The 114,499-nt window shown below is 64.6% G+C and carries 101 protein-coding genes (2 of these 101 cut by a window edge); 48 read left to right on the forward strand and 53 right to left on the reverse strand.

The window, feature by feature from the left end:
* The 3 genes in view from BLV07_RS17805 to BLV07_RS17815 are tightly spaced (at most 51 nt apart) and all read right to left on the reverse strand, a layout consistent with a single transcriptional unit that may run on beyond the window.
* A protein-coding gene (locus BLV07_RS17805) for a Bug family tripartite tricarboxylate transporter substrate binding protein (protein WP_091887911.1) crosses the window boundary here: on the reverse strand, positions 1-249 show its 5' end (the start). It extends 744 nt beyond the left edge of the window; 249 of the gene's 993 nt are visible here — the first part of the coding sequence; it begins with the start codon at positions 247-249; the stop codon falls past the left edge of the window.
* A gap of 51 nt (positions 250-300) precedes the next feature.
* The gene (locus tag BLV07_RS17810; protein ID WP_091887913.1) at positions 301-1,554 is read right to left on the reverse strand and encodes a CaiB/BaiF CoA transferase family protein; all 1,254 of its coding nucleotides are present in this window, start codon (positions 1,552-1,554) and stop codon (positions 301-303) included.
* A 10-nt stretch (positions 1,555-1,564) separates the two neighbouring features.
* Positions 1,565-2,359, reverse strand: coding sequence for an enoyl-CoA hydratase/isomerase family protein (locus tag BLV07_RS17815; RefSeq protein ID WP_091887915.1), 795 nt, complete (start codon positions 2,357-2,359; stop codon positions 1,565-1,567).
* 116 nt (positions 2,360-2,475) lie between these two features.
* On the opposite strand from BLV07_RS17815, the gene BLV07_RS17820 reads away from it, so the two are divergent.
* A complete protein-coding gene (locus BLV07_RS17820; RefSeq protein ID WP_091887917.1) occupies positions 2,476-3,141 on the forward strand; it encodes a GntR family transcriptional regulator in 666 nt (221 codons plus the stop codon).
* Between the two features lie 36 nt (positions 3,142-3,177).
* On the opposite strand, the gene BLV07_RS17825 is transcribed toward BLV07_RS17820, so the two are convergent.
* The 7 genes from BLV07_RS17825 to BLV07_RS46300 all read right to left on the reverse strand — a co-directional run bounded on the left by BLV07_RS17825 (position 3,178) and on the right by BLV07_RS46300 (position 9,017).
* Complete coding sequence (locus BLV07_RS17825) at positions 3,178-3,594, reverse strand: ASCH domain-containing protein (RefSeq protein WP_091887919.1); 417 nt, start codon at positions 3,592-3,594, stop codon at positions 3,178-3,180.
* A gap of 67 nt (positions 3,595-3,661) precedes the next feature.
* Complete coding sequence (locus BLV07_RS17830; RefSeq protein WP_091887920.1) at positions 3,662-4,381, reverse strand: haloacid dehalogenase type II; 720 nt, start codon at positions 4,379-4,381, stop codon at positions 3,662-3,664.
* A gap of 152 nt (positions 4,382-4,533) precedes the next feature.
* On the reverse strand, positions 4,534-5,535 hold the full coding sequence (glpX, locus tag BLV07_RS17835) for a class II fructose-bisphosphatase (protein ID WP_035703675.1): 1,002 nt from the start codon (positions 5,533-5,535) through the stop codon (positions 4,534-4,536).
* Positions 5,536-5,696: 161 nt separating this feature from the next.
* On the reverse strand, positions 5,697-7,013 hold the full coding sequence (locus BLV07_RS17840; RefSeq protein ID WP_091887922.1) for a homoserine dehydrogenase: 1,317 nt from the start codon (positions 7,011-7,013) through the stop codon (positions 5,697-5,699).
* A gap of 25 nt (positions 7,014-7,038) precedes the next feature.
* A complete protein-coding gene (locus tag BLV07_RS17845) occupies positions 7,039-8,259 on the reverse strand; it encodes an LL-diaminopimelate aminotransferase (protein WP_091887924.1) in 1,221 nt (406 codons plus the stop codon).
* A 226-nt stretch (positions 8,260-8,485) separates the two neighbouring features.
* Positions 8,486-8,761 (reverse strand): hypothetical protein, encoded by a 276-nt coding sequence (locus BLV07_RS17850; protein ID WP_091887926.1) that lies wholly within the window; start codon positions 8,759-8,761, stop codon positions 8,486-8,488.
* A gap of 67 nt (positions 8,762-8,828) precedes the next feature.
* Complete coding sequence (locus BLV07_RS46300; RefSeq protein ID WP_143035444.1) at positions 8,829-9,017, reverse strand: hypothetical protein; 189 nt, start codon at positions 9,015-9,017, stop codon at positions 8,829-8,831.
* Here BLV07_RS46300 and BLV07_RS17855 point away from each other — a divergent pair.
* Together BLV07_RS17855 and BLV07_RS17860 are read left to right on the forward strand one after the other, a co-directional pair.
* Positions 9,016-10,836, forward strand: a complete 1,821-nt coding sequence (locus tag BLV07_RS17855) for a PHA/PHB synthase family protein (protein ID WP_091887928.1) — start codon at positions 9,016-9,018, stop codon at positions 10,834-10,836. The genes BLV07_RS46300 and BLV07_RS17855 overlap by 2 nt on opposite strands.
* Before the next feature lie 141 nt (positions 10,837-10,977).
* The gene (locus tag BLV07_RS17860) at positions 10,978-11,376 is read left to right on the forward strand and encodes an MAPEG family protein (RefSeq protein ID WP_091887930.1); all 399 of its coding nucleotides are present in this window, start codon (positions 10,978-10,980) and stop codon (positions 11,374-11,376) included.
* A gap of 144 nt (positions 11,377-11,520) precedes the next feature.
* Here BLV07_RS17860 and argC read toward each other — a convergent pair whose 3' ends face one another.
* The 3 genes from argC to BLV07_RS17875 all read right to left on the reverse strand — a co-directional run bounded on the left by argC (position 11,521) and on the right by BLV07_RS17875 (position 13,924).
* A complete protein-coding gene (gene argC, locus BLV07_RS17865; RefSeq protein WP_091887932.1) occupies positions 11,521-12,504 on the reverse strand; it encodes an N-acetyl-gamma-glutamyl-phosphate reductase in 984 nt (327 codons plus the stop codon).
* On the reverse strand, positions 12,501-13,166 hold the full coding sequence (locus BLV07_RS17870; protein WP_091887934.1) for an FMN-binding negative transcriptional regulator: 666 nt from the start codon (positions 13,164-13,166) through the stop codon (positions 12,501-12,503). The genes argC and BLV07_RS17870 overlap by 4 nt, the downstream gene beginning before the upstream one ends.
* 227 nt (positions 13,167-13,393) lie before the next feature.
* Entirely contained in the window at positions 13,394-13,924 is a 531-nt protein-coding gene (locus BLV07_RS17875) for a DedA family protein (RefSeq protein WP_091887936.1), read from the reverse strand.
* A gap of 273 nt (positions 13,925-14,197) precedes the next feature.
* Here BLV07_RS17875 and parE point away from each other — a divergent pair, with 273 nt between their 5' ends.
* The 4 genes from parE to BLV07_RS17895 all read left to right on the forward strand — a co-directional run bounded on the left by parE (position 14,198) and on the right by BLV07_RS17895 (position 18,743).
* The gene (gene parE, locus BLV07_RS17880) at positions 14,198-16,246 is read left to right on the forward strand and encodes a DNA topoisomerase IV subunit B (RefSeq protein WP_091887938.1); all 2,049 of its coding nucleotides are present in this window, start codon (positions 14,198-14,200) and stop codon (positions 16,244-16,246) included.
* A gap of 437 nt (positions 16,247-16,683) precedes the next feature.
* Positions 16,684-17,460: an outer membrane protein gene (locus tag BLV07_RS17885; RefSeq protein WP_091887940.1), complete on the forward strand. Its 777-nt coding sequence runs from the start codon at positions 16,684-16,686 to the stop codon at positions 17,458-17,460.
* A gap of 305 nt (positions 17,461-17,765) precedes the next feature.
* Entirely contained in the window at positions 17,766-17,951 is a 186-nt protein-coding gene (locus tag BLV07_RS17890) for a hypothetical protein (protein ID WP_091888160.1), read from the forward strand.
* A 21-nt stretch (positions 17,952-17,972) separates the two neighbouring features.
* The gene (locus tag BLV07_RS17895) at positions 17,973-18,743 is read left to right on the forward strand and encodes an SDR family NAD(P)-dependent oxidoreductase (RefSeq protein WP_091887942.1); all 771 of its coding nucleotides are present in this window, start codon (positions 17,973-17,975) and stop codon (positions 18,741-18,743) included.
* A 69-nt stretch (positions 18,744-18,812) separates the two neighbouring features.
* On the opposite strand, the gene BLV07_RS17900 is transcribed toward BLV07_RS17895, so the two are convergent.
* The 5 genes from BLV07_RS17900 to BLV07_RS17920 form a co-directional block, all read right to left on the reverse strand.
* Positions 18,813-19,631 (reverse strand): outer membrane protein, encoded by an 819-nt coding sequence (locus BLV07_RS17900; RefSeq protein WP_091887944.1) that lies wholly within the window; start codon positions 19,629-19,631, stop codon positions 18,813-18,815.
* 319 nt (positions 19,632-19,950) lie between these two features.
* A complete protein-coding gene (locus tag BLV07_RS17905; protein ID WP_091887945.1) occupies positions 19,951-20,712 on the reverse strand; it encodes an outer membrane protein in 762 nt (253 codons plus the stop codon).
* 179 nt (positions 20,713-20,891) lie between these two features.
* Complete coding sequence (locus tag BLV07_RS17910; RefSeq protein ID WP_210187805.1) at positions 20,892-22,139, reverse strand: FAD-dependent oxidoreductase; 1,248 nt, start codon at positions 22,137-22,139, stop codon at positions 20,892-20,894.
* Positions 22,140-22,320: 181 nt separating this feature from the next.
* On the reverse strand, positions 22,321-22,572 hold the full coding sequence (locus tag BLV07_RS48870) for a hypothetical protein (protein ID WP_244551137.1): 252 nt from the start codon (positions 22,570-22,572) through the stop codon (positions 22,321-22,323).
* Between the two features lie 270 nt (positions 22,573-22,842).
* Complete coding sequence (locus tag BLV07_RS17920) at positions 22,843-24,357, reverse strand: caspase family protein (RefSeq protein ID WP_091887950.1); 1,515 nt, start codon at positions 24,355-24,357, stop codon at positions 22,843-22,845.
* 198 nt (positions 24,358-24,555) lie between these two features.
* Here BLV07_RS17920 and BLV07_RS17925 point away from each other — a divergent pair, with 198 nt between their 5' ends.
* The 3 genes from BLV07_RS17925 to BLV07_RS17935 all read left to right on the forward strand — a co-directional run bounded on the left by BLV07_RS17925 (position 24,556) and on the right by BLV07_RS17935 (position 28,529).
* Positions 24,556-25,518 (forward strand): helix-turn-helix domain-containing protein, encoded by a 963-nt coding sequence (locus BLV07_RS17925; RefSeq protein ID WP_091888162.1) that lies wholly within the window; start codon positions 24,556-24,558, stop codon positions 25,516-25,518.
* A 298-nt stretch (positions 25,519-25,816) separates the two neighbouring features.
* Positions 25,817-27,295: a DEAD/DEAH box helicase gene (locus BLV07_RS17930; RefSeq protein ID WP_091887952.1), complete on the forward strand. Its 1,479-nt coding sequence runs from the start codon at positions 25,817-25,819 to the stop codon at positions 27,293-27,295.
* A gap of 166 nt (positions 27,296-27,461) precedes the next feature.
* Positions 27,462-28,529, forward strand: a complete 1,068-nt coding sequence (locus BLV07_RS17935) for a GGDEF domain-containing protein (protein ID WP_091887954.1) — start codon at positions 27,462-27,464, stop codon at positions 28,527-28,529.
* A gap of 129 nt (positions 28,530-28,658) precedes the next feature.
* On the opposite strand, the gene BLV07_RS17940 is transcribed toward BLV07_RS17935, so the two are convergent.
* From BLV07_RS17940 to BLV07_RS17975, 8 genes are all read right to left on the reverse strand, one after another.
* Positions 28,659-29,093, reverse strand: coding sequence for a TfoX/Sxy family protein (locus tag BLV07_RS17940; RefSeq protein ID WP_091887956.1), 435 nt, complete (start codon positions 29,091-29,093; stop codon positions 28,659-28,661).
* Between the two features lie 166 nt (positions 29,094-29,259).
* Complete coding sequence (locus BLV07_RS17945; protein ID WP_091887957.1) at positions 29,260-29,658, reverse strand: HesB/IscA family protein; 399 nt, start codon at positions 29,656-29,658, stop codon at positions 29,260-29,262.
* A 43-nt stretch (positions 29,659-29,701) separates the two neighbouring features.
* On the reverse strand, positions 29,702-30,073 hold the full coding sequence (locus BLV07_RS17950) for an SUF system Fe-S cluster assembly protein (protein WP_091887959.1): 372 nt from the start codon (positions 30,071-30,073) through the stop codon (positions 29,702-29,704).
* Positions 30,070-31,317 (reverse strand): cysteine desulfurase, encoded by a 1,248-nt coding sequence (locus tag BLV07_RS17955; protein ID WP_091887961.1) that lies wholly within the window; start codon positions 31,315-31,317, stop codon positions 30,070-30,072. Before BLV07_RS17955 ends, BLV07_RS17950 begins: the two co-directional genes overlap by 4 nt.
* Entirely contained in the window at positions 31,314-32,618 is a 1,305-nt protein-coding gene (gene sufD / locus BLV07_RS17960) for a Fe-S cluster assembly protein SufD (protein WP_091887963.1), read from the reverse strand. Before sufD ends, BLV07_RS17955 begins: the two co-directional genes overlap by 4 nt.
* 12 nt (positions 32,619-32,630) lie before the next feature.
* Positions 32,631-33,383 carry a Fe-S cluster assembly ATPase SufC gene (sufC, locus tag BLV07_RS17965; protein ID WP_176945608.1) on the reverse strand — a complete coding sequence of 251 codons (753 nt, stop codon included), beginning with the start codon at positions 33,381-33,383 and terminating at the stop codon, positions 32,631-32,633.
* A 61-nt stretch (positions 33,384-33,444) separates the two neighbouring features.
* Positions 33,445-34,941, reverse strand: coding sequence for a Fe-S cluster assembly protein SufB (sufB, locus tag BLV07_RS17970; RefSeq protein WP_091887967.1), 1,497 nt, complete (start codon positions 34,939-34,941; stop codon positions 33,445-33,447).
* Between the two features lie 122 nt (positions 34,942-35,063).
* Positions 35,064-36,203: a cysteine desulfurase family protein gene (locus BLV07_RS17975; protein WP_091887969.1), complete on the reverse strand. Its 1,140-nt coding sequence runs from the start codon at positions 36,201-36,203 to the stop codon at positions 35,064-35,066.
* A gap of 335 nt (positions 36,204-36,538) precedes the next feature.
* On the opposite strand from BLV07_RS17975, the gene BLV07_RS17980 reads away from it, so the two are divergent.
* Entirely contained in the window at positions 36,539-37,186 is a 648-nt protein-coding gene (locus BLV07_RS17980) for an alpha/beta hydrolase (RefSeq protein ID WP_014495555.1), read from the forward strand.
* 127 nt (positions 37,187-37,313) lie between these two features.
* On the opposite strand, the gene BLV07_RS17985 is transcribed toward BLV07_RS17980, so the two are convergent.
* The 3 genes from BLV07_RS17985 to BLV07_RS17995 form a co-directional block, all read right to left on the reverse strand.
* Positions 37,314-37,637, reverse strand: coding sequence for a DMT family transporter (locus BLV07_RS17985; protein WP_091887971.1), 324 nt, complete (start codon positions 37,635-37,637; stop codon positions 37,314-37,316).
* A 10-nt stretch (positions 37,638-37,647) separates the two neighbouring features.
* Entirely contained in the window at positions 37,648-38,325 is a 678-nt protein-coding gene (locus tag BLV07_RS17990; protein ID WP_091888164.1) for a glutathione S-transferase family protein, read from the reverse strand.
* A gap of 96 nt (positions 38,326-38,421) precedes the next feature.
* Entirely contained in the window at positions 38,422-39,525 is a 1,104-nt protein-coding gene (locus tag BLV07_RS17995; RefSeq protein WP_091887973.1) for an anhydro-N-acetylmuramic acid kinase, read from the reverse strand.
* 165 nt (positions 39,526-39,690) lie between these two features.
* On the opposite strand from BLV07_RS17995, the gene tyrS reads away from it, so the two are divergent.
* From tyrS to BLV07_RS18015, 4 genes are all read left to right on the forward strand, one after another.
* Positions 39,691-40,944: a tyrosine--tRNA ligase gene (gene tyrS, locus BLV07_RS18000; RefSeq protein WP_091887976.1), complete on the forward strand. Its 1,254-nt coding sequence runs from the start codon at positions 39,691-39,693 to the stop codon at positions 40,942-40,944.
* Positions 40,945-41,001: 57 nt separating this feature from the next.
* The gene (locus BLV07_RS18005) at positions 41,002-42,273 is read left to right on the forward strand and encodes an MFS transporter (RefSeq protein ID WP_091887978.1); all 1,272 of its coding nucleotides are present in this window, start codon (positions 41,002-41,004) and stop codon (positions 42,271-42,273) included.
* A 220-nt stretch (positions 42,274-42,493) separates the two neighbouring features.
* A complete protein-coding gene (locus BLV07_RS18010; RefSeq protein ID WP_176945609.1) occupies positions 42,494-42,931 on the forward strand; it encodes a DoxX family protein in 438 nt (145 codons plus the stop codon).
* A 347-nt stretch (positions 42,932-43,278) separates the two neighbouring features.
* On the forward strand, positions 43,279-44,973 hold the full coding sequence (locus BLV07_RS18015; RefSeq protein WP_091887982.1) for a methyl-accepting chemotaxis protein: 1,695 nt from the start codon (positions 43,279-43,281) through the stop codon (positions 44,971-44,973).
* A gap of 182 nt (positions 44,974-45,155) precedes the next feature.
* Here BLV07_RS18015 and BLV07_RS18020 read toward each other — a convergent pair whose 3' ends face one another.
* Positions 45,156-48,965, reverse strand: a complete 3,810-nt coding sequence (locus BLV07_RS18020; protein ID WP_176945610.1) for a YhdP family protein — start codon at positions 48,963-48,965, stop codon at positions 45,156-45,158.
* 195 nt (positions 48,966-49,160) lie between these two features.
* On the opposite strand from BLV07_RS18020, the gene BLV07_RS18025 reads away from it, so the two are divergent.
* Both BLV07_RS18025 and BLV07_RS18030 read left to right on the forward strand, forming a co-directional pair.
* Positions 49,161-49,841 (forward strand): peroxiredoxin, encoded by a 681-nt coding sequence (locus tag BLV07_RS18025; RefSeq protein ID WP_091887986.1) that lies wholly within the window; start codon positions 49,161-49,163, stop codon positions 49,839-49,841.
* Between the two features lie 111 nt (positions 49,842-49,952).
* On the forward strand, positions 49,953-51,320 hold the full coding sequence (locus tag BLV07_RS18030; RefSeq protein ID WP_176945611.1) for a M23 family metallopeptidase: 1,368 nt from the start codon (positions 49,953-49,955) through the stop codon (positions 51,318-51,320).
* Positions 51,321-51,340: 20 nt separating this feature from the next.
* Here the strand turns inward: BLV07_RS18030 and BLV07_RS18035 are convergent, their stop codons facing one another.
* Together BLV07_RS18035 and BLV07_RS18040 are read right to left on the reverse strand one after the other, a co-directional pair.
* Complete coding sequence (locus tag BLV07_RS18035; protein WP_091887990.1) at positions 51,341-52,537, reverse strand: DUF5666 domain-containing protein; 1,197 nt, start codon at positions 52,535-52,537, stop codon at positions 51,341-51,343.
* Positions 52,534-53,445, reverse strand: a complete 912-nt coding sequence (locus BLV07_RS18040) for a DUF6502 family protein (RefSeq protein ID WP_091887992.1) — start codon at positions 53,443-53,445, stop codon at positions 52,534-52,536. Before BLV07_RS18040 ends, BLV07_RS18035 begins: the two co-directional genes overlap by 4 nt.
* 128 nt (positions 53,446-53,573) lie before the next feature.
* On the opposite strand from BLV07_RS18040, the gene BLV07_RS47615 reads away from it, so the two are divergent.
* From BLV07_RS47615 to BLV07_RS18060, 5 genes are read left to right on the forward strand one after another with little or no spacing between them, the layout of a single operon-like run.
* Positions 53,574-53,735, forward strand: a complete 162-nt coding sequence (locus tag BLV07_RS47615) for a hypothetical protein (RefSeq protein WP_176945612.1) — start codon at positions 53,574-53,576, stop codon at positions 53,733-53,735.
* Positions 53,736-53,743: 8 nt separating this feature from the next.
* A complete protein-coding gene (locus BLV07_RS18045; protein ID WP_091887998.1) occupies positions 53,744-55,672 on the forward strand; it encodes a glycosyltransferase in 1,929 nt (642 codons plus the stop codon).
* Positions 55,673-55,675: 3 nt separating this feature from the next.
* The gene (locus BLV07_RS18050) at positions 55,676-56,416 is read left to right on the forward strand and encodes an ABC transporter ATP-binding protein (RefSeq protein WP_091888000.1); all 741 of its coding nucleotides are present in this window, start codon (positions 55,676-55,678) and stop codon (positions 56,414-56,416) included.
* Positions 56,413-57,792 carry a glycosyltransferase family 4 protein gene (locus BLV07_RS18055; protein WP_176945613.1) on the forward strand — a complete coding sequence of 460 codons (1,380 nt, stop codon included), beginning with the start codon at positions 56,413-56,415 and terminating at the stop codon, positions 57,790-57,792. Before BLV07_RS18050 ends, BLV07_RS18055 begins: the two co-directional genes overlap by 4 nt.
* A gap of 11 nt (positions 57,793-57,803) precedes the next feature.
* A complete protein-coding gene (locus BLV07_RS18060) occupies positions 57,804-59,084 on the forward strand; it encodes an O-antigen ligase family protein (RefSeq protein ID WP_091888002.1) in 1,281 nt (426 codons plus the stop codon).
* Here the strand turns inward: BLV07_RS18060 and BLV07_RS18065 are convergent, their stop codons facing one another.
* From BLV07_RS18065 to BLV07_RS49760, 6 genes are all read right to left on the reverse strand, one after another.
* A complete protein-coding gene (locus BLV07_RS18065; protein ID WP_091888004.1) occupies positions 59,085-60,032 on the reverse strand; it encodes a DMT family transporter in 948 nt (315 codons plus the stop codon).
* An 81-nt stretch (positions 60,033-60,113) separates the two neighbouring features.
* Complete coding sequence (locus tag BLV07_RS18070) at positions 60,114-61,097, reverse strand: NAD(P)-dependent oxidoreductase (protein WP_502690092.1); 984 nt, start codon at positions 61,095-61,097, stop codon at positions 60,114-60,116.
* A protein-coding gene (gene prfB, locus BLV07_RS18075; protein ID WP_128934108.1) for a peptide chain release factor 2 occupies positions 60,998-62,129 on the reverse strand; the annotation gives its coding sequence in 2 pieces (ribosomal slippage) (positions 60,998-62,059 and positions 62,061-62,129; 1,131 coding nt in all). The genes BLV07_RS18070 and prfB overlap by 100 nt, the downstream gene beginning before the upstream one ends.
* A 208-nt stretch (positions 62,130-62,337) precedes the next feature.
* Entirely contained in the window at positions 62,338-64,839 is a 2,502-nt protein-coding gene (locus tag BLV07_RS18080) for a penicillin-binding protein 1A (RefSeq protein WP_091888011.1), read from the reverse strand.
* Positions 64,840-65,116: 277 nt separating this feature from the next.
* Positions 65,117-66,412 (reverse strand): N-acetylmuramoyl-L-alanine amidase, encoded by a 1,296-nt coding sequence (locus BLV07_RS18085; protein ID WP_091888013.1) that lies wholly within the window; start codon positions 66,410-66,412, stop codon positions 65,117-65,119.
* 619 nt (positions 66,413-67,031) lie between these two features.
* Positions 67,032-67,952, reverse strand: coding sequence for a hypothetical protein (locus BLV07_RS49760; protein ID WP_283806523.1), 921 nt, complete (start codon positions 67,950-67,952; stop codon positions 67,032-67,034).
* Positions 67,953-67,967: 15 nt separating this feature from the next.
* On the opposite strand from BLV07_RS49760, the gene BLV07_RS18090 reads away from it, so the two are divergent.
* The 3 genes from BLV07_RS18090 to BLV07_RS18100 all read left to right on the forward strand — a co-directional run bounded on the left by BLV07_RS18090 (position 67,968) and on the right by BLV07_RS18100 (position 73,187).
* Positions 67,968-70,202, forward strand: coding sequence for an Rne/Rng family ribonuclease (locus BLV07_RS18090; protein WP_283806524.1), 2,235 nt, complete (start codon positions 67,968-67,970; stop codon positions 70,200-70,202).
* Positions 70,203-70,415: 213 nt separating this feature from the next.
* Positions 70,416-71,912, forward strand: coding sequence for an amidase (locus tag BLV07_RS18095; protein WP_091888017.1), 1,497 nt, complete (start codon positions 70,416-70,418; stop codon positions 71,910-71,912).
* A 42-nt stretch (positions 71,913-71,954) separates the two neighbouring features.
* Positions 71,955-73,187, forward strand: a complete 1,233-nt coding sequence (locus tag BLV07_RS18100) for an NAD(P)/FAD-dependent oxidoreductase (protein ID WP_091888019.1) — start codon at positions 71,955-71,957, stop codon at positions 73,185-73,187.
* A gap of 122 nt (positions 73,188-73,309) precedes the next feature.
* Here the strand turns inward: BLV07_RS18100 and BLV07_RS18105 are convergent, their stop codons facing one another.
* The 3 genes from BLV07_RS18105 to BLV07_RS18115 all read right to left on the reverse strand — a co-directional run bounded on the left by BLV07_RS18105 (position 73,310) and on the right by BLV07_RS18115 (position 76,564).
* Positions 73,310-74,644, reverse strand: a complete 1,335-nt coding sequence (locus BLV07_RS18105; RefSeq protein WP_091888021.1) for a dicarboxylate/amino acid:cation symporter — start codon at positions 74,642-74,644, stop codon at positions 73,310-73,312.
* Positions 74,645-74,728: 84 nt separating this feature from the next.
* On the reverse strand, positions 74,729-75,286 hold the full coding sequence (locus tag BLV07_RS18110; RefSeq protein WP_091888023.1) for a biotin transporter BioY: 558 nt from the start codon (positions 75,284-75,286) through the stop codon (positions 74,729-74,731).
* Between the two features lie 90 nt (positions 75,287-75,376).
* Entirely contained in the window at positions 75,377-76,564 is a 1,188-nt protein-coding gene (locus tag BLV07_RS18115) for a pyridoxal phosphate-dependent aminotransferase (protein WP_091888025.1), read from the reverse strand.
* 193 nt (positions 76,565-76,757) lie between these two features.
* Here BLV07_RS18115 and BLV07_RS18120 point away from each other — a divergent pair, with 193 nt between their 5' ends.
* From BLV07_RS18120 to aat, 10 genes are all read left to right on the forward strand, one after another.
* Positions 76,758-78,158, forward strand: coding sequence for a M48 family metalloprotease (locus BLV07_RS18120; protein ID WP_091888027.1), 1,401 nt, complete (start codon positions 76,758-76,760; stop codon positions 78,156-78,158).
* A 114-nt stretch (positions 78,159-78,272) separates the two neighbouring features.
* Positions 78,273-79,040, forward strand: coding sequence for a DsbA family protein (locus BLV07_RS18125; protein WP_091888028.1), 768 nt, complete (start codon positions 78,273-78,275; stop codon positions 79,038-79,040).
* 213 nt (positions 79,041-79,253) lie between these two features.
* On the forward strand, positions 79,254-80,057 hold the full coding sequence (locus tag BLV07_RS18130; RefSeq protein WP_091888030.1) for a DUF1236 domain-containing protein: 804 nt from the start codon (positions 79,254-79,256) through the stop codon (positions 80,055-80,057).
* Positions 80,058-80,284: 227 nt separating this feature from the next.
* Positions 80,285-80,752: a type II 3-dehydroquinate dehydratase gene (gene aroQ, locus BLV07_RS18135; protein WP_091888032.1), complete on the forward strand. Its 468-nt coding sequence runs from the start codon at positions 80,285-80,287 to the stop codon at positions 80,750-80,752.
* A 35-nt stretch (positions 80,753-80,787) separates the two neighbouring features.
* Positions 80,788-81,282, forward strand: a complete 495-nt coding sequence (accB, locus tag BLV07_RS18140; RefSeq protein WP_091888034.1) for an acetyl-CoA carboxylase biotin carboxyl carrier protein — start codon at positions 80,788-80,790, stop codon at positions 81,280-81,282.
* A gap of 62 nt (positions 81,283-81,344) precedes the next feature.
* Positions 81,345-82,703 (forward strand): acetyl-CoA carboxylase biotin carboxylase subunit, encoded by a 1,359-nt coding sequence (gene accC, locus BLV07_RS18145; protein WP_091888036.1) that lies wholly within the window; start codon positions 81,345-81,347, stop codon positions 82,701-82,703.
* Positions 82,704-82,809: 106 nt separating this feature from the next.
* A complete protein-coding gene (locus BLV07_RS18150; RefSeq protein ID WP_091888038.1) occupies positions 82,810-84,336 on the forward strand; it encodes a sensor histidine kinase in 1,527 nt (508 codons plus the stop codon).
* Complete coding sequence (locus BLV07_RS18155) at positions 84,333-84,773, forward strand: response regulator (RefSeq protein ID WP_091888040.1); 441 nt, start codon at positions 84,333-84,335, stop codon at positions 84,771-84,773. Before BLV07_RS18150 ends, BLV07_RS18155 begins: the two co-directional genes overlap by 4 nt.
* Complete coding sequence (locus BLV07_RS18160) at positions 84,770-85,873, forward strand: sensor histidine kinase (protein WP_091888042.1); 1,104 nt, start codon at positions 84,770-84,772, stop codon at positions 85,871-85,873. Before BLV07_RS18155 ends, BLV07_RS18160 begins: the two co-directional genes overlap by 4 nt.
* Before the next feature lie 62 nt (positions 85,874-85,935).
* Entirely contained in the window at positions 85,936-86,616 is a 681-nt protein-coding gene (gene aat, locus BLV07_RS18165; RefSeq protein ID WP_091888044.1) for a leucyl/phenylalanyl-tRNA--protein transferase, read from the forward strand.
* Positions 86,617-86,629: 13 nt separating this feature from the next.
* On the opposite strand, the gene BLV07_RS18170 is transcribed toward aat, so the two are convergent.
* Entirely contained in the window at positions 86,630-87,658 is a 1,029-nt protein-coding gene (locus tag BLV07_RS18170; RefSeq protein ID WP_176945614.1) for a DUF2155 domain-containing protein, read from the reverse strand.
* Positions 87,659-87,864: 206 nt separating this feature from the next.
* On the opposite strand from BLV07_RS18170, the gene lipP1 reads away from it, so the two are divergent.
* Positions 87,865-88,812, forward strand: coding sequence for a LipP1 family hormone-sensitive lipase (gene lipP1, locus BLV07_RS18175; RefSeq protein WP_091888048.1), 948 nt, complete (start codon positions 87,865-87,867; stop codon positions 88,810-88,812).
* A gap of 11 nt (positions 88,813-88,823) precedes the next feature.
* On the forward strand, positions 88,824-89,831 hold the full coding sequence (locus BLV07_RS18180) for a Na+-dependent transporter (RefSeq protein WP_176945619.1): 1,008 nt from the start codon (positions 88,824-88,826) through the stop codon (positions 89,829-89,831).
* A gap of 593 nt (positions 89,832-90,424) precedes the next feature.
* Here BLV07_RS18180 and BLV07_RS18185 read toward each other — a convergent pair.
* Positions 90,425-91,363 (reverse strand): GlxA family transcriptional regulator, encoded by a 939-nt coding sequence (locus tag BLV07_RS18185; protein WP_091888052.1) that lies wholly within the window; start codon positions 91,361-91,363, stop codon positions 90,425-90,427.
* A gap of 91 nt (positions 91,364-91,454) precedes the next feature.
* Between BLV07_RS18185 and BLV07_RS18190 the strand changes: the two genes are divergently transcribed.
* The gene (locus BLV07_RS18190) at positions 91,455-92,141 is read left to right on the forward strand and encodes a DJ-1/PfpI family protein (RefSeq protein ID WP_091888054.1); all 687 of its coding nucleotides are present in this window, start codon (positions 91,455-91,457) and stop codon (positions 92,139-92,141) included.
* Between the two features lie 82 nt (positions 92,142-92,223).
* Positions 92,224-92,943, forward strand: a complete 720-nt coding sequence (locus BLV07_RS18195; protein ID WP_091888168.1) for a DUF899 family protein — start codon at positions 92,224-92,226, stop codon at positions 92,941-92,943.
* Between the two features lie 348 nt (positions 92,944-93,291).
* Here the strand turns inward: BLV07_RS18195 and BLV07_RS18200 are convergent, their stop codons facing one another.
* Positions 93,292-93,702: an NADH:ubiquinone oxidoreductase subunit NDUFA12 gene (locus BLV07_RS18200; protein WP_091888056.1), complete on the reverse strand. Its 411-nt coding sequence runs from the start codon at positions 93,700-93,702 to the stop codon at positions 93,292-93,294.
* Between the two features lie 245 nt (positions 93,703-93,947).
* Between BLV07_RS18200 and BLV07_RS18205 the strand changes: the two genes are divergently transcribed.
* The 3 genes from BLV07_RS18205 to BLV07_RS18215 all read left to right on the forward strand — a co-directional run bounded on the left by BLV07_RS18205 (position 93,948) and on the right by BLV07_RS18215 (position 97,540).
* The gene (locus tag BLV07_RS18205; protein ID WP_091888058.1) at positions 93,948-94,631 is read left to right on the forward strand and encodes a BA14K family protein; all 684 of its coding nucleotides are present in this window, start codon (positions 93,948-93,950) and stop codon (positions 94,629-94,631) included.
* A gap of 240 nt (positions 94,632-94,871) precedes the next feature.
* Positions 94,872-95,294, forward strand: a complete 423-nt coding sequence (locus BLV07_RS18210; RefSeq protein WP_091888060.1) for a response regulator — start codon at positions 94,872-94,874, stop codon at positions 95,292-95,294.
* A complete protein-coding gene (locus BLV07_RS18215) occupies positions 95,291-97,540 on the forward strand; it encodes a CHASE3 domain-containing protein (protein ID WP_091888062.1) in 2,250 nt (749 codons plus the stop codon). The genes BLV07_RS18210 and BLV07_RS18215 overlap by 4 nt, the downstream gene beginning before the upstream one ends.
* Positions 97,541-97,616: 76 nt before the next feature.
* Here the strand turns inward: BLV07_RS18215 and BLV07_RS18220 are convergent, their stop codons facing one another.
* Entirely contained in the window at positions 97,617-98,513 is an 897-nt protein-coding gene (locus BLV07_RS18220; protein WP_091888064.1) for a DMT family transporter, read from the reverse strand.
* 761 nt (positions 98,514-99,274) lie between these two features.
* Between BLV07_RS18220 and BLV07_RS18230 the strand changes: the two genes are divergently transcribed.
* The 4 genes from BLV07_RS18230 (at position 99,275) to BLV07_RS18245 (ending at position 105,742) form a co-directional block, all read left to right on the forward strand.
* Positions 99,275-103,045, forward strand: a complete 3,771-nt coding sequence (locus tag BLV07_RS18230; RefSeq protein ID WP_091888068.1) for a vitamin B12-dependent ribonucleotide reductase — start codon at positions 99,275-99,277, stop codon at positions 103,043-103,045.
* A 95-nt stretch (positions 103,046-103,140) separates the two neighbouring features.
* Positions 103,141-103,680 carry a DUF5343 domain-containing protein gene (locus BLV07_RS18235; RefSeq protein WP_143035446.1) on the forward strand — a complete coding sequence of 180 codons (540 nt, stop codon included), beginning with the start codon at positions 103,141-103,143 and terminating at the stop codon, positions 103,678-103,680.
* Positions 103,681-103,817: 137 nt separating this feature from the next.
* Positions 103,818-104,483 carry a phasin family protein gene (locus BLV07_RS18240; protein ID WP_091888072.1) on the forward strand — a complete coding sequence of 222 codons (666 nt, stop codon included), beginning with the start codon at positions 103,818-103,820 and terminating at the stop codon, positions 104,481-104,483.
* 245 nt (positions 104,484-104,728) lie between these two features.
* On the forward strand, positions 104,729-105,742 hold the full coding sequence (locus BLV07_RS18245; protein ID WP_091888170.1) for a hypothetical protein: 1,014 nt from the start codon (positions 104,729-104,731) through the stop codon (positions 105,740-105,742).
* A gap of 171 nt (positions 105,743-105,913) precedes the next feature.
* Here BLV07_RS18245 and BLV07_RS18250 read toward each other — a convergent pair whose 3' ends face one another.
* The gene (locus BLV07_RS18250; protein WP_091888074.1) at positions 105,914-106,588 is read right to left on the reverse strand and encodes a hypothetical protein; all 675 of its coding nucleotides are present in this window, start codon (positions 106,586-106,588) and stop codon (positions 105,914-105,916) included.
* Between the two features lie 2 nt (positions 106,589-106,590).
* The gene (locus BLV07_RS18255) at positions 106,591-107,631 is read right to left on the reverse strand and encodes an acyl-CoA desaturase (protein WP_091888076.1); all 1,041 of its coding nucleotides are present in this window, start codon (positions 107,629-107,631) and stop codon (positions 106,591-106,593) included.
* A gap of 204 nt (positions 107,632-107,835) precedes the next feature.
* On the opposite strand from BLV07_RS18255, the gene BLV07_RS18260 reads away from it, so the two are divergent.
* Positions 107,836-108,633: a transglycosylase SLT domain-containing protein gene (locus tag BLV07_RS18260; protein WP_091888077.1), complete on the forward strand. Its 798-nt coding sequence runs from the start codon at positions 107,836-107,838 to the stop codon at positions 108,631-108,633.
* A 304-nt stretch (positions 108,634-108,937) separates the two neighbouring features.
* On the opposite strand, the gene BLV07_RS18265 is transcribed toward BLV07_RS18260, so the two are convergent.
* From BLV07_RS18265 to BLV07_RS18285, 5 genes are all read right to left on the reverse strand, one after another.
* A complete protein-coding gene (locus BLV07_RS18265; RefSeq protein WP_091888079.1) occupies positions 108,938-109,444 on the reverse strand; it encodes a hypothetical protein in 507 nt (168 codons plus the stop codon).
* 402 nt (positions 109,445-109,846) lie between these two features.
* Positions 109,847-110,128 carry a hypothetical protein gene (locus tag BLV07_RS18270; RefSeq protein WP_091888080.1) on the reverse strand — a complete coding sequence of 94 codons (282 nt, stop codon included), beginning with the start codon at positions 110,126-110,128 and terminating at the stop codon, positions 109,847-109,849.
* 306 nt (positions 110,129-110,434) lie between these two features.
* Positions 110,435-111,085: a cell envelope biogenesis protein TolA gene (locus tag BLV07_RS18275; RefSeq protein WP_091888082.1), complete on the reverse strand. Its 651-nt coding sequence runs from the start codon at positions 111,083-111,085 to the stop codon at positions 110,435-110,437.
* Between the two features lie 375 nt (positions 111,086-111,460).
* Entirely contained in the window at positions 111,461-111,862 is a 402-nt protein-coding gene (locus BLV07_RS18280) for a VOC family protein (RefSeq protein ID WP_091888084.1), read from the reverse strand.
* A 120-nt stretch (positions 111,863-111,982) separates the two neighbouring features.
* Positions 111,983-113,389: an adenylate/guanylate cyclase domain-containing protein gene (locus BLV07_RS18285; protein ID WP_091888085.1), complete on the reverse strand. Its 1,407-nt coding sequence runs from the start codon at positions 113,387-113,389 to the stop codon at positions 111,983-111,985.
* A gap of 212 nt (positions 113,390-113,601) precedes the next feature.
* Here BLV07_RS18285 and BLV07_RS18290 point away from each other — a divergent pair, with 212 nt between their 5' ends.
* Complete coding sequence (locus BLV07_RS18290) at positions 113,602-113,952, forward strand: zinc ribbon domain-containing protein YjdM (protein ID WP_091888087.1); 351 nt, start codon at positions 113,602-113,604, stop codon at positions 113,950-113,952.
* Positions 113,953-113,960: 8 nt separating this feature from the next.
* On the opposite strand, the gene BLV07_RS18295 is transcribed toward BLV07_RS18290, so the two are convergent.
* Positions 113,961-114,499 carry the 3' portion of a DMT family transporter gene (locus BLV07_RS18295; RefSeq protein ID WP_091888089.1) on the reverse strand. The gene runs 382 nt beyond the window's last position, so only the last 539 of its 921 coding nucleotides appear in the window; its start codon lies beyond the right edge, outside the window; it ends in the stop codon at positions 113,961-113,963.

Genomic DNA, 114,499 nt, shown 5'->3' on the forward strand with positions numbered 1-114,499 from the left:
CTTGCCGTAGACATAGCCTTCGGCGCCGCTGCCGCCGCCCTTGTTGACGACGACGATCGGCTGCTCCGTCAGCTTGTGCTTGGTGATGATGTTCTGCACCGCGCGGGCAAGGTTGTCGGTGCCGCCGCCCGGCCCGGCAGTGGCCACGAACTCGATCGGCTTTTGCGGTTGCCAGGCCGCACACGCCGGCATCGTGCCGGCGAGCACGGTCGCGGCCGCGGAGAGCAGAAATGTTGACGTCCGACCCATAATTTCCTCCAGCTGATTTTTGTCTTTTGTTGTTGTCGTATCGACGCCCGTTCAGGCGACGCGTTCCTCGCGTCTTCCTGCGGCCAGCACGATCGCGCCTTCTTTTTCGAGCGCTTCGATTCGTGACTGGTCGAACCCGTGCTCGGCCAGCACCTCGCTCGTGTGCTGACCATAGACCGGCGCGCCTGCCAGCACTTTGCCTGGGGTCTCCGAAAACTTGATGGGAAGTCCGATCGTCTTGACGGGACCGAGCGTGGAGTGCTCGACCTCGACGACCATCTCGCGCGCCAGCGTCTGCGGATCGCTGAGCGCTTCCAGCATGTCGTGCACGGGGCCGCAGGGCACGCCCTTCTCGTCCAGCGCCGCGAGCCAGTGCGCGCGGGATTTGGTGCGGAAGCGTTCGCTCAGGACCGCTTCCAGCTCTTTCAGATTGGCCATGCGGTCGGCCCCGTTAACGAAGCGCGGATCGGCAGCGAGCTCGCTGGCGCCGAGGGCTTCCAGCATCAACAGCCAATGCTTCTTGTTGGCGCCGCCGACCACGAGCCAGCCATCCGAGGCTTCGAAGGCCTGATAGGGTGCGTTGAGCGGATGCGCCGACCCCATCGCGCGCGGCGCGGTGCCCGCGGCCAGTGCGATGGTCGATTGCCAATAGGTCTGCACCAGGGCGGCTTCATAGAGCGAAGTCTCGACCCACTGCCCTTCGCCGGTCTTGAGGCGATGCGTATAGGCGGCGAGAATGCCCATGCTCGCGAGCAGGCCGGCGGTGATGTCGGACAGCGGCGGGCCGCATTTGACGGGCGGACCGTCGGGACGTTCACCGGTGAAGCTCATGATGCCGCTCATGGCCTGCGCGACCAGATCGAAGCCGCGGCGATGCTTGTAGGGACCGGTGCGGCCGAAGCCCGATAGCGAACAGTAGATCAGCGCCGGGAATTCGGCGTGCAGTGCCTCGTAGCCAAAACCGAGACGCTCCATCGCGCCGGGCGCAAAATTCTCGACCAGCACGTCGGCGCTCGCGATCAATCGCCGCAGCACCTGCTTGCCGCCGTCGGTCTTCAGATCCAGCACGATGCCGCGCTTGTTGCGGTTCATCATCAGGAAGGAGGCCGCCTCGTCACCGATCTTCGGCGGCACCGAATGGCGGGTGTCGTCGCCGTTCGGCCATTTCTCGATCTTGATGACGTCGGCGCCCATGTCGGCGAGCATCAGGGTGCAGGTCGGCCCGGCCATGACATGGGTGAGATCGATGACCTTGAGACCGGCGAGCGGTCCCGAACGACGAGAGGTGGATTGCGAACTTTGCATCGGGCCCGTCCTATTGGCCGCGCCATTGAGGCGCGCGCTTGTTGAGGAAAGCATCGAGCCCTTCGCGAAAATCCTGGCTCGTGTAGCACATCAGGATGAGATCTTCGCCCTCGTCCCGCGTCAGCCGCCTTTGCAGGCGCGCCACAGCCTGTTTGGTCGCATTCAGCGTCAGCGGCGCGTGACTGGCGACGAGCCGGGCCACCTCCTCAGTGCGCCGCTCGAGCGCGGCAATATCCTCGACGACTTCGCCGAGCAGCCCGACACTTGCGGCCTCGGTGGCGTCGACAAGACGCGCGGTGAAGATCAGATCCTTGACGCGCGCGGCGCCGATGAGCGCGGTGAGACGGCTGACATTGGACATCGACAGGCAATTGCCGAGCGTGCGGGCGATGGGGAAACCGATTTTGGCGCTCCTGGTGCCGATGCGGAGATCGCAGGCTGCGGCGATGCCCGCCCCGCCTCCGGTACAGAACCCGTTGATCGCCGCGATCGTCGGCACCCGGCACTGCTCCAGCGTGGTCAGCACCCGATCGATGCGGTTCTCGTAGTCGATCGCGTCCTGCGGCGTCTTGAACTCGCGGAACTGGTTGATGTCGGTGCCCGATGCGAACGCCTTGTCGCCGGCCCCGCGCAGCACCAGCACCTTGATCGCATGGTCGCGGTTGGCCTCCTCGCAGATCGCGGCGAGCCGCTCGTACATCGCGAAGGTGAAGGCGTTGCGGGCCTGCGGACGGTTGAAGGTGATCCGCCCAATGCCGTCCTGGCGTTCGAAGACGAGGTCTTCTGCCTCCACTTGCAGGTCCATTTCCTCATGCCTTTCTGTTTTTTACATTTTTGAATGCAAAATTTGGAATTTTCAAGCAGGAACTTGCAAATATCCGCACATGGGTTCACTTTTGAATGCAAATTGAGTTCAGACCCATGCTTCATGAAGAAGTCGTCGGCCGCATCCGCGCCATCCTGCTCGACGGCGAAATCCCGCCGGGCGCGCGGATTCCCGAGCGCGAGCTGTGCGAGCGGCTCGAGATCTCGCGCACGCCGCTGCGCGAGGCGCTCAAGGTGCTGGCCGCCGAAGGCCTCGTGCAGCTGCTGCCGCATCGCGGCTCGCGGGCGGCGAAGCTGACCGACAAAGACATGCGCGACCTGTTCGAGGTCTGCCAGGGTCTGGAGGCCCTCGCCGGCGAGCTTGCCTGCGAGCGCATCACCGATGCCGAGATCGACGAGATCGCCGCGGTGCATGCCGCCATGGTGCAGCATTATCGCGACGGCGATCTGATCCAGTACTATCGCGGCAACCGCGCCATTCACGAAGCCATCGTCAATGCTGCCGGAAACCCGGTGCTCGCGGGGCTTTACACCTCGGTGACCGCGCGCATCCGCCGCGCGCGCTACGTTACGCCGATGACGCCGCAGCGCTGGGCGCTCGCCGTGAAGGAGCATGATGCAATCCTGAACGCGCTGCAAAGGCGCGACGGCGCCGGCCTCGCCCACATCCTGCGTGCGCATCTACGGCACAAGCGCGAAGAGGTTTTGCAGGCGGGTTTTGCCGAAAGGGAGGGAAACGACCTCACACTGCGAATCGCGTGAGGCGCGGCCCTGAACTTCTAACGTCGACCGCCGAAACTATGAATCCTGGCGTGGAATGCCGCCAAAGACCTCGACGAGGCGAAAGCGCTCGCACATCAGCATCATGTCGTCGCTATATCGTCCAAGCCTACCGAAATACGCCTGATGGGCGCGGCGCCAATAGGCCAGGCTCCGGTCACCTTCACCCTCATCATATGCAAAGGCTGCGTCGACCTCATTGAAGCGCCGATATGTTACGTCGATGGATTCGATGACGCAGCGCGCCTCTCCTCGCCCGTCGAGCACGACCCAGCGCTCACCGGGCGTGGACGTGTTCGGCTCGTCTTCGGTGCTGCACGTCGCGGTCTTGATGCCCTTGATGACGAGTTCGATCAATTCATCTGCGAGTGCGGGGCTGTCCCCGAACGCAAACGTCCGGAGGTTCCGATAGCGCTCGGGAATCGGTTTTCTCATAGGTCTTCAGGCCTTCACGTCCCCTCGTCGTGCGCAAGCAGACTTTACTGGGTCATGAAGACACGGCCTAACAGCCCAGCTTGTCGGCGATGCCGCCAAAATCCTTGGCGACGATGTCCCAGTTGCCGGTGGCCTCGAAATCGACCTTCTGCAGCGGACCATATTCGGTCGGCCGTGCCACGAACGCGGTCTTCAGCCTGTTCTTCTGGGCGGCCGCGAGATCACCGTTGTGGGCGGCGACCATCATTACCTCTTCCGGCTTGAGACAAAGCAAGCGCGCGGCACCGAGATAGGTTTCCGGATCGGGCTTGTAGTGCTCGAACAGCTCGGCCGACATGATGAGGTCCCACGGGAGCCCTGCAAACTTCGCCATGTTGGTGAGCAGCGCGACATTGCCGTTCGACAGCGGCGAGATCACGAATTTCGATTTGAGCCGCGTGAGGCCGGCGACGCTATCGGGCCAGGGATTGAGACGATGCCAGCCTTTGGTGAGGTAGTCGAGATCGGCTTCCGTGAGGCCCTTGATCGAGAATCGATCGACCAGCTGTTCCAGCGAGCGGCGGTGCAGATCATCCAACATGACATAGCCGCGCTCGGGATGTTTGCGCACGTCGTCCATCGAGGCCATGTACATGCCGCGCCAGCCGTCGACCAAAGCGGTCCAGTCGGCGCTGATGCCGCGGTGCTTGCTCCACCACATGAAGTCGGTGATGAGGCTGGTGCGCCAGTCGACCACGGTGCCGAACACGTCGAAGACGAGGGCTTTGACGGCGGAGAGATCGGACATGGGCGCTTCCCGTGCTGATTCTTCTTGTCATTCCGGGGCGCGCAGAGCGTGAACCCGGAATCCATTTCACCTCAGACTCTGTCGCTCGATGGATTCCGGGCTCTCCGGGCCGCGCGTTGCACGGTCCCGTCGCCCCGGAATGACAGCGAGCATCAATCCAAATGGAACTTCGCCAGCTCGCGGTGCTCGGCCTTGATGTATCGCACGGTGCCGGTGACCGAGCGCATCACCACCGTCTCGGTTTCAATCACGCCATCCTTGCGGAACTTGACGCCCGACAGCAGCGAGCCCGTGGTGACGCCGGTGGCCGCGAACAGGCAGTCGCCGCGCGCCATGTCCTCGATGCCGTAGATCATCTTGGGATCGTTGACACCCATCTTGGCGGCGCGCTCGCGCTTCTCCTCGGAGTCGAGGATGAGGCGGCACTGCATCTGGCCGCCGATGCAGCGCAGCGCCACGGCGGCGAGCACGCCTTCCGGCGCACCGCCGGTGCCGAGATACATGTCGACGCCGGTGTTGTCGGGGTCGGCGCAGTGGATCACGCCGGCGACGTCGCCGTCGGTGATGAGGCGCACGGCCGCGCCGGTCGAGCGCACGCTCGCGATGATGTCGGCATGGCGCGGACGGTCGAGCACGAGAACGGTGATGCCTTCCGGCTTGACACCCTTGGCCTTGGCGAGGCGGCGGACGTTGTCGGCGGGCGAGGCATCGAGATCGACGACGCCCTTGTCGTAGCCCGGTCCGATCGCGAGCTTCTGCATGTAGACGTCGGGGGCGTGCAGCAGGGTGCCGCCATCGGCCATCGCCATGGTCGCGATCGCACCCGGCATGTTCTTCGCGCAAAGCGTGGTGCCTTCGAGCGGGTCGACCGCGATATCGACCTGGGGACCGGCATTCATGCCGACCTTCTCACCGATGAAGAGCATCGGTGCCTCGTCGCGCTCGCCTTCGCCGATCACGATAGTGCCTTCGATCGGCAGCTTGTTGAGCTCGCGCCGCATGGCGTCCACAGCGGCCTGGTCAGCCTGCTTCTCGTTGCCATGCCCGCGCAGTCGCGCCGACGACACCGCCGCCCGCTCCGTCACCCGCACGATCTCAAGCGTGAGAATGCGCTCGAGCAACGCTTGCGGCGGGACTGAAATATGGGTCGACATTGGCTCACTCCTTTAAAACAGCTCGGCGGACACCTCTGTCCGCATCAACTCGCAACGCCCACGGTTCGTTCGAACCGTCCTCTCGGCTTGAGCATGATCTCTTTTCCGGAAAACCGCCACATGCGTTGCGCTAACGCGGCCTTCCGGGTCCGGACCATGCTCTAGTTCTTCTCGATCCGGATCACCTGCGGCCGTCCGCTGATTACCTTGTCGTGCTGAACGGCGGCGAGCGCGCGGCGCACGGCGTCTTCATGGGTCGCATAGGTGATCAGGATGACGGGCACGGGCACCACCTTGCCGTCGCTGGGCGCAGCGCCGCCATTGGGATGACGCTGCACGATCGACTCGATCGAAATCTTCTGTTCTGCAAGCCGGGTCGCGATCGCGGCCGCTGTACCCGGGAAATCGCGCGCCAGCAGGCGGATGTAATAACCGCCCTCATGCCGCTCCATCGGCGCCTTCTTGGTGTCGTGCAGTTGCGCAATCGGCCGGCCGAACGGATTGGCGCGGATGCCGCGCGCAACATCGGCGATGTCGGCGACCACGGCAGATGCGGTCGCGGCACCGCCTGCGCCGGGGCCGACCAGCGTGATCGGCGGAATCCCCTCGCCGTCGATCGTGACCGCATTGGTGACACCCATCACCTGCGCGATCGAGGAGGATTTTGGCACCATGGTCGGATGCACGCGCTGCTCGATGCCCTTGGCGGTGCGAACCGCAACGCCGAGCAGCTTGACGCGGTAACCGAGATCGGCCGCCGCACGGAGATCTTCCGGCGCGATGGATGAGATGCCTTCGACATACACTGCGCTTTGAGCAACTTTTGTGCCGAAAGCGAGGCTGGCGAGAATGGCGAGTTTTTGCGCGGTGTCGTGGCCGTCGACGTCGAAGGACGGATCGGCCTCGGCATAGCCGAGCCGCTGCGCGTCCTTCAGGCATTCGGCAAAGGACAGCCCCTCCTGCTCCATCCGGGTCAGGATGTAGTTGCAGGTGCCGTTGAGGATGCCATAGACGCGGTTGATGCCGGTTCCGGCAAGACCTTCACGTAACGTCTTGATGACAGGGATCGCGGCGCCGACCGCTGCCTCGAAATTCAGCGCGCCGCCGTGCTTTTCAGCCGCCTTGGCGAGCTTGAGGCCGTGCTTGGCGAGCAGCGCCTTGTTGGCGGTGACAACGGACTTGCCGGCAATGAGCGCGGTTTCCACCGCCGACAGCGCGGGATCACCGGCACCGCCCATCAACTCGACGAAGCAATCGACCTCGGGATGGGTGGCAAGGGCCATCGGATCCTTCGCCCATTCGACGCCGCGCAGGTCGACGCCGCGCTTCTTCGCCTTCGAGCGCGCCGTGACGGCAACGACGCGGATGCCCCGGCCGCTGCGCCCCGTGAGCACGCGCGCTTGCGTTTCGATCAAACGGACGACTTCGGCACCCACGGTGCCGAGCCCCGCTATGCCCACTTTTAGGGGTGCGACCATGATACTTCAGAAAACCTGCAGAGAACTAGCGCCGATTGGCGAGCGGAACGATGTTGTGCAACGTTTCGATGCCGCTTTCAAGGAAGCGGCGCACGCCGCGCGCGGCCTGCCTGATCCGTTGCTCGTTTTCCACCATGGCGATGCGGACATATCCTTCACCATGCTCGCCGAAGCCGACGCCGGGTGAGACCGCGACGCCGGATTTCTCCACCATCAGGGTCGCGAACTGCATGCTGCCGACACTGCGGAAGGCCTCCGGCAGCGGCACCCAGGCGAACATCGAGGCTTCCGGCGGCGGAATCTCCCAGCCGGCGCGGCCGAACGATTCCACCAGCGCGTCGCGGCGCTTGCGGTAGGTGTCGCGCATCTCCTTGATGCAATCGTCGGGGCCGTTCAGCGCCGCGGTCGCGGCGACCTGCACCGGCGTGAATGCGCCGTAGTCGAGATAGGATTTGACGCGGGCGAGTGCCGCGATCACGCGCTCATTGCCGACCGCAAAACCCATGCGCCAGCCGGCCATCGAATAGGTCTTCGACATCGAGGTGAATTCGACGGTGACATCCATCGCGCCGGGCACCTGGAGCACCGAGGGCGGCGGGCTGTTCTCGTCGAAATAGACCTCGGCATAAGCGAGATCGGACAGGATCAGGATTTCGTGCTTCTTCGCGAAGGCGACGAGATCCTTGTAGAAGTCGAGGCTCGCGACATAGGCGGTCGGGTTCGAGGGATAGCAGACGACGAGCGCCAGCGGCTTGGGGATCGAATGGATGATCGCCCGCTCCGCCGCCTCGAAGAATTGCGGCGTCGGCTCCGAAGGTACCGAGCGGATCACGCCGCCCGCCATCAAAAAGCCGAAGGCGTGAATCGGGTAGCTCGGGTTCGGACAGAGGATGACGTCGCCCGGCGCGGTGATGGCCTGCGCCACATTGGCAAAGCCCTCCTTCGAGCCCAGCGTCGCTACGACCTGGGTGTCCGGGTTGAGCTTCACGCCGAAGCGGCGGTCATAATAGGCGGCCTGGGCCCGGCGCAGCCCCGGGATGCCGCGGGAGGCCGAGTAGCGATCGGTGCGAGGCTTGCCGAGCGTCTCCTTGAGCTTCTCGAGCACATGCGGCGGGGCCGGCAGGTCCGGATTGCCCATGCCGAGGTCGATGATGTCGGCGCCGGCATTCCGCGCGGCCGCCTTGGCCCGGTTGACCTGTTCGAACACGTAAGGCGGCAGGCGGCGGATGCGGTAAAATTCTTCCATGGCTCTCTGGGCTCCGGGCAGCCGGTCAGGACAGAATCGACAGGCCACAACGGCCGTTCGGAAACGCGCCCAGCCTCTCGCGAAAACTACTCAAAATCAAATACTTAGAGCAATCATCGACAATGGCGACTGAAGTCGTTCGCCCTGACTCTCGGCTGAACTGAGGTCTTTTAGCACGGCAAGACGGGGGCGCCAGCGATTACCTTGCACCGTCTCACTTGCTCGCTCACTTGGCGTCCTTGGCGGCCACGGCCTGACGATCGCGCGCCGCGGCAAGCTCGGCCTCGATCTTGGCGCGCTGGTCCGGCGGGATGGTCGCCTGATCGCGATCCGGCGGCAGATCATGCACCGGCAGATAGCTGCCGGGCTCCTTGGGATGCGCCTGCGCATCCGCAGGTGTCATATCCGCGAGCTGGCTCGAGCAGCCGCCGAGGGCGAGCGCCGCGATCAACAGCGCGCCGCGGATCGGCAGCGTCTTTTGCAGGTCCCATAACGCCAACACTTGGGAAATCCCCTACTCGTCCCAAAGCACGGCCCCGGGCAAACCTTACCCAAGACCGCGCCCAAGCTCAAACCATTGCTGCCCAAATGGCGTGAGCGAGAAAATAGCCCAGCACTACCAAGCCGAGCGGTGCGGCTCGATTGTGACGAAACCAAGAAAATTTGTCGCACTGCAGCACATCTTCGAGAGTGTTTAACGCCAAAGATGCGAGCTTCGCGGTGACGAATACGGAATGAATCGTTACTGTTCTGCGCATGAGTACCATCACAACCGACACGCCCAAATCCGGCAACACGTTCGAGACGAAGTTCGATGCCGAAGCCTTCGCGATGAATGTCGCGCGGGCGATGGAGAGTGGTGGCAAGGCGCTCGCTGCCTATCTCAAACCGCGCGAAAGCGGCGAGGTGCAGGATCGCCCGCCGGCCGAGCTTGCCGAGGTCGTCAAGACCTTCACCTCGGTCGCCGAATACTGGCTGTCGGACACGTCCCGCTCCTCCGATCTCCAGACCAAGCTCGCCAAGGATTATCTCGACCTCTGGGGCTCGGCGGTCCGCCGCATGGCTGGCCAGGACGCTCCGCCCGCGATCGCGCCCTCGCCGCGCGACAAGCGCTTTGCCGATCCGGAATGGAAGTCGAACCAGTTCTTCGATTTCGTGATGCAGCTCTATCTGCTCACGACCAAATGGGCGCAGGAGCTGGTGCGCGACGCCGAAGGGCTCGATCCGCACACCCGCCGCAAGGCCGAGTTCTACGTCCAGCAGGTCACCAACGCGCTGTCGCCATCGAACTTCGTGCTGACCAATCCGGAGGTGCTGCGCGAGACGGTGGCGTCCAGCGGCGAGAACCTCGCGCGCGGCCTGAAGATGCTCGCCGAGGACATCGCGGCCGGCAAGGGCATGCTGAAGATCCGCCAGTCCAATCCGGACAATCTCGTCGTCGGCGTCAACATGGCGACGACGCCGGGCAAGGTGATCTATCAGAACGAGATGATGCAGCTGATCCAGTATTCGCCGACCACGGAGAAGGTGCTGCGCACCCCGCTCCTGATCGTGCCGCCCTGGATCAACAAGTTCTACATTCTCGATCTCAAGCCGGAGAAATCCTACATCAAGTGGTGCGTCGACCAGGGCATCACCGTGTTCGTGATCTCATGGGTCAATCCGGACAAGCGGCTCGGCAACAAGGGCTGGGAAGACTACATGAAGGAAGGCCCGCTCACGGCGATGGACGTGATCGAGAGGGTCACCGGCGAGATGAAGGTGCACACCGCCGGCTATTGCGTCGGCGGCACGATGCTCGCGACCACGCTGGCCTGGCTCGCCGAGAAACGCCGCCAGCGCGTTGCATCGGCGACGTTCTTCGCGGCCCAGGTCGATTTCACCCATGCCGGCGATCTCCTCGTGTTCGTCGACGAGGAGCAGATCGCAGCGCTCGAGCACGACATGAAGACGGCCGGCGTGCTCGAAGGCTCGAAGATGGCGATGGCCTTCAACATGCTGCGCTCCAACGATTTGATCTGGTCCTATGTCGTCAGCAACTATTTGAAGGGCCAGCAGCCGAGCGCGTTCGACCTGTTGCACTGGAATTCCGATGCGACGCGCATGACCCAGGCGAACCATTCCTATTATTTGCGCAACTGCTATCTGGAGAACCGGCTGTCGACCGGCACGATGGTGCTCGACAACACTCTGCTCGATCTCTCCAAGGTCAAGGTGCCCGTCTACAACCTCGCCACCCGCGAGGACCACATCGCGCCGGCGGAATCGGTGCTGTACGGCTCGCAGTTCTTCGGGGGCCCGGTGAAATATGTGCTGTCGGGCTCGGGCCACATCGCCGGCGTGGTCAATCCGCCGGCCTCGAACAAGTATCAGTACTGGACCAACGAGAACATCAAGGACGTCAACGTCGCGCAGTGGATGAAAGGCGCCGTCGAGCACAAGGGCTCGTGGTGGCCGGACTGGCGGCAATGGCTTGGCGCACTCGATCCGGAGGAGGTCCCGGCGCGCGCGGTCGGCAGCGACGCCCTGCCCCCGATCGAAGACGCGCCCGGCAGCTATGTCAGGGTCCGCGCATAGCGCATGATCCGGAAAAGTGCGAAGCGGTTTTCCGAAAAGATCATGCGCAAACAAAAACCAAAGCTTCCATGCGCATGGCGCAATCTTGCGCGCTTTCGTATAAACTCGCTCTCACCACCGTGACGACAGAGGGACCGGACTATGACGCGCGAATTGTTCTGGCTGACACTGACGGTGATCCTGACCGGAATCCTCTGGATCCCCTACATCATCAACCGCTGCCAGGTCCGCGGTCTTTCCGGGGCCATGGCCAACCCCTCGCGCAGCGACAAGCCGCAAGCCGAATGGGCCACCCGGCTGATGTTCGCGCACGACAACGCGGTCGAGAATCTCGTGATCTTCGCGCCACTGGTGCTGATCCTGAACGCGATCGACTATTCCACCAAATGGACCGTGCTCGCCTGCGCCGTCTATTTCTGGTCCCGCGTCGCGCATCTGATCGTCTACGCGATTGGGATCCCGGTGTTCCGCACGCTCGCCTTTACCGTCGGCTTCCTCGCCCAGGCCGTGCTGGCGCTGGCGATTTTCGGGGTGTTGTAGACTCGTGTCCCGGACAAGGCGCAGCACGATAGTGCTGCGCCGCTGAGCCGGGACCTAGAAAGCCACAATCCAAGTAAGAATGGGCCCCGGCTCTGCGGCGCACCGCCAAGTGGCGTTGCGCTGCGTCCGGGGCACAAGGGTGCCCTACTCCTCCGGCAATCCCAGCATCAGCCGCATGTTCTGCACGGCTGCGCCCGAGGCGCCCTTGCCGAGATTGTCGAGCCGCGCGACCAGCACCGCCTGGTGATATTTGTCGCTGGCGAAGACGTAGAGCTCGAGCATGTTGGTTTCGTTGAGCGCCTCCGGCTCGAGCCGGCCGCCCTTGGTCGCCTCGTTCTGGAGTGGCATCACTTTGACGTATTTCGAGCCGGTGTAGCGCTTGGCGAGCGCGGCCTGGAGATCGGATCCGCTGGGCTTGCCCGGCAGCGTGTCGAGCTGGAGCGGCACCGAGACCAGCATGCCCTGCCGGTAGTTGCCAACCGAGGGAATGAAGATCGGCCGCCGCGTCAGGTTCGAGTAGAGCTGCATCTCCGGCAGATGCTTGTGCTCGAAGCCGAGACCGTAGAGCTCGAAGGACGGCGCACTGCCGTCTTCGAAGCTCGCGATCATCGACTTGCCGCCGCCGGAATAGCCGCTCACCGCATTGACAGTGACGGGATAGTCCTGCGGCAGCAGGCCGGCATCGACGATCGGCCGCAATAGCGCGATCGCGCCGGTCGGATAGCAGCCCGGATTGGAAACCTTCTTCGCGGCCTTGATCTTGCCGGCCTGATCCGGCGTCAGCTCGGGAAAGCCGTAGGCCCAGTCCGGCGCGACCCGGTAGGCCGTCGAGGCGTCCAGCACCTTCGGTGCAGAAGTGCCCATGCTGTCGACGAGAGCGACCGTCTCCCTGGCGGCATCGTCGGGCAGGCAAAGGATGACGAGATCCACCTCCTCCATCAGCGCTTTCTTGGCCGCGGGGTCCTTGCGCTTGTCGTCGGCGATGGTCTTCACCGCGACGTCGCCCTGGAGCTTCAGCCGCTCGTTAATGCCGAGCCCGGTGGTGCCGGAGCCGCCGTCGACGAAGACGGTTGCGGGCTTCTTCGCCGCGCAGGTGGTCGGGGCTTTGGTGGTGTCAGCGAGGCTCATGGCGCGCTCCCTTCGAGCATGTTCGTATCGTTTGCAAAAGCTTGCGGCCGGGCCTGCCGCATCAAATGTGCGATCTGCTTCGCATCGGCATCGCCGGCGCCAAGCGCATTGGCGATCGCCGTATAGTCGGCGTCCGATTTGTGCTGGTTCAGCTTGAAGCTGCCTTCGACCTCCTCAACCGTCATCACCAGACCCACGATCGCCTTCTTCATCGTCTCCAGCCGGCCCGCCGTCATCTTGCCTGACGTCCACGGCTTTTTCGGCAGCAGCCGGGTCTCGAACTTGTCGCTGAGCGTGTCGATCTGCAACGCCAGTTCGTCGTCCGATAGCAGCCGCACCGGCCCGCTCAGATGCACCGACTGGTAGAGCCAGGTCGGCACCTGATCGGGCGAGACGTACCAGTCCGGCGATACATAGGCATCGGGACCATTGACCGCGAGCAGCCAGGACGCATCACCGCCCGCAAGCTTTAGCAGCGGATTGTGACGGGCGACATGGAAGGCGGCCTGCGGCGTGCCGTCAGCGGCGTAGGTCAGATAGAACGGCAAGGGGGACGCGACCGGCTTGTGGCCATCGAAGGCGCACATGGTGCCGAAGCCGCGCTCCTCGGCGAATTTCAGGCTCGCGGCGCGGTCCTGCTTGAAAAAGGGTGGCGTGTACATCGTGGTCTCCTGCTGGGCCTCCTTTGGGGAGCCGCCGGATCAGATCGCGCTGACAGGAGAGAAAATGCCGCGGACCGGATCCAGCGGCAAAGACGATGATCTCAAACGCGATCGACCGCCCAAACCGCTAAAGAGCGGCGGCGGCGACGGGCGAACAGGATGGTCGCGGCGTTGATCATGGCGCGCGGCTATAAGGCCAGATCCGGTTCCCGTCAAGGTTCACGGTCTCAGAGGAGACGCCAGATCCATTCCATCAGCTTCGCGATCACGTCGCCGAACAGCAGCAGTGCCGCGGACCAGACCAGTGCCGAGACGAAATTGGCGACCTGGAAGCTCCAATAGGGCATCTCGAAGATGCCGGCTGCGAGCGGCACCGAGGCGCGCAAGGGGCCGAAAAAGCGGCCGATGAAGATGCTGGGCACGCCCCAGCTCCGCACGAAGACCTCGCCCTTGGGCAGGAGTTCCGGATAGCGCGAGAGCGGCCACATCTGGGCGACGCTCTCCTTGTAACGGTAGCCGAACCAGTAGGAGACCCAGTCACCCAGCGCCGCGCCAAGGCCGCCAGCGATCCAGACCGGAAAGAAGCTGATGCCGCTCACCCCGATCAGCGCACCAATCCCCACCAGCGCGCCCCAGGCCGGAACCAGCAGCGAGATGAAGGCAAGCGACTCCCCGAAGGCGAGCAGGAACACGATCGGCGCCGCCCAAGCCTGGTGAGCGCGCACGAAGTCGGCAAGGGCGTGCGCAAACTGCTCCATTCCAGATTAGCCTTCCGCCCTGTCTCAAGGTGCTGCTCGATGAAAAGGACTGGTAAGCCAAGGGCTTGTGTGACATCAAGTCACAAAGCCCGGTTAGGGATGGGTCCGGACGTCAAATTGCCGGGACTTGGCGGGTCTGCGGCGTAAAATCGCCGAGATTGGCAACCAACCACACGGCCCGACAGGCCCAGCTGTAACCTTTCCGAGTCAGAAGTGGCATAGTCGGCCTAACCGATTCGCCGCTCCTGCGGCCCTCAAAACGTATCAAGAAATATGTCCAAGCAATTGAAAACCAAAGCGAAAGACGATCTGTTCGGCGCCAACGAGTCAAAGTCCCGTGCGTCCGCCGCCAAGACGGCCTCGCGCGGCAGCGGCGGGGAAGCCGACTACACGGCGGCCGACATCGAGGTGCTCGAGGGCCTGGAACCGGTGCGGCGCCGACCCGGCATGTATATCGGCGGCACCGATGAGAAGGCGCTGCATCACCTCTTCGCCGAAGTCATCGACAACTCCATGGACGAGGCGCTGGCTGGGCACGCGACCTTCATCGAGGTCGATCTGAGCGCGGATGGGTTCCTGACCGTGACCGACAACGGCCGCGGCATCCCGGTCGATCCGCATCCGAAATTCCCGAAGAAGTCGGCGCTCGAAGTCATCATGTGCACGCTGCATTCGGGCGGCAAATTCGACTCCAAGGTCTACGAGACCTCGGGCGGTCTGCACGGCGTCGGCATCTCCGTGGTGAACGCCCTCTCCTCGCGCCTCGAGGTCGAGGTCGCGCGCAGCCAAAAGCTCTACCGCATGACGTTCGAGCGCGGGCATCCCAAGGGCAAGCTCGAGGATCTCGGCAAGATCAACAACCGCCGCGGCACGCGCGTGCGCTTCAAGCCCGATACCGACATTTTCGGCGCCAAGGCCTCGTTCAAGCCGCAGCGCCTGTTCAAGATGACGCGCTCGAAGGCGTATCTGTTCGGCGGCGTCGAAATCCGCTGGAACTGCGCGCCCGAGCTACTCAAGGGCGTCGAGGACGTGCCGGCGGAGGCGACGTTCCACTTCCCCGGCGGTCTCAAGGATTATCTCGCCGCGGCGATCCACGCCGACACGCTGGTGCATCCCGACATCTTCTCCGGCAAGTCCGGCCGTAACGGTGCCCATGGCGCCTGCGAGTGGGCGGTGGCGTGGACCGCCGATGCCGACGGTTTTCTCTCCTCCTACACCAACACCGTGCCGACGCCCGATGGCGGCACGCATGAATCGGGATTGCGCAGCGCGCTGCTGCGCGGCCTGAAGGATCACGCCGAGCGCGTCGGTCAGGGCAAGCGCGCCGCGTCCGTCACCTCCGAAGACGTGATGGTCGGCGCCGCCGTGATGCTCTCGGTGTTCGTGCGCGAGCCTGAATTCCAGGGCCAGACCAAGGACCGCCTCGCCACGGCAGAAGCGCAGCGCATCGTCGAACAGGCGATGAAGGATCCATTCGACCATTGGCTGTCGGGCAATCCGAACATGGCCAACAGGCTGCTCGACTTCGTGATCGACCGCGCCGAGGAGCGGTTGCGCCGGCGCCAGGAAAAGGAGACCGCGCGCAAGACTGCGGGCAAGAAGCTGCGTCTGCCTGGCAAGCTCGCCGACTGCACCGATGCCGGCACCGAAGGCTCCGAGCTCTTCATCGTCGAGGGCGACTCGGCCGGCGGTAGCGCCAAGCAGGCGCGCGATCGCAAGACCCAGGCCGTGCTGCCGTTGCGCGGCAAGATCCTCAACGTCGCCTCCGCCGGCAAGGACAAGCTGACGGCCAACGCCCAGCTCTCCGATCTCGTGCAGGCGATCGGCTGCGGCCAGCTCTTGCATTATCGCGAAGAGGATTTGCGCTACCAGCGCATCATCATCATGACCGACGCCGACGTCGACGGCGCGCATATCGCTTCGCTGCTGATCACTTTCTTCTACCGGCAGATGCCGCGGCTGATCGACGAAGGGCACCTCTTCCTCGCGGTGCCGCCGCTCTACAAGCTGACCCACGGCACCAAATCGGTCTATGCCCGCGACGACAAGCACAAGGAGGAGCTGATCAAGAGCGCGTTCAACGCCAACGCCAAGGTCGAGGTGAACCGCTTCAAAGGCCTCGGCGAGATGATGCCGGCGCAGCTCAAGGAAACCACCATGGATCCGGGCAAGCGGACGCTGCTCAAGGTGGTGCTGCTTGCCGACGATCGCGACACCACGGCGGATTCGGTGGAACGCCTGATGGGCACCAAGGCCGAGGCGCGCTTCGCGTTCATCTCGGACAAGGCCGAGTTTGCCAGCGAGGAACTGCTGGACGTCTGACCCGCCAGCCTCACGCTGCCGCGTCCCATCAAGAGCCCCGGTTTGACCGCCGGGGCTCTTTCGTTTGTGAGGATGACCCTGCCGGCGGTTCCGCCAGGGCGCGGTTGATTCCCACCCCTTCGCGGTGCGACTCGGCCAACGACTCACGGGAACCAAAGCTGAGGCAGGATTGCCTCCATTCCGCACGAAGCCGATTTCGTTAACGAGAGGTTGCAGGCTCCAAGCTTACACCACTAGCATCCAACCCATTGATAGAATGTAGTTATTTTATGAAATGGTCCTCTCAAAGCAGATCTCTGCCGATCAGCGTTTTCCGGCGAGTGTGCCTGCCCAGCAACAGCATTTCGGCCGGAAACGTCTATAGTCCGGGTATCAGATCACACGAACTTACAGCGCGCTCGCGCCGGCTACGACAGACCAAGGTTGGGGATTTTAACATGAAGAAGACTTTGCTCGCTCTGACCGCGGTTGCGGCAATGACCGGTTCGGCCTCGGCCGCTGACCTTGCTGCCCGTCCCTACGTGAAGGCTCCGGTGCCCGCGCCGGTCGCCAATTGGACCGGCTTCTACATCTTCGGTGGCGCCGGCGGCGGCGTCTGGGATGCGGACTCCCACACCAACTTCGTTGGTGTTCCCGTGACGATCGATCAGCGTGTCGGCGGCGATGGCTGGTTTGGAACGGTCGGTGCCGGCTACGACTGGCAGTTCTCCGGTACCTGGGTGGCTGGCGTGTTCGCCGATGGTCAGTTCGGCAGCCTGCGCGGCAGCATCAACGATGAGTTTGCTGCGCTGACCGGCCGCATCAAGATGCAGGACGCTTGGGCTGCGGGTGTTCGCCTCGGCTATCTGGTTGCTCCGAATGTTCTCTCCTACGTCAATGGCGGTTACACTGGATCGCACTGGTCGGGCGCTGGCTTGACGAATCTCGCCGGGACGGCTTCGGGCTTCCACACCGACTCGTTCAACCGCAATGGCTGGTTCGTCGGCGGTGGCGTCGAGAACAATCTGAACATTTTCGGCATCACGGCGCCGGGCTGGTTCATGAAGACCGAATATCGTGCTGCCTACTACGATCGTAAGGACATTGCCGTCCGCACCGACGTCGGCAACCTCGTGACCACCGACTCCATCAGCTTCAAGCCCTTGGTGCAGACCATCAGCACCTCGCTGGTCTACCGCTTCAACTGGACCGGTCCGGTCGTCGCGAAGTACTGATCTGATCTTATATTCAGACGTCAAAGCCCCGGCATCGTCCGGGGCTTTTTCGTTGTGGACTTGTCAGCGGTCAACGCACGCCTCAACGAGGTGTATGCATCGACGAGGCCGCGCTTCCACCGCCGCCGATCGGCATCCCTGATCGCCTCGGCTTCAGTGCTTGTCCAGGGGCATAGTCTCCTCCCCGCGCGCCGGCACTGCCATTGTATCCGAACCGAAGCTACGGTTAGTGTGCACTCAAGCTTTCGCGGCGGCGATCCTTCATCGCCGTGTCGCGACAGAAGCGGACCGATGGGGAGGAATGCATGCGCAGATTTCTGCTGATCGCAGGCCTGTTTGCGACTGCCGTCGGGCTGCTCTGGATCGGACAGGGCACGGGCACGCTTGCCTGGCCCCGATCGAGCTTCATGGTCAACCAGCTGCAATGGGCCGGCTATGGCGCAGCCATGGCCGGCTTCGGGCTGGTGCTGATCTGGCAAAGCAACCAATAGAAGAAACCAGGGAATAAAAGCATGACATCCAGCCGGTTCGATCTTCGCGGCAAGGTCGCTGTCGTAACAGGAGGCAATGGCGGCATCGGGCTCGGCATGGCCCGCGGCCTTGCCGACGCCGGCGCCGACATCGCCGTGGTCGGACGCAACGAAGCCAAGTCCGCCGCCGCCGTGGCCGATCTCAGCCAGCGCGGCGTAAAAGCAATCGCCATCACCACCGACGTGACCGACACGGCCGCCGTCGCGGCCATGGTCGACCGCGTCATCAGGGAGCTCGGCCGCATCGACGTCCTCATCAACAATGCCGGGATGAGCATCCGCAAGCCCCCGCACGAGCTCGAGCTCGACGAGTGGAACAAGGTGATCGACACCAACCTCACCAGCGCGTTCGTGTGCTCGAAGCTGGCCTATCCAGCCTTGAAGGCATCCGGCAACGGCAAGGTGATCAATATCGGCTCGATGATGTCGATATTCGGCGCGAGCTTCGCCACCGCCTATGCGGCGAGCAAGGGCGGCATCGTGCAGTACACCCGCGCCTGCGCCAACGCCTGGGCGCCCGACAACATCCAGGTCAACGCCATCCTGCCGGGTTGGATCGACACCGACCTCACCCGCGGCGCACGGCAGCAAGTCTCGGGGCTGCACGAGCGCGTGCTGGCGCGCACGCCCGCGGGACGTTGGGGCAACATCGACGACTTCGCCGGCATCGCCGTATTCCTCGCCTCGCCCGCCTCGAACTTCGTCACGGGCACCGCGATCCCCGTCGATGGCGGATTCTCGGTGATGGCCTGATACGCTGGAGCTCATCGAAAAAGCCCCAGCGTGAGAGCTGGGGCTTTTGATGCAGTCCACGCGAAGAGATCAGTATCTCGCGACCACCGGTCCGCCGAAGCGGTAATTCACGCCCACGCGAACGGCATCGACGACATGATTGAAGCGGTACGTCGCGGACTCGGCCGGGAAATTCACAGGGTCGAACATGGTCACATTCGAACGGCCAAGATCGACATGCAGATATTCGCCCCGCACCGTCCAGTTGGGCGCGAAGCCCCATTCGACGCCGGCGCCGGCAGCCCATCCGATCCGCGTGCTGCTGTCGCTGCCGAAAAAGCTACCCGCAGCGGCAGGCGTAAAGACATTGCTGATGTTTGTCCTGACGCCACCATAGGCAAGACCGCCTGTCGCGTAGAACAACGCCGGACCGGCCGTAACGCCGACACGGCCGCGGAGGGTCCCGAACCAGTCGATGTGATCCCGACCGGTCGAAACGCTCGGAAATACCGCCCCACCCGGGAAGATGATGGTTGAGGTGCGACCGATATCCGCTCCCTGGATGTCGGCTTCCACACCAACCAGCCAGTTGGCCATCTGCCAATTGTAACCAACCTGGCCACCGCCAAATCCGCCTTCATGCTTGGCACCGAAGAAGGTCGGCGTGCCTCCGGCGGCAATCGCGCCTGCGAAGCCCGGAGTAGACGCCACCAGGCTTCCGGTAGACGAAGCGTCAAATGCCCAGCCGCCATTCACGCCAGCATACCAACCGGTCCAGTTGTAGACCGGTGCTGGAGCCGGCAAAGCCGGCCTTGCCTTCACAGCCATATCAGCCGCAGAGGCAACGCCCACGCTGGCAAGTGACAGGAGCGAAGCGGTGGTAAATGCCCGCCCGAAAAATCGTCTCATGACCCAATCCCCAATGCATAGAAACAATTGGTCATGAACGTAGCGAAAAAGGGGGGCGCGGCCAGATGGAAAAGCCGTCGGATATGGATACGCATTCACTTTTCACGCGCAAGTTGCACGCGGGCCACACAAATATGCAAGATGTGCTTCCCTAATGTAGAAGGATACGCATCATAATTCTGATGTCGGAATAGCTTTGAGCGGCTCGCTTCACGCCGTGTCGTTCGCGTGAATCGTAAATAAGAGAAGCCCCGGGCTCGGTACCCGGGGCTTTTGAGTTTGGCAGTGATTTTTTTGTATGTGCTTGGTCGTTCGTTGCTCAGTAGCGGGCGATGGTCGGTGCGTCGAACTTGTAGCTCGCGCGCACGACGGCCCATTGGATGTCACGCGGCTTGGCATCGAAGGTGTAATTGCCCGCCGTGCCGCCGAGCTGATAGGTCTGGCTGCCGAAGGCCGCGTAGTTGTATTCGAGGCCGACGATCCAGTTGCGGGTGATGCCGTATTCCCAGCCGGCGCCGACGGTCCAGCCATTGGCCCAGTGAGTCTGTCCGCCCGTACCCGCTACGACCGGGTCGGTGACCGAGAGTCGGTTGTTGACCCCCGCATAGCCGCCCTTGATGTAGAAGAGGTTGTTCTGCACGGCAAAGCCGGCACGACCGACGACCGTCGCCAGCACATTGGCCCGCCAGGAGAACACGTCGTTCGCCGGGGCGAACGCGGTGTTCACGACCGTACCCTTGTTGTCGAGGCCGGAGATCGTGCCTTCCACGCCGAACACATAGTTGTTGGCCTGCCAGTTGTAGCCGATCTGCGCGCCGCCCATGACGCCCGAGTTGCGCTGACGATAGCCTTCTCCCGGGAGCAAATCGCCGAACGCCGCGCCGGTCCCGTTGTTGATGAACTGCTCGTTGGTCCATGCGCCACCGATGTGGCCGCCGACATAGAAACCGGTCCAGTTGAACAGCGGCTCGACATAGGCGGGCGCCTTCGTGTAGCGCGCAGCAAGATCGGCGGCGGAAGCGGCGCCGGTCGAAACCAGAGCGGTCGTGCAGGCGAAGGCGGCAATCAATTTATTACGCATGGTACACCCCGTGTCCTTTGATGGGCGCACGCTCACAGACGGCTCTTACTAAAATTGAAATCAACACGGTTAACGTGACATATCTGCACGCGCTGGCCCGTGAATCCGTTTGTGCTGTTGCACGTGCGCAACGCGCCGCGCGCGCTTTAACGCAGCGTTATCCCTAGCGATGTCTTGCGCTACGATGGCGGCGCGGCCTTCGACTGGACGTGCTCGGGCCGAACGCCGAGCGCAAGCAGGCGCGCCGGAATGCCCTGGAGCCAGGGCAGCGCGGTGATGAGGCGCAAGATCAAGGGCACCTTCAGCGGCCGATCGCCCGGCTGCAAGGCGCCGCTGATGATGTTGTTCTGCATGATGACCTGCATGCGCTGCGTCATCTTCACCGGGAACTCGCGCCGGCGTCGCACCGCATCGAGCTCGTTCTCCGATGGACAACCGTGCTGCATCTTGTCGGCCAGCAGGTTTGCGGTCGCGACCGCGTCCTGCACGGCGAGATTGACGCCGACGCCGCCGACCGGCGACATCGCGTGCGCGGCATCGCCGATGAGAAGCAGGCCTGGCAATGTCCAGCGCGTCAGGCGGTTGATCGCGACGGTGAGCAGCTTGATGTCGTCGAAGCTCTTCACCTCGGCGATGCCGGATCGAAGGATCGGCGCCATGCGCACGACGTCATCGAGCAGCGCCTGTAGTCCCCTCGCCTTCACCGCATCAAATTGCCCCTTGGCGATGACATAGGCGCATTGCCAATAATCGCCGCGGTCGAAGGTGATCATCATCTTGCCGGGCTCGATCCGCGCGAACACACTCTCGGTCTCGTCGGGTCTGCGGCCGGCGCGGAACCACAGCACGTCCATCGGCGCGCCGATCTCATCGACCTTAAGGCCGGCGCGCTCGCGCACCGTCGAATGCCGGCCGTCGCAGGCAATGGTGAGATCGGCCGCGATGTCGACGATGCCCTCGGGCGTCTTCGCGCGCACGCCGGTCAGCGTCTCGCCGCGGCGGATCAGATCGACGGCCTCCGTGCTCATCATCACCTTGAGCGAGGTAAAGCGCTTGCCGGCCTCGCGCAGGAAATTCAGGAAGTCCCATTGCGGCATGAAGGCGATGAAGGGGTACTTGGTATGAAGCCGGCTGAGATCGGCGATGCGCACCGGCGTGCCGCCGAACAGGCCATCCATCTTCTGCAAGCGCTGGTGCGGCAGCTTAAGGAAGCCGTCGATCAAGCCGAGCTCGTCCATCACCTGAAGCGTCGAGGGATGCACGGTGTCGCCGCGGAAGTCGCGGAAGAAATCCGCGTGCTTCTCCAGCACCACGACGTCGATGCCGGCGCGGCCCAGGAGATAGCCCAGCATCATACCCGCCGGGCCGCCGCCGACGATGCAGCAGCGGACTTTCATGGTCCGGTTTGGTTGTTGGTCGGATGTCATTGCAGCGGCGATCCGCGATGTGAAAATTGATCAAGATATGACGGATGATACTAACGCGATTCAGGCCGAGCGCAGTCTCAATTTGCAGGCAAAAGCCTGTCGCGGCCAGTTTGCAGCAGCGAACAAGCGCATAAATAAAAAGGCCCGCAGAGCGCGGGCCTTGCCTGAAATCGGGACCGGATTATTTCTGGTCCTCGTTGCTGGTCCCAGTGCCGGGACTGCCGATCGGCAACCCATTGGTCGCATGACCGACACCCATGTTTCGCTCGGCTTGCGCTGCTGCCGGCGTCTTAGCGTTTGCGGTTGGAGCTTGAACGTTCGGATTGGGCTGACCGATGTTGGTGTTGACGTTGGCCCCCGTGGTGGTGCCATGCGTCCCCATCCCGGAGGGAGCCGACGGCCCGGAGTTGGCGCTGCTGGACGACGTGCCCATTCCGGCACCCGGGCTAGCCGCAGATCCCGCGCTGGCGCCGCTGGTACCTGTACCTGCCGCTGCGCCTGCACCCGCACCTGCGCCTGCACCTCCGCCGCCAGCACCACCTCCCCCTTGAGCGAGGGCCGCCGTCGACAGTGCAACGCAAGCGATCGTTACGAAGATGGATCTGCGGAACATGAATCGTCTCCCTGGTTCGACAGACAATCCAAGTCAGGTCAGCAAGAGTTGTTCCGTCTTCTGCTCATCACGCTGCGGCCGACGAAGACCTCAATTATTGCTGCGGTTCGCGCTGCGAAAACTCTTGATCTCCGAGACGCTGCCGTCGCGATAGGTCAGCTCCACCGAGACAAACTGCGTAGCCGGGGCGAGTTTCATGTAGAGCGGCATGCCGGCGCTGATCGCGCTGGGATCGCGCATGTCGCAAGCGGGCATCTTCAGCACCTGGTTGGGCACGGCGGTGTCGATACCGATGCGCACCTCGCGGATGGCGCAGCGGTAGGACACGAGATGCGTGTAGTAGACCAAGAGCCCGTTGAACTCGCGGAACGACAGCCAGCTCGTCGAGGTCATGTCGAGGATCTTGCGCTGGTCGCGGATCAGCGCGGCCTCGGGATCGAACCTGATCGGGAACGGCCCCTGCATGTCGCCGGACTGATCGACATAGCGGACCTCGATGGTGCCGGCTTGCGCGTCCGGCGGCAATTCGATCGACGGGTTCGGCATCCGCTTGCGCGTGCGCGGATCGAGGGTGTCGATGAATCCGGTTTCACGGAAATCGCCCTTGCCGGCCATGCGCCAGGAAATGCCGAGCGTCGGATCGGCGAAGGAGAACACCACGCTCCAGCCGCCATTGTGCCGCGAGAAGCTCGCGATCGGCGCGTTGGTGGTCTCCTCCTTCGGCAGGCGCGGCACCGACACCGGCGGCAGCGCCGCGAGCTTCTGCGGCGGCGGATCGTCCGGTTGCGCGGCGGCATCCTTGGCGAGGCCGCTGAGGAAGACGTCGTCGACCATCTGGTCGAAATAGACCGGCACCTGCTTGTGCTTCACGGTATCGGCCATCTCACTGACGGCGCGGCGGGTGCGCTGCGCGACCTGCACGAGATTTTCGCCAGGCTTGAGCAGCTCCCTGGCGAAGGTACGCGTGAACACCGAATTGGGATTGGCGTCGTCGTTGGAGAGGCGATCGAGCGCGGTCTGGCGCGGACCTGCCGAAAACACCGAGAACACGCCTTCCGGCAGTTGCGTCATCGGCGCGAGCCCGCCGCCGCCGGCGACCGCGCGGGTTCCTTTGCGCTCGAACGGATTGTTGCGGCAGGCGTCGAACACCAGGATCGAGGTCCGCGCCTTCTTGTTCTGAAGGCGCTCGACGATGCGGTCGGCCAGGATGGAGGCGTCGCGCACCAGCTCTTCCTGCCCTTCCGTCGCCGCCGGGACGTCGGTCGGCAGCAAATAGTTCTGGCCCGCGATCTCGAAACCGTGGCCGGCATAGAAGAAGAACGCGGTGTCGCCGGGCTCGATTGCCCTATCGAAGGCAAGCAGCGTCTCGGAGAATTGCTGCCGGTTCTGGTTCTCGGCGAGCATCACGGAGAAGCCGAGCTGCTTCAGCGTATCGCCCATGGTGCGGGCGTCGTTGACCGCCTTGAGCAGCTTCGGCACGTTCTTGTAGTCGTTGTTGCCGATGACGAGCGCGACGCGCTTCTCGGCATGCGCGGGAAGCGCGAGGCCGCTCAGGCTCGCTGCGAGGCCAAGTGCCGCCAGAATTCTGAAAAGCCGACGCGTCATCGTATTATTTCCAGTTGCAGACGGCCCCACGCAGATCCCCCTCGAACGGTCGTTCATGGCAAACCCAGCCGTTGATGTGATAGTCGGCCCAGCCATATCGACGGTTCAAGGGCCTTGGGCCCCGATTCCATCATCGGCCCTATGGCAGATTCCGTCGGAATCTGCTTTTTCTTGGGTATTCCGTTGAAGGGGGCTGCCGTGTATCGCTGGTGCACCGACGAGGTCGAGCCGCACGACCGCTTCGACTATTGGCGCGAGGTGCGCGCCAAGGGATTGTTCGGCGTCACCGCCGAGCTCGCGCGCGAACGCCGCGCCGACTTCTTCGGCGAATTCTCGCTGCGCCAGCTTGGCGGCGCCGGCCTCGTCGAGCTGAAGGCCTCACCCTACACCGTCGAGCGCAGTGCATCCGACATCGCCTCCGCGCCGGGCGACTCTATCTGCGTCTACCAGCAGCTTGGCAGCGGCGGCTGGTTCGGCGGCATGCGCGGCAGCGACTTCGCGATCGCAAACGGCAGCTTCGCCACCAGCCATACCGACCTGCCCTATCGCACCGCGCCGCTGGGCGCAGGCGGCTTCCATTTGCGGATCCTGAAGATCCCGGTGAGCAGCATCCCGGCCCAGGACAAGCGCATGCGCGAACTTGCACCGCGGACCTTTGACGATCCGACCCTGGCGCCGCTGCTCGGCGCCTGCTTTGCCGATCTCGAAGAGGCCGCGGCGGATGACGGCGCTGCCGATGCGACCTCCCTCGTCCAGGCACTCGCCCATCTGGCGCTGATCGAGCGCGGCATCCTGCGGCCCGGCAGCCGCCGCGGACAGGCCGCACTGCGGATCGCCCGCCACTCGCAGGCCCGGCGCCTGATCGCGCGCCACCTGCAAGACCCCAAACTCGCGCCGACCATGGTGGCCGACCTGCTCGGCATTTCCGTGCGTCACCTGCACATGCTGTTCGAGACGGCGGAGAAGAGCTTCTCGCAGACCGTGACCGACGATCGCCTGAAACAGAGCCGCCGCCTGATGCGCGAGGCCCCGGAGCGGCTGATCGCCGACATCGCGACCTCCTGCGGCTTCGAGAGCCTGGCCACCTATTACCGGGCCTTCAACGCCGCCTATGGCATGGCTCCCGGCGACTTCCGGGCCAAGGCTTCGGACGGGCGCTAATCCTCGTCTTGACGGTTGCGGCCGGACTGCCAGAAGAGCGGAAAATCCCAGCCACGCCCGTGATTTGGGCAAAAACCTCAGGTTTTTTAGGGCCTTCCCGCGCCTGCTCCATTGACTTTGGCCAATTCCCGCCTATGTTCCGGGGCGACGCGGCTCAGATCGAAGAGCGATTCCTGAGCCTTGCGCTTTGTCCGCGTGAGTCAGCACCCCCAGCTTCTTTGAGAGCGCGCCGTTTCGGGGTGGAACGCGACAGCCTTATTACCCTCGATTCCGAACGGCGGTTTCGACCAGAGGCTCAATGTCCTTTTCTCATCTCGGACTGTCCGAAAAAGTCCTCGCCGCAGTGGCGGCCACCGGTTACACCAACCCCACCCCCATTCAGGAACAGGCGATCCCCCACGTCCTCGCACGCAAGGACGTGCTCGGTATCGCCCAGACCGGCACCGGCAAGACCGCGGCCTTCGTGCTGCCGATGCTCACCATCCTCGAAAAAGGGCGCGCCCGGGCCCGCATGCCGCGCACGCTGATCCTCGAGCCGACCCGCGAGCTCGCGGCCCAGGTGAAGGAAAACTTCGACCGCTACGGCGCCGGCCAGAAACTCAACGTCGCCCTCCTGATCGGCGGCGTCTCCTTCGGCGACCAGGATGCCAAGCTGATGCGCGGCGTCGACGTGCTGATCGCAACCCCCGGCCGCCTGCTCGACCACACCGAGCGCGGCGGCCTCCTGCTCACCGGCGTCGAGCTGCTCGTCATCGACGAAGCCGACCGCATGCTGGACATGGGCTTCATTCCCGACATCGAGCGCATCTGCAAGCTCGTCCCGTTCACGCGGCAGACCCTGTTCTTCACCGCGACCATGCCGCCGGAGATCCGGCGCATCACCGAAGCCTTCCTGCACAATCCGCAGAAGGTCGAGGTCTCCCGCCCCGCCACCACCGCCGTTACCGTCACGCAAGCCCAGGTGCCCGCCGGACGCGAGGCGCACGAGAAGCGCGAGCTGCTTCGCCGCCTGCTGCGCGAGGCCAAGGATCTCAAGAACGCGATCATCTTCTGCAATCGCAAGCGCGAAGTCGCGATCGTTCACAAATCGCTTCAGAAGCACGGCTTCAGCGTCGGAGCCCTGCATGGCGACATGGACCAGCCGGCCCGCATGGCCGCGCTCGACCAGTTCCGCAAGGGCGAGCTGCCGCTGCTCGTCGCCTCCGACGTTGCCGCCCGCGGCCTCGACATTCCCGAGGTCAGCCACGTCTTCAATTTCGACGTTCCCCATCACGCCGACGACTACGTCCACCGCATCGGCCGCACCGGCCGCGCCGGCCGCACCGGCACCGCGATCTCGATCGTGACGCCGCTCGACCAGAAATCGATGGCGGCGATCGAGAAGCTGATCGGCCAGAGCATTCCGCGCGCCGAGGGCGACTACGAAGTCCACGCTGAGATCGCCGACGGGACCGAGCGTCCGCGCGAGCAGCGCGGCCGTGAACGTTCACGCGGCGGACGCGGCAAACCGCAGCGCGGCGAGCGGCGCGGTCACGACCGTGAGCGCAGCCACGAGCCGCGCGAGGCGCGACAGCCGTCCGAAACAAGGCATCGCCCCGAGGAGAAGCGCGGATCCGAGCCACGTCACGGCGCACGTCCGCAGGCCAATGCGTCGCATGTGCCGTCGATCGGCCGTCCCGAGCCGCGCCGGCAGCGCGAGGTCGACACCGAGCCGGGCGATCACTCGCACCTGCCGGCATTTCTGCTGCGGCCGGTCCGCTCCCCCGCCGGCGCCTGAAGCGCCGACGCGCTCCAGGTTTCGGTTGCAAAAACACCGCTCCACACTTTTTTAGACGCTTCGTGAACGTATATTTACGGGGCGTTCACGATCGTCCGTTAGCCTACGAACATAATTTAAGCATTGCTGCGGTCGCGGGCGCACCGACCGCTGTGGGGTATGTTCCGTGGTCAAGGTTCTCGACGAACACGAACGCACGATGGCGTTCGCCGAGGTAGCGCTCGGTCAGATCCGATCGCTTCGGCAGACGGCAATTCCCCGCAACTACGAGATCTGGTACGTCTACGCCACCGGCTACAACGCACCGCTCAACAAGATCATCAACGAGACGCTGGCGCGTAACGGCAAGCTGACCGAAGCCGATCTCGAGCAGATCTACGAGACCTATCTCTCCCACATCAAGACCACCGATCGCATCGACAAGGTCGGCGCGCGCGTCATCGGCGAGATCGACGACGTGATGAAGGTTCTCGGCGATGCGCTTGGGATGAGCGGCGCCTACGACGCCAGCCTGTCGGGTGCGACCGAGAAACTGTCGTCAGCCAAGAGCCGCGACCAGATCAAGGCGATCGTCGAGGCGCTGCTGCGTTCGACCAGCGAGATGCGCGAGGCCAACAAGGCGCTGGAAGGCCGCCTGACGCTGTCGAAGAACGAGATCAGCAATCTCCAGCAGAGCCTGGAGGCGATCCGCGCCGAGAGCCTGACCGATCCGCTCACCGGCCTCGGCAACCGCAAATATTTCGACCGCATGATCGGCATGGCCGTGCAAAGCGCGCTCGCCTCCGGCGAGCCGCTGTCGCTGCTGCTGTTCGACATCGATCATTTCAAGTCGTTCAACGATTCCTACGGCCATCTCACCGGCGATCAGGTGCTGCGGCTGGTCGGCCTGTCGCTGAAGCAGACCATCAAGGGCCAGGACATCACGGCGCGCTATGGCGGCGAGGAATTCGCGGTCGTGCTGCCCAACACCGCGCTGCGCCAGGCGCTCACGGTGGCCGATCACATCCGCCGCGCGGTGATGGCGAAGGAATTGAAGAAGAAGTCGACCGGCGAGATCCTCGGCCGCGTCACCATCTCTGTCGGTGTCTCCCTGCTCAAGCAGGGCGACGACACCGACGCGCTGATCGAGCGCGCGGATGCCTGCCTCTACGCCGCCAAGCGCAACGGCCGCAACCGCGTGATCTGCGAAGCCGATCCGGAATACGCGGTCGAGACGCACAACCGCGTGGCGTAGGTCTTCAGCAGCTGCTGTAGGGTGGGCAAAGGCGCATCGCGCCGTGCCCACCTGTTCCCACACTGTCGTCCTGAATGGTGGGCACGCTTCGCCTTCGCTCTTCGAGCTACGGCGGACGCTTTGCCCACCCTACCGCACCGTCTTCTTGGCTGCCTTCTTGGCCGATCGCTTCTTCGCCGCGGATTTCTTCGTGGCGACCTTCTTTGCCGGCTTACCTGCCACCTTCTTCCCCTTCGGCCGCTTCTTCACCTTGGCACGCTGAGCGGCCGCGAGCGCTGCCCTCGCCCATTGCGCCAGCTCCTCGGAATCGTCGAACAGCCGCGCCGGCAGCTCCCAATAGGAGTTCACCAGCACGGTCTTGGCACGGGTCGAATACTGGAACGGCTTTGAGCCTTCCGCTTCGAAATTCGGGATCGTGACCTCGTCAGCGCGGAAGAACAGGCCGGCGCGCAAGGACAGCGCGAAGTTGATCCCGTCGGCGGAGATGCCGTAGCCGGAAAACATTTTCCGGATGGTGACGGGTCCGAAATCGGCGAACAGGTCGATCAGGAATTCGCGGTCCATGGCCCAACTCTCTCCCCACCGTCGTCCTGGCGAAAGCCAGGACCCATTACCCCAGGGAGTAGTTTAGCGAAGAGTAAAAGTTACGCCACGCGGTACACGAGGCATCACGCGGTATGGGTCCTGGCTTCCGCCAGGACGACAGCGGTGGGGATTGCGAAAGCCGGACTTACCCCTCAACCTTCGCCGGCCGCAGTTCGACCGACTCGCCGCAGCCGCAGGCGGAGACCTGGTTGGGGTTGTTGAAGACGAATTGGGCCTGCATCTTGTCGGCCTTGTAGTCCATCTCGGTGCCGAGCAGGAACAGCACGGCCTTGGGATCGACCAGGATCTTGACGCCCTTGTCCTCGACGACCTCGTCGGTCGGGCGGATCTCGTGGGCGTATTCGACGGTGTAGGACTGGCCGGCGCAGCCGCCGTTCTTCACGCCGACGCGCAGGCCGACGATTTCGGAGTCCGCGCGTTGGGTCAGCTCCGTGATCCGCTGCGCGGCGGCATCGGTCAACCGCATCACCTGCGGGCGCGGCCGCCGGGGCTTTGGTGTCGAAGCTGGTGTCGCCTGGGTCATGTTATCTATGTGGTCCGTTGCGAAGCGAATTCAATGCGAGCCGTCACCACATGTTCAGCACGAGGCGGGCCTCGTCGCTCATGCGCTCCGGCGACCACGGCGGTTCCCAGACGACCTTGACGTCGACCACGCCGACGCCGGGAACGCTGGCGACCGCGTTCTCGACCATGGTCGGCAGCTCGCCGGCGGCCGGACAGTTCGGCGTCGTCAGCGTCATCAGCACGTCGACCGAGCGGTCGTCCTTGATCTCGACCTTGTAGATGAGCCCGAGCTCATAAATGTCGGCCGGGATTTCCGGATCGAACACGGTCTTGAGGCCCGCGATGATCTCGGTGGTCAAGCGCTCGGTCTCCTCCGGCGGCAGCGCCGAATGGGTCTCCATCGGATTGGCTTTGACGTCGGCCATGTCACTCATGCGAACAAATCCCGCGCTTTCAGAAGCGCCTGTGCCAGATGATCGACTTCTTCCCGCGTATTATACATGCCGAACGAGGCCCGGCAGGTGGCGGTGACGTTGAACCGCTCTAAAAGCGGCATCACGCAATGGGTGCCGGCGCGCACCGCGATGCCCTGGCGATCGATCACGGTGGCGACGTCGTGGGCATGCGCGCCTTTGAGCTCGAAGGAGATCACCGGCCCCTTGCCGCGCGCAGTACCGATCAGCCGCAACGCGTTGATCTCGCGGAGCCGGTCCTGAGCGTAGGTGACGAGATCGTGCTCGTGCGCGGCGATGCGCTCCTTGCCGATCGAATTGACGTAATCGATGGCGGCACCGAGGCCGATCGCTTCGACGATGGGCGGGGTGCCAGCTTCGAACTTGTGCGGCGGATCGCCATAGGTGACCCAATCCTTGGCAACCTCGCGGATCATCTCGCCGCCGCCGTTGAACGGCCGCATCGCGACAAGATGCTCGTGCTTGGCATAGAGCGCACCGATGCCGGTCGGGCCATAAATCTTGTGGCCGGTGAACGCGTAGAAATCGCAGTCGAGATCCTGCACGTCGACGGGCAGATGCACCGCGCCCTGCGCACCGTCGACCAGCACGGGAATGCCGCGATCGTGGGCCAGCCGCACGACCTCCTTGATCGGAACGAATGTTCCGAGCGCGTTCGACATCTGCGTGATGGCGACAAGCTTGGTCTTCGGCGTCAGCAGCTTCTCGAACTCGTCGATCAGGAAATTGCCTTCGTCATCGACGGGCGCCCATTTAATCACCGCGCCGTGGCGTTCCCTGAGGAAATGCCAGGGCACGATGTTGGAATGGTGCTCCATGATCGAGAGGACGATCTCGTCGCCCTGCTTGATGTTCGGCTCGCCCCAGGACGACGCCACGAGGTTGATGGCCTCGGTGACGTTGCGGGTGAAGATGATCTCCTCTGTGCGGCGGGCGTTGACGAACTGCGCGACTTTTGCTCGCGCGCCCTCATAGGCTTCCGTCGCCGCATTGGCGAGATAATGCAGGCCGCGATGCACGTTGGCGTATTCGCTCGTGTAGGCCTGCGTCATGCGGTCGAGCACCGCGCTGGGCTTCTGCGCCGAGGCGGCGTTGTCGAGATAGACCAGCGGCTTGCCGTAGACCTGCATGGCCAGCGCCGGAAAGTCCTGGCGCACGCGCGCAACGTCGTAGGCGCCATTCTTGAGGGCCGGATGCGTGCTCATGACCGCCGCTCCAGCCAGCGCTCGGCGATGCCGATCACGTACTCGCGCAGGCCGTCGTCGGCTATCAGCTCAATCGCCTCGCCGACGAAGGCCTGGATCAGCAGCGCCTGCGCCTGCTTCTCAGGCAGGCCGCGCGCCTTCAGATAGAACAACAGGCTCTCGTCGAGCGCGCCGGCGGTGGCGCCGTGGCCGCAGGAGACGTCGTCGGCAAAGATCTCGAGCTCGGGCTTGTTGTCGGCCTCGGCTTCGTCCGAGAGCAGCAGCGCGCGGGTCATCATCTTGCCGTCGGTCTTCTGCGCGTCGGGACGAACGATGATGCGGCCCTGGAACACCGAATGACCGCGGTCGTCGATCACGGCGCGGAACGTCTCGCGGCTGACGCAGTTCGGCACGGCATGGTCGACCAACAACGTGGTGTCGCCATGCTCGGTCTTCTGCAACAGGTTCACGCCGTTAGCCGAGAGCTCGCTGCCCTCGCCCGCCAGCGTGATGAAGCCCTGCAAGCGGCTGACGGCAGCACCAGTCGTCATGTTGAAGAAGTTGAGCTTCACATTGGCGCCGACCGTGACGAACTGCGAGGTGACGTTCACCGCGTCAGGCGCATCGTCCATCAGGCGAATGTGTGCAACATCGGCGCCGTCGCCGACCGTCACGAGCACGGCATCGTTGACCTGGTAGGCCTTGGCATCGGCCGCAACGAAGCTTTCGACGATGGTGGCGCGAACGCCCTTCCCGATCGCGACCTGCGAACGGGTGAAGGTCGATGCGGAAGCTGCGGTTGCGATGTGGATGATCTGGATCGGCGCGGACAGCTGCGCGCCGTCAGCGATCGACAGCACGACACCGTCAGTTGTCATGGCGGCGTTCAGCGCGATCACGGCATCGGTGGACGCAGTATTGAGGAGGCCGGCATCCTTCTCCAGCGTCTCCCGCAGCGTCTTGAGGCTCGCCTCGGAGCCGAGCGCCCTCACGTCGGAGAGATCGGCCGCAAACACGCCGTCGACCAGCACCAGCTTGCGGGCGCCCGCGATCGCATGCGCCTTCACCGCCTCCGCGGCACGCTTCAACGCGGCCGAATCGGGCGCCGCTGCCAGCGGCAGCACCTCACCGACCAGCGCACGCAGATCGGTGTACTTCCATTCCTCGATCCGGCGGTGCGGCAGGCCGAGACGCTCATAGGTCTCGAACGCCTCGCGGCGCGCCGCGATCACAGAGGGCGAACCCGGCAAGCGGCCTTCAGCGCTGGCGAAGAGATCGCTCACCGCGCGGCCGTTCCCGGTCTTTGCCACAGCAACGTTCATCTCCAAAATTCCTTACGCGGCATCCTCGAACTGGGTGTAGCCGGACGCTTCCAGCTCCAGCGCCAGTTCCTTGTCACCGCTCTTCACGACACGGCCCTTCGACATCACGTGCACGAAATCGGGCACGATGTAGTTCAGTAGCCGCTGATAATGGGTGATGACGACCATCGCGCGCCCCGGCGAGCGCAGCGCGTTGACGCCGTCGGCGGCAATGCGCAGCGCGTCGATGTCGAGGCCGGAATCCATCTCGTCGAGGATGCACAGGCTGGGCTCGAACAGCGCCATCTGGAGCACTTCGTTGCGCTTCTTCTCGCCGCCGGAGAAGCCGACATTGACGCCGCGCTTGAGCATGTCCTGCGGGACGTTCAGCGACTTCGAGACCTCGCGGACCTTCTTCAGAAACTCCGGCACCATCAGCTCGCTCTCGCCGCGCGCCTTGCGCTGGGCATTCAGTGCGGTACGGAGGAAATTGATGGTGGTGACACCGGGAATCTCGACCGGATACTGGAACGCCAGGAACACGCCCTTGGCGGCGCGCTCGTCGGGATCCATCTCCAGGAGGTCCTCGCCCCTAAACAGGATCTGGCCGTCGGTGACCTCGTATCCGGGCTTGCCGGCGATGACATGAGAGAGCGTCGACTTGCCGGAGCCGTTCGGCCCCATGATCGCATGCACCTCGCCCTCGTTCACGGTCAGCGTCAGCCCGTGGAGGATCTCACGCTCCTCGACGCGAACCTTGAGGTCTTTCACTTCAAGCAAAGCCATTTTGGTGTCCAGTCTATTCAAATGAGGCATGGAGCGCCTAAGCGCACCGCGAGGGTCGGTGTTAACCGACCGACCCTTCAAGCGAGATCGAGATCAGCTTCTGCGCTTCCACCGCGAACTCCATCGGGAGCTGCTGAAGCACATCCTTGACGAAGCCGTTGACGACGAGGCCGACGGCCTCCTCCTGGCTGAGGCCGCGCTGAATGCAGTAGAACAGCACGTCCTCGGAGATCTTCGATGTCGTCGCCTCGTGCTCGAACGTCGCCGATGAGTTCTTCGCCTCGATGTACGGCACGGTGTGCGCGCCGCATTTGTCGCCGATCAACAAGGAATCGCAGGCGGTGAAGTTGCGCGCGCCGGTCGCTTTGCGGTGCGCCGTCACGAGCCCGCGATAGGTGTTCTGCGATTTGCCGGCGGCGATGCCCTTGGAGATGATGCGGCTCGAACTGTTCTTGCCGAGATGAATCATCTTGGTTCCCGAATCGACCTGCTGGAAGCCGTTCGAGATCGCGATCGAGTAGAACTCGCCGCGGGAATTGTCGCCGCGCAGGATGCAGCTCGGATATTTCCAGGTGATCGCCGAACCGGTTTCGACCTGGGTCCAGGAGATCTTGGAATGGTTGCCGCGGCAGTCGCCACGCTTGGTGACGAAATTGTAGATGCCGCCCTTGCCTTCCGAATTGCCGGGATACCAGTTCTGCACCGTCGAATATTTGATCTCGGCATCGTCGAGCGCCACGAGCTCGACCACGGCCGCGTGCAGCTGGTTCTCGTCGCGCTGCGGCGCGGTGCAGCCCTCGAGATAGGAGACGTAAGAGCCCTTGTCCGCGATGATCAGCGTGCGCTCGAACTGGCCGGTGTTGCGCTCGTTGATGCGGAAATAGGTCGACAGCTCCATCGGGCAGCGCACGCCCGGCGGCACGTAGACGAACGACCCGTCGGAGAACACCGCCGAGTTCAGCGTCGCGTAGAAATTGTCCGACGTCGGCACCACGGAGCCGAGATATTTCTGCACCAGTTCAGGGTGCTCGCGGATCGCCTCCGAGATCGGCATGAAGATCACGCCGGCCTTCTTCAGCTCCTCCTTGAAGGTGGTCGCAACCGAGACCGAATCGAACACCGCATCGACCGCGATCTTGCGGCGGGCCGGGTCTTCCTCGCCCACCTTGGGCTCGACGCCTTCGAGCATGGCGACTTCCCGCAAGGGAATGCCGAGCTTCTCGTAGGTCTTCAGGATCTCCGGATCGATCTCGTCGAGCGAGCTGACCGTCTTCTTCGGCTTCGGCGCCGCGTAATAGTAGATGTCCTGGAAGTCGATCTTGGGATATTCGACGCGCGCCCAGGTCGGCTCGGTCATGGTCAGCCAGCGCCGATAGGCTTCCAGCCGCCACTGGAGCATCCAAGCGGGTTCATTCTTTTTCTGCGAGATGAACTTGACGATCTCTTCCGAGAGCCCCTTGGGGGCCTTCTCGGAGTCGATCAGGGTTTCAAACCCATAACGATACTGGTCGACGTCGATGCGCTTCACGCGCTCGACCGTCTCTTGTACGGCTGGCATTCCATCCTCCGCTCGCGGTTTCAAGGACCGCGGTGGATCAAACTCGGACGAGTATTACGTCTATTACGATGTTTTTTGGCGGAAAGCACGCACCTAGAACCATTCAAGCCGTGTTTCGTCGCCTAGCCCTTAAGTAGGTTATTACCGAGCTTTCGCCAAGCCTCTAACGCTCGATTGATCTCCTCGAGTTCCGTGGACCAGCCAAGACTGAGGCGCACTGCTCCCTGGGCCACAATGGGATCGTATCCCATGGCCGAAAGCACGTGGGACGGCTGGACCTTTCCCGATGAGCAGGCCGACCCTGACGACACGGCGACGCCGGCGAGGTCAAAGCCGATCACAGCGGTCTCGGCCTTCAGGCCCGGCGCGGTGAAAAGGACGGTATTTGGCAACCGCTCCACATCGTCCGCAAAGACGATCACCCCGGCAATTGCGCGAAGGCCATTTTCCAAATGATCCCTGAGGGTTGCCATTCGCTTCGCATCCTCCGGCAGAGCCTGAAGCGCCACTTTGACCGCCGCGCCAAAGCCGGCAATCCCAGCGACATTCTCGGTGCCCGCCCGGCGGCTGAGCTCCTGCCCGCCACCCCGCAGAACCGGCTCCAGACCGGCGAGCCCTTCCGCCACCACCAGCGTGCCAACGCCCTTCGGGCCGCCGATCTTGTGCGCAGAAAAGGTCGCAAGGTCTGCGCCCACAGCCTTGATATGGAACGGAATTTTGCCCAGCGCCTGGATCGCATCGACATGCAGGAGGCCGCCGACCTCATGAACGATCCGCGCCGCCTCCGCGACCGGCTGGAGCGCGCCCGTCTCGTTGTTGGCGGCCATGATGGAGACCAGCGCCGGCGGGCCGCTACTGAGTTGGGCCTTCAAGTGGTCGAGGTCGACCACGCCGGAGCGCGACAACCGAATCTGACCGATCTTGTCCGCCGGGAACCGGCCGCCCGCCAGCACCGAGGCATGCTCGGCTGCGGAGACCAGCAGTCGCTCAACGGGTCCGCCCGACGGCCCCCGCAGGCCGGGCGACAGCGCCAGCCCGTTGGCTTCGGTTCCGGCTGAGGTGAAGATGACGTTCCGCGGCAGCGCACCTACGGCCACGGCCAGCGTGGCACGGGCGTCCTCGACCAAGCGTCGTGCCTCCCGCCCCTCAGCATGGACCGAGGATGGATTGCCGATCAGGTCATATGCAGCCAGCATCGCAGCCCGCGCCTCAGCGCGGAGCGGCGTGGTCGCGTTCCAATCGAGATAGACCCGGATCGGCATTGAGTAAAATATTACCTCAAATTAAAGGGGCATTTCCGCCATCCCGACATGGGCCGCGGACAGGCGCTTGGCAACCATGATTCCGAACGGTGCGGCCGCGGCGACGCGACCATGACACGCTAACATCTTGAACCCGTTGGGCGATGTTCAAGATGCTTGCTTTTTGACCCTGTGCCTATGTTAGAACGCGCACCGTCAGTCACCGCGCGCCGTCAGCGCATCACCGCACGACGCGCCCTCTCACTCTTCATTGCGCTTTCGTCGGCATCTGCCGATGAAGCCACAATCGGTTGATTGCCGAGGTCGCCTCCAGGAAATCAATCAAGAGATCATCGATGCCCGAAGTCATTTTTACCGGCCCTGCCGGCCGTCTCGAAGGCCGCTACCATCCGGCCAAGCAGAAGAACGCGCCGATCGCGATGATCCTGCATCCGCATCCGCAGTTCCACGGCACGATGAACCATCAGATCGTGTACCAGTGCTACTACGCCTTTGCGCATCGCGGCTTCTCCGTGCTGCGCTTCAACTTCCGCGGCGTCGGCCGCAGCCAGGGCTCGTTCGACCATGGCACCGGCGAATTGTCGGATGCGGCGGCGGCGCTGGATTGGGCGCAGACCATCAATCCCGAGGCGCGCGCCTGCTGGGTCGCCGGCTTCTCCTTCGGTGCCTGGATCGGCATGCAGCTACTGATGCGCCGGCCCGAGGTTGAAGGCTTCATCTCGATCGCGCCGCCTGCCAATCTCTACGACTTCTCGTTCCTTGCGCCCTGCCCGTCCTCAGGCCTGATCGTGCATGGCGAGAAGGATGCGGTGGTGCCGCCAAAGGACGTCAACACGCTGGTCGAGAAGCTGAAGACGCAGAAGGGCATCGTGATCGACCAGCAGGTCATTCCCGGCGCCAATCACTTCTTCGACGCCAAGCTCGAGCCGCTGATGGAAACCATCACGGCCTATCTCGACATGCGCCTCGCCAACGTGCGCTGAGGCCCTATAGCGCTAAGGTCCTGTAGCCCGGATGGAGCGCAAGCGAAATCCGGGAAACTCCATCCGCAGACACAGGGCCCCGGATTGCGCTTCCGCTCCATCCGGGCTACGGGACTGAGTTCGCCGCTCAAGCCAGCTTGAGTGCGACGATCCCCGTCAGCACAAGCGCGATGCCCGCAAGCTTCACCGCGCTCAAGGTTTCGCCGAATAGCATGACGCCCATCAGGAACGTGCCGGCCGCGCCAATCCCGGTCCACACCGAATAGGCAACGCCGACCTCGAGCACCTTCAAGGCACGCCCGAGCAGGAAGACGAAGGCGGCGAGCAGCACCAGCGAGGCGAGGCTCCAGCCCGCGCGCGTGTAGCCTTCGGCATATTTCATCGAGATCGCCCAGCCGACATCCAGCGCGCCGGCGATCACCAGCATGAGCCAGGCCATGGACTGCGACATCGGCGTCGCCTCAGGCCGCGAGCTTCAAGAGATGCGCGTCATGGCGCACCAGGAAGGCCCGCAACAATTGCGGATAGTCCGCGCCGACCGCAGAGCGCACGCTCGGGCGCTTCGCGAGCTCGGCCCGCCACCCGCGGACCTTGGGCAGATCGCTGAAGATGCGAAGCTCGGTCAATTCATCGAACACATCGAAATAGCGAAAAATCGGCGCGAACACTGCGTCGACGAGGCTGAACGTATCGCCGGCGAAATACGGCCCTGCGCCAAGCGCGGCTTCCACGCGCGCGAATTTGGCCGCGAGCGCCTGGCGCTTGCTCTCGAATGTCGCCGGATCGGTCGTCGTCTCCAGCCCCCAGAGGTCGCCAAGGATCGCCGAGCCGAACTCCATCCAGGCGCGGTGCTCGGCACGCTTCAGCGCATCCGCCGGATGCAGCTTCGCGCCGCCCTGCGTCTCTTCGATGTACTCGCAGATCACGTTGCTCTCGAACAACGCAACCTCGCCCTTGTCGGTCGCAACCACCAGCACCGGCACCTTGCCGAGCGGCGATAGTCTTAAGAACCAATCCGGCTTGTTGGCGAGATCGATATCGATCCGCTCGAACGGCACGCCCTTCTCCTTGAGCGCGATGACGGCACGCTGCACGTAGGGACAAAGCTTGTGGCTGATCAGTTTGAGCGAAGCGGTCATGGTGGCGATCCCGGCAGTTAAATGCACCTGCATCTATATAGATGCAGATGCATTAACTCGTCAAGATCGATGCATCTGCATCAACTGCCTGTGACTTCAGGGCCGTGCGATGACCCCGCCCGTCATCGGCATCGGCACGCCCGTGGTTGCGGGATAGGACAGAGGCAGGCCCTTCAGGCCGCGGGCGGCGAGGAAGCCGAACGCTTGCGCCTCGATGGCGTCGGAGGCCCAGCCGAGCGTTTCGGCGGCCTCGACGGTGGCCGAGCCGACCCGCTCGCGCAGCATCCGCAGCATGGTGAGGTTGCGGGCCCCGCCGCCGCAGACGATCCAGCTGCGCGGCCGCCGCGGCAGCAATGGAATGACCCGGGCGATCGCCGCCGCGGTAAAGGCGGTCAGCGTCGCGGCGCCGTCGGCCGACGGCATGTCGCCGAGCTTCAGCGCGGCAAAATCGTTGCGGTCGAGCGACTTTGGCGGCGGAGCTGCAAAGAACGGCAGCTCCAGTGCGCGCGCGATCCAGGCTTCATCAGCCTTGCCGAGCGCGGCGAACTTTCCTTCGGCATCGAACGCCTGGTTCATGCTGCGGTACATGAAGTCGTCGAGCAGCGCACTGCCGGGCCCGGTGTCGCAGGCGATCAGCGTGTCGTTGCCGTCGATATAGGTGATGTTGGAGACGCCGCCGATATTGACCACGACGATCGGCCCTTCGCGCTCGAGCGAATTGGCCAGCGCCCGGTGGTAAACCGGCACGAACGGCGCGCCCTGCCCGCCGGCCTCGACGTCGGCGGCGCGGAAATCATGCACCACCGGGATATGGATCGCCTTGGCCAGCGCCGGCCCATCGCCGATCTGCACGGTCAGCCGCTTTTCGGGCCGGTGCAGCACGGTCTGGCCGTGGAAGCCGACGATGTCGATGTCCTCCGGCCTCATCCGGTTCTGCGCGACGAAAGTGGCGACCGCCTCGGCATGGGCCCGCGTCACCACGCGCTCGGCCTCAGCCAGGATCCCCGGCCGGGCATCGCGTCGGGACAGGTGCACGGCCTCGCTCAGCGCCTGGCGCAGCAGGTTGCGTTCAGCTGGACTGTAGGGCCGGTAGCCGGTTGGTCCGAACGCCTTTACCTGCTTTCCATCGGTTTCGATCAGCGCGACATCCACCCCGTCCAGCGAGGTGCCGCTCATCAAACCGAGTGCCGTTAACATCATGGATCAGCGTCCTCAAAAGACCTGCCCTGGCATGCCGATCTTGTGCCAGAGGGACACATCTTATAATGCCACAGCGCCAAGTGGCGGGCGGCAATCGAGTTCCCATGCAAGACTCTTAAATTGCCCCCAAAACAGTAAACCAAGAATTGTCAGGCACGCCGACAGATGACTGCATTTAAATCGGATTTCCTCAATACCCTGCAGGAACGTGGATTCATCCACCAGTGCTCCGATTTCGAGGGGCTGGACGCGCTCGCCGCCAAGGGCGAGGCGACCACCTATGTCGGCTACGATTGCACCGCACCTTCGCTGCATATCGGCAACTATCTGACCATGATGATGCTGCACTGGCTCCAGCAGTCGGGCAACAAGCCGATCACGCTGATGGGCGGCGGTACCACGATGGTGGGCGATCCCTCCGGCAAGGACGAGACGCGCGCGATGCGCACCGTCGCCGAGATCGAGGCCAACAAGGCCTCGATCCGCGGCGTGTTCGCAAAGGTGCTGCGCTATGGCGAGGGCAAGAGCGACGCGGTCATGCTCGACAATGCGGAGTGGCTGACCAAGCTGAACTGGATCGAGATGCTGCGCGACGTCGGCCGGCATTTTTCAGTCAACCGCATGCTGACCATGGACTCCGTGCGGCTGCGCCTCGAGCGCGAGCAGGAGATGAGCTTCATCGAGTTCAACTACATGGTCTGCCAGGCCTACGACTTCGTCGAGCTCGCCAAGCGCACCGGCTGCCGTCTCCAGATGGGCGGCTCCGACCAGTGGGGCAACATCATCATGGGCGTCGATCTCGGCCGCCGCATGGGCACGCACCAGCTGTTCGCGCTGACGACGCCGCTGCTGACGACCGCGTCCGGCGCCAAGATGGGCAAGACGGCGCAAGGCGCGGTCTGGCTCAACGCCGACCAGTTCTCGCCGTATGATTTCTGGCAGTACTGGCGCAACACCGAGGATGCCGACGTCGGCAAATTCCTGAAGCTGTTCACGACGCTGCCGATAGCTGAGATCAAGAAGCTCGAGGCGCTCGGCGGCTCCGAGATCAACGAGGCCAAGAAGGTGCTCGCGACCGAAGCGACCGCGCTGCTGCACGGCCGCGACGCCGCGAATGAAGCGGCGGAGACCGCGCGCCGCACCTTCGAGGAAGGTACGCTCGCCGAAAGCCTGCCGACGGTGGAAATTCCGCGTGGCGAGCTCGATGCAGGTTTTGGCGTGCTCAACGCTTTCGTTAAGGCGGGCTTGGTTGCCTCCAACGGCGAAGCCCGACGCCAGATCAAGGGCGGCGGCCTGCGCATCAACGACGCGCCGGTCACAGACGAGAAGATGGCGCTGTCAGGAGCCAATCTGACGCCGGAGGGCGTGATCAAGCTGTCGTTCGGCAAGAAGAAGCACGTCCTCATCAAGCCTGCATAGGCGTATGAGCTTTTCGCTGCTTGTCAGGGCGCGCCGAAGCGCGCTCCCTGACCGGCAATGGACCAGAACACGCCCAGGGAAACCAACAGGGAAACGAGCAAGGATGGCGTCGCGGCAACGCCGCAAGGCGCCGTGCGCATCGCGCTCACCGTGCTCGCGCTCTGCTTCACGCTGGCTGTGCTGGGCCGCGGTCTCGGCGACAGTTTTACGGTGTTCCTGAAGCCGATCTCGGAGAGCTTCGGCTGGGACCGCGCGCAGATTGTCTCGGTCTATTCGCTGACCTGGCTCGCCAGCGGCCTCACCGCGCCCTTCGTCGGACGCCTGTTCGATCATTCCGGACCGCGCATCGTCTATGCGCTCGGGCTGCTGTTGCTCGGCGCTGCGTTCCTGGTCGCAGCGCACGCACAGTTCCTGTGGCAATTCCAGCTCTCGATCGGTCTCTGCGTCGGCATCGGCATTGCCTTCATCGGCATCGTACCGAACTCGATCCTGCTTGGCCGCTGGTTCGGGCCCCGCCTGCCGACTGCGATGTCGGTGGTCTATTCGGCGATGGGCGGCGGCGTGCTGGCACTGCTGCCGGCCTCGCAGCTTCTGATCGATCACATCGGCTGGCGCGGCACCTACCAGCTGTTCGGCTTCGCGGCTCTGGGCCTGCTGGTGCCACTCATGCTGCTGCCGTGGCGGCTGTTCGCTGCCGGCTCGTCGCATGTCGTGAAGAAGACCGATCCGGATTTCGTCGACAACGGCTGGACGCTTCTCGGTGCCATGCGACACCACGCATTCTGGGCGCTGTTCTCGACCTTCTTCTTCACCGCGGTCGGCATGTATGCGATCGCCGCGCAGATCGTGGCCTATCTGATCGACGCCGGCTTTCCGCCGCTCCAGGCCGCAACCGCCTGGGGCTTCTCCGGCGTCGTGCTGGTGTTCGGCATGTTGGGAGTCTCCGCCCTCGACGGGCTGATCGGGCGCCGGCCGTCGGTGCTGCTGAGCTACGCGATCTCGATCCTCGGCATCTTCCTGCTCTGGCTCTTGCAGTATGATCCGAACATCATCCTGCTCACCGGTTTCGTCGTCTGCTTCGGCAGCATGATGGGCTCTCGCGGCCCGCTGATCAGTGCCACCGCGATGCGAATCTTCCAGGGCAAGCGCGTCGGTACCATCTACGGCACCATCTCGATCGGCAGCGGCCTCGGCTCGGCATTCGGCTCCTGGAGCGGCGGCCTGATTCATGATGCAACCCACGGCTACAATGCAGTGCTCGCCTTCGCACTTGCGAGCGTGGTGCTCGGGATGATTCCGTTCCTGGTCGTGCCCGCCTTGCGGCGGTAGGTTTCTCAGGGGTAACTTGAGTTCATTGGCGTCACCGGACAATTACGGGTGGGCATGACGCAAACACGAGCAAAAAATTCGGATCGAACGCGAGCTTGCGGTGTTTTTCTGACATGACGAAAATGTCAGAACGGAATTGATCCTGGGTGGCTTGCGAGGCCGAACCGAATGCGGTCCAAGTCGCAGCATTGGGTCACAGCATTGGATGGAGGGCAAACCAATGAACTTTCTTTATCTCACCCGCTTTCAACCGGTTCTCCTGAGCCTGTTCCGCTTGATCACCGGCCTGTTGCTGTTCCAGTACGGTATTGCCAAGCTGTTCAAGTTTCCGGTGCTCCCGTACTTCGCGAACATCCCGCCGATCATCTACGCGGCCGGTACGCTCGAGCTTGTGCTCGGAGCGCTCCTGATGCTCGGGCTGTTCACCCGCCTCTCGGCTTTCATTCTCTCGGGTGAAATGGCCTTCGCCTACTTCATGGGCCACATGTTCAAGGGCGAAGCGCCGGTGTTCCTGCCGCTGCTCAACGGCGGCACCGCCGCGATCCTGTTCTGCTTCGCCTGTCTCTACCTCTCGGCAGCCGGCGGCGGCACGGTCAGCGTCGATGCGGCGATGGGCAAGGAAAGCGAATCGACCGGCGGCGCCTACGCGCGGCGCTGACCCGCGCAATTGGCGTGCAAGTAACGGATGGCGCCGGCAGCTTCGCCGGTGTCATCTACCGCGAGCCCAGCACGTTCCAGATCAGAACGAGAGCCGCCACGAGCAGCGCGGACATGATGATGCGGTGAACGAATCGATTCATCGCTGTCCCGGCCAGGCTCGGTCACAACCAAAATCCAGCATCAATTCTCTCCGCCATGCGCAGGCGAAGCGCGTTGCGCCTGCACATTTGCGCATGCGGCTGCGAACGCTGCGTGCGCGGCAGCGCGTCGCACGCGTCCGTTCATGATTGGTAAGAACTTCATGCTACCGACGCGTGCAATAACAACCATTCCGTAGAGGCCGCGATGCAGCTGCTGAGTCATCTCAAGATCCGCACCAAGCTCGCCAGCATGGTCTGCCTCGCGGCGCTCACGGTCACGGCCATCATCGGGGTATCGGCCGTGCTCAGCAAGAGCCGCATGATGGAGGACCGCGTCCAGCAGATGCGGACTGCGGTGGAGCTCCTCTATAACTACGCGCAATCGCTCCAGGACGAGGTGACGGCTGGCAAACTCACGCAAGCCGAGGCCAAGAGCTTGTTCCACCAGCGCGGCCGACGCATGAGCTTCAATGGCGGCCAGGGCTACCCGGTGGTCTATAATCAGGACACCTCACTGGTCGTGAACGGCGCCAATCAGCAGCTCGAAGGCAAGATCACCGGCGCCAAGGATTCCAACGGCGTGCTGATCGCCGACGCCATCATCAAGGCCGGCAGCGAGACCGCGCAAGGCGGCGTGACCTCCTATCTCTATCCCCGCCCCGGCCAGACCGAGCCGGTCCGCAAGACCGTGTTCGCGCGCAAATTCGCGCCCTGGAACGTGACCATCAGCTACGGACTCTATGTCGACGACATCGACGCCGACGTGCGCGCACTGACGCTGGAGCTGGCCGCCATCGGCATCGGCCTGATGCTGCTGATGGCGACGCTGTCCTGGCTGATCGCCCGCGACGTGCTCGGCGCGCTCGACCGCCAGAAGAACCGCATGCAGGAGATTTCCGAAGGTGCCATCGACAAGGTGGTCGAGGAGACCGGCCGCGGCGACGAGATCGGCCGCATGGCCGAGACGCTCGAAGTGCTGCGGCAAACCGCGCTGACGGCACGCACCCTGGAGGCTGAGCAGGTCGCCACCAAAGCCCGCAGCGAGCAGGAGAAGCGCGATGCCTTGATCGCACTTGCCGACCGCTTCGATGCGTCCGTCGGCCAGCTCGTCGACCTGATGGCTTCAGGCTCCGGCGAGCTCGAGGCCACCGCCAAGTCGATGTCGTCCACCGCCGAAGGCACCAACCGCCGCGCTGCCGTGGTCGGCTCGGCCGCCACCGAGGCCAGCCAGCGCGTCCAGACGGTCGCGGCCGCCGCCGAAGAGCTCTCCTCCTCCATCACCGAGATCAGCCGTCAAGTCGCGCAGTCCGCCGAGGTCACCGGACGCGCGGTGGACAGTGCTCGCCGCACCGACACCATCGTGCGCGCGCTGTCCGATGGTGCCCAGCAGATCGAGCATGTCGCCGAGCTGATCTCCAGCATCGCGGCACAGACCAATCTGCTCGCGCTCAACGCCACCATCGAGGCTGCACGCGCGGGCGACGCCGGTCGCGGCTTTGCCGTCGTCGCATCCGAGGTGAAGTCGCTCGCGAGCCAGACCGCGGAAGCCACCCGCGAGATCGGCGACAAGATCGCCCAGATCCAGGGCGCGACCAAGGAAGCAGTGGACGCGATCGGCGGCATCACCGCCACCATCGAGGAGGTCAGCCGCATCGCCACCTCGATCGGCGCCGCCATCGAGGAGCAAGGCGCCGCCACCGCCGAGATCGCCCGCAGCGTCTCGCAGACGGCGGAGGCGACCAAGGAGGTCACTACCAATATCGGCGGCGTCAGCACCGCTGCGAACGAGACCGGCAATGCCGCCGGCATGGTGCTCGCGGCTGCCTCGAGCCTCTCCAAGCAGGCCGAACAGCTTTCCGGCGAAGTCGGCACGTTCCTGGCCGGCGTGCGCGCGGCGTAAACGCTCTTCACCTCTCCCGCTTGCGGGAGAGGTCGGCGCGAAGCGCCGGGTGAGGGCTTTCTCCTCATTGGGAATCTCGCTGCGGAGGCACCCTCTCCCCAGCCCTCTCCCGCAAGCGGGAGAGGGAGCGCACGTGGCTACAATCGAATCTGATCAGCTGCGAACTACAATGAGCCCCGCTTCTATCGCCGCGCGAGGCTGCAGCCGCTCGACAGCTGGCGCGTCGATCCGGCCGAGCCGTCATTCGACTGCGACGGGAATTCTTCGAACGGCGAGTTCTGCTTGCCGGTGTTGAATTCGAATATCTTGCGGAACAGGCCCGGCGCCATCGCCGAGATCGGATTGACGCGCATCACGGGCGCAGCCGGCGTGCCGACGACCTCGTAGGTCACGCCGATCAGACCTTCGTTGTTGCCGCCGCCGAGGAAGATGCCGAACAACGGGATCTGGCCGAAGATGTTGTTGACGCCATACATCGGCACGAAGGTGCCGCTCATGCAGACCTGGTTGCCGGGATAGTCGATCGAGCCCTCGATGGTGGCACCGATCATCGGCCCCTTGACCACGCCGTCGCGGATCGTGAGCGCGCCATTCTGCCGTGTGAACTCGGCGCGGAGCGCGCTGAAGGAGACGCCGTTGCCGGTGCCGTTGGGCGCGCCGGCAGCAACGCGTTCGAGCTGCGCCTCGCCCTTGACCGTGAAGTCGCGCACGTTGATGAGGCCCTCGCGCGACGTGTTCGGCTCGGACGTCGGCGGCTCCATGGCCACCACCATCTGGCCGCCAACCGCCTTGGTGTAGGTGTCGGTGAAGCGCAGCAGCGCGCCGGCATCGTTGGTCTGGAGGTAGATCACCTCGCGATTGCCTTGCGCGCGGCCGCCGCGCAGGTCGGCCGCAACAGGCGTATCGCGGCCGATCTTGCCGCTCAACGAAAATGCTTTGATGGCGCCATTGCGTTTCGACATCTTCGCGTCGACGCTGCGCATCGCCTCGCCGTTGAAACCCGCGACGGCACCGAGCTTCACGTCGATATCGAAATCGACGTTCTTCATCTTGTTCTTGCCGTCGTCCTTGGAATTGCCTGAGATCGCCGACTTCAGGAAGCCGCGGCCGTCGAACACGTCGCCGCGCATCGTGCCGCGCAGCACGCCGTCCTGACCGCGCTCGGCCTTCAATGAGGTCTTGTCGCCGTCAGACGGCGAATAGGTCGGGAAATTCACGTTCATGAGGTCGCCGTTCGCGTCGACCTCGAGCGAGCCCTTGATCGAGGCGCCGCCGCCTTCGATGACGATATCTTCCAGGCGCGTCGATTGCGCCGTCGGCACCACCTTGAAGCTGGCTTTCCCCGACTTGCCCGGCAGCTTGACCCAGCCGGGCAGGATGTTGTCGAGCTTGACCGAGGTCAGATCGGCCTCGACGCCGAGCTTCGTGGTCTGATCCGCGCCGCTCGCGATCTTGCCCGACAGCTTGATCGGCAACGATCCGCTGACGGCTGGGCTCAGATCAAATCCCAGGCGCGCGCGGCTGGCATCGTCCAGCGTCGCCTGCAATCTGACGTCCGCATCGCCTTCAGTCGGCTTGCGATAATCCAGCGAGGCGGCCTGTCCGTTGATCTTGACGTCGCCCTTGACCTGATAGCCTTGATTGCTCGCGACGATCTTGAGGTTGTTGGCCTCCAGCTTCTGGTTCATCACCAGCTTGTCGGCGGCAAAGCCGTTGAGGTCGGCGGTCACGGCATAGGTGGTGTCGGCCTTGGTCAGCTCGCCCTTGACCGGCATGCCGAGCTGGATGTTCGCCGAGAACGTTCCCTTGCTGGTGTTGGGATCGACGACGGTCGACGACAGATCGCTCAGGCGATCATTGGCGAGCATTTCGGCCGCGGCGGGCACGGGTCCCTCGACGCGGAACTTGGTGCGCGACGGCGACGGCTTGGGCGCCATGTCCGGCACCTCGAAGGTGAAGTCGGAGATCGTGATCTTGCGGCCGGCGGGCGTATCGGCAATGCCCTGCCCGATGTTCACGGTCGCAGTGCGGCCGGTCACGCGCGCCTTCAGATCTGCATCATGCACCACCGGCATGCCGTCCACCGGACGCACCGCGACACCGTTTGCGACGATGTTGACCGACAGGCCGTCGTCGGGGATCGGAGGCCCCTTGCGCGGAAGGTTCTTCACCGGCGAGTTGATGCCGATCTCGATGCGCTGGAGCGTGCCGCGCTCGATCCGCTCGATCACCCATTCACGCAGCTCGGGAACGATTAATGTGGGCCACATCCGCTTCAGCGCGGAGGCCGACATCGGCGTTCCCGCAAAGCCCAGCGTCAGCCGCGGCTCACCGGAATAGTCGATGGCACCGGTGCCGGCGACGCCGATCTCGCCATTGCTGATATCGGCCTGCGTCAGCAGGAGGCGCTTGTGGTCGGTGTCGAAACGGAAGCCGATTGCAATCCGGTTGAAGACGAGCGGCGGCTCGTTGTCGATGCCGCCGAGCAGGATCGAGCCGCCACTGAAGCCGAGCTGCCAGTCATTGGTCGCGCCGTTCGGCGGCTCGAGATGCCCCAGCAGCGTCAGGCGGTTGGCGCCAGAGAGAATCTTGAACGGCGCGACCAGCACCCGCCGGTTCGCGTCCCACTCGACGTTGATCTCGGCCTGATCGATCGCCATCGGATAATCGGGCGTGTCGGTATCGATGATGTTGCCGGCGCCGACCGCGATCTTGCCGCGGAAGAAGGTCGGCACGCCGTCGCGGCCGAGCTCGCCCTTCAGCTCGCCCGTCAGCGGCAGGTCGGCGGTATAGGTGAGATCCTTGACACGCAGCGCCAACAGGATGTTGGAGGTCGAGACCTTGTCGGCGCGGATGTCGACCGAGCGCACGCCGTTCTCGGCCGGCCCGATCGTGGCGCGCAGCATCCACGGACGCGCGCCCTCCTCGCCGAGGCTGAGCATGACGCCGCCATGGCTCGGCCGGCGCAGGCTCAGCGTGATGTTCTCGAACGACCATTTGCTACCACGCTGCTGGTCGTCGACGATCAGATTGCCGTTCTTCAGACCGATCTCGTTGAGGTTCTGGCCGTCGAGCCCGGTCATGCTCAGACTGTCGAGCCAGTCGAGGCCCTGAAGAATTCCGCTCTGTGCGGTCGCCTGAGGCGCGGCCTGGGACGCGTCCGGGCTTGCAGGCGCTGTGGCGAATGGCGGCGGCGGGACGCCATTGCGCGGGAATGTCGGCGGCAAGCCTGCCTCTTTCTTGGAGGCCACGCCGGTTGCCAGCGGCTTTGCGGTGTCACCGGCCGAGACCGTGACGGTACCGTCAGGCGCAATGCGGATCGCGAGTTCGGCATCGACGAGATTGAGGCTTTCGGCGCGCAGATGCCCCATCAGGAGACCCGCACCCGACAGCTTCACCTCGGCCTTCGGCGCACTGGCCACAATGGCGTGATCGCGGTCGCGGACGATGATGTCACGGATGCGGACGGCGATACGGACCCGCCCCGCCCGCTCGATCTGGGTGCCGCCAACCTCCACGGTGTTGCCGTGGCCGATATTGTCCTCAATGGCGGCTGCCAGCCATGGCGTTGCAATGTCGAGATTGATGGGACCCGCGCCGAGCCGCCACCACAGCGCGCCGAAACAGCCGACGAAAATGACGATGAGGGCACTGACGACGATGGCAAAGCGCATCAGCCATCGACCGCCGCCCAGCCAGCGCCGCAACGAGCTGAACCCGTCACCGAAGCGATGGAAGCCCGAATTGGAACGCGACAACAGCCGGCGCGCGCGATGGCCCGCGGCCGCCTCCTGATCCGGATCCCAGTCGGCGTCGTCCCATTCCCGCGGCTCGTATTGGCCGCCGCGCCGATCGAAGTCCCGGTTGTAGTCCTGGGGCGACTTATTCCTTGCCATTGCCTCTCGATACAGGCGCCCATCGTAGGATTGAGCGCCGCCGGGACCGCAGCCGTCGAGGGGGAGCGAAGACCCCCGCGCCGGCACTGCCGCCATACCTCGAATATTCCTGCTGTTCGTCATTTCGCCCCGGGAGCGCGTTCAACGAGCAGTGGGGTGGTGCGTGGAATTCCTTGTAACCATACTCCGGCGTCGTCAGACTTGCCCAGCCGAGGGCGCGATTCCGGCACACCGGACGAGAGCTGCAATACCGCTTTGGTTGACCTGCCGAAAGCGACGAAAGGAAGGCGTATGTCCAAGAAATCCCAAAAGAAATCGTCCAAAACGCCCTCCGGCAGTCCGACGGCCAAGAAGAAGACCCTGAAAACGCGGGCAGCGACTCAAACAAGATCCGCGAAAACACAGCGGACGCCGGCAAGCAAATCAACCAAGACAGTAGCAAAAGCAGGATCACATAAGGCCGCATCGAAACAGTTAAATTCCTCCAAATCGCCCGGGGCGGCGAAGGCCGCCTTGACCGAGGGTCAGAAGGCTCCCGCCTTCCGCCTGCCCCGCGACGGCGGCGACGTGGTCACGCTTACGGACTATGTCGGCCAAAAGCTCGTGCTGTTCTTCTATCCCCGCGCCGACACGCCCGGCTGTACCAGGGAGGCCATCGACTTCACCCGGCTGGCGGACGCCTTTGCGGCTGCCGGCACCGCCGTGCTCGGTATCTCCGCCGATCCGTTAAAGGCCCAGGAGAAGTTCCGCGACAAGCACAAGCTCGCCATTCCCCTCATCTCGGATGAAACGCACGAGATGCTGGAGGCCTATGGCGCCTGGGGCGAAAAATCGATGTATGGCAAGAGCTTCCTTGGAATTCTTCGTACTACGGTGCTGGTCGGGGGCGATGGCAGAGTGGCCAGGATTTGGCGCAATGTCCGGGTCGACGGCCACGCCGATGAGGTGCTGGAAGCGGCAAGAAGTCTTTAACCAGTCCTTTAAATTCGAATGTTCCCGTTTCCGGAAAATTAACCATGACCGGCCCAGATTGCTGCGGCAATTAGGCCGTTACGGACTCATCCGACCGGCGCGGGAGTGCCGATGTCGAAAAGTTCTGCCCAATACTCGCAGTACCCCCAACATCATCCTCACGACCACGGAAGGGCCTTCCATCGCCGTCCTACCGCCGCCGCAACAGCGGTTGCGATTCCTCTTCCCGCCACCGACGACGCCTACACCATCGTCCATGCCGGCAAGCAGGTCCGCTTCGGACCCGTGGTGTTCTGGATCGTGGTCGGCACGGTGGTGCTGCTCGGGCTGTGGTCGGCCGCGACCGCCACCTATTTCGCCTTCCGTGACGACGTCCTGACCCGGCTGATCGCCCGCCAGGCAGAGATGCAGTACGCCTATGAGGACCGTATCGCCGAGCTGCGGGCCAAGGTCGACCGCACCACCAGCCGGCAGCTGCTCGACCAGGAGCAGTTCGACCAGAAGCTCGACCAGATCATGAAGCGCCAGACGGCGCTGGAGTCCCGGGCCACGGCGCTCGGCGCCATGCCCGACGTGACCGGATCGATCCCGCGCTCGGCACCGCAGCGTGGTGACGCCGGCCAGAACGCAACGCAGGGCACGCCGAAGCCGTCGCCGATCAGCGACACCGTGATCTTCGTGGCCCCGCCGGATCGCGAAGCGCGGCTCGAATCGCGCGCGCCGACCGTCGCGGCGCCGCCGACCAGCCAATTCGCCAAGAACCAGGGCTTCGACAACGTCCTGGTCCGCCTCACGACCTCGCTTGATCAGGTCGAGCGTCGCCAGATGGCGGCGCTCAACGCCGTCGAGGAAGGCATGGACTCACGCATGCGCCGGATGCGCGGCGTCGTCAGCGATCTCGGCCTCAACCTCGCCAGTCTCGAAGCCGCCGTACCGCGCACCGCGATGGGCGGGCCTTTCGTACCCGTCAAATTGACGCCCAACGCCGGGCCGTTCGAGAAGCAGCTCTATCGCATCAACACCACGCGCACCGAGTTGGACCGCCTCAATCGCACGCTGGCGCTGGTGCCCTATCGCAAGCCCGTCATCGGCGAGGTCGAATTCACCTCCGGCTTCGGCGTGCGCAGCGACCCGTTCCTCGGCCGGCCCGCGATGCACACCGGGCTCGACTTCCGTGCCGCCACCGGCGATCCCGTTCGCGTCACCGCCAACGGCAAGGTGGTCTCCGCCGGCTGGTCCGGCGGCTACGGCCGCATGGTCGAGGTCGACCACGGCAACGGGCTTTCGACCCGCTATGGCCATCTCTCCGAGATCAACGTCAGGGTCGGCGAGGTCGTGAAGATCGGCCAGGTGGTCGGTCTCGTCGGTTCGACCGGCCGTTCCACTGGCCCACATTTGCACTATGAGACCCGCATCGAGGGCGAAGCGGTCGATCCGCAGAAATTTTTGCGCGCTGGCGTGCGGCTCAGCGCGGGCTAAACCCGCGCTTCTCTCTTGCCTTAGCGCCGGCCACCGCCCATCCCGCCTCCGGGACCGCCGAAACCACCACCCATTCCACCCCCTGGCCCCATAGGCCCGCCGGGCGCGCCCAGACCGCCGGGACCTGACGGGCCACCCGGTCCTGTCGGCGCCGGGCCGGACGGCGCACCAGGGCTCGCCCCCGGCGCAGGCGCGCCCGGTGCACCGGGCTGGCCGCCACCGGGCGTGGTGGTGCCGCGATTTGGATGCAGGATCGAGCCGCCCGGCGAGCGCCCGGGCTGGCCTGCTCCGCCGGGCACCTGCCCCGGCGATCCCGGGAATTGGCCGACCGCGCGCGCCGAATCGAGCTGAAGGCCGCGTGAGCGATCGAACACGCCGTTGACCACCATGCGTGCTTCGCCGGCGGCTGGGCCGAAGCGCGAGCTGTCATGGGCGATGAGCCCGGAGCCGAGCTGGAGGTTCGATCCCATCCGCTGCACATAGGCCTCGACCGACAGGCGGCTCGCGCCGACGAGATCCGAGAAATCGTCGATCCGCGTGCGCGCGGCCTGCATCGCGCCCTGGCTCGCGCTGCCCTCGATCTGGACCCGCTGGCCGACGAGCAAGGGATCGACGCCGTTCAGCTTCAACCCGCCGATTCGCAAGCCGTCCGGCCCGCGTTCGACCAGACCCGTCACGCGCGCGGCCGCATCGCGCCGTGGCTCGACCAGGCTTGCGACGATGACCCCGTCAGTACGGCGCAAGCCGTAGACGGCGACCTGCGTGCCCGTCCGGAGCTTGCTCTCCTTGTCGCCGGCGACGATCTTCTGACCGAGCACGGTCAGCTCGTTGCCCTTCACCTGCTCGATCGGACCGGAGACTTCGCTCGCGATCGTGATGTTGCGCGTGACGAGCGTGCCGTCGGCCTGACGGGTCGCAACCACGCGCGCGAACTGGCCGATGCGCAGCGCCTTGGCGCTAGCCGCTTCACCGTCGATCCGGACCGGAACGTCGCTCGCATAGGTGACGCGCTGGCCGTTGACGTAGATGCTGCCGAAACGCTGGATCACGCCGACGATGCCGGTGCCGCCGATGCCGTGATCATCGCCGCGCGTGATCCCGGTGCCGCCGATGCCCTGATCGGTGCCGCGCTTGACCTGCGCACGGGCGAGGCCCGTGCCGGCGAGCCAAAATCCCATCAGCAGCAGGCGGCGGGAGATGAGTGGCGGCCGGCTCATGTCGAAGCGCCCTCTTTGCCACCGTCTTTGCCGCCCTCCTTCGTCCCGCCCTCCTCATCGGCATCTTCGCTGTAGATGTAGAGGCCGAAATTCCAGCGCGCGTTGCCGCCCTTGTCCTTGGCGAGAGCCCGATTGGCCTCGCGGTTGGCTGTCTTCAGCGCATCCATGGCGAGTTCGCGCGAGCGCGCCTCGAGCTTCCGTGCCAGCTTCGGCGAGATGTTGTTGTAGTGCACCGCGCGTTCGAGGAAGCGTGGCGCCCCAGAGACATTTTCCGCGGCGGCCGCGATATGGTCGTGCAGATTGCGGCCGAGATAGTGCCATTTGCCGTCATCCTCACCGCTCGGAACGAAGGCGGCCTCGACCAGCTCGATTTCGTCGGCGTCATTGATGGTGACGAGCTTGCGGTCGATCCATTCGTCGAGCACCGCGCGCGGGCGCACGTCCTTGGTGACGGAGGCGACGAGCTGCTCGAACGACGGCGCATCGCCCACGGCCGTTCGCGGCAAAGCCAGCGGCTCGCCCTTGGCATCGGTGAATTCCGGCGCGGCAAGCCAGCGCGCGATCACCGCACTGGTCAGCGACACCGCCGCCGGCGCCTCGTGCACGGGTGCGCCGGCGCCGCGCAGCCGCGCCACCTCCTTGCGATGGATGCCGGTGAGCAGGCTGACCCGGCTGTCGGTCTGCTCTTTTCCCTCCAGCGCGAAATCGTGCTCGGCGACGTTGACGAAAAGCTCACGAAGCAGCTGCGCCAGCGCCGGGAAGGTCATGCCACTGCGGATGCACAGCCGCACGAGCGGGCGCAGCAGCCGCGCCAGCGGCGCGTGCAGCTTCCCGGCGGCATTCGGCTGCGGCGCCATCGGCTTGTCGGCCGATTTGTCAGCCTCCTTGGACCCGGACTTGGCATTCATGTCTGAATTGTACCGATGCCTTACGTGGGACACAATCCCACTTTTTTCCACTAGGTCGATTGACGTGGTAAATTTTCCCACATATACGAACCACCACTGAGGGCGCGACATAGAGGGACTTAAAACCCATGGTTGACCGCTTGGTCCGCATTTCCACTTCACCGCCTGCTATGCCGGCTCCCAATTGGGGGCATAGCGCGATCGAGCCGATGCTGCCGGCGCTGCTGCGCGGCGCGATCTTCATTGCGGTGCTGGCCGCACCGTTCCTTGCCGCGCTTCTCGCAGGCTGACCACCGTCATGCATCACACCCACGAAACCCCGCACCGCCCGTCGGTGCTGCACATCTTCAAGGTCTATTATCCCGACCTGTTCGGCGGCACGCTCACGGTGATTCGCGACATCTGCGCGAGCCTGAAAGATGCCTTCGCCTCCGCCGTGCTGGTCTGCTCGCAATCGGCCGAACGGCGCGAGATCATCGTCAATGACGTCCCGGTCGAGCGCGTCCGCTCGTTCGGCAATCTGTTGTCGCTGCCCGCCGCTCCCACCTATCCGTGGCGGCTGTGGCGCAAGATCGCCGCGCACGATCTGCTCGCGCTCCACGCCCCCTTCCCGCTCGCCGACCTCGTCTTTGCCTTCGGATTCGGTGCCAAGCGGCCGCTGGTGGTGCACTGGCACGCCGACATCGTCACCCATGCCGGCCTGCGCTGGTTCATCGAACCGTTGATGCGGCGGACCTTGCGGCGCGCCAAGGCGATCATCGTCTCGGACCACGTGCTGGTCGACAACACGCCATTGCTGCGCGAATTCGAGGACAAATGCCACGTCGTGCCATTCGGCATCGACACCTCTGGCTATGACTGGCCGAAGATCGAACCGCACCACGTCAACGATCGCGGCCGACTCGTGCTGGCCTGCGGCCGGCTGGTGCCCTACAAGGGTTTCGACGTGCTGATCCGCGCCGCTGTCGTTCACAATTTCGAGGTCTGGATCATCGGCGAGGGCACCGAGCGGCCGCGGCTCGAGCAATTGATCCACGAGCTCGGCCTCGGTGATCGCGTCCGCCTGCTCGGCTCGGTAAACGATTGCGAGCGCATCAAGCTGATGTGCCTCGCCGACGTCTTCGTGATGCCATCGGTGACCAATGCCGAGACGTTCGGCCTCGTCCAGCTCGAGGCCATGGCCGCCGGCCGTCCGGTCGTGAACACGGCGCTCGACACCGCAGTGCCGCGCGTCGCCCGCCACGGCATGGAGGCGATCACCGTGCCGCCCGGCGACGCCGCGAAGCTGGGCGAGGCCATCGACAGCCTGATCCGCGATCCCGAGCGCCGCCGCCGCATGGGACTATCGGCGCGCGCGCGCGCCCTCACCCGCTATTCGGCCACGGCCTTCAAGCAAGGCATGGAGACCGTCTACCGCGAGGCCATCGCCGCACCGAGCGAGCAGCGATCGGCGATCGCCGATCCGCCGCAGGCGACGGGATGGGTGGACACCGTCCGGATCGCGGCGGCGCTGGCCTGGTCCGACATGCGACACCGCTATGTGCGCTCGCTGCTCGGCCCGTTTTGGATGTCGTTCCAGATGGCGATCGTGGTCGCGGTGCTGGGCTCGGTGATCGGGCAGATGTCGAACGCCGACGTGCTGTCGCGCCTGCCCATGCTGGCGCTGTCGATGACGGCCTGGACCTTCCTCAACAGCGTGGTGCTCGATGCCACCACGGCGCTGCAGAACTCCGCGAGCCTGATCCGCGACCGGGCGCTGCCGCCGGTCATCTTCCTGCTGCAATGCACGTTCCGCCAGGCGCTGTTCGCGCTCCATAACGCCTGCGTGCCGCTGCTCCTGTGGCTGATCCTGTCCCGCCACGATCTCTCTCACGCGCTGGCGGCGCTGCCTGGCCTCCTGCTGTTCGTGGTCTGCACGTTCGCCCTGAGCCTCGTCCTCGGTGCGATGGCAACGCGCTATCGCGACCTCAAGCCGATCATCGAATCCACATTGATGCTCGCCTTTCTCGCCTCGCCCGTGATCTGGTCGTCGGAGATGATCAACCACCGCTCGACGGTGATGCGGATCAATCCGCTGACGCATCTGTTCGCGGTGTGGCGGGAGCCACTGGCAGGTGGCCATGTCGATCCCGTCAGCATCGTCTATGTCCTCGTCGCGTTGGCGCTCCTGATCTGCGCGAGCGTGCTGACGCTGGTCCATCTGCGCAAAGCTGCATTCTGGATCTGACGCATGGTTTCGATCAGCCTTCGCAACGTCTGTCTCGACTATCCGCTCTACGGTGCCTACGACTATTCGCTGAAACGGCGGCTGCTCGGCCATCTCATTCGCGAGCCGGGCGAGATGCGGATCATCCGCGCCGTCGATAACGTCACGATCGAGGCCGAAGCCGGCGCCCGCATCGGGCTTGCCGGCCCCAACGGCTCCGGCAAATCGACGCTGCTGCGGCTGATCGCCGGCGTCTATCCGCCGAGCAGTGGCAACATCGCAATTCAAGGCAACGTCGTGCCGCTGCTCGGCCTCAACGCGGGCGTCAATCTGGATTTCCTCGCCGAGGATAACATCGCGCTGCTGCTGCGGATCAGCGGCCGCAAGCCGACCCGCCGCGTGATCGACGAGATCTGGGCCTTCACCGAGCTCGAGGCGCGCATGCAGCGGCTGCCGCTACGGATGTTCTCCTCGGGCATGCTGATGCGCGTGCTGTTTGCGACCGCCACGGCGTTTCCTGCCGATATCCTCCTGCTCGACGAATGGCTCAGCGTCGTCGACGAGCACTTTGCGGAGAAGGCCCAGCAACGGCTGCTGAACCTCGTATCGCAGGCGGCAATCGTGATCATCGCCTCGCACGACCAGCCGCTGCTGCGCCGTACCTGCACCAGCATCATCAATCTCGATCACGGCCGCGTCGCCTCGACCGTCACGGTCACCCCACCGGCCACCCACACCTTCGAGCTCCGCGAGAAACGCGCATGAAGCAGAACATCCTTGTCGTGTCCGAAGCACTCGGCGAGCCCAACCACAAGCGCGGCATCTTCCACTTCACGCGTGAATTGATGCGCTCGCTCGCGGCCGAGGGGCACGAGCTGACGCTGCTGGTCGAGACCACGCGGCGCTATCGCAAGCTGCACCGGCGCGAGCGGCGCACCAAGCTCTTTCCGGCGCAGTCGCGCAACATCGAGCTGCTCGCGCTTTACCGCTTCCTCGACGAGGTCAACATGGGCGAGCCGGTCGTGCGCGGCGGGCTGCGGCGCACGCTCGACTGGATCCGCCACAAGGCCACCATGTCGGTGTCGTGGGACTACATCGTCTGCTTCCTTCGCGCCGTCGGCTTGCGCGGCCTGGACGCCCGGCTGATCGAGAACAGGACCGAGGCGCTCGAATACGTCCCGCCGGACCTGCGCCATCTCGAGCTGTTCCGCGACTTTCAGCTCGAGCCCGGATTCTACAGCTATCAGGACTCCTCGGCGTTCTTCCTGCTGCCGCCACCGCGGGTGGACGCGCGCGACTACGACGTCATCGTCGTGGATACGCCGACGAGGGTGGCGATCAGGCGCAGGCCCGACGCCAAGGTGATCTGCGTCGTCCATGATTTGCTGCCGCTCACCGACCTCAAGCTCAGCGACGTCGCAACGCGGCTGTTCCTGTCACGGCTGCTCACCAGCCTGCGCCAGGCCGACGAACTCGCCTTCGTTTCAAGCTATAGCATGATGCGGTTCAGGGAACTGTTGCCGCAATTTGCGCACCTGCCGGCGCGGGTCGTGTATCCCCGCACCCGGTTCGACGCCCCGGATGTCCTGCACCTGCCAGCCCCGTCGGGGCGTCCGGGGCGGCCGAGCTTCGTCGTCATCGTCTCGAACGAGCCGCGCAAGAACGTCGCCACCGTCGTCCGCGCCTTCCGCGGCGTACCCCACGCCGATCTCGTCGTGATCGGCTATGCCGGAGAGATCAGCCGGATGCGCAATCTGCCGCCGAACGTCCGCTTCGCCGGCTATGTCGACGAGCACGAGAAGGCATCCCTGATCGCGGAAGCGCACGGCCTGATCATGCCGAGCTTCGCCGAAGGTTTTGGCGTGCCGATCATCGAGGCGCTGGCCGCGAACACGCCGGTGCTGTGCTCCGACATCGCTGTCTTCCGCGAGGTCGCGGGCGAGCTCGCCGACTATTTCGATCCGTTCTCGACCGAGGCGATCGCAGCCTCCGTCACCCGCGTGCTGACGCGGCAGGAGGAGTGGCGCGGCAAGATCCGGGCGAGGCGCCACGAGCTCACTGAACGCTTCGGCTACGAAACCCAGGCCCGGGATTTCCTCGGTCATGAGATGCCGAGAGAAAGCCTGGTCGCAGCACAGTAGGCGTCAGCCAGATGACAGCTGAGCAGGCAGCATGGTCCGGTCCGGCCAGCCCGCCAACCTTGCGCGACCGATGGCAGGCCCTGGGCCATTCCGCCGCGCTGTTTCGCGCTGCCGACATGCTCGCCGTGCTGATCGCGGCATCACTGCCCTGGGCGACCACGGCGCCTTCGATCTTCGTCGGGCTCTTTCTGCTCGCGCTCACGCCGACCATCGACTGGCGCGACTATGCGCGCAGGCTCATGCGGCCCGCGCTTGCCCTGCCCCTCGCCTTCCTGCTGCTCGCCTTCATGGGCACGCTGTGGTCGGACGGCGCATGGGCCGACCGGCTGCATGCGATCAAGCCGGTCGCAAAGCTCATGCTCATTCCGCCACTGCTCTACCATTTCAGCCGGTCCGAGCGCGGGTTGTGGGTTTGTCTCGCCTTTCTCGCCTCCTGCGCGCTGCTTGCGGTCTTCTCCTGGATCGTGCTGCTCGATCCCAGCTGGAAGATCAGCGCGACGGCGTCATCAGGCGTTCCCGTCAAGAACTACATCGACCAGAGTCAGGAATTCACGCTCTGCGCGTTCGCGCTTGCACTCCCTGCGCTGACATTCTGGCGCAGCCGAAACGTCGCCGCGACAGCCGCTTGCGTGGCGCTGATCCTGCTGTTCGCTACCAACATGGTGTTCGTCGCGTCCGCTCGCACGGCGCTGCTCTGCATCGCGGTGCTGCTGGGCTTATTTGCCTGGCGGCATCTGAGCCGGCGCGCGACACTGCTCCTGCTCGCAGGCTCGCTCGCCGCGAGCGCGCTGGCCTGGACGACGTCGTCCTATCTGCGCCAGCGCATCACCGATATCGCCGTCGAATACCGCCACGGCCATGAGGACATCAGCCGCGCCTCGACAGCGCAGCGGCTGACCTATTGGCGCAAGTCGCTTCACGCCTTTGCCGACGCGCCCCTGATCGGCCACGGCACCGGCTCGATCAAGCGCCAGTTCGAGCGGGCCGCCACAAGCGCAAGCAGCCTCGATGCCGAGGTCGTCAGCAATCCGCACAACCAGACCCTCAACGTCGCTGTGCAATGGGGCCTTCTGGGCGTCGTCCTGCTCTACGCCCTCTGGATCGCACATCTTCGCCTGTTTGCAGGGGAAGGCCTCGCCGCCTGGATCGGCCTCGTCGTCGTGGTGCAGAACGTCACGAGCTCGCTGTTGAACTCGCACCTGTTCGATTTCCACGAGGGCTGGATGTACGTGCTCGGCGTCGGCGTCGCCGGCGGCATGGCGCTGAAGGCGAAAGCCGCCAGCCGGCCCTGACTACTGGCTGTGCTCGTGGCCGACTGGGAGCATGCGCTCCGCGACGCGGCGCAGCAGGCTCAATGTGCGTCCGTCGATCACGAGCAACGCGCTGCCGATGATGATTGCGCCCGCGATCTCGCGCATCGAGATCGGCTCGCCCAGCACCAGCCATCCCAGAAGGATGGCCGTGACGGGAATGAGCAACGTCACCAGCATGACATTGCTCGCGCCCGAGCGCCGCAGGATCTGAAAGAAGACGATGTAGGCGAGCGCCGTCGACAGGCCGGCAAGGCCAAACACCGCAAGCCAGGTTGTGAGGCTCGGCATCGGAACTCGCCACGGCTGTTCCACCACACCGGCGACGGCCGCCATCATCACGGTCGACGCTATCAGTTGAAACGTCGCCGTGCCCAGCGGAGCTGCGTCCTTCAGCAATCGCCGCGCCGCCAGTGCCGCAAAGGCATAGCTGAATGCGCCGCCGAGGCAGAGCAGGATGCCGAGCCCCTGCCCCGGCCTTGTCTCGAAGCCCCATCCGCGCAGGATGATGACACCGAGCAGCCCCAGCGCCACCCCGGCCATGCGACGCATCTGCAAGGTCTCGTCGCCTGCCGCCGCCATCACCACCACGGTGAACAGCGGCGTGGTCGCGTTCAGGATCGAGGCCAGCCCGCTCGGAATGAAAGTCTGGCCGATCACAATCAGCGAGAACGGAATGACGTTGTTGAGCAGTCCGATCAAGACGAACGGCCTCCAGCCCATCGTGCCCGTGGGGAAGCCGATCCCCTGCATGCGGAGCAACGGCAGAAGAATGGCCGCGCCAAGCGCAACGCGCAGGAATACGAGCGTCAGCGGCGGCAATTCCCGCAAGCCCGCGCCGTTGAAGAAGAACGAGCCTCCCCAGAGGACCGAGAGCACCGCGAGCAGCGACCAATCGCGCGCATCGATCCGGTTATCGTTCGGGGGCATGGCGTCTCACCTCGGCGGCCGAGCCCATCGCCTAGAACGCTGCGGTGGACAATGCCACCCGATTTCCGATGAAGCACCTGTCTACGACGGCTTCTTCGGCTGCGATACCAGCTCGATCATCCTGCCCTCATCATCGTCGGGCATCACAGCCTTTGCCTGCGCGTAGGCCTCGACCGCGGCACGCGAGACCAGCGGCTTATCAGCCAGCAGGCTCTCGGCCAGGTTCACCGCATAGGCGGCATCCTTGTGCCGCAGCGCCGACGTGAAGGTCGCGCCGCTGAAGTCGCGGGCGACCATGCGCTTGGAGTGGCGCTGCACCTGGGGGCTTGCGGCGACGCCCGCCTGGATCGACTCCAGCACGAGGTTCATGTCGAGCCCGGCCTGCTCGGCGATCGCAAGGCCCTCGGCGAGGCCGGCGATCTGGATCGCGCCCAAGAGATTGTTGATGAGCTTGTAGACCGTGCCGGTGCCGACCGCACCGAAATGGCGGACGGTCGAGCCGATTGGGTCGAGATAGGGCCGTGCGCGCTCGAGATCGGCTGCATTGGCGCCAACCAGCAGCGTCAGCTTTCCGCTAGCGGCCGCATCGGGCAAACCGGTCACGGGGCAGTCGATGTAAATGAGCCCGCGCGCGTTCAGCTCGCGGCCCATCTCGCGGGCATGGTCATAGGAGACGGTCGAGCATTCGATCGCGATGGTGCCGGCCTTCGCGGTCTTGGCCGCGCCCTTGAGCCCGAGCCAGACCGCACGCGAGGCCTCGTCATCGGCGACCATGGTCACGACCGCATCGGCATCGATTGCGGCATCCTCCGGCGAGGTCGCCCAATGCGCGCCGCGGGCGATCAGGTCTTCGGCCTTGGCCTTGCTGCGATTCCACAGCGTCACGGTAAAACCGGCATCGAGATAGCGGCCGGCCATGCCGTGCCCCATCCGCCCAAGCCCGATGAAGGCGACGCGGGGCATGATCAGTCCACGTCCTCGATGTCGCCGCTGGTGGTGCCGAAGGCGCGCTGCGCCAGCGTCGCGGCCATGAAGTCGTCGAGCTCGCCATTGAGCACGCCGGATGTGTCCGAGGTCTGCACCCCCGTGCGCAAATCCTTCACCATCTGGTAGGGCTGCAGCACGTAGGAGCGGATCTGGTGGCCCCAGCCGATATCGGTCTTGGCAGCCTGGTCAGCGGCGGCTTTCTCCTCGCGCTTCTTCAGCTCGATCTCGTAAAGGCGCGCACGCAGCATGTCCCAGGCCTGCGCCCGGTTCTTGTGCTGGGAACGGCCGGCCTGGCAGACCACCGCGACACCGGTCGGAATGTGCGTCAGGCGCACCGCGGATTCGGTCTTGTTGACGTGCTGGCCGCCAGCACCGCCCGAACGCATGGTGTCGGTGCGGACGTCGGATTCCTTGATGTCGATCTTGATGCTGTCGTCGATGACGGGGAACACCTGCACGCTCGAGAACGAGGTGTGCCGCCGAGCGTTGGAGTCGAACGGCGAGATGCGCACCAGGCGATGCACACCCGCTTCGGTCTTCAGCCAGCCATAGGCGTTGTGACCGGAGACCTGGATGGTCGCCGACTTGATGCCGGCCTCTTCGCCCTCGGATTCTTCCAGGAATTCGACCTTGAAGCCGTGGGTTTCGGCCCAGCGCGTGTACATGCGCAAGAGCATCTGCGCCCAGTCCTGGCTTTCGGTGCCGCCAGCGCCGGCATGGACTTCGAGATAGGAATCGAAGCGGTCGGCCTCGCCCGACAGCAGCGCCTCGAGCTCGCGCCGCGCCACCTCCTTCTTGAGGTTCTTCAGCGCGGCTTCGGCCTCGGCAACGACACCGTCATCGCCCTCGGCCTCGCCGAGCTCGATCATGCCGATATCGTCTTCGAGTTCCTGCTCGACCTTGCCGATGCCCGACAGCGCATCCTCCAGCGAGGTGCGCTCCTGCATCAGTTTCTGGGCTTTCTGGGGATCGTTCCAGAGATCGGGATCTTCTGCGAGCTTGTTCAGCTCAGCGAGGCGCGCCGTCGATTTCTCGACGTCAAAGATGCCTCCTCAGCAGCCCGACTGACTGCTTGATCTCTTCTACCAACCGCTCGATTTCGGCGCGCATGTCGTTCTCTGATGTCGCGGAATTGTTCCGGGTTCGATTGCAACGGGATGTAACGGCGGCGGCGCCAAAGCGCAACCGCCCGCTCCTTCAAACGTCAGCGTTATCCGCTAAAGCATGATCCGGAAAAGTGCGCAGCGGCTTTCCGAAAAGATCATGCTCAAACAACAACCTAAAGCGCGATGACGATTCGTCCTAATCTCATCGCGCTTTAGTACAGCCCGCCGGTGCCTGGCCGCATGAAGAAGCCGGAATCCGGCTGCTGCTGCTGCGACGCCGGCATGCGCCCATCGGCATCGGCTACGCCGATGACCGAATAGTTATCCGGCGGCGCCGTGCCCGGCTTGAAGGCTTCGAGGATGGTTCCGCCGGTCTCGCCGGGACCTGCGCGCATGCCGGTCTTGGAGACAACGCGCACGAGCTTGATGCCGGCCGGCACCTTGAACGGAACGGCGGGCTTGTCGGCGAGCGCAAGCTTGAGGAAATCGCGCGCGATGGGAGCTGCCAGATGGCCGCCGGTCGCGGCATTGCCTTTGCCGAGCGGGCGCGGCTTGTCGTAGCCCATATAGATGGCGACGGCGACGTCGGGCGAGAAGCCGACGAACCAGGCGTCCTTGGCCTCGTTGGTGGTGCCGGTCTTACCGGCGATCGGCTTGCCGACTTCCTTGACCACGGTCGCGGTACCGGCCTGCACCACGCCTTCCATCAGCTCCGTGATCTGATAGGCGGTCATGGAATCCAGCACCTGCTCGCGGCGGTCGATCAGCTGCGGCTCGGCCTGATTCTTCCAGCCGCCCGGCGCGTCGCAGCCGCGACATTCGCGCTGGTCATGCTTGAAGATGGTGCGGCCGTAGCGGTCCTGGATGCGGTCGATCAAGGTCGGCTTCACCCGGCGGCCGCCATTGGCGAGCATCGAGTAAGCCGTCACCATGCGCATCGCCGTCGTTTCGCCGGCGCCGAGCGCGTAGGACAGATAGTTCGGCAGCTCGTCATAGACGCCGAAGCGGCGGGCATATTCGCCGATCAGGGGCATGCCGATGTCCTGCGCGAGGCGCACCGTCACGGTGTTCAGCGACTGCCGCAGCGCGTTGCGCAGCGTCACCGGTCCCTGGAACTTGCCCGAGGAGAAGTTTTCAGGCCGCCACACGCCGGCGCCCTGGCCCTGATCGATTTCGATTGGCGCGTCGAGCACCACGGTCGACGGCGTATAGCCGTTGTCGAGCGCGGCCGAATAGACGATCGGCTTGAACGACGAACCCGGCTGCCGATAGGCCTGCGTGGCGCGATTGAACTGGCTCTGGTCGAACGAAAAGCCGCCGACCATCGCGAGCACGCGGCCGGTCCAGGGATCCATCACCACCATCGCGCCCGACACTTCGGGGATCTGACGCAGCCGGTACTGGCCCTCGACGGGCTGGCCGTCCTTGTAGAGCGGATCAGCATAAATGACGTCGCCGGGCTGGAGCACCTGCGACACCGCCGTCGGCGTCTTGCCCCTTGTGCCGCCCTGCGTGGCCCGCGCCCAGCGCACGCCGTCGACCGTGACGATGCCCGTCTCGCGCTGCTTGCTGATGGCACCGCCAAGCTCACGGCTCGGCTGGAAGCCGATGCGCGCCGACTGGTCGCTGGTCTCCAGCACCACCGCCATGCGCCACGGCGAGATGTCGGAGAGCGACTTGATCTCGGCAAGCTTCACGCCCCAGTCGCCCGAAATGTCGAGCTTGCTCATGGCACCACGATAGCCCTGCTGCTCATCATAGTTCACGAGGCCAGCGACCATGGTCTTGCGCGCCATGACCTGGATCTTCGGATCGAGCGTGGTGCGGACAGAGAGGCCGCCCTCATACAGCTTCTTCTCGCCATAGCGCTCGAAGATGTCGCGGCGGACTTCCTCGGCGAAATATTCGCCGGCGAAAGTGTGGGCCCCGTTGGAGCGGCTGGTGACGGCGAGCGGCTCCTTGCGCGCCTTCTCGGCATCGGCCTGCTTGATCCAGCCGTTCTCCTGGAGACGGTCGATCACATAGTTGCGGCGCTCGATTGCGCGGTCGCGGTTACGCACCGGATGCAGGGTCGCCGGCATCTTCGGCAGCGCGGCCAGATAAGCGGCTTCCGCAACGGTAAGCTCGTTCACCGACTTGTCGAAATAGACCAGCGACGCCGCCGCGATGCCGTAGGCGCCGAGGCCGAGATAGATTTCGTTCAGATACAGCTCGAGGATCTTGTCCTTCGAGTAGGTCTTCTCGATGCGCATCGCCAGCAAAGCTTCCTTGATCTTGCGCGCAAAGGAGACCTCGTTGGTCAGAAGGAAGTTCTTGGCGACCTGCTGGGTGATGGTCGAGGCGCCCTGCGGACGCCGATTCGAGCCGTAGTTCTGGATGTAAAGCAGACCTGCGCGCGCCATGCCGGTGTAGTCGATGCCGCCATGCTCGTAGAAATTCTTGTCCTCGGCCGCCAGGAACGCGTTGATCACGAGCTTGGGCACCGCCTGGATCGGCAGATACAGCCGCCGCTCCTTGGCGTATTCGCCGAGCAGCGAACCGTCGACCGCGTGCACGCGGGTCATCACCGGTGGCTCGTAATCCTGAAGCTGAGAGTAGTCCGGCAAGTCCTTGGAGAAATGCCAGATCAGGCCTGCCACGGCCCCGACACCGACAAGGAACACCACTGTTCCCGCGGCGAACAGGAAGCCCATGAACCGCACCAGCAAGCGCATTATGTGTTTATCCGTTCAAACTCTGGATCAGCCCAGTATCAGCCCCTTGGCACCCCAAACAGGGGCCGACCTTTACGTCACGAATTCACCGGCTTACACAATTACATCAGCGCCGGATTTTAGACGCTTGCCGAGCGGGATTCTCTCCGATTCCGGAACCCCCTGCGGCATTTTTATAAAGCGCCCGCTGTGGCCAAACTAGGGCTTTTGCGGCGGGACGGAAAAACCCTTTCAGTTCGAAGACCCCCGGGGCGTCAATTTGACGATCCCCGGGTCGTCAATTTGACGATCCCGCCGTGGCCATCCGCTTGGCCAAAAACCCGTCGATCGCCTGTGCCATGGAGCCCACGGCACGGGACCGCCAGCCCTCGGAGACCAGATGCTCGAGGTCCCCCTTGTTCGAGACATAACCGATCTCGACCAGCACAGAAGGAACGTCGGGCGCCTTCAGCACCCGGAAGCCAGCCGACTTCAGGGGATGCTTGTGCATCCGCACCGTTGACTTCATTTCCCCCATCAGCAGACGGGCAAAACGATTTGAAAAGGTGCGGGTTTCCCGCTGCGTGAGGTCGATCAATATGTCGGCGACGTCGGTCGGCTCCTCCGCGAGGTTGAAGCCGGCGATCGCGTCCGCCCGGTTCTCGGCGTCAGCCAGCCGCTGGGCCTCGGCGTCGGAGGCCTTATCGGAGAGCGTGTAGATGGTCGCGCCCTGCGCATCGCCCTCGGCACGAGGCAGCGCATCGGCATGAATCGAGACGAACAAAGCGGCCTTGAGGTTGCGGGCGATCTTGGTCCGGTCATTGAGCGGAATGAAAGTGTCGTCGTCCCGCGTCATGACCACGCGATATTTGCCGGCCTTTTCCAGTCTATCGCGTAGCGCCAGCCCAAAGGCGAGGACGAGGTTCTTCTCGCTTTCGCCGCTCGACTGCGTGCCGTTGTCGATGCCGCCATGGCCGGGATCAATCACGACCACCGGCCGGCCATCGGCCTTCTGCTGCGCGGTTTCCGGAGCCGCCGTAGTGGGAACCGTGGCAGGCGGCGCCTCGGCGATCGCGGGCCGCAACTCGGGACGGTTTTCGGGGGCGAGCGATGGCGCGAAGGCGGCACGCTCGACCTCCTCCAGTTCGAGCACGAGCCGGGCCGGCTGGCCGTTGGCGGCGTCGACCACGTAGGAATTGGCGATCTTCGCCGGCCCGGTCAGGTCGAACACGATTCGCGAGCCGCCAGGCATGACGAGCCCGTAGCGGAAAGCCTTGATCAGCCCCCGCCCCCCGCTGCCGGTACCGGCAGGCAGCTGAAAATTGACCTGCGGCACGTCCACCACCACGCGGTAGGGGTCGGCGAGCGTGACGACACGAAAGGTAACGGTCTGGTCGATGTCGAGGATGAAGCGGGTCTGCTTGCCATCGCCAGCCAGACGGGCTGCCGAAGCGATTGGAAAATTCGCAACCGCAACAGAGGGTTGCGGCTGGCTTTCCGCTGCGCTCAAGCGCGAGGAATCGGCATATGGCAATGCTGCGGCGCACAGCAGCACGCATCCCAGCAAAACCCTTTGATTTGTGCGGCTCGCCACCGAATTCCGTGCCTCCGAGCAGCCTCTTTAACGCAATAGAACCACAGGGTTAAACGATCCTTAATGACGGATATGCGAAACTCGCTGACTGTGACCGCCGTGCGACGCTCCCTTGCACGGATGGCTCATTCCTCGTATGTACGGAATGCTGACGGCCGATATTCCCGGTTGTGTCGCATTCAGCCTCCCGGTGCAGCGCCGGAACTCTCAAGGTTTGGGAATTCCAGCGTTTTCCGTTCCCCCTCTAAGACCAGCGCGGTGCGCGGCAACGAGATGGAGCGGGTCAAGCCCCGGCGGCGGACGGTCCTGGGTTACCACTCACGTCACCCGGGCGGTTCTGACAGCGACGTAACCCATTAACCCGGTCTCTTGATCCCAAGGGACCGGTTCGTGATCCCCCAAGGCGAGCGCGCTCGCGCCATGCCTGGCCAGCAGCAACTGATTGAGGGGCGGCCTCGCCGCCCAATGTTTCATACGGGCCGACGCTTGATGCGCCAGACTGTGCCGACGAATTCTAAAGGACCATTCGCGACGCTGCGGATTGAAAATTCCGCGCGCCGCGCTGGCCCCGAAGCTTCCGGTTCGGCAAGGCGCGAGAGACGGCGTTTCGGCCTTCCCCTCACCCCCGAATCAGGTGGACCGTCGCGTCACCCGGCGGCGCGATACGCGCCCACGGTGAATCGCGCCCGCCGCCGCCAAGAGTTAAGACATGCCCAACAAGATGTTGATCGATGCCACCCACCCGGAAGAGACCCGGGTCGTCGTGGTCCGCGGCAATCGCGTCGAAGAGTTTGACTTCGAGACCGCACAACGCAAGCAACTGCGCGGGAATATCTACCTCGCCAAGGTGACCCGAGTCGAACCTTCGCTCCAAGCCGCTTTCGTCGAATATGGCGGCAACCGCCACGGCTTCCTCGCATTCAGCGAAATCCATCCCGATTACTACCAGATCCCGGTCGCCGACCGGCAGGCGCTGATCGAGGCCGAAGAACAGGCTCATCGCGAGGCCGAGGAAGAGAGCGAGAACCGCTCCCACGGCCGCCGCCGCTCGCGCCACCGCAACGCCCGCCGCCGCGGCCATGGCGAACGCGTCCGCAGCGACATCGTCGAAGGCCTCGAGGCCGGCGCCGACCCCGCGGCCCAGCCGGTCGAGGGCGAGGCCCTGCCGGCGCAGACTGAAGGCGCTTCGCACGAAGGCGAGCACCTGCACGCCGATGCCGAGCATCATGGCGAGTACGACGGCCACGATCATCACGAAGACGATCATGGCGATCATCAGCCCCATGATGACGATCACCAACACGCCCACGCTGATGACGACCAGGGTGATCACGGCGAGCACGATCATCACGTCCGTGATCAAGCCGACGAGACGCCCGCACCTGTCGCGGCCGTCGGCGCCGAGCCCGTGGTTGCGGCCGAGACCGTTTCCGAGCCGCAGGAGGCCGCCGCCCCCGAAGCCCGCGCCGAGGCTTTCGCCGAGGCTGTAACTGTCGCCGTTGAACCAGCCGATGCCGTTTACGCCGCCGACGCGGCGCATGCCAAGGCCGCGGAAGTGACGGCCGACGAAGAGGAAGAGGACGAGGACGGCGAGGAAGCCGAAGAGGAACTCGTCGAATCCGTCGGCGGCGACGACGTGCTGGAGGAAGTACCGGAGCGCACCTTCCGCCCGCGCCGTCAGTACAAGATCCAGGAGGTCATCAAGCGCCGCCAGGTGATGCTGGTGCAGGTCGTCAAGGAAGAGCGCGGCAACAAGGGCGCCGCGCTGACGACCTATCTGTCGCTCGCCGGCCGCTATGCCGTCTTGATGCCCAACACTGCGCGCGGCGGCGGCATCAGCCGCAAGATCACCAGCGCCCAGGACCGGTCGCGCCTCAAGGAAGTGGTGCAGGATCTCGACGTGCCCGAGGGCATGGGCATCATCCTGCGCACCGCCGGCGCTGCCCGCACCAAGCCCGAGATCAAGCGCGACTTCGAATATCTGATCCGGATGTGGGAGACGGTGCGCGACCTGACGCTGAAGTCGCAGGCCCCGACCCTCGTCTACGAGGAAGGCTCGCTGATCAAGCGCTCGCTGCGCGACCTCTACAACAAGGAGATCGACGAGATCCAGGTGGCCGGCGAATCCGGCTACCGCGAAGCGCGCGACTTCATGAAGATGCTGATGCCCGCCAATGTCAGCGCGGTGAAGCAGTATCGCGACGGCCAGCCGCTATTCTCGCGGATGGGTGTCGAGAGCCAGCTCGATGCGATGTTCTCGCCGACCGTGCAGCTTCGCTCCGGCGGCTACATCGTCATCAACCAGACCGAGGCGCTGGTCTCGATCGACGTCAACTCGGGACGATCGACCCGCGAGCACCATATCGAGGACACCGCGCTCAAGACCAATCTGGAAGCGGCCGAAGAGGTCGCCCGCCAGCTCCGCCTGCGCGACCTCGCCGGCCTGATCGTCATCGACTTCATCGACATGGACGAGAAGCGCAACAACCGCGCGGTCGAGCGCAAGCTGTCCGATTGCCTCAGGCAGGATCGCGCGCGCATCCAGGTCGGCCGCATCTCGCATTTCGGCCTGCTGGAAATGTCGCGCCAGCGCATTCGCGCCAGCGTGCTGGAGAGTTCGACCGATCCCTGCCCGCATTGCGGCGGCACCGGTCATGTCCGCTCGGTCTCCTCGGTGGCGCTCCAGTTGCTGCGCGGCCTCGAAGAGATCCTGATGAAGGGCGCGACCCACAATCTCGTGGTTCGCACCCGCACCGACGTCGCGCTCTACGTGCTGAACCACAAGCGCGGTCATCTGCGTGATCTCGAGAACGGCTTCAAGGTCACGCTGTCGGTCATCGCCGATCAGTCCGTCAGCGGACCTCAGGCTTACGTTATCGACCGCGGCGAGCAGGTGCATACGCTGGAAGCTGCCAAGGCCCTGCTTGCGGCGCAGGCGGCTGCGAGCCCGCCGCCCCTGGTCGAAGACGCCTATGAGGACGAGGAGTTCGATTCGGAGCTGGAATCCGAGATCGAGTCCGAGGAGACCGAAGGTCTCTCCGAGGAGCAGGCCGCCGGTGAGGCAGCCTCCGAGCAGGACGGCCAGCGCCGCAAGCGCCGCCGCCGCCGCCGCGGCCGCGGCGGCCAGCGCGACGGCGATTTGCGCGAGGATAGCGCGCCCACGCTTCCTGAGGCCGCTATGGCCGCCGGCGAAGTCGAAGAGGATTCAGAGTCCGAGCAGGACGGCGAGGAAGGCGAGGAACAGGCCGCCCGCGGCGAGCAGCAGGGCAGCGGTGAGCGCCGGCGTCGGCGTGGTCGCCGCGGCGGACGCCGTCGGCGCGGCGGCGCCGAGGAAGGTCTTGCCGGCTCCATCGGCGACGAGCTCGCTGCCAATGCGCCGCCGGAGGCGACCGACGCAGTCGCCGATTTCGACAGCTTCAGCAACGAGGCCGCGCCCTCGATTGCACAGGCCGAACACATCGCCGAACCACAGGCGGCGCAGCCTGAACCGCGCGCCGACGTGCAGAGTGAGGCGCCGGCCCGGCCGGAGCCGGCTCCCGTCACGGCGACCGCAGCGCCGGTCGAAGAGCCCACCGACGACAAGGCCGCGCGACGCCGCTCCACCGTCCGGGAAAAGGTGAGCTTCCTGCTGCACAGCCAGCCCGAACCCGCGACACCGGTTGCGCAGCCGACCGAACCGGTTGCTGCGCCCGCACCGGCAGCCGAGCCCGCACCGCAAGCCGCAAACGAAACTCCGGCCGCCCCGCGCCGTGCCGGCTGGTGGTCGCGCCGCTTCGGTGGCGGCGAATAAAGCCGAATATCGAATGCAAAACGCCCGGCTCAGCCGGGCGTTTTTGTTTCGGCGCTATCCTCGCTCGCACGACGGCGGCAGTTCGTCGTCACCAAGCGACGCGACGTGATCTGGCGGAGCTGGAGAGAATCTCCAAAACGCAAAAACTCGGTGGCAGCGCGCCCAACCGAGTGTCCGGTGTGCTAGATCGTCTTCACGAAAGGGGATTGGCATTTGTCAGAGCTTTGCGATTCCGGCGCGGTCGAACTGCGCCGCCTGCTGACCGCCCGGGCGATCTCGCCCGTCGAGCTGCTGGAGTCCTGCCTGTCGCGGATCGCCGCCATCAATCCGGCCGTCAACGCCGTCGTGACGCTGGACGTATCAGGCGCACGTGCCGCGGCCAAGGAGGCCGAGGCCGCCATCCTGCGCGGCGAGGATCGTGGCGCCCTGCACGGGCTCCCCGTTCTCATCAAGGACACCCAGGACACGGCCGGGCTGCGCAGCACCTATGGCAGCCCGCTGCTCAGAGATAACGTCCCGGCGGCCGATCAGGGCTCGGTCGCGCGGCTGCGTGCAGCCGGCGCCATCATCTTCGGCAAGACCAACACGCCGGAATGGGCCGCGGGCGGCAACACCCGCAACCCCGTGTTCGGCGCAACCGGCAATCCGTTCGATCCGATGCGCTCGGCGGCCGGCTCATCCGGCGGCTCGGCGGTGGCGCTCGCTTGCGGCATGGCCCCGCTCGCCTCGGGCTCGGACACCGGCGGCTCCTTGCGCAATCCGGCAGGCTACGCCGGCATTGTCGGCATGCGTCCGTCCTACGGACTCGTGGCCAGCGAGAAGCGCGCGTTCGGCTGGTCCAATCTGTCGACCGACGGGCCGATGGCGCGCAATGTCGCCGACACCGCGCTGATGCTGTCGGTGATGGCGAGCGACGATGCGCGCGATCCGCTTGCCTATACGCTGCCCGGCGAGCCGTTGCGCGGCCGCGCCGAGCGCTGGGCCGCGCCGCGTGCCGCCGAGCTCGGCAAGCTGCGCCTCGCCTTCACCGAGGACTTTGGCTTCGCTCCGACCGAGCAGGCGATCCGGCGCGTGTTCCGGCAGCGCGTTGGCAAGCTTGCACCGCTCTTCGCCGCATGCCGCGAAGCGACGCCGGATTGCGCCGGCGCCGACGACGCCTTCGCCGTGCTGCGCGCGGGCATGTTCCTGGCGACGCACGGCAAGAACTACAAGGAGCGTCCCGAGATGCTCGGCCCCAATGTCCGCGCCAATGTCGAGGAAGGTCTCGGCTACAGCCTCGAAGACCATGCGCGCGCCGCAACGACACAGACGCGGATCTATCGCGCCTATCAGAGCTTCTTCGAAACGACCGACGTGCTGATCAGCCCGACCATCACGCTGAGCCCGCGGCTGTGGTCGGAGCTCTATCCCGCCGAGATCGACGGCACGCCGACAAAATCCTACTTCCACTGGCTCGCGCTCGCCTATGCCGTCACGCTTCCCGGCCATCCCGCCATCAGCATTCCGCTCGGCCTCGATGAAGCCGGCCTGCCCTTCGGCCTTCAGATCGTCGGCCCGCGCGGCGGCGACGCCGTCGTGCTCTCGGTCGCGGCAAGCATCGAAGCGGCGTTCGCGGATGATGCGCAATTGTCCCGCCCAGTCCCCGATCTGGCGCGGCTCGCCGCGGCGCCGCCGCTGTCGGCCGCACCAGGCTTCCTCGCCTGGGAATGACCCGACCTCGCCCACAACCAGCCTGACAGGAGATTTCTGCCAATGCAAAGCGCGATCGTTCTCGGCGGCGGCATGATCGGCGTCAGCGCGGCGCTGCACCTGCGGCAACGCGGCTGGTCCGTCACGCTGGTAGACCGCAGGGAGCCGGGCCGCGAGACCAGCTACGGCAATGCCGGGATGATCCAGGCGGAAGCGGTCCGCCCCTATCCGATGCCGCGCGACCTCGCCACGCTCCTGAAGATCGCAACCGGCCGCACCAACGACGTGCGCTACAGCTTGGCCTCGCTGCATCTCCATATCGAGCCCCTGCTCCGCTATTGGTGGCATTCGGCGCCGAAGCGGCATCGTGAGGCGATCGAGGCCTGGGCACGGCTGATCGCCTATGCGACGGCGGAGCACGACATCCTCATTCGCGAAGCCCATGCCGACAATCTCATCCGCCGCGCCGGCTATCGCATGCTGCATCGCGATCCTGCGTCATTCGATCTCGCGATCAAGACCGCGGAGGAAGACCAGCGCGAATTCGGCGTGAAATTCCGCGTGCTCTCCGGCAGCGAGCTTGCCAAGGCCGAGCCGATCCTGCGCGACGATCTCCCCGGCGCGATCCATTGGCTCGACACCTGGACCGTGTCAGATCCAGGCGCCCTCGTCACGGCCTATGCCGAGCTGTTCGAGCGCCTCGGCGGCACCATTGTTCTCGGTGATGCCCAGAGCCTGCGGCAGACCGCGACCGGCTGGTCCGTCGATACGGATCAGGGACGTCTCGACGCTCCCCACGCCGTCGTGACGCTCGGGCCGTGGTCACCCGATCTGTTATACAAGTTCGGCTATCGCATTCCGCTGGTACGCAAGCGCGGCTACCACATGCACTACAGCGGCGGCGCCTCACTCGACCTCCCGCTCGTCGACAAGGGCGGCGGCTACGCCATGGGTCCGATGGCCAAGGGCATCCGCATCACCACCGGCGCGGAATTGACCGGCATGGACGCGCTGGCAACGCCGGTGCAGCTCGCCAGCGCCGAGGCCTCAGCACGCGAGCTGATCGATCTCGGCAAGCGGGTCGAGCCGGATCCATGGTTCGGCACGAGGCCCTGCACGCCCGACATGCTTCCGGTGCTCGGGCAAGCTCCACGACATCCTGGCCTCTGGATGAATTTCGGTCACGGCCACCAGGGCTTTACGCTGGGGCCCGCGACCGGACGCCTGCTCGCTGAAATCATGAGCGGCGAGACGCCGGCGATCGATCCGGCGCCGTACCGGCCGGAGCGATTCTAGCGCTCGACGTTCCGATTTCGAGCACACGCGCGCCTTGCGCGGATGCACGCCGAAAGAAAAAGGGCTGATCGAGGATCTCGACCAGCCCTACTCCGTCGAAGCCCGATGGCGCGCCGCGCCGATCAGTCCGTGGTGATCGCCGTCTCCATGTCGGTCGGATCGATCTGCTTGGAGAGGTTGGCGTTGAGCTTGTCGCGATCGAGCTCGCGCTCCCACCAGGCGACGATCACGCAGGCGACGCCGTTGCCGCACAGATTGGTCAGCGCGCGGCATTCGCTCATGAACTTGTCGATGCCGAGCACGATCGCCATGCCCGGCACGAGGCGCGGATCGACCACGGCGAGCGTTGCCGCCAGCGTGATGAAGCCGGCCCCGGTGATGCCGGAGGCGCCCTTCGAGGTCAGCATCGCCACGACCAGGATCGTGAGCTGCTGGCTGAAGGAGAGATCGTAACCGAGCGCCTGCGCAATGAAGAGTGTCGCCAGCGTCATGTAGATGTTGGTGCCGTCGAGGTTGAACGAGTAACCCGTGGGCACGACGAGGCCGACCACCGACTTTGAGCAGCCGAGCCGCTCCAGCTTTTCCATCAAGGATGGCAGCGCGCTTTCCGACGACGAAGTGCCGAGCACGATCAGCAGCTCGTCCTTGATGTAGGCCAGGAACTTGAAGATCGAGAACCCCGCCACGCGTGCGATGATGCCGAGCACGACGAACACGAACAACGCCGCGGTGAGATAGAACGTGGCGATCAGCCCGACCAGGTTGAGGATCGCGCCGGTGCCGAACTTGCCGATCGTATAGGCCATCGCGCCGAACGCGCCGATCGGTGCTGCACGCATGACGATGGAGATGACGCCGAACACGGCATGCGCGGCATCGTCGATGAAGCTGCGGATGGTGTGGCCGCGCTCGCCGAGGCTCATGATCGCGAAGCCGAACAGCACCGAGAACAGCAGCACCTGGAGGATCTCGCCTTGCGCGAAGGCGCCGACCACGGTGTCCGGAATGATGTGCAGCACGAAGTCGACCGACTTCTGACCGGCAGCCTGCTTGGCGTAATTTGCGACAGCCGCCTCGCTTGCCGCGCCACTGCCGAAGCCCGCGCCGGGCTTCACCAAGTTGCCGATGATGAGTCCGATCACCAGCGCGAAGGTCGAAACGACCTCGAAATAGACCAGCGCCTTGACGCCGATGCGGCCGACCTTCTTGGCATCCTGGATATGGGCGATGCCCGAGACGACGGTGCAGAAGATGATCGGAGCGATCACCATCTTGATCAGCTTGATGAAGCCGTCGCCGAGCGCCTTGATCCACTCATTGGTGGCGAGCTGTGGCCACAGCCAGCCCACGATGGCGCCGAGCACGATGGCGATCAGGACCTGGACGTAGAGGATCTTGTACCACGGCTTGGCGGCGGGCGGCGCGACCGGCGCTTCCGCCATCGTTGTCGTCGTCATCGTTTCACTCCCCCTCAAACTATCGGGCCAGCCAAGATCAACTTGGCCGGCCCTGTCAATTGGAACTGCTCGTTACTGCGCGTTTTACCCGCGGCGATCGACGATCCGGCGCGCTGCCGGCATCAACGCGGCGCCGAGCGCGTTCTTGACCAGCGAAGCCGCAATAAACGGCACAATGCCGACCTGCCAGGCCTTCGCTGCGCCGAGGCCAAGGCCAAACGCCAACCAGCCGAAGCCGGCCGCCAGAATGACGATATGGCCAACGGCCATCGCCGCAAACAGCAGCACCACGCTGCGATCCCAGCCGCGCTCGGCGAGCCAGCCGGTCACGAAGGCTGCGGCAATGAAACCGAGCAGATAGCCTGCAGTCGGACCAATTAGCGGTGCAATGCCCCCCACCGGACCGGCAAATACCGGCAGCCCGAGCGCGCCCTCGGCGAGGTAGGCGATCATGGTTGCGCTGCCAAGGCGCCAGCCATAGGCAGCGCCGATCATCAGCACCACCAGCGTCTGCAACGTCATGGGCACATAGGGCAGCGGCAGGCTGACCTTGGCTGATAGCGCCATCAACGCGGTGCCGAGCGCAATCAGCACGAAGGCGCGCACTGCGCCGACGGTTTCGCCCGGCCGGGTCGGCCACATCAATGCGGCGAGAGGAGAATGCGATGTGGCGGCGGGCGAGAAAGATCGTTCGGACAAGATGAACTCCGGAAGTGGATCGAAAACTGGCGGCTATTTAAGCCAGTCAGCGATCCGGTCAACTGCCTCGCGCATCTCCTCGGGCGAACGTGCGTAGGAAAAACGAACGAACGAGCGTCCATGGATGGGATCGAAATCGAGGCCGGGCGTAGCCGCAACATGAGCCTGTTCCAGCATCTGCTTGGCGAACTCGAAACTGTCGGAGGTGAAGTCCGAGACGTCGGCATAAAGATAGAAGGCGCCGTCGGCGGGCAGGAACCTGGTCAGGCCGGCCTTGGGAAGTCCCTCGATCAGAATGCGCCGGTTTTCCTGATAGCCGTGCTTGATCTCCTCCATCTCGGCCGTGCCGTCGAAGGCGGCCTCGGCCGCGATCTGTGACAGCGCCGGCACCGAGATCGAGAGGTTCTGCTGCAGCCGCTCGATCGGCCGCACCAGGATCTCAGGCACGACCATCCAGCCGACGCGCCAGCCCGTCATGCAAAAATACTTCGAGAACGAGTTGATCACGAGTGTGTGGTCCGACAGCGCCGCCGCCGTCACGGCCGGAAACGCATAATCCAGCCCGTGATAGATCTCGTCCGAGATGAAGCGGATACCTGCGTCCTGCGCGGCCGCGATCAGGCCCGTGAGCGCCTCGCGGGACATCATGGTCCCCGTCGGATTGGCGGGGCTGCCGACCAACACGCCCTTCAGCGGCGCCTTGCGATGGGCAGCAAGCAGCGCCTCGCCGGTGAGCGCGTGGCGCGTCTCGTTCGTGGTCTCGATCAGCACCGGCTCGCAGCCGAGCGCGGTGAGGATATGACGGTATGGTGGATAGCCCGGCACAGTCACCGCGACGCGATCGCCGGGCTCGAACATCGACAGGAAGGCCAGGATAAATCCGCCGGAGGAGCCGGTCGTCACCACGATCCGCTCGGGGCTGACGTCACAGCCATAGACATCGCGATAATGTCGCGCGATGCGCTCGCGCAGCGAGGGGATGCCGAGCGCGGAGGTATAATCGATCCGCCCCGCCTCGAGCGCGGCATGGGCGGCCGCGATCGCGGTGCTGGGCGCGCCGGCCGCGGGCTGGCCGACCTCCATGTGGATGACATGGCCGCCGGCGGCCTCGATTCGGGCCGCCGCGGCCATGACGTCCATCACCATGAACGGGGGAACATCGCTGCGGCGGGAGGGCTCGAGCCACTGTCCCAACCGGTTCCTCAATGTCGCATCGTGCATCGATTTCTGCTATTCGCTGGTGGACCGGTCCGTCCGGTCCGGAACACGGGGGCGCTTGCGCCCCAGACTAGCCGCATTGTACGGCTCATAAGGGGTAAGGCTCACAAGGGCATATCGCGTATCCGGTCCGCCGCCAATCGCCAAAACCAATCACGAAACTGCTTGACCAAGACCGTTTGACCCAGACCGCTTGATGTCGCTCCAGATCGCATTGCGCAAGAAGGCTTCCGTCCTCACCGCCCTCGTTACGGCCACGGCGATCGCGCTGACGCCGTTCTCGGCTGCGCGCGCGCAGGCCAAGGGGCCGCCGGTCCTGCGCGACACCGAAACCGAGCAGCTCCTGCGCGAGTATACCCGCCCGATCCTGCGCGTCGCCGGTCTGGAGAAGCAGAACATCCAGATGGTGATCATCAACGACGGCTCGTTCAACGCGTTCGTCGCGGACGGCCGCCGCATCTTCGTCAATTGGGGCGCGATCCTCCAATCGGAGACGCCGAACCAGATCATCGGCGTGCTCGCGCACGAGACCGGGCATCTGGCGGGCGGCCATCTGTCCAAGCTGCGCGAGCAGCTCGCGACGGCGCAGACCCAGATGATCATCGCGATGCTGCTCGGCGCCGGCGCAATCGCCGCGGGCAGCACCCAGCGCAGCAGCGCCGGCAATAACGGCCTTGCCAATGCGGGGGCGGCCGCCATCGCCGCTCCGCAGGAGATGATCCGCCGCACGCTGTTGTCCTATCAGCGCCAGCAGGAGGAGAACGCCGACCGTGCCGGCGTGAAATTCCTGACCGCGACGGGGCAGTCGCCGAAGGGCATGTACGAGACCTTCAAGCGCTTCACCAGCGAGAGCCTGTTCGCCGCGCGCGGCGCCGATCCCTATCTCCAGTCGCATCCGATGCCGGCTGAGCGCGTCGCCGCGCTGCAGGTGTTCGCAAGCTCAAGCCCCTATTGGGACAAGAAGGACGATCCCGCGCTCCAGCTCCGCCATGACATGGTGCGTGCCAAGATCTCCGCGTTCATGGAGCGGCCGGAGACGGTGTACCGCCGCTATCCCCAGACCAACGACAGCTTGCCGGCGCGCTATGCCCGCGCCATCAGCACCTATCTGCATGGGGATTTGCGCAGCGCGCTCTCCCAGATCGACGCGCTGATCCAGGTCCAGCCGAACAACCCGTACTTCTACGAGGTGCGCGGCCAGGCCTTGCTGGAGAGCGGGAAGCCCGCCGAGGCGATCGCTCCCCTGCGCAAGGCGGTGCAGCTTTCGAACAATGCGCCCCTCATCGAGATGTTACTTGGGCAGGCTCTGGTTGGAACCGATAATAAGGCCTACACCGACGACGCCGTTCGGATTCTCCGCGCCGCGGTGGCGCGAGAGCCCGAGGCCGCGCTCGGCTACACCCAGCTCGCGATGGCCTATGGCCGGAAGGGAGACTATGCCGAGGCGGATCTCGCGTCGGCGCAAGCCGCCTACTTGCGCGGCGACAACAAGACCGCCCGCGAGCTCGCCACGCGCGCGAAAACCCGTTTCGCCGTCGGCACGCCCGGATGGGTCAAGGCCGACGACATCGTGGCGGCCAAGCCGCCGCGCAACTGACGCAACGCATACGACGCAACGCAAACGACGCCCGACACCACGACGTCACGACATCGAGCTTTAAGTCCGCCGCGACGTTTTACCGAAACCTGCTTTGGATAAGAGGATTTGACCATGCCTTCGCTGCGCCTGCTTGCTCCCGCGCTGTTTGCGCTCGCCATGTTCAGCGCAGCCGCGCCCGTGTCGGCCGACAGTTTCTCCGATAGTCAGCGCACCGACATCGAGGCGATCATCAAGAACTATCTCGTCAGCCATCCCGAGGTGCTCGAGGAGGCCATGACCGAGCTCAGCAAACGTCAGGCCGCGGCCGAAACCCAGAAGCACGAGGCCAGCATCGCGCAGAATGCCGACGCGATCTTCAACTCGCCGCGCCAGGTCGTGCTCGGCAACAAGGACGGCGATGTCACCTTCGTCGAGTTCTTCGACTACAATTGCGGCTACTGCAAACGCGCCATGGGCGACATGCTCGACCTCATGAAGAGCGATCCGAAGCTGAAGGTCGTGCTGAAGGAATTTCCCGTGCTGAGCCAGGGCTCGGTCGAGGCGGCCCAGGTCGCCGTCGCCGTGCGCATGCAGGATCCCTCCGGCAAGAAATATCTCGACTTCCACCAGAGACTGCTCGGCGGTCGCGGCGCGGCGGATAAGGCGCGCGCGATTCAGGCCGCCAAGGAGGCTGGTCTCGACACTGCTAGAATCGAGAAGGACATCGCCAGCCCCGAAGTGCGCGCCACCATCGAGGAGAACTTCAAGCTCGCCGAAGCGATGGGCATGAACGGCACGCCGAGTTACGTGATCGGCAAGCAGATCGTGGTCGGCGCCGTCGGCGTCGAAGGCCTCAGGGAAAAGATCGGCATCGCCCGCTGCGGCAAAGCGACCTGCTGATCCAACATTTTGCGATACTGAAAACGCGAAAAAGGCCGGCAGGAAAGCCGGCCTTTTTCTTGTGCCAAATCTTGGCGCGCCTCTGCAAAATCATTCATCCGGCGTTCAACAAACAAAGCTCGTCGGAACCTCCTGGATTTCGGAACGACCGCGCTCTCCTTTCGTTGTCGGCGCGGGCAATGACGCAAAGAAATCACGTGAGGAGAGGTACAAATGACTAATCGCTTTTTGGTCTCGGTTGCAGCCTTGGCGCTGATCGCCGGCACCGGTTTCGCCAATGCACAAGGAACCGGAACCAAGGACTACGGGAGTGGCCAGCAGACCCAGCACAGCACGCAGCCTTCTGGTGAGCGCAGCGGCTCCATGGGCAAACAAGAGTCCATGGACAAGCAAGATAAGCATGACAAGGGAACGGTCGGTCAGGCCGGCGGCATGAAGGATCAGAAGGATCAGCCGAGCGCTCATGACAAGTCGACTCAGTCCGACAAGATGAACAAGGACCAGCCGGGTGCGACGCGTGAGAAGTCGACGCAGTCGGAGAAGTCGTCGACGGTCGGCCAGAGCCCGCGGAGCGACGAGAAGTCCAAGGGTAGCATGAGCAAGGAAACCGAGACCAAGGGCAGCAAGGACATGAAGCCCCAAGGTCAGGAAGACCGCAGCGGTATGAATGCGCCTGGCCACCAGGGTTCCCAAACCCAGACCCAGACCCAGACCGGGACCGAGCGGTCGCAGACGACGACCGGCCAGGCTGGCGCGGCCGCCAAGCTCTCGACCGAGCAGCGCACGCAGATCACCTCAGTGATCCGCGAGGAGAAGGTGGCGCCCGTGACCAATGTGAACTTCAACATTTCGGTCGGCACCCGCATCCCGCGTGAGGGCATTACGCTCCACGCCCTGCCGTCGAAGGTCGTGACCATCTATCCGGAGTGGCGGACCTACAAGTTCGTCCTGATCCGCGAGGAAATCGTGATCATCAATCCGGATACCTATGAGATCGTGGCGATCCTGAACGCCTAAGGCCGGATCACCGCAACCTCAGGGGGCGGGCAGCGATGCCCGCCCCCTTTGCGTTCGGCCGGCAGCCATGCTTTGGACCGGTTAACAAGCAATTTCCGCAACTTCCGCACAGGTTTTTGCGCTCTGGATGAGGTCCTTGAAGCCACCCGGGAGGCCCTTCAAGGCTTCCCCTCACGCGCTTTGTTACCTATAACCCGCCACGCCGAAGCACCTCTTCCGGGATTGGAATGGCTGAACCTGCAACCGACACGATCCTCGTCCTGAACGGGCCGAACCTCAACATGCTGGGGACGCGCGAGCCCGAAAAGTATGGCCATGCGACGCTGGCCGACGTCGAGGCGCTGTGCCGGGAGACGGCGGCGACCTTCGGCCTCAAGACCGACTGCCGGCAGTCCAACCGCGAAGGCGAGCTAATCGACTTCATCCACGAGGCACACGCCCGCAAGATGAAGGGCATCATCATCAATGCCGGCGGCTACTCCCACACCTCGATCGCGCTCCACGACGCGCTGCTCGCGGTGCAGATCCCGACGGTCGAAGTGCACGTGACCAACATCCACGCCCGCGAGAGCTTCCGTCATCACTCCTACACCGCGCGCGCGGCCTTCGCCTCGCTGTGCGGTTTCGGCATCGAAGGCTACCGCCTCGCCATCCAGGGCCTTGCCGCGAAGCTCGGCATCAAGCCCAAAGCCTGACGCCCCCTTCCAACAGAACATTCGGATCAAACAACATGGCGCGCCAGCCAGACGACAAAGCAGCCGCAAAGTTTTCCAGCGAGGATTCCGCGCTCGTCCGCGAGCTGGCCTTGCTGCTCGATGAGACCAGCCTCACCGAGATCGAGATCGAACGTGCGGGCCTGCGCCTACGCGTCGCCCGCAACGTCAGCGTTGCCGCGACCATGCCGATGCCGGTGGCAGCAGCTCCCGCGGCCCTGCCGGCGGCCGCAGCCGCGGTCGCGCCGGCAACTGCTGCGGCCGACCTGTCGAAACATCCCGGCGCCGTGACCTCGCCGATGGTCGGTACCGCCTATTGGGCGCCGGAGCCCGGCGCCAAGCCGTTCATCGACGTCGGCACCAAGGTCTCGGTCGGCCAGACGTTGCTGATCATCGAAGCCATGAAGACGATGAACCAGATTCCGTCGCCGCGCGCCGGCACGGTGACGCAGATCCTGGTCGAGGATGGCCAGCCGGTCGAGTACGGCGAGCCGCTCGTCATCATTGAGTAACGGCCCCCGGCGGCCAGCCGCCCTCACCGCTTCCCGCGCGCTATTCGTCCCTTAAGGGCACCATGTTCGACAAGATCCTCATAGCCAATCGCGGCGAGATCGCTCTTCGCATCCTCAGGGCCTGCAAGGAGCTCGGGATTGCGACCGTGGCCGTGCACTCCACCGCCGACGCCGACGCCATGCATGTGCGCCTGTCCGACGAGAGCGTTTGCATCGGGCCGCCACCTTCGAAGGACAGCTATCTCAACGTGCCCGCGCTGCTCGCCGCCTGCGAGATCACCGGCGCGGATGCGGTGCATCCCGGCTATGGCTTCCTGTCCGAGAACGCGCGCTTTGCGGAAATCCTCGCAGAGCACAATCTGCATTTCATCGGCCCGAAGGCCGAGCACATCCGCCTGATGGGCGACAAGATCGAGGCCAAGAAGACCGCCAAGCGCCTCGGCATCCCCGTGGTGCCCGGCTCCGACGGCGCCGTCGGTCCCGATGACGATGCGATGGCGATCGCGAAGAAGATCGGCTTCCCCGTGCTGGTGAAGGCTGCGGCCGGTGGTGGTGGCCGTGGCATGAAGGTCGCCCACAGCGAGGCCGATCTCCAGGTCGCGCTGTCGACCGCGGCCAACGAAGCCAAGTCCGCCTTTGGCGATGCGTCCGTCTACCTCGAAAAATACCTCCAGAAGCCGCGCCACATCGAGATCCAGATCCTCGGCGACGGCCGTGGCGGAGCCATCCATCTCGGCGAACGCGACTGCTCGCTGCAACGCCGCCACCAGAAGGTCTGGGAAGAAGGCCCCTCGCCCGTCCTCGCCGCGGCGGCGCGCGCCAAGATCGGTGAGACCTGCGCCAAGGCAATGCGCGAGATGAAATATCTCGGCGTCGGCACCATCGAATTCCTGTTCGAGGATGGCGAGTTCTACTTCATCGAGATGAACACGCGCATCCAGGTCGAGCATCCCGTCACCGAGAGCATCACCGATATCGATCTCGTGCTGGAGCAGATTCGCATCGCCGCCGGCGGCGACTTGCCGGCCAGGCAGGACGAAGTCCAGGTCATCGGCCACGCGATCGAGTGCCGCATCAATGCCGAGAATCCGCAGACCTTCCGCCCCTCGCCCGGCCGCATCCTGCAATACCACTCGCCCGGCGGCCTCGGCGTCCGCATCGATTCCGCCGTCTATCAGGGCTACACGATCCCGCCCTATTACGATTCCCTGGTCGGCAAGCTGATCGTGCATGGCAAGACCCGCGCCGAATGCCTGATGCGGCTGCGCCGGGCGCTGGACGAGATGGTGGTCGAGGGCATCGAGACCACGCTGCCGCTGTTCCGCGCGCTGGTGCGCGAAGCCGACATCATCAACGGCGACTATCACATCCACTGGCTGGAACAGTATTTGGCCGGCCAGGCGGAACCCGCCCCGCGATAATCTTCCTCCCCGTGGAACCCTTTGGCCCCAATCGCGTTCTGGAGGGTTGGGGCCAGTTCCAAGGGGGGCGCTTTTGAACTCCACTGAAATAGACAGGTGAACCGTCGTGAGGGCTGAAGGCCATCGGCGGCGCGCATTCTGGCAGATCCTGCTGTTTTCGGCGGGCCTTTTGGTGCTGACCGTGATCAGCGCCGGCTCGGTCTACCTCGTCAATAAGGCGCGGGGAGACAGCAAATGGGTGGTCCACACCATCGAGGCGGAGAACCAGATCAATGCGTTACTGCTCGAGGTCCGGCGCGCCGAAAGCGCCCTGCGCGGCTACCTGCTGACACTGGGACCCGAATTCCAGACAGATTACGAAAAGGCCGTTGCGGCGATCATTCCCGCGCTCGACAGGGTGACGCGCCTGACCCGCGACAACCCCGCGCAGCGTGAGAACATCGAGAAGTTGAGCGCGGCGATTGAGACTCGTCTGGGCCAATTCGCGCGCGAAATCGCTGCCATCAAGCAAGGCCAGCCGGACATGGCGACGGCACTGTCACGGGAGGCGGCGGCCCAGGGCGCCACCACCACGATCGGCAATGTGGCGGAGGCAATGATCGGCGAAGAGGAGCGACTGTTCCGGCTCCGGTCGGCGAATGCCGACAGCAGCCAGACCCTCGCTGCATCGATGACCGGCATCGGCTCCGGCCTCGTCGTGCTACTGGCGCTGATCTCGATCTGGCTGGTGCGGCGCTCGGCGCGCGCCCGCGACGAGGCCGAAGCGCGCCTGCGCGATGCCAACGTCAATCTGGAGACCGTCGTCGATGAACGCACGGCTGACTTGCGCGAAGCCAACGACGAGATCCAGCGCTTTGCTTATATCGTGAGCCACGATCTGCGCTCGCCGCTCGTCAACATCATGGGCTTCACCAGCGAACTCGAGGAGCTCGGCGGCGACGTCTTCCGCCGCATCGGCAGCCTCACCCACGTCCCGGCCGACGGACCGCCACTGGCGCCCGGCGCCCCCGGCGAGATCGTGCTCGAAGGCGCTGACAAGCAGCTCTCGGATGACTTCTCCGAAGCGCTCGGCTTCATCAAGACGTCGATCGCCAAGATGGATCGGCTGATCTCCGCCATTCTCAACCTCACCCGCGAAGGCCGCCGCGAATTCCAGCCGGTGAAGATCGACACAAGCGAGCTGATCGGAGCCATCGTGTCGACGCTGGCGCACCAGGCCGCCGAAGCGCAAGCCGAAATTCACGTCGAGCCCCTGCCCAACTTCATCAGCGACCGCCTCGCGCTCGAGCAGATCTTCTCCAACCTGATCGACAACGCGATCAAGTACCTGAAGAGCGGCGTGCCCGGCGAGATCAGAATCCGCGGGCGCACCAAGCTCGGCTATGCCATCTTCGAGATCAGCGATAACGGCCGCGGCATCGATCCGAAGGATCATCAGCGGATATTCGACCTGTTCCGCCGCGCGGGAACCCAGGACAAGCCCGGCCAGGGCATCGGTCTTGCGCATGTACGCGCACTTGTGCGTCGCCTCGGCGGCACCATGTCGGTATCATCGGAACTGAACGCGGGCAGCACCTTCACGATCACGCTGCCGATCGCCTGGAACGTGAGTAACCGGAAGGCAGATCGATGACCAAGCCTGTGACCATCATCATGATCGAGGACGACGAGGGCCACGCCCGCCTGATCGAGCGCAACATCCGAAGGTCCGGCGTCAACAACGAGATCGTCTCCTTTGCCAACGGCACGGACGCGATGAAGCACCTGTTCGGTGCCGACGGCAGCGGGCTCGTGCAGAAGGGCAATGCGCTGCTGATCCTGCTCGATCTCAACCTCCCTGACATGACCGGGATCGACATCCTGAAGCAGATCAAAGAGAACAAATATCTGAAGGCTTCGCCCGTGGTCGTGCTGACCACCACCGACGACTCCCAGGAAATCAAGCGCTGCTACGAGCTCGGCTGCAACGTTTACATCACCAAGCCCGTCAACTACGAGAATTTCGCCAATGCCATCCGGCAGCTCGGCCTGTTCTTCTCGGTCATCCAGGTCCCGCCCGCCGCCTCATGAACCAGCACACGCCAACACTGCTCTACATCGACGACGACGAGGCGCTGTCGCGCCTGGTCGATCGCGGCCTGACGCGACGCGGCTACAGGGTCATTCATGCCGCGAGCGGCGAGGAAGGTCTCGAGCGCATCCGCCGCGCAGGCGCCGAGGGCGGCATCGATGTCGTCGCACTCGATCAGTACATGCCGGGCCTCGACGGGCTGGAGACGCTAGAGCAGATCATGGCGATCCCGGACGCGCCGCCGGTCGTGTTCGTCACTGCGTCACAGGATTCCAGCATCGCGGTCACCGCGCTGAAGGCCGGGGCGGCCGACTATCTGGTCAAGGACGTCCAGGGCGACTTCATTCCGCTGCTCCACGTCGCCGCCGACGGCGCGCTGCGTCAGGCCGAGTTGCAGAGGGCGCGCGAGGAAGCCGAAGCCGAGATCCACGCCTCGCGCGACCGCTACGCCGCGCTCGCCGCCGAACGCGAGCTGCTGCTGCGCGAGGTCAACCACCGCGTCGGCAATTCGCTCCAGATCATCGCCTCGCTGCTGCATCTTCAGGCGAGCACCGCCGCGCAGGAGGAGGTCAAGGCGGCGCTGACCAATGCCATGGGCCGCGTCGCCGCGGTCGCGCAGGTGCACCGCCGCCTCTATACCTCGCAGGACCTGAAGAGCGTCGTCCTGAACCAGTATCTGGACTCGCTGCTGGAGGACCTCAGGCGCTCGGCCGAGGGCAACCGGATGTCGCGCCTGACGCTGAAGGCCGAGCCGATCGAGATCGATCCGGACCGTGCGGTCGCCGTCGGCATCATCGTCAACGAGCTGGTGATGAACGCGGTGAAATATGCCTATCCCGACGGCGCGGGTCCGATCCATGTCGAGCTGATCTCGCAGGGCGAGGATCTCCTGCTGTCGATCACCGACCACGGCGTCGGCGACAACGTCAAGGCCGATCCGCGCTCCACCGGCATGGGCCAGCGCATCGTCGCGGCCATGGCCTCCAAGCTCGACGCGTCCGTCGAGCGCGACCCCGCCCATAGTGGAACCCGCATCGTGCTCAGGTTCCGCCGCGTGCCTCCGGCCCCCGGCAAGACCAACGCCGCCGCCGCGAGCTGACAGGCGCGAGGCTTTGCGCCACCCATCGCAACCGCATTGCGATCCTGCTATTGTCGCGCGCCATGACGTCTCGCGACTCTGCCTCTTCTGAAATCACGCCGGCCGTGCTGCTGCGTGCCTATGCCTGCGGCATCTTTCCGATGGCGGAAAGCGCCGACGATCCGACCCTGTTCTGGGTCGAGCCGGAGCTGCGCGGCGTCATCCCGCTCGACGGATTTCGCGTCGCTTCGCGGCTCGCCCGCACCGTGCGTTCGGATGCGTTTCGCGTCACCGTCAACACCGCGTTCAAGGCGACGATCGCCGGCTGCGCGGCGCCGCAGGCCGGGCGCGAGGATACCTGGATCAACAAGCGCATCCGCGACCTCTATGGCGGGCTGCACGAGCTCGGCCATTGTCACAGCGTCGAGGCCTGGCAGGGTGACGACCTCGTCGGCGGGCTCTACGGCGTCAGCTTGGGGCGCGCCTTCTTCGGCGAGAGCATGTTTCACATCGCGCGCGATGCCTCGAAGGTCGCGCTGGTGCACCTGGTTGCGCGGCTCATCCAAGGCGGCTTCGAGCTGCTCGACACGCAATATGTCACCGAGCATTTGAAGAGCTTCGGCGCGGTCGAGATTTCGCGGCGGCGCTACACCGCGCTGCTCGACAAGGCCCTCGCGGGCGAGCCCGGCGATTTCCTGAGGCTCTCTGCCGGTGAGGCGATTCCGGGCGCGCGCGCGCTCGAGATCATCGCTTCGCGGCAATGATCGATAGCCGGACTTACCGGCCGAACCCGGGGATACCGAACAAACCTGGCCGTTGCTCTGGTGGCGGAGGCGGCGGCGGGGCCGGTTGCTGCTGCTGGATTGGTGGCAGCGGCTGCGGCGGACGCTGCTGCACCTGCTTGGGCGCAGCCTTCTTCTGCGCGGGCGGCGGTGGCGGAGCCGGCTTGGCCGCGGGATCCGGCGCGGCGGTGGCAATGGTCTGCTGCGGCTCTTTGCAGTCGGTGAGCCAGATATCGTAGATCGGATGCTCGACGCCGTGCAGGCCGGGGCTTGCGGCATACATCCAACCCGAGAAGATGCGCTTCACCTCGCCCTGCAAGGTGATCTCGTCGACCTCGACAAAGGCGTCCGTGTTGGTGGCCTCCGTTGCCGGCCGCGTATAGCAGGCGTCGGTCTTGACCCGCAGCGCGCCGAACTGGACGGTCTCGCCGATCTCCTCGTCGAAATTGATGATGCGTCCGGTGATCTTGTCGAGGCCGGAGAAGGTCGCCTTCTTGTTCACGATCTTCTGGGCCGGCGGTTCGGTCACGACCTCGTCGCCCGGCTGGAGGCTCGCCGGTGTCTGCGGGACCGTGCCAGGCACCCCCTTCTGCTGGGGCTGGCGCTGACCGGGCGCGCCTTGCGGACTGGGCGGAGCGATCGCCGCGGAGGGCGGCTGGTTTGGCGGCGCGACGCTGGAGCCCGGCGGTGGCGCCAGGGGCTGGGTCTCGACCGGCCCGGGCATCACATTGCCCTGCCGGCCCGGAGGCGGCGGCATCGGGCGCGACGGCAGCACCCGGCCCTGCGGCGGCAGCTCCGGCACCTCTTCGTCGTCGTCGGGGATCTGCTGCGGCTGCGGCTGGCCGCGTGGAATGTTGCCGGGCGGCCGCAGCGGCGGCGGATCGGAGAAGATCGTGCCGATCTGCGCCTGCGCTGGCGTCGCAACCGTGAGCGCGGTGGCGGCCAGCAGCGCCGCAAGGCCTGTCAGGGAAAGGGTTTTGAACATCTCGCGCGGCTTCAACAGCGAATCGGGCTTGTTGGACATTTTACAGGGGATACCGCCGCTCGCAGGCCCTCCGGTTAACACGGCGAATACGGCGGGGGAAGGGCGGCATCCCTGCCCCGCCCGGCGCCGACTGGCCAGACCGGCTCCCGGATGGGATAGTCGCAAAGACCCTTCCCCCAGGGCCGCGGCGGGCATTGCCCCCAAAACGGCGGTCCAACCATAACTGGAAACCCAGAGGCCGCCCGATGCCCGTTGTGCTCGATGCCGATGCCGCCGCCGTCTACGAGGCGTTCCAGGAGGCCGGCCGGCCCGCCTACGAGACCCTGACCGCACCGGAGGCGCGCGCCTATTATTCGCAGGCGCGCTTTGCCACCAACCCCGAGCCGCCGGAGCTCGCCCGCGTCACAGAGCTCGCGATCCCGGCGCCGCACGGCGTGATCCCCGCCCGCCTCTACGTTCCGAAGGAACCGCGCCGGCACGACGGCCTGTCGCCGGCGCTGGTGTTCTTCCACGGCGGCGGCTGGGTGATCGGCGATCTCGACTCCCACGACGTCGTCTGCCGCCAGCTCGCGGTCGAAGGCGCGCTGATCGTGATCTCGGTCGACTATCGCCTTGCGCCCGAGCACAAGTTTCCTGCCGCCATCGAGGACGCCATCGCCTCCACCAAATGGATCGCCGCGAATGCGCGCGAGCTCGGCATCGACGCCTCGCGCCTTTCGATCGGCGGCGACAGCGCCGGCGGCAATCTCACCGCGGTCGTGGCGCTCGCCGCGCGCGACGCTGGCGGTCCCGCGATCGCGGGCCAGGTCCTGATCTATCCGGCCACCGATTTCGCGATGACGCACGGCTCCCACAGCGAGCCCGAGACCAGCGTGCTGCTGACCCATTCGGTGATCCGCTGGTTCCGCGACCACTATCTCAATGGCGCGGCCGACATCCACGACTGGCGCGCCTCGCCCGCGCGCGCTGCGAGCCTCATTGGCCTGCCACCGGCCTATGTGCTGACCGCCGGCGCCGATCCCCTCCGCGACGAAGGCGACGAATATGCCGAGCGTCTGAAGCAGGCCGGTGTACCCGTGACTTACAAGCACTATCCCGGTCAGTTCCACGGCTTCTTCACGATGGGAAGATTGTTGCAAGAGGCCAACGTCGCCGTGCGCGAGATCGGCGCGTGGCTGAAGGCGCTGGGCTGACGCCGTTCCGCATGCCCTCCGTTCTTCAAACCGTCTTCGCTCTCCCCCTGCGCGGGCTGACATGGCTCGGCGGTCAGGGCACGCGCGCGGTGGCGGCCATCGCGTTCATCGCGGTCGCGGTGCCGCCGCTCGGTGCGCTGCTGCGTCCCTATGTCACCGAGGCGATCTTCTTTCTGCTCTGCATCTCCTTCATGCGCGTCGATCTCGTCGCGCTGTACGGACATCTGCGCCGGCCGGCGCTGGTCGCGGCCGCCACGGCCTGGACCACGATCGGCGTGCCGCTGATCGTCGCCCTGACTGCCTACGCGACGGGGCTCACCACGAGCTCACCCGGGTTGGCTCTCGCGCTGATGCTCCAGGGCATGGCCTCGCCGATGATGGCCGCGCCGGCCCTTGCCGCGCTGATGGGCCTCGATGCCACCTTGGTGCTGGTCACGCTGGTGACCTCGACCGCGCTCGTGCCTTTCACCGCCTCGCTGTTCGCCAGCCTCTTTCTCGGCGGCATGCTCAGCATCGCGCCGCTGACGCTCGGCCTGAAGCTGCTCGGCATCCTCGCCGCATCGCTGCTGGCCGCGACGGTCATCCGCCGCCTGTTCGGCGCCGCAGCGATCCAGCGCCACAAGCGGCCGATCGACGGCATCAACATCGTCATCCTCTTGGTGTTCGCCTCCGCGGTGATGGGCGACGTCGCCACCGACCTCATCACCGATCCCCTGTTCACGATCGCCGTCGCGCTGCTGGCTTTTGCGGTCTATTTCACCCTGCTCGCCGTGACGACGCTGATCTTCTGCCGCATCGGCACCGAGCGCGCCTTCGCGATCGGCCTGATGGTGTCACAGCGCAATCTGGGCCTGATGCTGGCGGCAACCGCGGGTGCGCTGCCGGCCACGACCTGGCTCTATTTCGCGCTGACGCAGTTTCCGATTCATCTCGCGCCGTACCTGCTGATGCCGATCGCCCGGCGCTTGACGGCGCGCCCAGAGACGTCGAGCGGGGCGGCGGCAAACAGCACGAGTTAAGCAGTACGCATAATCCAGGATGTCTGTTTTCCCGCGTAATCGGACAGGCGGTCCCAGCTCGGAATGTCGCCTGTGGAACCCGAAGCAATCATGCGGCATTCAGACACACAACGCCGGTTAACTTTGGTTATTGTTTTTAATTTTAAATGGGCAATAAAATGTTTTATCTTAAATTCGTAGACCGCTCGGCGGGGCGCAATCTAAGCGCAACTTAGGAAGGGGAGCGGATCCATGAAGGTCACCTGGGGCGTTCTTTCCGCAGCAGTATTTGCGTTGACTCTGGCGATGACGACCGTGCCGTCTGCCTCAGCTTGCAACGGCAATGGGAATTGTCCCAGCGCGCCCGGCCAAACGAGGGGAGCCGCCGGACCAATTGCAGGTGCCGGCCTTCCTATTCTCGCGATCGGATACGGGGTGTACTGGCTGGTAAGACGGCGGCGGACCCGCTAGTTGCGTGGTCGTCGCGATCGCTCATATTCGAGCTGATCTGATCGTCAGCTTCCGGACCCAAGGCGGACATTCGCCTTTGCCTCGTTGACATCCGCTTTTGTGGCAATGCGGACCTCGCCATCCCGCACAAACAAGCAAACGCCCTAGCCTGCCCGCGCCGCGCGCCGCAGGGCCTGCGGCGGCTGGCCGAAGGCGCGGATGAAGGCGCGCCGCATTCGCTCGGGGTCGCCGAATCCGGTCGTTTCTGCAACGAGCTCGATCGCCTCGCGCGAGGACTGCACGCGCTCGCGCGCGACCTCGAGCCGCAACCGCTCGATCGCCTTCGACGGTGTCGCGCCGGTCTCGGCGGCAAAGGCGCGGGCGAAGTGCCGCGCGCTCATGCCGGCGCGATCGGCGAGGTCCTCCACCGTCAGCGGCGCGTCGAGATTTTCGCGCGCCCAGGACAACAGCGCGCCGAAGCGCCCGTTCGGCGTCTTCAGCTCCAGCAGCGAGGAGAATTGCGACTGGCCGCCGCTGCGGCGGTGATAGAGCACGAGGTGCCGCGCGGTCTGTTGCGCGATCTCTTCGCCGTGGTCCTCGGTGACCATCGCGAGCGCCAGATCGATGCCCGCAGAGATTCCCGCCGAGGTCCAGACATTGCCGTCGCGGGTAAAAATCTGGTCCGGCTCGAACTTCACCTTGGGATAGCGCGCGACGAAATCGCGCGTCCGCCCCCAATGGGTGGTGGCGCGGCGGCCGTCAAGCAGTCCCGCTTCGGCGAGCACATAGGCACCCGAGCAGACACTCGCGACCCGCACGCCACGCTTTGCCAGGCGCTGCACGAAGGCGCGCGTGACCTCGCAGCGCGCGGCATCCGCGACGCCCGCGCCGCCGGCCACGACCAGCGTCGTGATCGCATTCGCCGACTTGAAATCACGCGCCATCATCTCGACGCCCGACGAGCTGCGCACGAGGCCCGCCGTCGCCGCCAGCACGCGAATGCCAGGCGGCTTGCCGGTGCAGCGCGCGGCGACCTCGAATGCCGAGATCGGGCCTGCCGCGTCGAGCAACTGGAAATCCGGGAAGATCAGGATGCCGATCATGGTCACGTCCGAAAGTGAGGGAATTACGCCATTTCGGACAGAAGGGCACCATGTCATTCTGCCGGCGTCAAGCTCATTTTCGGAGGCTCCCATGTCGTCACCGCTTCAGATCGGACTCCTGGTGTTTCCACGCGTCACCCAGCTCGATTTCACCGGTCCCTTGCAGGTGTTCGCGATGCTTCCCGGCGCCAAGCTGCACCTGATCTGGAAGCGGATCGAACCGGTGCCGAGCGATTCTGTCCTGACGCTGACGCCGACCACGACCTTTGCGGACTGTCCGCAACTCGACGTCATCTGTGTGCCCGGCGGCGGCGGCGTCAACGATCTGCTCAATGACGAGGAGGTGCTCGAATTCCTGCGTCGGCAGGCCGGAGACGCCAAATACGTCACCTCGGTCTGCACCGGAGCGCTGGCGCTCGGCGCCGCTGGCCTGTTGAAGGGCTACCGTGCCGCCACCCACTGGAGCGCGATGGAGATGCTCGGCCGGTTAGGCGCAACGCCGACCAGGACGCGCGTCTGCATCGACCGCAACCGCATCACCGGCGGCGGCGTCACCGCCGGCATCGATTTCGCGCTGACGCTGGTGTCGATCCTGGTCGACCGCACCGCGGCTGAAGCGATTCAGCTCCAGATGGAATACAATCCCGCTCCACCGTTCAACTCCGGCTCGCCCGACACCGCGCCCGCCGAGGTGCTGGCCCTGCTCCGGGAGCGCGGCGCGCAAAACCAGGCGCGCCGACTCGAAGCCGTGAAGCGCGCGGCGGCGCGGGTGATGTAGACGTTCCACCTTCGGAGGTGGAACTGAGGTTTTAGGGGAGGAGTTAAACCCGCACGAAACTCACGGCATCCGGAGCGCAATGATGGAGCATCTCCACTACCCCAATGAAAGCACTGAGTATCGTGCCGCGCGAAATGCGCTGCTGGATGAGGAGATTGCCCTCCGAGCTCAGATTGAGGCCGTTGCCGCCAGGCGTCGCGCGCTACCGCTCGGCGGCGAGGTGCTCCAAGATTACGTCTTCGAACGCATCGGCAAAACGAGCATGCCAGAACAGGTCAGGATGTCGGAGCTGTTCGGCCCTCATGAAACGCTGGTTCTGTACAGTTTCATGTATGGGCCGGAGCGCGAGCTGCCCTGCCCCGGCTGCACCCATTTGCTTGACGGCCTCGACGGCGCCGCACGGCATGTCGGCGAGCGTGCAGCGCTTCACATCGTTGCGAAATCGCCGATCGCGCGTCTCGCAGCCTGGGCCCACGAACGAGGTTGGGAACATCTGTCGCTGCTGTCCACAGCCGGCAACACCTTTGATGCGGACTACTTCGGCGACACCTCGAAGTTCTCTAAGGGTATGCGCGCGCAGCACCACGTTCCCGACGGGCAGAATTGGGACGAGACGATCTTCAACGTCTTCAGGAAAGCGAATGGCAAGATCAGGCACTTCTGGGGCTCGGAGATGAGTTTCGCGCCGCCCGCGCCGAAGCAGCATCATCGCGCCGGTGATCTGGTCGATCCGCTCTGGGGCCTGCTCGACATGACGCCTGAAGGCCGCGGCGACTTCTTCCCGAAGGTGCGCTACGACTGAGGCGCACAAACCGGCTGACGAAGTGCCTCAAAGAAAAAGGCCGCTCGGTTTCCCAAGCGGCCTTTCCTGTCTTACGGCGGCTGCACATTCCATCGGGCGATTTCGGAACTTCCAGACCGGGGGCCTATCTCCCGATCGAGTCCTTACTCGGCGGCCGCTGCATCTCGGGACAGTCGCGAACTGTTGCCCGAACCGAACGCGATGGTCTCCCATCTCCGTAAGATGGGACCATTGAGCCGCATCGCTCGCGTGAGCACAACGCCGGCGCATGCGGCATCCCCGCTGTTCCCGTTGTCCACAGCGGTTGCGAGGCCGATGCGCGTGCATCCAATGACGAGTGGGCAGACCTCAGTTGCCCGGGGTCCAGGGCTGATAGTCGCCGGTCGCCTTCGGCCGCCGGCCGCTGGCGAGCGTCGAGCCCGAGGGACGGTAGGCCTTCGCCGTACCGGTGAGATTCGGCTGGTGCGGCTTTTCCCACTCGCGCGGCTGGTAGTTAACCTCGGTCGGCGGCACATCGACGACGTGATGGATCCAGCCGTGCCAGGACGGCGGGATGCGGCTCGCTTCGGCATAGCCGTTATAAACCACCCAGCGCCGCTCGAATCCGAGCGTCGGATCAATGGCCCCGCCGCGGGTCCGATAATAGAGATTGCCCTGCTCGTCCTGGCCGACCAGCTCCCCGTACCGCTTGGTCCAGAGTTGGGTGCCAAACGTCTGGCCATTCCACCAGGTGAAGAACTTGAGGAAGAATTGTTTCATGCGGCAAGGGCCCTGCTTCGTCGGGTCCTGATGCCATCCGGGCGCAGAAATGTCCAGTTCGGCAGGAGCAGCTGCGCTCTCCGCAAATGCGGTGCCCCCGACACGGGCGTTGCCGCAAATCGGACGCGATCCATTCATCCCGGGTACAGCGGTCAGGTGAGACGCTTCCTGCACGCATGCAAACCGGCGTGATCCAGGAACCACTGCCATTTCGCAGGGTTGGCTTCCGGGAAAGGAGCTTGATCATGAAAAGTCTGACAGTTTTGAGTGCCGCCGCGGCCATGGCGCTGGTTCTTCCGCTGGCGAGCCCGAGCTTTGCTCAGAATCGTCCTACCGTGGGCGGTGGCGCCCATGTCGGCGGCGGTGGAGGCGGTGCTCACTTCGGCGGAGGCGGCGCACGCATGGGTGGCGGTGGCGGCGGCAGTTTCGCGGCTGGCCCCGCGGCGCGTCCAAGCGGAGGCAGTGTCGCGGCCGGCCCCGCGGCGCGTCCAAGCAGTGGCAGTTTCGCGGCCGGAACCGCAGTGCGTCCGAGCAGTGGCAGTTTCGCGGCCGGCACGGTGAGCCGACCCGCCATCTCCCCGACCGTCAGCGGCACCAGCGTCGCAACCGCTCCGTCCGGCACTTGGAGCGGCAGTGGCGGCACTTGGAGCGGCGGCTGGCGCCATCATCATCGCGGTGGCTTCTGGCCCGGCTTCGCGGCAGGCGCCGCGATCGGCGGCCTCGGCTCGTACGCCTATTACGGCGGCGGCTATGGCTATTACGACGACCCCTACTACTACGGCGACAGCTACTATGATGAGCCGTCAGTAGCGGTGGTGCCCGACAGCGGCGACGACTCCGCGGCCTATTGCGCGCAGCGCTACAGATCGTACGACCCGGCTTCGGGGACCTATCTCGGTTATGACGGCCAGCGTCATCCCTGCCCCTAAGCCGATCGATGACATTTGAAGCAAAGGCGTCGCAGCGATGCGGCGCCTTTCGCGTGTCGATCGACCCTGACGGGCCTTGCGGAAACGTTACTCGCCGATTGTGACGCCCCCTACGCGACGCCGTCGGACCTTTATGCACTGCGCCGTGCATATCTACGTTGACCCAATCCAAAATTGACCCGACCCACGATTCGCGGATATCACAAACCACAGTGGGGACTTCGATTACTGGGAAGTGTCATGCCGCGTATTCTCGTGGTTGATGACGATCCGATGGTCGGCGCGACCATCGAGGTCCTCCTCCAACGTCAGGGCTTCGACGTCACGTTGACCGACGGCGGAGAAGCGGGATTGGCTGCGCTCGAAACACAGACTTTCGACGTGATGCTGGTCGACATCTTCATGCCGCACATGCGCGGCTTCGAGTCCATCCGCATCTTTCACGAGCGCGCGCCCGCCACGCCGCTGATCGCGATGTCCGGCTACGCCTTCGCCTCGTCCGCTTCGCCTTCCCCCGACTTTCTCCGCATGGCGCTGGAGCTCGGCGCGACCCGCTGCCTGCGCAAGCCGTTCACTCCGGACGCGCTGCTGACCACGATCCGGGAATGCCTCACCGGCGCGGGCGGGAGCGCACAGCCGAAGGACAAGAAAGAAGCCCCTTGATCCCAACGCAGCGCGTCATTCTCGGTGCTGGACTTGCCATCCTCCTGATCATCACCGCAGCCTCGATCGCCCTCGACGTCAAGTCGCGGTCCGATGCGGCGTGGGTCAATCACACCGTCCAGGTGCAGAAGAAGATCTCCGATCTGCGCGTGCTGATGCGCCGCGCCGAGAGCGCCGCGCGCGGCTACGAGCTCTATCGCAGCCCGGGCTTCAACGACGAGTTTCAGGCGGTACGTGCCCAGATCGCGCCGGCCCTCGCCGACCTCAAGCGCGACGTGCGCGATAGTCGGGATCAGGTGGCGCTATTGGAGGGCACCGAGCCGCTGGCGCTGCGCCGGGTCGAGATTGCCGCCGCAGCGATGCGCCTGCGTGCCGAGAACGATCAGACCGGCATTGCCGCGCTCAAGGCCGAGGGTCGCGGCCTCATGGACACGGTGATGGGCAATCTCGACCATCTGAGCGCCCAGGAAGAGCGCCTGCTCACAGCGCGCTCCCAGGACTCGCGCCGCACCGGGACCGTGCTGCTCGGCATCGATGTTGCAGGCGCCGTGCTGATCCTGCTCCTGGTCGCGCTGGTGATGCGCGAGAGCCAGCGCGCCACGGTACAGCTCCAGAGCACGCTGACCGAGACCACGGCCGCCAAAGAGGCACTTGAGGCGGCGGTGGCCGAGCGCACCGAGCATCTTGTCGCAGCCCATGACGAACTGCGCCTGTCGGTCAACGTGCTCCAGAGCACCTTTCGCAGCATGGCGGAAGCGGTGCTGGTCATCGATACCGAGGGCGCCGTCCTACTGTCCAATCCGGCCGCCGAGCGCATCTTGTTACATCGCGCCGGCATGAATTTGCGCAATCTGCGCGCGCTGTCCGACGTCTATCACGGCGACGGCGTCACGCCGCTGAAGGCCGACGAGCTGCCGTCGACGCGCGTGCTGCGCGGCGAGCACTTCGAAGAGCTGGAGATGATCGTCCGCCCGCACGGCGGCAATCCTCCCCGCCATCTCATGATCAGCGGCCGGCCGATGCTGGACGGGCAAGGCAATATCTCGGGCGCGGTGCTGGTCTATCATGATGCCACCACCTCGCGCGAGACCGAGCGGCAGCTGTACCAGTCGCAGAAGCTGGATGCGATCGGCAAGCTGACCGGCGGCGTCGCGCACGACTTCAACAACATGCTGACCGTGATCTCCGGCAACACCGAGACGCTGGTGGAGAGCCTGAACGGCCAGCCCGAGCTCCAGAGCACGGCACGGCTGATCGACGATGCCGCCGAGCGCTGCGCCGAGCTGATCCAGCATTTGCTGGCGTTCGCGCGCAGGCAGCCGCTCCAGCCGCGCAACGTCGAGATCAGCACTGCGGTCGCGGACATCGCAAAACTGCTTCGCCCCACCCTCGGCGAGCAGATCCAGATCGAGACCGTGCTGGAACAGGGGCCGATGACGACGCACATCGATCCGTCTCGGCTCACCAATGCCGTGCTCAACATGGCGATCAACGCCCGCGACGCCATGCCGAACGGCGGCAAGCTGCTGTTCGAGGCCCATCGGGTCGTGCTCGACGAGGCCTATGCGCAGAACAATCCGGACGTACGGCCTGGTCCTTACGTGATGCTCGCCGTCAGCGATACCGGCACGGGCATGCCGGCCGACGTCCAGCAGAAGGCGTTCGAGCCGTTCTTCACCACCAAGGAGGTCGGCAAGGGCTCGGGCCTCGGCCTGTCCATGGTCTATGGCTTCGTCAAGCAGTCCGGCGGCCACATCAAGATCTACAGCGAGGAAGGCCACGGCACCACGATCAAGCTCTATCTGCCGCCGGGCGAAGGCACGGCGGACATGGCCGCTCCCGTCGCGCCGCAGGCCGAAGGCGGCGCCGAGACCATTTTCGTGGTCGAGGACGACACGCTGGTGCGCAACTTCGTCACCGCGCAGCTCCAGAGCCTCGGCTACAAGACGGTGGCCGCGCCCGACAGCCGGGCCGCGCTGCAATTGATCGAGGCCGGCCAGCCGTTCGATCTGCTCTTCACCGACATCGTCATTCCCGGCGGCATGAGCGGCCGCGAGCTCGCCGAGGAGGTGGCCAAGCGCCGGCCGGGCCTGAAGGTGCTCTATACCTCCGGCTACACCGACAACGCGATCGTCCACCACGGCAAGCTCGACGACGGCGTGATGCTGCTGACAAAACCCTACCGCCGCAACCAGCTCGCCGAGATGATCAGGAAGGCATTGAACGGCGGGATGGCAGCGAGCTAGCGCGAGATGCGCTTTGCTAGATCGATGCGGTCGCCCCGAATTCGGATCACCTCTCCCGAAGGGAGAGGTGAAGATCTCAGCGCGTCGCCAGCACGACGGCTCCAAGCGTGAAGATCAGCGCCGCGATCTGCCCTGGCCCGAGCGGCTCGCCGAGCGCGATCGCCGAGGTGACGACGCCGATGACAGGCACCGCCATGGTGCCGATCGCGGCAACCGAGGCCGGCAGGCGCGCCAGCGCGGCGAACCAGCTGACATAGGCGATGCAGAACTGCCCGACGACCGAATAGACCAGCAGCCACCAGCCGACCGGCGTCACCTGCGAAAGATGCGTGGTCTCAATCAAGAGGCCGATGATCGAGATCGGCAGGCAGCCAATCCCGATCTGCCAGGCCGCGGCCGTGATCGGCGGCAGGTGGATCGGGTACTTCTTCGAGAACACCGTGCCGACGGCAAAGCCGAGCGCGCCGCACAGCGCCATGATGATGCCCGGCAGCTTTTCTGCGCTGGCAGCAATGCCGTTACCGCCCATGATCGAGGCGAGGCCGGCAAAGGCCATCACCAGCCCTAGCGTGCGCAAGACCGTCGGCCGCTCACCCAGCACCGGCCAGGCGATGATCGAGGCCCAGACCGGCATGGTGTAGGCGATCAACGCCGCCTCGCTCGCCGGCAGCCAGAGCAGCGCCAGGCCCATCAGCACCATCCAGCCGGTAACGTTGAGCACGGCGGCGGTCAGTAAGCGCGGCCAGATCGCGCCGTCCACCCGCAGGCTCTGCCGGCGCATCACCGCAAGCAGCGCCAGCAGCACGGCCCCGAGCACGCCGGTCACCCCGCGCAGCGTCAGCGGCGGCAGCTCGGCGAGCAGGAATTTCGTCACCGGCCAGTTGAAGCCCCAACCGATCGAGGTAATCGCGAGGAACATCAGGCCGGCCGGGGCGATGCGCGGTCGCTGCACCGGCCTCGTCGAATCATGCATGGGGGGCAGTCCGGCAAAATCGGGCTCAGCTTGGCGCGGATTCGCCGCGCAAACCACCGCCTCGGCGGGCATGCCTGCCCTCACCTTCCGTAGGGCTACGTGAGTCCCTCTGACGCAATCCCGGTGCCGAAAAATATACCTGCCCTGTGAACAGCGGGATGAAGGGTTGCGAACAGCACGGCATGCAAATTTTTTCGGTTGGGAATCCCTGAGGACTCACTGATACTTGGCTCCACAACAGGCGCGGCCGAGACCCCTGTTATCCCCCACAATCCACCATATTTAGTATTTGATTCAGGAACTCGCACTAGTTCTTGACGGGCGCAACGGAGAGTCCTAGCTTTCGGACCGTTCGGCGCGAGTGAGTTTGCGTCCCGCCGGCACTCCCCCAAAGGGTCTCGCAAATCTCAGCTCCGCCGGCCAGCCAAAGGCAGCGGGATGAGGGCTTGTCTGCCCTCGGATAGCGGACTTTTCGGGCGCCAGAACGGGCCGGCAACAGGCCCGCATGGCAAACGGCTGAAGTGACGGTGTGGGCGTTGAACGCATGTCGGGCGCATCCCCTTGGGGGCGGATGGGTCTGGGCATGCCGGCGGATGATCGATGCGTGCATCGACCAATCGAGTCGGGAGAAAAAGGGCCGGGTCCACCGGCTGAACTGCGATGCCCAGAGGCCGAACGGCCAAAAGGACTCGCGAAGCGAAATGTCGACCGGGACGCCTGAACGGAGGCGGTTCGGTCAAAGATAAGGACGGGGCAAGACCATGCGGATTGAGCGGCGCCACACCACGGTAGGACAGTCACCTTATGCGGGAATCGATTTCCGGCTGACCACGTCGGAGATTCGCAATCCGGACGGCTCGGTCGTGTTCAAGCTGGACAATGTCGAGGTGCCGACCGAATGGTCTCAGGTCGCCTCCGACGTGCTGGCCCAGAAATACTTCCGCAAGGCCGGCGTCGCCGCGCGCCTGAAGAAGGTCGAGGAAGAGTCCGTCCCCTCCTTCCTGTGGCGCTCCGTGCCCGACACCGAGGCGCTTAGCCTCCTGCCTGAGAAAGAGCGCTATGTCAGCGAGCTCTCGGCAAAACAGGTGTTCGACCGCCTCGCCGGCTGCTGGACCTATTGGGGCTGGAAGGGCGGCTATTTCTCCACCGATGAAGACGCCCAGGCCTTCTACGACGAGCTCCGCTACATGCTCGCCATGCAGATGGTCGCGCCGAACTCGCCGCAATGGTTCAACACCGGCTTGCACTGGGCCTATGGCATCGACGGCCCCGGCCAGGGCCATTATTACGTCGACCCCTTCACCGGCAAGCTGACCAAGTCCAAGTCGGCCTATGAGCATCCGCAGCCGCATGCCTGCTTCATCCAGGGCGTCGGTGACGATCTCGTCAACGAGGGCGGCATCATGGACCTCTGGGTCCGCGAGGCGCGCCTGTTCAAATACGGCTCCGGCACCGGCTCGAACTTCTCACGCTTGCGCGGCGAAGGCGAAAAGCTCTCCGGCGGCGGCCGCTCGAGCGGCCTGATGAGCTTCCTCAAGATCGGCGACCGCGCCGCGGGCGCGATCAAGTCGGGCGGCACCACGCGCCGCGCTGCCAAGATGGTCGTCGTCGACGTCGATCACCCCGACATCGAGACCTATATCGACTGGAAGGTGAAGGAGGAGCAGAAGGTCGCCGCCCTCGTCACCGGATCCAAGATCAACCAGAAGCACCTCAAGGCGGTGCTGAAGGCTTGCGTGAACTGCGAAGGCTCGGGCGACGACTGCTTCGACCCCGAGAAGAACCCTGCCCTCCGCCGCGAGATCAAGCTCGCGCGCCGCAGCCTCGTGCCCGACAATTACATCAAGCGCGTCATCCAGTTTGCCAAGCAGGGCTACAAGGACATCCAGTTCGAGACCTACGACACCGACTGGGACTCCGAAGCCTATCTCACCGTCTCCGGCCAGAACTCCAACAATTCGGTCTCGCTCAAGGACGACTTCCTGCGCGCGGTCGAGACCGACGGCGACTGGAATCTCAACGCCCGCACCTCGAAGAAGGTGACGAAGACGCTGAAGGCGCGCGACCTCTGGGAGAAGATCGGCTTCGCCGCCTGGGCCTCGGCCGACCCGGGCCTGCACTTCAACACCACGATGAACGACTGGCACACCTGCAAGGCGTCCGGCGACATCCGCGCGTCCAATCCGTGCTCGGAATACATGTTCCTGGACGACACGGCGTGTAACCTCGCCTCCGCCAACCTGTTGACCTTCTACAACACCACGACCAAGCGCTTCGACGTCGAAGGCTATGAGCACCTCTGCCGGCTCTGGACCATCGTGCTGGAAATTTCAGTCATGATGGCGCAGTTCCCGTCGAAGGCGATTGCCGAGCTCTCCTACGAGTTCCGCACGCTCGGCCTCGGCTACGCCAATATCGGCGGCCTCTTGATGACCATGGGCCTGCCCTATGACAGCAAGGAAGGCCGTGCGCTCTGCGGCGCGCTGACCGCCGTCATGACCGGCATCACCTACAAGACCTCGGCCGAGATCGCGGCCGAGCTCGGCACCTTCCCCGGCTACAAGAAGAACGCCGCGCACATGCTGCGCGTGATCCGCAACCACCGCCGCGCCGCGCATGGCGAGGCCTCCGGCTATGAGCAGCTCTCGGTCAACCCGGTGCCGCTCGATCACGCCTCGTGCCCGCAACAAGACCTCATCACCCATGCCAAGGCGGCCTGGGATGCGGCGCTTCAGCTCGGCGAGCAGCACGGCTATCGCAACGCCCAGACCACTGTCATCGCGCCGACCGGCACGATCGGCCTCGTGATGGATTGCGACACCACCGGCATCGAGCCCGACTTCGCGCTGGTGAAGTTCAAGAAGCTCGCCGGCGGCGGCTACTTCAAGATCATCAACCGCGCGGTCCCCGCAGCGCTGCGCGCGCTCGGCTATCGCGAGAGCGAGATCGCGGAGATCGAGGCCTATGCCGTCGGCCACGGCTCGCTGTCCAACGCGCCGGGCATCAACGCCTCGACCCTCAAGGCGAAGGGCTTCACCGATGAAGCCATCGCCAAGGTCGAAAAGGCCCTGCCGACCGCCTTCGACATCAAGTTCGCCTTCAACAAGTGGACTTTTGGCGAGGACTTCATCCGCGACCAGCTCGGCATTGGCGCCGAAGCCATCGCCGCCCCCGGCTTCGACCTGCTCCAGGCCGTCGGCTTCACCAAGCGCGAGATCGAGGCGGCCAACGTCCACATCTGCGGCGCGATGACGGTGGAAGGTGCCCCGCACCTCAAGGCCGAGCACTATCCGGTGTTCGACTGCGCCAACCCCTGCGGCAAGGTCGGCAAGCGCTATCTGTCGGTCGAGAGCCACATCCGCATGATGGCAGCTAGCCAGCCCTTCATCTCGGGCGCGATCTCCAAGACCATCAACATGCCGAACGACGCTACGGTGGAGGACTGCAAGTCCGCCTACATGCTGTCGTGGAAACTGGCGCTGAAGGCCAACGCGCTCTATCGCGACGGCTCCAAGCTCAGCCAGCCGCTCAACTCGCAGCTCATCAGCGACGACGAGGACGAGGACGATGCGGTCGAGCAGCTCTACGAGAAGCCGATGGCCGCGCGTGCGACTCAGGTCTCGGAGAAGATCGTCGAGAAGCTGGTCGAACGCATCATCGTGATGCGCGAGCGCGAGAAGATGCCGGATCGCCGCAAGGGCTACACCCAGAAGGCGGTCGTCGGCGGTCACAAGGTCTATCTCCGCACCGGCGAATACGATGACGGCCGTCTCGGCGAGATCTTCATCGACATGCACAAGGAAGGCGCGGCGCTCCGCTCCTTCATCAACAACTTCGCCATCGCGGTCTCGCTCGGCCTGCAATACGGCGTGCCGCTGGACGAATATGTCGACGCCTTCACCTTCACCCGCTTCGAGCCGGCGGGCCCCGTGCAGGGCAACGACAGCATCAAGTACGCGACCTCGATCCTCGACTACGTCTTCCGCGAGCTCGCGGTGAGCTACCTCTCTCGCTTCGACCTCGCCCACGTCGATCCCAACGAGACGGGCTTTGACGCGCTCGGCAAGGGCGTCGAGGAAGGCAAGGAGCCGGACGAGGACGGCGGCCACCACGCGACAAAACTGGTCTCGCGCGGCCTCACCCGCTCCCGCACGGACAACCTGTTCGTGATGCGCGGCGGCTCGACCGCGGTCTCGCAAGGCAACGACAGCGCGCCTGCCGGCGGCAGCAAGGTCACGGCGCTGGCCTCGCACGGCACCTCAGCCCGCGTCGGCGACGCCCTCGAAGGCGCCGTCGCCCTGAAGCAGGAGGCGAGCCACGACCTCTCCCCGACGGAGAAGCTCGAGCAGCTGCAGTGGAGCAAAGCCGGCACCGCCGCAACCGCCGCTCCCAGCAAGGCCGAGCGCCGCGCCGAAGCCAAGGCCAAGGGCTACGAGGGCGAGATGTGCTCAGAGTGCGGCAACTTCACGCTGGTGCGGAATGGGACCTGCATGAAGTGCGATACGTGTGGCAGCACGACGGGGTGTTCGTGAGGCGCTTCTAGCACTCAAATTATTAGACTGGGAAGGCCGCCATGAGCGGCCTTTCTTTTGCCGATGAAAGCAATTCTAGGTAGAGAGAAGCCACTGTGGCGTTACCCGATAGCTATACATTGAAGCCCAATGCAGTGCCCGCTTATTTCGACGCAATGCTTGATGCCCAACCTCCGGAGCGGTTCTCTCTCAAGTTTTTGGAGAACCTCGGATTTACCTCCACAAACGACCGGCTCTTTATCGGTATCCTCAAAGATCTTGGCTTCCTAAACCGAGACGGCACTCCGCAAAGTCGTTACTTCGCCTTTATGGACCGCGGCCGAGCGAAACAAGTTGTTGCCGAAGGCATCCGCGAAGCTTTCGCCGAATTGTTCGCAATAAACACAAAAGCATATGACTTTACGGTGGACGATGCGCGCAACAAGCTTCGCACTCTATATGCCGGCAAGAAAACGGACCTGGTGATCGGCAACATAGCCAAAACCTTCCGAGCGCTCTGCGATTACGCTGATTTTTCGGCACCGGCAACAGTCGTCGCGCCGGCAGCGATCGAGCCTCCACATATCGAGATAACCCAACTTCAGCGCCTAGAATGGGTGACGCAAAGCGTTACCCATCCTACCCACCAACCCTAAACTAAGCGGGCAATTGTTCTAGCCCGTAGGATCGGTGGAGCCCTTGCGAAACCCATCATTCGCGGATCGACATTGATGGGTTTCGCTCCGCCCGACCCATCCTTCAGCCCCGCCGGTATCCGGCAAAATCTCACCACATGGCCGCCACGCAAGCGACAGCCCATAATCGCGATTTCAGCGCAAACGCGACAGAGGCTTGCGGCTTCAGCGATATTCAGGAGCCATTTGCAATGTTGGGTTCGGTAGAAAATAAACCAACGGGAAAATCTGGCCGGCGCGGCGGAAAGAAGAAGGCCAGGCAACGGTCCGGGGCCGACGAGCAACACGCAACTGCAGCGCATCAATCACCGGATGCCTCGGCGGAGATCCGCCAAGAGCACAAGCAAGAGAACAGGCAAGAGCCCGAGCAAGAGGTAGAGACGAGCCGACAGGTCAGTGCGCAAGTACCCTCGGCTGCAGCCTTGCCGTCCGGGATGGAGATCGTTGCCAGCGCGCCCGTCGCACCGGTGGAACCCTCCCAGGCCAGCCCGCAGGCGATTGCCGATGCCTATAGCGGCTACATCAGGACCTCCGTTGAGCACGCCTGGGCCTTCCTGGGAAAGCTCGCGACGGCGCGCTCACCCGTCGAGGCCTTCGAGCTTCAGATGGAGTACGCGAAACAGGAGTGTGAATCGTTCGTCGCCGAATCCCAGAAGATCGCCGGGTTGCATGAACAAATGACCAGACAAAGGGTCATGCATTTTGAGGGGTTCGTGGCCAGGCTCACCCAGACGACGCTCGAAATCCGCGCGACGCGTCACTAACGACAGCTGCGTATTTCGACGGTGCGGGGACAGGATGCCCGTACGATGGGTACGTTGATCGGCTTCGCTCCGCTCGACTCATACTGCGAACTGCGCTTTGCGCAGTCGCGGTACTAGCCCTTACGCGCTCACGCCCGCCCCGCTCCCGCGCCCGCCATAATTTTTCCGTTGCACACGCGTTGTGTTGGGCAGCGGCGAGACCTATCCTTCCAGTGATCGGACTGCCTCCCATGACGCCCGACCGGATGGAGAGCGCATCGGTGCCTGAAACGAACGACCCCAAGCCTGATAGCGACAAGCCTGATACCGACAAGCCCGAGACCGTCAAGCCCGAGACCGTCAAGCCGGATGAGGCGCGCGCCGATGGCGGGCTGACGCGGGCCTACGACCGGATCAAGAGCGCGGAGGAAGAGCTTGCGCGGCTCGACCGGCTGGTTTCCGGAATGGAACGCGACAGCGAAGGCCAGCGGACCTCGCACGCAACCGCCGGTAGGACGGCAGCCCCAACTTCCGGAAACAAGGCGCCGACGCCGGATACCAAAGTTCCGAATGCCGGGGTTCGCGATCAAGGCTTGAAGGGAGATCGGACCATGGTGCGCGCTTTGGTCGGCCTCGTGCTGGCGATCGGCCTTCTCGGTGCCGCCTTCGCTTCGCAATATCGCGATGAGGCCAAATCGATCAGCAAGTCGATCATGGCACGATGGTCTCCGCCGGCTGCGAGCAGCTCCCAGCAAGCGTCCGCGGTGGAAAGTCCGGCGCAGCCGCCGGCCGTGCAACTGGCTGCTGCGGATGAGCCGAGCCCGGTGCCCGCGCCGCCGGTCGCCAAGGACACGGAAAGCGCCCCAAAGCCTGCCGCCGCAGCGCCAGCGCCTAACCCGTCGTCCTCTGATCTCGCGCAATCGCTCAAGGCCATCACGAGCGAGCTTGCGAGCATCAACGGCAAGCTCGAGCAACTGAAAAGCCGCAACGACCAGACCCTGCGTGAGCAGGCCGACACCATTCAACAGCTCAAGGCGGCGCAGGAGAAGGATGCGGCGGACAATGCGCGCCTCGCCGCGCAGGTCCAGGCGCTGCAAACGCAACTGAGCGCTTCATCCGCGTCTGCAGCCACCAAGCCGGTCGCGCGGAGCGTGATGAGCAACGATGCGCATGCCCGGCCGCACGTACCGGCGGCCGAACCCCGGCGGCCCAGACCGCCGCGAGGCCCCTGGATGCCTCCGCCCTATATGCCCGACCCTTACGGCTATCCGGATTGGTGAGCCCGCAAGGCGCGGGCTTGTTTCCCGAAGGCGCGATTGATTGGATTTGAAGCCCTCCGAGCTGCGGCTTCGACTCGCCTTTAGCCCGTAGGATGGGTAGAACCCTTGCGAAACCCATCATTCGCTGATCGACGTTGATGGGTTTCGCTAGAGCTCACCCCATCTTACGAGCTACCGAAGCATTCGAAGCGGCTCGAATGACGTACTCAGGCTGACGAACACAGGCTCGGGAGTCAAACTGGTGACACCAATTCTGAGTTCGGGAAAGTAAATGTGAAACATGCGATCGGTCCGGCCGCTCGTGACATCCGTGAACTTGACCTCGCCGCGGTACACGGCAAGCGCACACGATCCGATCGTCGTTTCCCCGGCCGAAACGAACGTGTAGTCGACGCCCTGCTCGACCTGCCGCGCCGTGCCGTTCCGATACTTGAAGGTCCAGGAGACCTTGTATGACACGCTGTGCCGGCGATCGTCGTCCTCGATCACGATGCCGGAGTACCTGTGCTGCGCTTCCTGATCCGGTACCTTGTCCACCGTGGATGTCAGGGAGGATGTGATTCCGAATCCGTTGATGGTTTCCGCCTTGCTGATGTTGATGCCATGCGGTGTGGTCTGCCGTGTCCAGAGCACCGCCGTTTTCCCGGCTTCCCTGTAGACCTGATAGGCCTGCTCAAATCTGTCGAACCTGACGACGAGCTCAACCGGCACTGTCGTAGACTTGATCTTGCTGCAGTCCATCGACTGCGCAAGGACCACTGTCGGGACCCCGAACAGCACCAGAGCGACAAAGTTTACGGCAAGTCGCAAACGAGCTCCGCTTCGGTTTCCGGGAATAGCGCGCAAGTCTACCTTCCAGCCGAGCGAAGATCTTCTGCGACGCCGTCGAATGCGTTCTGACTCGCGACGACCCCACTCTGCTGCGGATCTGGCGCTGCAGACCGCTGACGCGTGCCAACCCCAAAGATGTCGTGCACCAGCCCGAGCTTCCCAAGCCCCAGAATGATCAGGCCGTTGATGTCGATCTCGTACCAGGCGTGCGAAAGGTAAGCGTCGCGCGGAAAGCGGTGATGGTTGTTGTGCAGCCCTTCACCGAAGGTGAGGATCGTGGTCACGAATTCGTTGGTCGTGCCATCATTGGTCTCGAAGCGGCGGTAGCCGTAGCGGCCGTCGCTGTGGCAGACCGAGTTCACCAGCGAGGTGGCCATGGTCATGATGTAGCTGCGGAACAGGCCGGAGAACAACACGCAGCCGATCATGCTGTGCACGCCGCCGAACGCGTAGCCGATCGCGCCGGGAATGATCACCGCCGACAGCGCGTACCAGTACCAGCGAGTCCTCGTGAAGAACATGGCGATCGGGTCGGCCAGGATATCCCTGGCGTAGTATGCGCCATCGGTGGTGGCCTGGTCCCACACCCAGCCGCCTTGCGCATGCGACATTCCCTTGAGGAAGCTCGCATAGCGGTTGCCGAAGCCGTCATAGTAAGGGCTGTGGACGTCGCCGGGCTTGTCGGAGTGAAGATGGTGCCGCCGGTGGTTGCTCACCCATTTCAGGATCGAGCCCTGCACCGCCAGCGTGGCGATCGCGGCCAAGATCGCCCGCATCACCGGACCGCAGCGGAAGCTGCGGTGCACGAAGTAGCGATGCATGAAGCCGATCCCGACCGTGGTCAGCAGGAACATGCCGACGAAGACCGAAACCTCCACCCAACCGATGCCTTGCCAGAATGCCCAGATCAGCGCCGCGATCGACCCGCCGATCATGAAGCCGAACGCGATGTAGGAATCGAGAAACTTGGCGTCGACCAACGAGCCTTCGACAACCACTCCCGGTGGCATTTTCGGGTCCGCACCTGCCTCCGGCACCACGCCCTCGATTACGGTCATTTCAGCCGATCCATTTACGCAAAATTAACTCTTCTGCGGCGCACCGTACAACCGGGGGTTATTTCTCGCAAGGATTGGAGCGGCCGTGGCAGCGCGGAGCCGGGCCCTGAAAAGGCGCGGTCGCGTGAAATGAAGCGAGATTTCAGGGCGGGCGGACAGCGTTAACTAAGTCCACAGGCTCCGCAATTTATGCCCGCAGCGCACATGCCAAGGAAAAGCAGCAGCCTCCTCCCTCGCCTTCGCAGGTTACGGCGGGCCGCCCGGTGGGCGCGGAAGACTTTCGCGCGCGCACCGCGGATGGTTCGGATCGCCGGCGGCGTGGCGATGCTGCTTGCGGCCGCAGCGCTTCTAAACATCGTCACTCAAATGGTCCGCAAGCCGACCGAGCTGTTTGTCCTTGTTGGCCATTCCCTCGACAAGGAGCCGGCAGAGACTTGGGCGAGATACGGGCCGCTGTTCCGCAAGCATTCCACCGCTGCGATCACGCCGGAATTGCTGGCCGCGCTGGCGCAGGTCGAGAGTTCAGGCAATCCGGTGGCGCGCACCTACTGGCGTTGGCGATGGAGCTTCAATCCGCTCGCGATCTACCGGCCCGCCTCCAGCGCTGTCGGCCTCTTCCAGATGACCGATCCCGCTTACGCCGAGGCCGCACGGTTTTGTGTCCGCGGCAACGCGGTCACGGAGACCGGTTGCGGGTTCACCAGTCTCTACATCCGCGCGATCCCTGGCCATGCGATCGAGCTGGCATCGGTCTATCTGGACCGCCAGGTGGCTGACGTTCTCGCCCGCACCGGTGATGTGAGGGCAAGCCCGCAGCAGAAGCAGGAACTGGCCGCCTTCATCCATCTCTGCGGCGCAGGCCCGGCCACAGCCTATGCGCGCCGCAAGTTTCAGATGATCGCCGGCGAGCGCTGCGGCGATCACCTGGTCGCAAGCTATGTCGCCAGGGTCAACGCGATGAAACGGCAGTTTCAGCGCCTTGCGGCCGGTGACGGCGATTAGCGGCGCGCGTAGCCCGGATCGAGCGAAGCGAAATCCGGGGTCTTGCTCCTAGCTGCACTGGTCCCGGATTGCGCGGAGCCTGTCATCGGGCGGCGCTGCGCGCCGGCCCGTTGGCTCCATCCGGGCTACAGGCGCTTGCCGTGAGTGACGGCGATTAGATGATGCGTTTCGCAAGACCGTAGGATGGGCGGAGCGACTTGTCCGCCGTAGCTCGACGAGCGGAAGCGATACCAACGACGCTGGCGCGCGACGACGGGTTTCGCAAGAGCTCAACCCATCCTACGAACTACGCTCTATGCCCGCCTCACCGTATCTCGCTCATCGTCACCTGGCCGGCGATCCCGCTCAGCTCGGGCTCTTGCGGCTCAAGCTCCTCATCGGAAGATGGACCGACCGAGACTTCGACCATTCTGCGCTTGACCTGTTCGCATGTCTTGCGGACGTCTTCGGTGAACAGCGCGCATTCTTCGATGCGCTTGAAGATCTTCCGCCCCTCTTCACGATACCCCGCCGCCGTTTCTCGCATGAAGGCGATCGCATCATGGACCTGGGCTGTCAGCGCCTCGCATTTTTGCGCAGCGTCGATCAACTCGGTGCCCATGGCCTCGATTTCTTTCGCAGCGGACTCATAGTCGCGAATGACCGCCTCTGCGCTCAGCGCGCCGACGCGCGTCACGCCCGCGGTGTGCTCGACGTAATCAGGCAGAGCAATGGAAGTAATAGAGCTTCCCGAGCGTACCGACGATATGTCCGCCTCGAGCTGGACCAGGTTAACGCCGTCCCGTCTGCGCAATTGTTCAACACTTGCCATGATTGATCCTCTCAATACGCGCCCGTACCCCTTAACAGTATTGGGTGTATTACGGGGATAAATGCCATTCTACCCCGATGTGTCCTTGACAGTCTCAGGTTTGCCATTTTTTCCTAATCGCTGACGTCGCACGCAGCGATATTGGACTTAGAGGCGTTCAACCTCTCCGGATGGCCAGGCTGGGAGGTGCGCAAGGGCTTGAGCTGTCGAGCGAAAATGAGCGCGTACGATCGGTGCAGGCGCGTAGCGAGCGTAGCCCGGATGGAGCGAAGCGAAATCCGGGGTCTTGCCTCAAGCTGCGCCGGTCCCGGATCGCGCTTCGCTTCATCCGGGCTACAGGCGCCAGTCAATTCTGCGTCCGTCGCTGGCCAAACTCCACATGCCGCGGAACGTGATGGGTGTTCACCACCAGTACGGCCACCGCCACCCCTCATAGCGAACCCACGACGACACCAGCGGCGGACCGTAGGGATCGACCCGGTCGTCTTCAGGACGATAACGATATCGTGGAACGATATAATAATCCCACGGCGTTGGCCTGAGCACGGGCGCCGTGACGATAAGTCTCTGCTGGGGTTCGCGAACGACTTGCGCCTTGCGCGCCCGGGCTTCAGCCCCTGACATCCCAAGGCTGCTCAGCACCAGGGCCGTTCCGAGCGCACACGCGACGGTCATTTTCTTCATGCGTTGGCCTCCTTCCCATAAGAGTGCTCAAGGACGCAAAGCAAGGCAAGCCAATTCGCGCGCGACTTTGCTGGAATGACTGATGGCGGCTCGCAACTCTCCACCGTCATTGCGAGGAGCCCGCGACAAAATTGCGTAGCAATTTTGCGCTGGTGCGACGAAGCAATCCAGAATCCCTCCGCGGAACCAGTCTGGATTGCTTCGCTGCGCTCGCAATGACGAAGAACGCAGCGAGCGTGCATCCGGGGAATGCTTCGGGGCGAGAATCCCAGATCTCGCTTTACTCATCCGAGCTACTTGCGTCCCCTACTCCCGCGCCCGACGCACGGCTTCCTCCAGCTTCCTCCTCTGCTTGTCCCACCGGCTCTGCTCCGCCTCGGCGCGTTCATCGATCGCAGTTCGTTCTGCCTCGATCTCCTCCGCCCGTGCCTCGTGCTCGCGCTTCGCCTTGTCCAGCGCCGCCTGCGCAATCGCGACCGCCTTCTCCCGGCGCGCGCGCTCCTTGGCGCGGGCGGCCTCTTCCTTGCCACGCTCGGCTTCGCGCCGCCGCTCTTCTCTCTCGAAAGCCGCGGCGGCCTTGCGGGCTTGTCGGTCGTCGATCTTGCGGGACGGTTTCTTTGCGGTCTTCTCCGCGCGCTTGCTCGGCTTGGGCTTACGTTTGGGCTTGGCCTTGCCTTCGTCGGCAAGGTCGGTCGGCAGCTCGGCGCTTTCGGTGAACGGGCCGTTCGAGCCGACCGGACGCCTGAGCACGACGCCGGGGCTTGCCATGGTCGCCGCGACGATATCGGGATCGTCGGTCTCCTTGGCGACGCCCTGATGGAACAGATTGGAGCTGGCGCCCCAGGCCTCCAGCGCCGCCTTCATCGAGGGCGCGGCGACCGCCTGGTCGTAGAAGCCGAGCGAGGTCTGGTAGGTCTTCAGTTTTCTTTTCGCTTTGCTTTTCGGTTCTCTCGGCATGTCGCCCCGCGGCCCGGCGATGCATCAGCTCCCCATCGCACCGGCGCCATCTTGGCATAGTGCCCCTGTTTTGCCCGACGAGTCAAATTCTACTTCGGGATCGCCGAAGTCGGTCCGGTGTATGCGTGCGCCGGTTGCCCGAAGGGTCACATCATTTCGGCATCGCAGAAGTATGAAATCTCAAGGTGTTCCCTACTGTGCATGGGGTTGTTTTCGCACTTTTTGTTTCGACGGGCACTTCCGTTTCTCCACCGTCATTGCGAGCGAAGCGAGGCTATCCAGAGTCGTTCCGCGGAGGCGGTCTGGATTGCTTCGTCGCATCAGCGCAAAATTGCTACGCAATTTTGTCGCGAGCTCCTCGCAATGACGGTGTCGCTATGCCCCGAGCAACGCGTCATAGCCCTGCGCGCTGAACGCCAGCAGACAGAACCCATGCCCGAACGGATCGGACAGCATCGCGATCCGCCCATACGACGCATCGGTTGCGGGGACCTCCAGGATCGCGCCGGCGCGCAGCGCGCGTTCGACGGCGGCATCGACATCATCGACGACGACGTCGATATGCACCGGCGTCCAGTGCCGCGCGTAGCGGCGGCGATCGCCGCCAGCGCCCACCGTGCCGGCCTGCTTGGTCAACAGATACACCGGCGCCGGCCAGCCGAGCAGCTCGACGAAGTCGGTGCCGAAGCGGCGGCCGACCGTCAGGCCGAATGCAGCGGTGTAGAAGGTCGTCGCTCGCGCGACGTCGGGAACGTCGATGTTGAGGAGGAAGGTCATGGCGGGAAATGTAGCCCGGATGGAGCGTCAGCGTAATCCGGGATGGCGCCGCACCTCCCGCCTCGGATTTCGCTGACGCTCCATCCGGGCTACGCAAGCCTCACGGGATCTACGCAAGCCTCACGGTATCTCGTACACCGACACCTTGTCCGCGATCCCGCTCAGCGCGACGCTGCGGCGGGTCGGGTTGAGGCCGCCGGCGTCCAGCAGCGTCCGCGTCTCGGCGTTATCGACCACCGCCTCCGTCACCACGATCGCGCGCGAGGCCGCCAAGCCCTGGACGCGAGAGGCGATGTTCACGGTCTGGCCGAAATAGTCCTGCTGGCCGTTGAGGGTGACGGCGAGGCACGAGCCTTCGTGGATACCCATCTTGAGCAACAGGCCCTGGTGCTGGCGCTGGGCGCCGAGCTCGCTCATAGCCTCGCGCATGCGGATCGCAGCCGCAATGGCGCGATCGGGCGTCTCGAAGGTCGCCATCACGGCATCGCCAATGGTCTTGACCACCGCGCCCTGCTCGGAGGCGATGATCTCCTGCAGCAGGCGGAAATGCTCGTTGACGAGATCGAAGGCGACGAGGTCGCCGACATGCTCGTACAGCCCGGTGGAGTCCTTCAGGTCCGAGAACAGGAAGGTCAGGCTGAGGATCTTGAGGCGCTGGCCGATCGCGAGCGTGTCGGTGCGGTAGAGATCGCGAAAGGTCTGGTTCGTGAGGAGGCGCTTTGCAGTGAGGCTCGGCTTGCGCCGGGTCAAGAGGTCATCGAGCCGCTGGTTCATCACCCACACCGCGGGCAGCACGCGGCCGTCGGTGCGGTTCTCAAGCGCCAGCCGCAGCGGTCCCGGGCGCAGGCTGACGGCGTCGACGGGAACCTCGGACTTGTTGAAGATCAGCGACAGCGTCTGGCGCTCGGCCGTCTCCTCGCCCTTCACCTCGATGTATTGCGCCGTGTGCGTCACGGGATCGAACACGATCAGCATGCCCGGCTGCACCTGCAGGGAGAGAATGGCGCGCTCGCCCGGCGGCAGGTCGACGGATTCCAGCGTCAGCTCGCGCAGCAGACCGTCGAGGTCGGGCGGAAGCTCGATCGCCGAGCTCCAGAACACCTGGCGGTAATATTCGGCGAGCGGCAGCTCCTCGGCATTGTGCGCGGCGATCCTGCGCACGCGCGGGCTGACCGCGAAGGTCACCTCGACCAGATTGTCGAGCGTCGTCTCGTAGCCGGCGGCGCAGAAGGCGCAGTGATATTGCGGGCTGTTGACCGTCTTCAGGCTCTTGTTGGCCGAGAGCACGCCGGCGCAGCTCGGGCACATCACGCTCCAGGTCATCTCGAGGATGCCGAGCCCGACCGCATGCAGCAGCCCCGCGATCACCTGCTCCTCGCCGAGACCCGCCGTTCTCGCCAGATGCAGCGCGTTCATCTTGCACAGGGCATGGTCCGGCCCCTCCCGCACCATGCGCTCGAGCATGTCGACGACAGGCGCGTCGGCCGACTGGCGCAGGACACCGAACAGGGTTTCGATCTCGCTCATGCCGTGACGCTACATGGAAGGGGGTGAGGCGGACATCCGCTTTCCGATCAGCTATGCCTGGTGAGGCAAAGCACAAGCCATAGCCGTCAATTGCTGCGTCACGATGATGGGAGTTTGCCGGGCCGCAGCAGAGGCCGGATTTTCCTTGATTTCCCCGTCCCCGCCCCTACGGTGCGCCCGCCCACAGGGGCCGAACAGGGGATGAATCGACGATGGACGATGCCGTGAAATGTCCGAGCTGCAACTCCGAGCACGCCTATCAGGACCGCGGTCTCTGGGTCTGCCCGGAATGCGGCCATGAATGGAGCGGCACGGCCGATGCGGCCGCGGAAGCCGCGCCCGAGGCAGGCGTGCGCGATGCCAACGGCAATGTGCTGGCTGACGGCGACAGCGTCATCGTGATCAAGGACCTCAAGATCAAGGGTTCCTCCTCGGTCGTCAAAGGCGGCACCAAGGTCCGCAACATCCGCCTCCAGGACGCCAGCGACGGCCACAACATCGCCTGCAAGATCGACGGCATCGGCGCGATGAATTTGAAATCGGAGTTCGTGCGGAAGGCGTAAGGTCGCGCCTATCTTTGCCGCTGCGCCAGGTAAAACCCGCACAGCACCGTCACCAGGCCCGCGGCCTGGAGTGCCGTCGGCGGCTCGCCGAGCAGGAGCCAGCCGACCAGGAGCGTCAGCGCCGGCACGATCGCGGGGAATACCGCGGCCCGGGCGACGCCGAGACGCTGGACGGAGACGGCGTAGAGATAGAGCGCGGCGGGACCTGCGAGCACGCCCTGCGCCAGCGCCTGGATCGCGTTCTCGGTGACGCCGATCGCCGCGATACGCGCAAGCCCGCCAGTCGCGAGGTAGATCGGCAACAGCAGCAGCGACAGCACGTTGATGACGAGCGCGGCCGACACTGCGGAGACGCGCCAGTGCCGCAGCAGCGCGCCGAAGCCCGCGAACATGAATCCGGTGAGCACGAAGATCAGATCGCCCTGCACGCCGTCGGCGCCGATATGCCCGATCGATTCCGCGCCGATCACACCAAGGCCGCCGACGATGACGAGAGCGCCGGCAAGCCGCGAGGCGGAGATCTTCTCTTTCAGGAACAATGCGGCGA

This window comes from Bradyrhizobium sp. Rc2d (genome assembly GCF_900099855.1).
Taxonomy (GTDB): domain Bacteria; phylum Pseudomonadota; class Alphaproteobacteria; order Rhizobiales; family Xanthobacteraceae; genus Bradyrhizobium.

Excerpts from the sequence above, each read along its gene's own strand:
- BLV07_RS17825 (WP_091887919.1), bottom strand. The coding sequence starts at position 3,594 with ATGAGAAAACCGATTCCCGAGCGCTATCGGAACCTCCGGACGTTTGCG.
- BLV07_RS17920 (WP_091887950.1), bottom strand. The coding sequence starts at position 24,357 with ATGACGCGTCGGCTTTTCAGAATTCTGGCGGCACTTGGCCTCGCAGCG.
- BLV07_RS17895 (WP_091887942.1), top strand. The coding sequence starts at position 17,973 with ATGACATCCAGCCGGTTCGATCTTCGCGGCAAGGTCGCTGTCGTAACA.
- BLV07_RS18050 (WP_091888000.1), top strand. The coding sequence starts at position 55,676 with ATGGTTTCGATCAGCCTTCGCAACGTCTGTCTCGACTATCCGCTCTAC.
- sufC (WP_176945608.1), bottom strand. The coding sequence starts at position 33,383 with ATGGCTTTGCTTGAAGTGAAAGACCTCAAGGTTCGCGTCGAGGAGCGT.
- BLV07_RS18155 (WP_091888040.1), top strand. The coding sequence starts at position 84,333 with ATGACCAAGCCTGTGACCATCATCATGATCGAGGACGACGAGGGCCAC.
- BLV07_RS17995 (WP_091887973.1), bottom strand. The coding sequence starts at position 39,525 with ATGATGTTAACGGCACTCGGTTTGATGAGCGGCACCTCGCTGGACGGG.
- BLV07_RS18285 (WP_091888085.1), bottom strand. The coding sequence starts at position 113,389 with ATGAGCGAGATCGAAACCCTGTTCGGTGTCCTGCGCCAGTCGGCCGAC.
- BLV07_RS18210 (WP_091888060.1), top strand. The coding sequence starts at position 94,872 with ATGCCGCGTATTCTCGTGGTTGATGACGATCCGATGGTCGGCGCGACC.
- BLV07_RS17870 (WP_091887934.1), bottom strand. The coding sequence starts at position 13,166 with ATGTACACGCCACCCTTTTTCAAGCAGGACCGCGCCGCGAGCCTGAAA.
- BLV07_RS18125 (WP_091888028.1), top strand. The coding sequence starts at position 78,273 with ATGCCTTCGCTGCGCCTGCTTGCTCCCGCGCTGTTTGCGCTCGCCATG.
- BLV07_RS17875 (WP_091887936.1), bottom strand. The coding sequence starts at position 13,924 with ATGGAGCAGTTTGCGCACGCCCTTGCCGACTTCGTGCGCGCTCACCAG.
- BLV07_RS18045 (WP_091887998.1), top strand. The coding sequence starts at position 53,744 with ATGCATCACACCCACGAAACCCCGCACCGCCCGTCGGTGCTGCACATC.
- BLV07_RS17910 (WP_210187805.1), bottom strand. The coding sequence starts at position 22,139 with ATGACATCCGACCAACAACCAAACCGGACCATGAAAGTCCGCTGCTGC.
- BLV07_RS18010 (WP_176945609.1), top strand. The coding sequence starts at position 42,494 with ATGAACTTTCTTTATCTCACCCGCTTTCAACCGGTTCTCCTGAGCCTG.
- BLV07_RS17815 (WP_091887915.1), bottom strand. The coding sequence starts at position 2,359 with ATGGACCTGCAAGTGGAGGCAGAAGACCTCGTCTTCGAACGCCAGGAC.
- BLV07_RS17885 (WP_091887940.1), top strand. The coding sequence starts at position 16,684 with ATGAAGAAGACTTTGCTCGCTCTGACCGCGGTTGCGGCAATGACCGGT.
- BLV07_RS18055 (WP_176945613.1), top strand. The coding sequence starts at position 56,413 with ATGAAGCAGAACATCCTTGTCGTGTCCGAAGCACTCGGCGAGCCCAAC.
- BLV07_RS18240 (WP_091888072.1), top strand. The coding sequence starts at position 103,818 with ATGGCCGCCACGCAAGCGACAGCCCATAATCGCGATTTCAGCGCAAAC.
- BLV07_RS49760 (WP_283806523.1), bottom strand. The coding sequence starts at position 67,952 with ATGCGCCGCGTCGGCGGCGTAAACGGCATCGGCTGGTTCAACGGCGAC.
- BLV07_RS17945 (WP_091887957.1), bottom strand. The coding sequence starts at position 29,658 with ATGACCCAGGCGACACCAGCTTCGACACCAAAGCCCCGGCGGCCGCGC.
- BLV07_RS48870 (WP_244551137.1), bottom strand. The coding sequence starts at position 22,572 with ATGGGCACGTCGTCCAGCAGCGCCAACTCCGGGCCGTCGGCTCCCTCC.
- BLV07_RS17900 (WP_091887944.1), bottom strand. The coding sequence starts at position 19,631 with ATGAGACGATTTTTCGGGCGGGCATTTACCACCGCTTCGCTCCTGTCA.
- BLV07_RS18280 (WP_091888084.1), bottom strand. The coding sequence starts at position 111,862 with ATGACCTTCCTCCTCAACATCGACGTTCCCGACGTCGCGCGAGCGACG.
- BLV07_RS18130 (WP_091888030.1), top strand. The coding sequence starts at position 79,254 with ATGACTAATCGCTTTTTGGTCTCGGTTGCAGCCTTGGCGCTGATCGCC.
- aroQ (WP_091888032.1), top strand. The coding sequence starts at position 80,285 with ATGGCTGAACCTGCAACCGACACGATCCTCGTCCTGAACGGGCCGAAC.
- BLV07_RS18220 (WP_091888064.1), bottom strand. The coding sequence starts at position 98,513 with ATGCATGATTCGACGAGGCCGGTGCAGCGACCGCGCATCGCCCCGGCC.
- BLV07_RS18015 (WP_091887982.1), top strand. The coding sequence starts at position 43,279 with ATGCAGCTGCTGAGTCATCTCAAGATCCGCACCAAGCTCGCCAGCATG.
- BLV07_RS18190 (WP_091888054.1), top strand. The coding sequence starts at position 91,455 with ATGTCGTCACCGCTTCAGATCGGACTCCTGGTGTTTCCACGCGTCACC.
- BLV07_RS18100 (WP_091888019.1), top strand. The coding sequence starts at position 71,955 with ATGCAAAGCGCGATCGTTCTCGGCGGCGGCATGATCGGCGTCAGCGCG.
- argC (WP_091887932.1), bottom strand. The coding sequence starts at position 12,504 with ATGAGCCTCGCTGACACCACCAAAGCCCCGACCACCTGCGCGGCGAAG.
- lipP1 (WP_091888048.1), top strand. The coding sequence starts at position 87,865 with ATGCCCGTTGTGCTCGATGCCGATGCCGCCGCCGTCTACGAGGCGTTC.
- BLV07_RS18245 (WP_091888170.1), top strand. The coding sequence starts at position 104,729 with ATGGAGAGCGCATCGGTGCCTGAAACGAACGACCCCAAGCCTGATAGC.
- BLV07_RS17810 (WP_091887913.1), bottom strand. The coding sequence starts at position 1,554 with ATGCAAAGTTCGCAATCCACCTCTCGTCGTTCGGGACCGCTCGCCGGT.
- BLV07_RS17905 (WP_091887945.1), bottom strand. The coding sequence starts at position 20,712 with ATGCGTAATAAATTGATTGCCGCCTTCGCCTGCACGACCGCTCTGGTT.
- BLV07_RS18105 (WP_091888021.1), bottom strand. The coding sequence starts at position 74,644 with ATGACGACGACAACGATGGCGGAAGCGCCGGTCGCGCCGCCCGCCGCC.
- BLV07_RS18180 (WP_176945619.1), top strand. The coding sequence starts at position 88,824 with ATGCCCTCCGTTCTTCAAACCGTCTTCGCTCTCCCCCTGCGCGGGCTG.
- sufD (WP_091887963.1), bottom strand. The coding sequence starts at position 32,618 with ATGAACGTTGCTGTGGCAAAGACCGGGAACGGCCGCGCGGTGAGCGAT.
- BLV07_RS18115 (WP_091888025.1), bottom strand. The coding sequence starts at position 76,564 with ATGCACGATGCGACATTGAGGAACCGGTTGGGACAGTGGCTCGAGCCC.
- BLV07_RS17980 (WP_014495555.1), top strand. The coding sequence starts at position 36,539 with ATGCCCGAAGTCATTTTTACCGGCCCTGCCGGCCGTCTCGAAGGCCGC.
- BLV07_RS18040 (WP_091887992.1), bottom strand. The coding sequence starts at position 53,445 with ATGAATGCCAAGTCCGGGTCCAAGGAGGCTGACAAATCGGCCGACAAG.
- BLV07_RS18200 (WP_091888056.1), bottom strand. The coding sequence starts at position 93,702 with ATGAAACAATTCTTCCTCAAGTTCTTCACCTGGTGGAATGGCCAGACG.
- BLV07_RS18290 (WP_091888087.1), top strand. The coding sequence starts at position 113,602 with ATGGACGATGCCGTGAAATGTCCGAGCTGCAACTCCGAGCACGCCTAT.
- BLV07_RS18270 (WP_091888080.1), bottom strand. The coding sequence starts at position 110,128 with ATGAAGAAAATGACCGTCGCGTGTGCGCTCGGAACGGCCCTGGTGCTG.
- BLV07_RS18185 (WP_091888052.1), bottom strand. The coding sequence starts at position 91,363 with ATGATCGGCATCCTGATCTTCCCGGATTTCCAGTTGCTCGACGCGGCA.
- BLV07_RS18230 (WP_091888068.1), top strand. The coding sequence starts at position 99,275 with ATGCGGATTGAGCGGCGCCACACCACGGTAGGACAGTCACCTTATGCG.
- BLV07_RS18065 (WP_091888004.1), bottom strand. The coding sequence starts at position 60,032 with ATGCCCCCGAACGATAACCGGATCGATGCGCGCGATTGGTCGCTGCTC.
- BLV07_RS18260 (WP_091888077.1), top strand. The coding sequence starts at position 107,836 with ATGCCAAGGAAAAGCAGCAGCCTCCTCCCTCGCCTTCGCAGGTTACGG.
- BLV07_RS18205 (WP_091888058.1), top strand. The coding sequence starts at position 93,948 with ATGAAAAGTCTGACAGTTTTGAGTGCCGCCGCGGCCATGGCGCTGGTT.
- BLV07_RS17830 (WP_091887920.1), bottom strand. The coding sequence starts at position 4,381 with ATGTCCGATCTCTCCGCCGTCAAAGCCCTCGTCTTCGACGTGTTCGGC.
- BLV07_RS46300 (WP_143035444.1), bottom strand. The coding sequence starts at position 9,017 with ATGCGCAGAACAGTAACGATTCATTCCGTATTCGTCACCGCGAAGCTC.
- BLV07_RS17975 (WP_091887969.1), bottom strand. The coding sequence starts at position 36,203 with ATGCCGATCCGGGTCTATCTCGATTGGAACGCGACCACGCCGCTCCGC.
- BLV07_RS17820 (WP_091887917.1), top strand. The coding sequence starts at position 2,476 with ATGCTTCATGAAGAAGTCGTCGGCCGCATCCGCGCCATCCTGCTCGAC.
- glpX (WP_035703675.1), bottom strand. The coding sequence starts at position 5,535 with ATGTCGACCCATATTTCAGTCCCGCCGCAAGCGTTGCTCGAGCGCATT.
- aat (WP_091888044.1), top strand. The coding sequence starts at position 85,936 with ATGACGTCTCGCGACTCTGCCTCTTCTGAAATCACGCCGGCCGTGCTG.
- BLV07_RS18035 (WP_091887990.1), bottom strand. The coding sequence starts at position 52,537 with ATGAGCCGGCCGCCACTCATCTCCCGCCGCCTGCTGCTGATGGGATTT.
- BLV07_RS17845 (WP_091887924.1), bottom strand. The coding sequence starts at position 8,259 with ATGGAAGAATTTTACCGCATCCGCCGCCTGCCGCCTTACGTGTTCGAA.
- BLV07_RS18265 (WP_091888079.1), bottom strand. The coding sequence starts at position 109,444 with ATGGCAAGTGTTGAACAATTGCGCAGACGGGACGGCGTTAACCTGGTC.
- accB (WP_091888034.1), top strand. The coding sequence starts at position 80,788 with ATGGCGCGCCAGCCAGACGACAAAGCAGCCGCAAAGTTTTCCAGCGAG.
- BLV07_RS18080 (WP_091888011.1), bottom strand. The coding sequence starts at position 64,839 with ATGCGCTTGCTGGTGCGGTTCATGGGCTTCCTGTTCGCCGCGGGAACA.
- BLV07_RS18160 (WP_091888042.1), top strand. The coding sequence starts at position 84,770 with ATGAACCAGCACACGCCAACACTGCTCTACATCGACGACGACGAGGCG.
- BLV07_RS18120 (WP_091888027.1), top strand. The coding sequence starts at position 76,758 with ATGTCGCTCCAGATCGCATTGCGCAAGAAGGCTTCCGTCCTCACCGCC.
- parE (WP_091887938.1), top strand. The coding sequence starts at position 14,198 with ATGTCCAAGCAATTGAAAACCAAAGCGAAAGACGATCTGTTCGGCGCC.
- BLV07_RS17855 (WP_091887928.1), top strand. The coding sequence starts at position 9,016 with ATGAGTACCATCACAACCGACACGCCCAAATCCGGCAACACGTTCGAG.
- BLV07_RS18255 (WP_091888076.1), bottom strand. The coding sequence starts at position 107,631 with ATGACCGTAATCGAGGGCGTGGTGCCGGAGGCAGGTGCGGACCCGAAA.
- accC (WP_091888036.1), top strand. The coding sequence starts at position 81,345 with ATGTTCGACAAGATCCTCATAGCCAATCGCGGCGAGATCGCTCTTCGC.
- BLV07_RS18195 (WP_091888168.1), top strand. The coding sequence starts at position 92,224 with ATGGAGCATCTCCACTACCCCAATGAAAGCACTGAGTATCGTGCCGCG.
- BLV07_RS18275 (WP_091888082.1), bottom strand. The coding sequence starts at position 111,085 with ATGCCGAGAGAACCGAAAAGCAAAGCGAAAAGAAAACTGAAGACCTAC.
- BLV07_RS17930 (WP_091887952.1), top strand. The coding sequence starts at position 25,817 with ATGTCCTTTTCTCATCTCGGACTGTCCGAAAAAGTCCTCGCCGCAGTG.
- BLV07_RS18020 (WP_176945610.1), bottom strand. The coding sequence starts at position 48,965 with ATGGCGGCAGTGCCGGCGCGGGGGTCTTCGCTCCCCCTCGACGGCTGC.
- BLV07_RS18030 (WP_176945611.1), top strand. The coding sequence starts at position 49,953 with ATGTCGAAAAGTTCTGCCCAATACTCGCAGTACCCCCAACATCATCCT.
- BLV07_RS17955 (WP_091887961.1), bottom strand. The coding sequence starts at position 31,317 with ATGAGCACGCATCCGGCCCTCAAGAATGGCGCCTACGACGTTGCGCGC.
- tyrS (WP_091887976.1), top strand. The coding sequence starts at position 39,691 with ATGACTGCATTTAAATCGGATTTCCTCAATACCCTGCAGGAACGTGGA.
- BLV07_RS17840 (WP_091887922.1), bottom strand. The coding sequence starts at position 7,013 with ATGGTCGCACCCCTAAAAGTGGGCATAGCGGGGCTCGGCACCGTGGGT.
- sufB (WP_091887967.1), bottom strand. The coding sequence starts at position 34,941 with ATGCCAGCCGTACAAGAGACGGTCGAGCGCGTGAAGCGCATCGACGTC.
- BLV07_RS17940 (WP_091887956.1), bottom strand. The coding sequence starts at position 29,093 with ATGGACCGCGAATTCCTGATCGACCTGTTCGCCGATTTCGGACCCGTC.
- BLV07_RS17890 (WP_091888160.1), top strand. The coding sequence starts at position 17,766 with ATGCGCAGATTTCTGCTGATCGCAGGCCTGTTTGCGACTGCCGTCGGG.
- BLV07_RS18005 (WP_091887978.1), top strand. The coding sequence starts at position 41,002 with ATGGACCAGAACACGCCCAGGGAAACCAACAGGGAAACGAGCAAGGAT.
- BLV07_RS47615 (WP_176945612.1), top strand. The coding sequence starts at position 53,574 with ATGGTTGACCGCTTGGTCCGCATTTCCACTTCACCGCCTGCTATGCCG.
- BLV07_RS18025 (WP_091887986.1), top strand. The coding sequence starts at position 49,161 with ATGTCCAAGAAATCCCAAAAGAAATCGTCCAAAACGCCCTCCGGCAGT.
- BLV07_RS17990 (WP_091888164.1), bottom strand. The coding sequence starts at position 38,325 with ATGACCGCTTCGCTCAAACTGATCAGCCACAAGCTTTGTCCCTACGTG.
- BLV07_RS17985 (WP_091887971.1), bottom strand. The coding sequence starts at position 37,637 with ATGTCGCAGTCCATGGCCTGGCTCATGCTGGTGATCGCCGGCGCGCTG.
- BLV07_RS18110 (WP_091888023.1), bottom strand. The coding sequence starts at position 75,286 with ATGTGGCCGACCCGGCCGGGCGAAACCGTCGGCGCAGTGCGCGCCTTC.
- BLV07_RS18170 (WP_176945614.1), bottom strand. The coding sequence starts at position 87,658 with ATGTCCAACAAGCCCGATTCGCTGTTGAAGCCGCGCGAGATGTTCAAA.
- BLV07_RS18060 (WP_091888002.1), top strand. The coding sequence starts at position 57,804 with ATGACAGCTGAGCAGGCAGCATGGTCCGGTCCGGCCAGCCCGCCAACC.
- BLV07_RS17860 (WP_091887930.1), top strand. The coding sequence starts at position 10,978 with ATGACGCGCGAATTGTTCTGGCTGACACTGACGGTGATCCTGACCGGA.
- BLV07_RS17950 (WP_091887959.1), bottom strand. The coding sequence starts at position 30,073 with ATGAGTGACATGGCCGACGTCAAAGCCAATCCGATGGAGACCCATTCG.